We start from the raw sequence: 113,216 nt of genomic DNA on the forward strand, positions 1-113,216 counted from the left end.
TCATCCGTAAAGAGACGGGTCAGGTGTCTGGCGGTGGCAGCATACATCCCGCAACATTCGCGCTCATCCCGGCGACAGCCGGGATCCAGAATTGCGCGTCCAGAGCCTGCCGTCCTGGGCCCCGGCTTTCCCCGGGGTGAGCGGACATGAGGGAGCTGCCATCAAGCGCCGCTGCGAAGGCCTGGCTTGGTTCCCACGCAAACGGATCTTGATGTTTCTGTTTGGCGAGGGCCGCTTCGCGTTCAGCTGCCGTATCGCCAATATAAACAAGCCTGACATCACCATGGCGGTTCATTGTGAACATGAACGGCACGCCGGGCCCCTTGATCGAGCGGATATACATCCGCACGACAATCAGCTGCAGCCAGATCCAGAAGCGGTATGGCTCCAGTTCCGGTGTCAGATCACGGGGAGGGGCGAAGAGCTGATCCATGGGGCGTAGTATATCCCGGCACGCAGGGGTGTCGGAAAACTAATTTCATCTCCCAATGATCCGGGTAGATCCCGGCCCACAAAATGTGGGATAAGCCGGCGTGCGCAGGTTTACACGGCCCCGCGGCCCGCTAACCTGTGATTGCAGGGGCAAGACGGGGCAGGCAGATGGCAATTTCCCAGGAATGGTGGGACCGGTGGTGGGATAAGGATTATTCCTGGGACGGTCTGGCGAAGAAAGACTGGAGAGGCTGGATCGTGCCCGAGGATGGCGTGCCCGTCCCTGCAGCAGATGGTGTGGAGGGCCGTCAGGCGACGCTGCAGGATTACTGGCGTCGGGCGGGGGTGGCTGGGGATGTTGAGCGGCCTGAATTCCAGTGCCCGAAGACAGGGCGACGCTTCACGCGCGTTCACTTGCCGCTGACATTCCGGGATGGCAGCCAGACGCTGAAGGGCGCGGAGGATGATGCGTTCGGTAGGGATGTAAACGCTACGCTTAGCGCTGTACTATCTGACGAAGTTATTGAAACAAAATTCGATGATGTTGCTCGCATTGAAGGCGCTGATCATCGTCTTCAATGGCAAGGCGCTATAATTGGCGATTTCGATCTTAATAAGCTCTCGACGCTGTCTAGACTGGACTGTGAGCGAATTCCCATCTCTATAAATGCCCACCTAGCTGCTTTCTTCGGAGAGACGCAATTCCGGCAGGCCGACTTTTTAGGCGATGCGGATTTCAGCTATGCCGCTTTCGGGATGTACGTGACTTTTGAGAAAGCATCCTTTCACACGAATGCCAGATTTCATTATGCGATCTTCTCAGGGGAGAGCCATTTTACTGATAGCATTTTTTCAGAATGGGCTATTTTCAATAACTCAATTTTCTTAGGACATGCACTCTTCAACCGAGTTGCTTTCGCTAAATTTTGTAGTTTTCATTCAGCCGTTTTCTGGAGGCAGGCTATTTTTGGGGCAGCCGCCTTTTCTGAAGGTGTTAGTTTTCAAAGTACTGCTTTTCTAGAGATTGCTAATTTCTCTAAAGCTGTATTTTTTGGGGACGCTAATTTCAGCGGAGAAGGGCGCAGCCTGACTAGCGAGCGTGTGGACCAGTCCATCGCGTTGTCGTCGCAAGCCGGGGATACGGGGGTGGCTTTGGAGGGGCGTTTGACAGGCGAGCCTGCGGCGCTGTCCATCGCGCGGCGGTCTGTCAAGCGTTTCAACGCAAAAGGGGCTATGTTTCTTGGCCCGGCTGACTTTTCCAACCGGGACATTTTGAATGGGCCCAGCACGAATGAATCCGATTTCCATGGCGCGCACTTTTTCCATATATTCAAACTACATGGCAGCGTGCTGCATCGTGGCATCAATTTTGGGAGCACAAATGTCAAGCTTGCTGTGGAACGGGGAAAGACAAAGGCACGCTTCCTGCCAGTGCCTGATGCCCTGAAAGCAGGACTGGAAAATCTGAAACGCGCTATTCCGGAAAAGCCGCAACAACCTGCGGGAGATGCGCCTGAGTGGCAGAAAGAGCAATATGTGCGAGAGGCTGCAAAATGGTCGGCTGTCTATGAGGGAGACATTGAAGCATTTCAGAAATGGCGGCAGGCCGAGGCGCTGGCCTTCAAGAGAGGCCCGCGTGGAGATCGGATCGAATATTTCCGGGCTCTGGAAGACTGTTATCGGACGCTCAAGCTGTTTAATGAAGACAGGCGGGACAGGGTGGAAGAGGGCCGGTTCCACCGGCTGGAACTGATCGCCCGGCGCAGGCGTGGCCGCCCGAAATATACGACACTTCAACAGTTGGCCTTCTGGCAAGAGAAAGAGGGCATCTCGCTCCGAGAACGGATTATGTCTCGCATTTATGGCGGGGCGTCCAATTACGGAAACTCGGTCGCGCGGCCGCTTGTCTGTTTGATCATCGGGATGTTTCTGTTTGCGCTTGCCTATATGATGATGGGGGACTGGTTTATCTATGCCCCCAATTGGAAACATTTCGGCGAAGCGATGGCATTCTCCCTTGGGCAGGTTCTGCCATTCGGGCCGTGGGATGCGCCTGATCCGTGCACGGCGATTGGCCAGATGCTGGACCCGCTGACCGGCCCGGCACAGGCAGCCTGCAAGCAGCATCTGGGCGATGGCTTTGAACACCGCCTCTATATTAACGGCACGCCCATTGGCCTGCGCCTGCTCGCCAGCCTTCAGTCGCTGAGCGCGATTATTCTGGTGTTCCTGTCGGGCCTTGCGATCCGGCGGCGGTTCCAGATCAATTAGTAGCTCTTCGGCAGGCCCAGAACGCGTTCGGCGATGAAGTTGAGGATCATCTCGCGGCTGACAGGGGCGATGCGGGCGAGCATGGCTTCGCGCATCATGCGCTCGACATGGTATTCCTTGGCATAGCCCATGCCGCCATGGGTCAACACGGCGGTTTCGCAGGCGCGGAAGCCGGCCTCTGTGCCGAGATATTTCGCGGCGTTCGCCTCCGCCCCGCAATCGAGGCCCTCATCATAAAGCCCGGCCGCCTTGTAGGCGAGCAGTTCGGCGGCGGACAGCTCCGCCCAGGCCTTGGCGAGCGGGTGCTGAATGCCCTGGTTCTGGCCGATGGGGCGGCCGAACACGACGCGATCCTTGGCATATTGAGCCGCGCGCTCCAGCGCCGAAAAGCCGAGGCCGATGCTTTCCACCGCGAACAGAACGCGTTCCGGGTTCAGGCCCTGGATCAGATATTTGAAGCCCGCGCCTTCCTCGCCGATCAGGTGTTCCTTCGGCACTTCCAGACCGTCAATGAACAGTGTGTTGCACTCCACCGCCTTGCGGCCCATTTTCGGGATCGGGTTCGCCTCGATCTTGCCGCGGTCAAGATCTGTGTAGAACAGGGAGAGGCCCATATAGGGCTTGGCGCATTGGTCTTTCGGCGTGGTGCGCGCGATGATCAGGATCTTGTCGGCGCGCTGGGCCCCGGTTGTCCAGATCTTGCGGCCATTGATGGTGTAGCCGGAATTGGTGCGCTCTGCCTTGGTCTCCAGGCTGGACGTGTCGAGGCCGGAATTCGGCTCTGTCACGGCAAAGCACATCTTCTCCTGGCCGGCGATGATCTTGGGCAGGTTTTCCTGCTTCTGCTCGGCATTGCCGAACTTCTCCAGAGGCTTCGGCCCGAAAATGTTGAGGTGGATGGCGGAGGCGGCGGAAAAGCCCGCGCCGGTGCGCGTCACCGTCTGCATCATCAGCGCGGCTTCCTTCAGGCCAAGGCCCGCGCCGCCATATTCTTCCGGGAAGGCAATGCCCAGCCAGCCGCCCGCAGCCATGGCGTCGCAGAACTCTTCCGGCCAGTCGCCGGTTTCGTCTGTCTTGGCCCAGTATTCATCATTGAAGGGCTCGAGCGTTTTCTCGACAGCGGCCTTGATGGCGGCCTGGTCTTCACTCATCGGGGCGATCTGATGCATGCGGCGTGGTCCTCCTGAGGCAAAGACTTAAGGCGCAGGGGGCGGCGCGTCCAGCAATCGCGCTGCGTCAGGGGAGCGCAATATCATCTTCAACGCCAATGGCGCGGAGGAAGGCCGGGTCGTGGCTGATCGTGATCAGGGCGCCGTCATAGGCGGTGAGGGCGGCTTCGAGGGCTTCGATCGTGTCCATGTCGAGATGGTTGGTCGGCTCGTCCAGCAGCAGCAGTTCCGGCGGCTCTGGCGCAGCAAAGATGGCGGAGAGCCCGGCGCGCAGACGCTCCCCGCCGCTCAGCGTCGTGACAGGCTGATGCGCGGCCGTGTTGCGGAAGGCAAAGCGGGCGAGGGCAGCGTGCGCCTCATTCAAGGTAAGGTGCGGCTGGACAGCGAGGATGGCGTCCAGAATGGAGCCTTCGCGCGGCAGCAGGCTGACATGCTGGTCCAGTCTGGCGATGCGGTGCGTGTGGCGCTGCAGCGTGCCGGACGCGGGGGCGATCTCTCCCAGGATCATGCGCATCAGCGTGCTCTTGCCGGAGCCGTTCGGACCGGAAATGGCGAGGCGGCGAGGGCCGCGCAGGGTGAAGCTGAGTGGGCCGAACAGGCGGCGCCCGTTAAAGGCAGCGGTGATGTCTGTGGCGGTCAGAATATCCTTGCTGGCAGGCAGCTGGACGGGTGGCAGCTCCATCGTTATGGGCGCTGTGATCTCGACACGGGCGCGGGCCGCCTCGACAGAGGCATTGGCCTCTCCGGTCAGGCGACCGGCGAACTGGTTGCCACGGGCGGCAGTGTGCTCGGCGCGTTCGGCGCGGGCATCCAGCAGCAGTTTCGGCTCTGACCCTTTGGCGCGGGCGCTGCGGCCAGCCTTGTCGCGGCGGTCCTGTTTTTCCTTTGCGCGCTGGGCGTCTGCCTCGGCCCGTTTCAGGGCGTTCACGGAGCGTGTCAGGTCTGCCTCGGCCTGGGCACGGGCGGCGTCGCGGGCCTCTCGAAACTCGCTCCAGCCTCCGCCGAAAATGGTGACGCCGATGGGGGAAAGCTCCACAATCCGGTCCATCTGTTCCAGCAGGTTCCGGTCATGGCTGGCGATGATTGCGCCGCCGTGCCAGTCTTTCAGAAGGGAGGCGATGGCGGCGCGCCCTTCCGTATCGAGATTATTGGTCGGCTCATCCAGTAGCAGGATGTCCGGCTGTTCCAGCAACAGGCGGGCGACCATGACCCGGGTGCGCTCGCCGCCGCTCAATTGGGCGAGGGGTGTGTCCAGCGGCATCTCTCGCAGGCCGGTGGCGGAGAGGGCGGCCTCCAGACGCGGCTCCAGCGTCCAGTCTGCGGCGTCTGCATCTTCCAGCGTGCCGTCGCCCGCCATCATGCGGGCGAGGATGGCAAGGCCCTCTGCCGCGCCAAGGGCTTCGGACACGGTGAGGGTCTCGTCGGCGATCTGGGTGAGGCGGCCAATGCGGCCGTGTACGGAGAGGCTGCCGCGGGCGGGCTCGATCTCGCCGGCGATGGCGCGCAGCAGGGTGGACTTGCCACAGCCATTGCGGCCGACAAGGCCAATGCGTTCGCGGCCAAGCGAGAGAGTCAGCCCATCAAAAAGCGGCGTGCCGTCAGGCGCTGTGAGGAAAAGAGAGTCGAGCGTGAGAGAAGAAGACATGGGGAAGCCGAATGTACATGGAAGGGGTCAGCGAAGCGGTGGGCTTTGCGATATCCATGTGTCTGGCCTCCAAAAAATCTCTGCGGTCGAGATGTCTAGATACGCACTTTCAGGCTGCGATCAAGGCTAATCGGAAGATTTCCAGATCAGGCGGGCAGAAGTCGCGCTGGTGAGAAGGCGTTGGCAAGCTCGCTGGTCTGATGACCGAGCATCTGGTCCGCCAGAATACGGGCGGTCAGCGGGGCGAGCAGGATGCCATTGCGATAATGGCCTGCGGCGACGAACATGTTTGCCTGCCGTGTACGCCCCAGGAAGGGCGCAAGATCCGGTGTGCCTGGTCGCACGCCGGACCAGGTGTCGGTGATACGGGCCCCTGCAACAGACGGCACGATGCGGGCGGCATTCTCCAGCAGGGTGGCAATGCTTTCCGTATCCGGCATACCTTCAGTGCGGCCAGGTTCCATCGTTGCGCCAATGACCAAAAGGTCTCCACGCGGCACCATATAGATGACGCCCGCGCGCAGCGTGGTGGACGGATGATCTTCCCGGCGCTCTACTGACAGCATCTGGCCGCCATAGGAGTCGATCTCTTCGAGCGTGGTGTCCCAATTGACGAGGCTGAATTGCTGGCCGTGCTCTTCCACTTTAAGCACGGCGCTTTGCCAGCCGGCCGTGACGAGCAGCAGGTCATGGCCTTCAATGGCAAGGTCGCTGCCGCGCGCGTGCAGCGGCGCCGGGGCGCGCTGAACCGTGATGTTCGGATGGCGCTCGCAAAGGGTCAACAGGGCGGTAACGACGGCGCGGTTGTTCACATAGCCATCGGTTTCGAGCTTCAGGGCACGGATCAGGTTCGGCGACAGGGCCGGTTCGATCTGGCGCGCTTCCTCAAGGCTGAGCTGCTGGCCAGGCAGGCCCTTGGCTTTCAGGTTTTCGAGAATGCCGGAGAGATGCTGCGCGGTGGCGTCATCGGCAGCCACGGCGAGGGACGGCCCGGCGGAATAGCCGAGATGCACGCCGCTGTCGCGCTGAAGGCGTTCTGCAAAGCCAGGCCAGAGGTCTGCGCTCTCCAGGCAAAGTTCGAACAGGCGCGGATGCACGCCGGGCTCGCAGGCGGCCTCATAGGCCGGGGCGATCATGCCTGCGGCGGCCCAGCTGGCGCCGCGTCCGGGCGGGTTCGGATCATAGAGGGTAACAGGCGCGCCGCGGGCGGCGAGTTCCAGCGCGCAGCTGAGGCCGATAATGCCTGCGCCAGCTATGGCAATGCGGGGCAGGGAATCGGAAGGGCCATCAGCGCGGGTCATGCGCGCTGTTTAGGCCATTTTCTCAGGGAATTGAATGTTCAGGCCGCACTTGTCTGCAATTTCTGGACTTCCCAGAAATTCTGGAAGGCTTCGGCCCATTTCTGGCTCTGGAAGATGATTTCCTTGTGCATGTTGCCCATCGGGCAGACAGCCGTGCGGACCATCATTTGCGGATAGTCATCGCAGGCCGGGTTGCGGGTGATGTGCTCGCTGAGGAAAGCATCCAGTGCCGCCGCCAGTATTGCGTCTTCTTCCGGAGACCCGAGGGCCAGATCGACAATAATATCACTCATCTACTTCCCCACATCCTGTGCCGTGTAGCCTTTATTTATGAGAGCCTTTCTAGACCCCTCTTAATTAATGCAAAATTTGCACTGCCATAGAAGTTTCACACTCCGGATCATTTCTTTTGGCGGAATGTGCAAGAAACGGGCAAAAGGTCGCTACCTTGCTTTGTTGCGATTCATTCTCAACTGTGTTTGAACGATGTTCTAACGCTGAGAAGAGAAAGATTGTTCCATGAAATGGTATGCGCCCCTTGCGACAGCCGCCCTGTTTCTGGCCGCCTGTAGTGGCCCGGCAAACGAGCCTGCTGAAAGTGATGCGCCTGTAACGCCTGCTGCGGAATCCGCGGGCGTGTTGAACGTCTATTCCGCGCGTCACTATGATTCCGACAAGAAAATGTACAAGCAGTTCGAAGCCGAAACCGGCATCAAGGTGCGTTTCCGGGAGTCGGGGGCGGCCGAATTGCTGGAGGCGATGAAGGCCGAGGGCGAAAACAGCCCCGCCGATGTGATTATTTCCTCCGATGCGGGCACGCTGTACAGATTTGAGGCAGCAGGTCTGACACAGCCCGCCAATTCAGAGATTCTGGACGAGGTGGTGCCAGAGCATTTCCGCGATCCGGACGGCAACTGGTACGGCCTGACCAAGCGTTTCCGCGTGATCGTCTATGATCCCGAGCGCGTCACCCCGGAGCAGGTGGATGAATATGCCGATCTTGCCAGCGCCGATTTCGATGGCGAAGTCTGCATGCGCTCGTCCACGAATATCTACAATCTGTCCCTGATGGGCGAACTGATCGACCGGATGGGCGCGGACACGGCCGCCGCCTGGGCGCGCAGCGTGGTGGAGAATTTCGCCCGCCCGCCGCAAGGGGGTGACACGACCCAGATCGAGGCGATTGCCGCCGGTGAATGCTCGGTCGCGCTGACCAATCACTATTACTGGGTGCGCATGATGCAGGGCTCTCCCACGCAACGCGCCGCGGCCAGCAAGACGAAACTCTCCTTCCCGCAACAGGATAGCTGGGGCACGCATGTGAACGTGACCGGCGCAGCTGTGGCCGCAAACTCTCCCAATCGCGAGAATGCGCTGCGCTTCATCGAATGGCTGACCACGCCGGAAGGCCAGGCCCTGCTGACGACCGAGACCAAGGAAGTGCCGCTGATCGAGGGTGCCAAGATGCCTGAGGGGCTGGAATTGCTGCCGGCCGAGTTCAAGGAAAGCGTCTTCCCGCTCAACAAGCTGGGCGAGAATCAGGGCGAGGCGCAGGCCATTTATGACCGGGCGGGATGGAACTAAGCCGTTTTGACAAGTCTGACATACCTTCGCAGCTTCAGAGTCAGAAGCGTTGACGGGCCCGCCTTACTGGCGGGCCTGATCATTGCTGTGCCGGTCATTGCCACGCTGATTGCGGGGCTGGTGTTCGGCGGCGGAGATGTGTGGGTGCACATTCGCGACACGCTGCTGACCGGCTATACGCTGGGCACGTTGGGAACGCTGGCATTAACCGCCATCATGACCCTGGCGATTGCGGTTCCGGCTGCATGGCTGGTGACGATGTACCGCTTTCCGGGGCGGGGCCTGTTCGAATGGCTGCTGATCCTGCCGCTGGCCGCGCCCGGCTATGTGCTGGCCTATGCCTATGCGGATCTGATGGGCCTGATGGGGCCGTTCCAGATGGCGATCCGTGAGGCGACGGGCCTGTCTGCGCGGGACTATTGGTTCCCGGACATGCGCAGCCTGCCGGGCCTGGCCTTCGTGCTGACCTGCGCGCTGTATCCTTATGTCTATCTGACGGCCCGTTCGGCCTTCGTGTCGCAATCTGTCTGCGCCCTGGAAGCCGCGCGCAGCCTGGGCGCCAGCAGTGCCCGCCGGTTCTGGCAAGTGGCGCTGCCTGCCGCGCGGCCCGCGATTGCCGCAGGCCTGGCGCTGACGTTGATGGAGGCGGCAGCAGATTATGGCGCGGCGGAATTTCTCGGGGTGCCAACGCTGACCTTTGGCATCGTTCGCGCCTGGCAGAGCTTTGGCGATCCGTCTGCGGCGTCCCGTCTGGCGCTGATCCTGGTGGTGATCGTGATCGCGCTGATCCTGACAGAGCGTCACACGCGCGGACGGGCAGGCAGCCAACAAAGCTCAACACGCTGGCGCACGGTGTCTCGCACCAAATTGCCAATTGGCGCAGGTTTGGTGGCCAGCGCCTTCTGCGGCATCGTCTTCCTGGTCGCCTTCTTCATGCCTGTGTCGCGGCTGATCTGGCTGAGCCTTGAGAGTCATGACCAGATTGCGCCAATCGGGCAGGCGCTGATCAATACGCTGATCCTGGCGGGCTCTGGCGCGGCGCTGGCCTTTGTACTGGCGCTGACGATTGCGCTGAGTGCGCGCCAGAGCGGGCTGGTTGCAGGCTTTGCGCGCATCATGGCGTCGAGCGGCTATGCCATTCCGGGCGCTGTGCTGGCGCTGGGCGCGCTGCTCGTGATGGGGCAGCTGGGCATCACGCTGACCGGGGCATGGGCGATTGTCGCGCTGGCCTGGGTCTATGCCAGCCGGTTCACGACCTCTGGCGCCGAGCCGATGGTGGCCGCGCTTGGCAGGGCCCCGGCCTCCATGGGCTATGCCGCCGAAAGCCTTGGCGCCTCGCCACTGCGGCGGGCGGTTTCCGTGGACCTGCCGGTCGCGCTATCAGGCGCCATGGCTGGTGCACTGATCCTGTTTGTTGAATCGCTGAAAGAGCTGCCCGCGACGCTGATGCTGCGCCCGTTCAATTGGGACACGCTGTCTGTGCGAGCGAATGCCTATGCCAGTGATGAGCGGCTGGCGGCGGCGGCGCTGCCGTCTCTGCTGATCACGCTGGCGGGCCTGTTGCCGGTGATCCTGCTGTCCTGGCGGCTCAGCCATTCCCGGCCTGGAGATACGCAATGAGTGAGACGCTGACCGCCACGGGCATTTCCCGGCGCTATGGCACCTCCACGGTGGTGAAGGATGTCAGCCTGACCCTGCAGCCGGGCCATATCACGGCCCTGCTGGGCGGATCGGGCGCGGGCAAGTCCACGCTGCTGCGCCTGTTTGCCGGGCTGGAGCCGGTCGATACGGGCGAAATCCGGCTGGGCGACCAGCTTTTGTCTTCGCCTGACAAGACCGTGCCGGCGGAAAAGCGCCGAATTGGCCTCATTTTTCAGGATTTTGCGCTGTTTCCACACCTGACAGCGGCGCAAAATGTGGCCTTTGGCCTGAAATCCATGGGCAAGGAGGCCGCGCGGGCGCTGGCGGCGGAATGGCTGGAGCGGCTGGGCCTGACAGGCCGCGCAGAGGCCTATCCGCATGAAATCTCCGGCGGGGAGCAGCAGCGGGTGGCGATTGCCCGCGCGCTGGCACCGAGCCCGGCAGCCATCCTGATGGACGAGCCCTTCTCTGGCCTCGACCCGGCGCTGCGCGGCAGTGTGCGCGATACGGCTCTGGCCGCAATCCGGGAGGCTGGCATTCCGGCTCTCCTGGTGACGCATGACCCGACAGAAGCGCTGGAAAGCGCTGATTGTATTGCAATTTTGCAGGGCGGAACGCTGTTGCAACAGGGCGAGGCCGCCGAGATCTACATGAATCCGGCGAGCGCCGCCGTAGCTGCATCGCTGGGGCCGGTCAGCCGCCTGAAGGCCGAGCATTTGCCGGAAGGACTTGCCGGGCAGGCGGTTCCGGCAGGAACGGAACTGATCGTACGCCCTGAAGGGGTGCTGCATGACGAGAACTCTCCGGCGCGGGCGAAAGTGCTGGCCAGCCAGCTGACCGGTCCGCTCTGCCGCCTGCTGTTGCAATGCAATGGCCAGGCGCTGACGGCGCTGGTTCCGCGTACCACGGCGCCCAAGGCGGGCACGGAGATCGGCATCCGCCTGGATCCGGCGCTGACATTCATGTTCCAGTCAGCCGACACCTGACAATTCTGTCATCAGTGTTGATCGCCCCTCGCCTTTAGGCGGCGAGCCCCGTAAATTCAGGGGCGTAACTGATGAACGGGAGGCGCTAAACATGGCGCGAAATTTCCTGAAGCTTGCTGCGACAGCCGCCATGGCCGCCCTGATGGCTGCCAGTGCGTCGGCCCAGAGCCTGATCCGCGATACCGAGATCGAGGAGACGCTGCGCGAATGGACAAACCCCATTCTGGATGTTGCGGGCCTGAACCCCGACGATGTTGGCCTCTATATCATCAATGACCCGTCGCTGAACGCCTTCGTGGCGAACGGCCAGAACATTCACATTCACACCGGCCTGATCATCGCGGCGGAATCGCCGCTCCAGATCAAGGGCGTGATCGGGCACGAAACCTGTCACATTGCGTGCGGCCACTCGGTCAGCCGCCAGCGCGCCGCCGGTGTTGCGATGCGCCCGGCGCTGCTCTCTATCGGGCTCGGCATCCTGGCCATGGCGGCCGGAGAAGGCGGGGCCGGCGCGGCGCTGATCGGCTCGTCCCAGCAATTTGCGGCGCTCAATTTCTTCGTCCACACCCGCGCGGAAGAGGCGACCGCCGATGCCGCCGCCGTGGAATATCTGACGCAGCTGGGCGAATCTCCGCGCGGCCTGGTCGAGTTCTTCGAGAAGTTCCGCTATCAGGAAGTGCTGTCAGACGCCCGCCGCTATCCGTATTTCCGGGCCCACCCGCTGGCCTCTGACCGTATCCGCACGGTGCGCCAGCTGGCCGAGGATTCCGGCATGATGGATGTGCAGCCGACAGACCGGGAAGTCTATCAATACCAGATGATGCGCGCGAAGCTGATCGGCTTCCTCGACACGCCGAACAAGGTGGCGCGCGAATATCCGGCGAGCGACCAGAGCGAGCCGGCCCGCTATGCCCGGGCCATCGCGGCAATGCAGGCCTCTGACATCGAAACCTCGTTGACACTGATCGACTCGCTTCTGGAAGACGAACCGGACAATCCGTATTTCTGGGAGCTGAAAGGCCAGGTCCTGTTTGAAAGTGGCCGCACGGCAGAATCGGTTGAACCGCACAAGCGCTCACTGGAGTTGAAGCCCGGCGCGCCGCTGCTGCTGATCAATTATGCGCGGTCTCTCAATGCTCGTAGAGAGCCGGGCGATATCGAAGCCGCCGAGGATGCGCTGCAAAAAGCGCTGATCGCGGAGCCGGACAATGCCTTTGCCTGGGCACAGCTGGCCATCACCTATGAGGAGCAGGGCCGCCGCGCCGAAGCACAGCTGGCAACCGCCGAGTCCGCATATTCGGTCGGCGATATTGTACGGGCGAACCGCTTTGCGCACTTCGCTGTGCAGGATCTTGAGGTCGGCACGCCGGACTATCGCCGCGCCGATGACATCCTGATGGTGACAGACCCCAACAATCCGGACAATCGCGATATGTATCGCCGCAGGGGCCCGCGCTTTTCGCTCACGACCCAATAAGTTGCGATCAACTTTGTGTCAGGCCTGATGGACGCGGGCCGTGCAGCCTGTATATCTGCGAAACGTAATATTAGACCTGATGACAGGAAGGCCCGTATGACCTTTAAACTTGCCACCATGACTGCCGCGATGGCGGTTGTCGCCCTGACCCCCGCCTGCGCAGAGAGCAAGGCTGCTCCCGCTGCTGACCGTGAGGCCATGGAAGAGGTCGTGCGCGACTACATTCTGGAAAATCCCGAGATCATCGAGGAAGCCCTGATCAAGCTGGCCGACCGCCAGCGCGTCGAGGCGGCGAAGGCCAGCCAGGACGCGATCATGCAGAATTACGACAATCTGTATAATCATGCCGATGACCATTTCATCGGTCCGGAAGATGCCGAGGTCACGCTGGTCGAGTTCTTCGATTATCGCTGTGGCTATTGCAAACGCTCTGTCGATTGGGTGCAGAACCTGCCCGAGGAATATGACGGCAAGGTCCGCGTCGTGTTCAAGGAACTGCCGATCTTTGGCGGCATCAGCGAGACCGCTGCGCTGGCAGCCCTCGCGGCTGGCAAGCAGGGCAAGTACAACGAGTATCACGTTGCGCTGATGAAGTTGAAGAAAAATGACGATCTCACCGAAGCGAAGCTGGACGAGATTGCCAAGGAACATGGCATCGACGTGAAGAAGATGCGCGCCGACATGCGCTCCATGGAAATCCAGAAGCAGCTGGCAGAGATGAAGCAGCTGGGCCGGACGCTGGGCGTCGACGGCACGCCGGGCTTCTTCATAGGCGATAATTACATTGAAGGGGCGAACACGCCGCGCATCATCGAGCTGATCGAGGGTCAACTAGACAGCTAAAAGGCCAGGCCTCAAGAGGGCCAAGCCTCAAGAAGGGACGGACGTTTCGTACGGGCTGTCCAGCGAGAAGACAGGGATGGTGGCGATCAGCGTGGCGCCATCATCGCTTTCCAGATCATAGGTGCCACTCATGATGCCCGACGGGGCAGACAGTGGCGCGCCGGATGTATAGCTGAACCGCTCTCCCGGCCCGAGCGTCGGCGTCTGGCCGATTACGCCGTCCCCATCGACAATCTGGCGCCGGCCAGCGGCATCCACGATGCGCCAGTGACGGCGCACAATGGTCCAGGTCTGCTGGCTCTCATTCTCTACTTCGACTGTATAGGACCACATGAAGCGAGCCTTTGCCGGCTCTGATTCATCATGCATGAATTTCGGGCGAACCCGGATGCGGACACCATCCGTGATCTGTTCATATAGTGGAGGTGGAACCCGTCTGCCCATTCCTGTAAAATTCAATCCTATTGGTTCACACTCTGTTAAGGGCGTTGGTCAAATCCATTACAAGATCGTCAGAATCCTCCAATCCGACGGACATCCGGATCCAGCTACGGTCAAGCCCCATTGAGGCCTGCTCTTCATCGCTGAGCGCACGGTGCGTGGTGGAGGAGGGGTGACAGGCGAGGGATTTGGTGTCGCCAAGATTGTTGCAGATATCGACCAGCTCCAGCGCATTCAGGAATTTGAACGCGGCGTCCTGTCCGCCTTTGAGCGAGAGCGCGATCATTGTGCCACCAGCGCTCATCTGGCGCTTGTGCACTTCGTAATGCGGGTGGTCTTCCCGGTGGGGATAGCGCACCGCCGCGATGGCCGGGTGATCGGCGATGACATCTGCCAGGCGCGCGGCATTCTGTGTCTGTTGGTCCACGCGCAGCTTCAACGTCTCCAATCCTTTCAGCACGACCCAGGCGTTAAAGGGAGAGGCCGCAGGGCCCATATGGCGCAGCCACGGATCTATCATCTCTTCGATATATGCCGATTTGCCGAGGATTGCACCGCCCATGACGCGGCCCTGACCGTCCATATGCTTCGTTGTGGAGTAAACGACGAGATCAGCGCCAAGCTCCAGTGGCTTTTGCAGGATCGGCGTGGCGAACACATTGTCGACCACCAGCACGGCGCCTGCCTTCTTGCACAGCTTTGACACCGCTTCGATGTCCACACCGTCCAGCAGCGGATTGGCCGGGCTTTCGATCAGCACGAGCTGGCAGCCCTTGGCGATCTCGCGTTCCCAGGCCTCAAGGTCCGAGCCGTCCACGAAGACGGTTTCGATGCCAAATTTCGGCATCTGGTTGGCGATGATCCAGCGGCACGAGCCGAACAGGGCCGTGGCCGCCACAACGCGGTCACCCGCCTTCAGCGGCGCAAGTATCGCGCTGGAGATGGCGCCCATGCCGGAGGCCGCGACGCGGCAGGTCTCTGCGCCTTCGATCAGGGCGAGGCGCTGTTGCAGCATTTCGCAGGTCGGGCTGCCATAGCGGGAATAGACAAAGCCATCCTCTTCGCCCGCCATGCGGCGCATCGCCTGTTCGGCGCTGTCATATGAGTAGCCGGAGGTGAGATATAGCGCTTCGGAGATCTCGCCATGGGGCGAGCGCATCAGGCCGCCGCGCACCGCACGGGTCGCAGGCTTCCAGCCCTTTTTGCTATCGCTACCTTGTCCATCTGCCATGACACTATAGTCCTTGTGTTTCGTGTAATGGGTCTTATGCCTGAGACGGCAAGGGGTGCAAGAGATGGCCGAAGATTCGGGTGTATTGCCAGACCATGAGATCATCGCGCTGGCAGAGGCCGGGGCGATCCGGACAGACCTGCCGCTGGACGATGGACAGGTGCAGCCGGCCAGCCTGGATCTGAGGCTGGCAGAGGATGCCTATCGCCTGCGGGCCAGCTTTCTGCCCGGCAAGGAGCGCACGGTTGCCGAGATGCTGCAGGAGCCGGGCATCCACATGCACCGGATCGACCTGACCAAGGAAGGCGCGGTGCTGGAGACGGGCTGTGTGTATCTGGTGCCGCTGCAGGAACATCTGCGTCTGCCGCCCGGCATTGCGGCGCGGGCGAACCCGAAAAGCTCCACCGGACGGATCGACGTGTTCACGCGCCTGGTGACGAACCGCTCACGCGCCTTTGATGAAGTGCCGATGGGCTATTCCGGGCCGCTTTACCTGGAGGTGAGCCCGCGGACCTTCCCGATCATGGTGCGGCCGGGGGACCGGCTGGCGCAGATCCGGTTCAAGCGCAAACGGCCCGAGACGCTGAAAGAGAAAGTCGTCTCCATCGACCTGGAAGTGAAGGGCGACCAGCCCGTTGGCTGGCGCGCCAAGCACCATTCCGGCATCGTGGACCTTCGCGGAATTGGCGCGCATGAGGCCAGCCAGTTCTGGGAACCGGTCTGGCCACGTGATGGCCGGATTGTTCTGAACCCGGAGGAGTTTTATATTCTGGTCAGCCGGGAGACGGTAAAGGTTGCGCCAAGTGAGGCCGCAGAGATGGCCCCGATCGCGCCGGAGCTGGGCGAGTTCCGTGCGCATTATGCGGGGTTCTTCGATCCGGGCTTTGGCATGAATTCCGGCGGCAGCCGCGCCGTGCTGGAAGTACGCTCACGCGATGTGCCGTTTATTCTGGAACACGGCCAACCGGTCGCCAAGCTGATCTATGAAAGCATGGCATCCAAACCGCAGGGCCTTTATGGTGGAAAAGGCTCCAATTATCAGGGGCAAGGACTGAAACTGTCGAAGCATTTTGCCTGAAGAGGGGCTGGCCCATGAAACTTCATTATTCTCTCACCTCGCCCTATGCGCGAAAAGTTCGTGTCGTGATTATCGAGCATGATATGGAAGATGAGGTGGAACTGGTGAAGGCCAATTCCATGGCAGAGGGCGCGCCAGAGATCATCCACAATCCGCTCAGCAAGATCCCCTCGCTGATCCTGGGGGATGGCTATGCCCTCTATGACAGCCCGGTGATCTGCGAGTATCTGGACCATGAAGCAGGCGGCAAGCGCCTGCTACCCAAGGAAGGTTCGCGCCGCTGGACCGTGCTGCGCGCGCAAGCCCTGGGAGATGGCATTCTGGACGCGGCCCTTGGCCTGGTCATGGAAAGCCGACGGCCCGAAGAAGAGCGCTCTGCGATGTGGCAGGAGCGCTGGACGGGGGCCATCCATCGCGGCGTGGACCAGATTGCCGAGGAGATTGCGGAAGACGCCAAGGCGTTCGATCTTGGCCGGATCACCTATGTCTGCGCGCTCGGCTATCTCGATTTCAGGTTGCCGGACCTCGACTGGCGGGCCCCGCATCCGGAGCTGGCAGACTGGTATGACGAGATTTCCGCACGTGAAAGCTTCGCCCGCACGCGCCCGCCGGAAGAGTAGGGCTGTAGTGTAATGCGTATTGCACATGGCATGCGCGCTGATAGTTCGAGATTCTTTTTATAATTGTAACTTGTTCAACCATTGATTCTGGGCTTGTCTGCAACCAGGACGAGTATGGGGTGAGTTGGTGATTACAATTGATAATGGCTTCTTTCTGAGTGGCCATCGCACGGCAGCCGAGAAGCTTTTCAAGGCCATCTTTCATAAGCCACGTGCGTATATGAACCAGGGGCAGGCCGAGTTGGGCATGCTCAAGAAGTACATTCCGGCGGGCTCAACGACGATTGATGTCGGCGCGAATGTCGGGGAGTTTTCCAGGCGCCTGTCGCAACTTTCCGAAGGCGGACTGGTCGTGGCGTTCGAGCCGCAATCCATGCCGCGCTCAGTCATGACAGTGGCGGGCTTCATGCGCGGGAAGAGCCAGATCATGGTGCTGCCTCTGGCGCTGGGCGATGATGAGGGCATGGTGACGCTGAGTGTGCCGATCAAGAAATCCCGTAATATTGGTGTCGGCCTGGCGCATATTGGCAGTGATCAGGATTTCCAGGGCCGCTTTGAGGTGAAGAAGGAATTGGTGCCGCTGACCCGGTTGGACACCGTGATCAAGCGTATCGAGACCGGCCCGATTTCTTTCATCAAGATTGATGTTGAAGGCGGGGAACTGAACGTGCTGCGCGGCGCAGTCGAGACGATTGAACTGCACCGGCCCACAGTCTTGTGCGAGGTGGAAGCCCATCAGAGCCGGTTCGACTCGACGGTTGAGGAACTGGCAGATTTCTTCCGCCAACGCGGCTATGTCGCGCGCAGCATCACGACGGGCGAGGTGCTGCCGTTTGATGCCATGGAGCATAATACGGTCTTCACCCCGGCAGACTGAGCTGCCGGGGCGAGACCTAGGGGAACCCAGACGGATCAGGCTGGTTCGGTTGCCATGATGTACGAGGCTGGCCAGTCGATGTTTGCAAAATAGCGCGCGGTCATTCGGTCGATATAGGCCACCAGATTGTCGTGCTTGCGGACAAGACCGCTCAGCGGCGTGTCGAAATACTCGGTCGCGCAGGCGATCAGGACAGCGGCAACAGCGGCATCCGCGCAGCTTGGTTCGTCCCCGAACATATAGTCCTGATCCCCAAGGTGCATGGCGATGGCTCCGATGTCCCAGTCGGCCAGCTGCATCCGTTCCTCATCCGTGAAACGGCCCGTGCCTTCGCCGGTGTGCATGGCGGCAAGACCATTGCGCACCTCTTGCCGTACGCCCGCGCGGGCAGGTTCCGGCACGTCCAAGAAGAACTGGGCCGGACCTTTGTTGAAGTTCTCATCCTTCATCCAGCGCTCATACGCCATGATCTTGGCGAGCTGTCCTTCCGCCATGCGCTCCAGGGCCCAGCTTGCGGCGATCTCCTTGCCACTCATGCCGTCATAGAGGCCGCGGCCGAGCTTGGTTTCCAGATGGCGGCGGATGAAATTGCTGTCCTCGACCAGATGGCCATCATCGATGATGTATGGCGCCTTGTGCTTCGGAACGCTTTCGAGATCCGCCATGGCGCGGGTGAAGCTGACGCCCAGCATTTGCAGCTGAATGTCTGACTTCATGACAAAGGGGCTGGGCGAAGGGCAGTCGAACATGGGGCCCCATCCATAAAACGTGATCATCACTTTTCTCCTGTTGGCTCGTGATGAGGGCTTGATAGCGGAGGGCTGCTGACAGCATGGTGTCAGCAGTGTGGCAGTAGGGATCATTTCATGAGACGCACCGAACGGCTTTTCCAGATCATCCAGATTCTGCGCCGCAAGTCCCGGCCCGTTACCGGACAGGAACTGGCCGAGGAGTTGGAGATCAGCCTGCGCACGCTCTACCGCGATATGGCGGAGCTGATTGCACAGCGCGTGCCGATCCGGGGGGAGGCGGGCACCGGCTATGTGCTGGAGTCTGGATATGACATGCCGCCCCTGATGCTGACGACGGATGAGTTGGAGGCCGCTGTTCTGGGCGCGCGCTGGGTGGCGGCGCGTGGGGATGCGCGATTGGTGCGCGGCGCGGAGGATCTTATCGCGAAATTATCCACGGCTGTACCGCTGGAACTGCAGCCCGTGATTGTGGATTCCGGGCTTCTTCCAGTCAGCTTTCGCAAGCGCCCGGAGGATTCCTTTGATGTGGCGCTGGTGCGCGAAGCGATCCGCACCCAGAGAAAGATGGATCTTGGCTATGCCGACGAGGCAGGCAATGTGACCCGCCGCACGGTGTGGCCATTCCTGATCGTGTATGCAGATGACATACGGATGATGTGTGCCTGGTGTGAATTGCGGCAAGGCTTCCGCCATTTCCGGACAGACCGGGTAAAACAGATCGAGATGCTGGAGGGCCGATTCCCCGAGCGCGTCGCGCGCCTGCGCAAGGATTGGGAAGCGGAGCGTGCCGAGCAGCGCCGCAAGGCGGCTAGTCCTCCAGATTCAGACGCATCTCGGTGATGTAGGGTTTGAAGCCTGTCTTCTCATAAGCGCGGATCGCGGGCGTGTTGTTGCTGTAGACCTCAAGACGCACTTCGGGCAGGCCGCGTGAGCGGGCCCAGGCGAAGAGGTGATCCATCAGCAGGCGGTTCAATCCCTTGCCGCGATGGTCAGGGTGCACGAACATGAAGCCGAGAAAGGCATGATAGTCGGATTCGACATAAGGCTTTGAGGGCTGTTTGTGCGCATAGCCGGTGGCAATGATCTCCCCCTCCAGCTCGATGACCGCCACTTCGGCATCGTCTGACATGACCAGCTCGCCGACATCATAATAGCTGATCGGGTCTGGCCGCAGAGTGTGATCATAGGGCCGCTCAGCCGAAATGATGCCCTGTTCGCACTGCTTCAGCACGGGCACGTCATCCGGGATGGCGGAGCGGATGCGGATACGTGTGGTAAAGTCGTCTGAAGTCATGGAATTGCTTTTGCCTGTAAGGGCAGCCTGCATCAAGGGTGCGGCGCGGGGATGCCGTGACGGCGGGACAGCGCATGCAGAATGGCGTTGCGGTCATTAATGAAATAGTGGCCGTCATGCTGCTGCACGCCGTCCAGGCCTTCGCCTGTGTCAGACAGGATCAGAACAGGAGAGCCTTGATTGTCTTCACCCAGAAGGCTGACAATCTCCATGCGCGGGCGGGCCCAGTTGATGCGGTGGATCTCCAGCTTTTCGGAGAGCTCCGGATAGCTGACCAATAGGCCTTCCATGATGATGCAGTCCGGGCAGTAATAGGCCGCGTCAGGGTAGGCCGGATCGCTATTGTGCGGGTCCAGAAGGTAGAGCGTGTCTTTTTGCATGATCTAATGCTTTGTCTGCTGAAGGTCTCGGTAGCTGACCAGCTGGCCACTGCGGGTCTCTTCCGGGCTGACCATTTTAACCAGTTCGGCAGCGACCTCTTCCGGGGTTGGAAGGGTCATCGGGTCTTCGCCCGGCATGGCCTCGGCGCGCATGCCGGTGCGGGTGCCGCCCGGATTGTAGAGATTGGCGCGCAGTTTCAGGTTTTCATTCTCATCCGCCCAGCCGAGCACCAGCGCTTCAAGGCCTGCCTTGGAGGCCTGATAGGGGCCCCAGAAGGCGCGTGGGGTACGCGCGACGCCAGAGCTGACGAATACTGCGCGCGGCGCCTCCGACTGGTGCATCCAGGGCGACAGCGCGCGGATCAGGTGGAAGTTTGATGTGAGGTTCACCGCAATGGTTTCCTCAAAGCTGCGCGGGCCGCAGGTTTCGACCGGGCCCAGCGTGCCGAGAATGCCGGCATTGGCAACCAGGCCATCAAGACGGCCAAAGCGCTCTCCGATCACCTTGCCAAGTGTTTCGATGCTCTTGGTATCTTTCAAATCCATCGGCACGAGGACGGCTTCGCTGCCATTGGCGCGGATCTCGTCGTCTAGCTTTTCCAGCGCAGCCTTGGAGCGGGCGACGGCAATGACAAGGTCGCCCCGTTCGGCCAGTTGAAGCGCGGCGGCGCGGCCAATGCCACGCGAAGCGCCGGTCACGAGGGTGATGCGGGGAGTGTCAGTCATGGGCCCTGTTATCCTGTTATGTCATCCCGGAAAATGCGCGGCACGTCTCCGGGATGACCTGATGTCCTGATCTGCCTTCAAGCCAAAGACTTAGGCATCGTCCAGCAGGGAAAGTTGGCGTTCCTTGTCGGCCTCGGCATGTTCATTGTCTACCAGAGGGGTCGGATAGACGCCCGTGAAGCAATGGTCCGCAAATTGCGGCTGCATCGGATTGCGTTGCGGCTCTCCGATCGCCTTGTAGAGGCCGTCCACGGAAAGGAAGCCGAGCGAGTCGACGTTCAGTTCCTTCACCATCTCCTCATGCGTATGGATCGCAGCGAAGAGTTCGGATTTGGCGGCCATGTCGATGCCGTAAAAATCCGGGTTCACGATAGGGGGGCTGGCCGAGCGGAAATGGATTTCCTTGGCGCCGGCCTCACGCACCATCTGGACAATCTTCTTGGACGTGTTGCCCCGCACGATGGAGTCATCGACCAGAATCACGCGCTTGCCATCCAGCACGGCGCGGTTCGGGCTGTGCTTCTTGGAGACAGCGCTCTGGCGTCCGGTCTGGGTCGGCTGGATGAAGGTCCGCCCGACATAGTGGTTCCGGATGATGCCCATCTGGAAGGGGATACCGGTCTGTTCGGAGAAGCCGAGCGCGGCCGGCACGCCGGAATCCGGCACCGGTACGATCACATCGGCGTCTGCCGGGGTTTCAAGGCCCAGCTGATGGCCCATGCGGCGGCGCACTTGATAGATGGAGCGGCCCTGAACGATTGAGTCCGGACGGGAGAAATAGACATATTCGAACACGCACGGGCTGGACGGGCGCGGCGCGGCGAAGCGATGGGATTCGACGCCCTTTTCGCTGATGACGACGATCTCGCCATTCTCGACCTCACGCACGAATTCCGCGCCGATAATGTCCAGCGCGCAGGTTTCTGACGCCAGGACATAGGCTTCGCCCAGCTTGCCCAGGATCAGCGGGCGCAGGCCCACAGGGTCACGCGCGCCGATCAGTTTCTTGCCGGTCAGGCCGACCAGGGCATAGCCGCCCTCGATCTTCTGCAGCGCATCAACCAGCCGGTCCAGGAAGCGCGGGCGCGTGGACCGGGCAACCAGGTGCAGGATGACTTCGGTGTCCATGGTGGACTGGAAGATCGCCCCGTCTTTCACCAGTTCTGTGCGCAGCTTGCGCGAATTGGTCAGATTGCCGTTGTGGGCAACCGCGAAGCCGCCCCCGGCAAGGTCTGCAAAAATGGGCTGCACATTGCGAAGCATGGTGCGCCCTTGTGTGGAATAACGGTTGTGACCGATGGCAGCGTGGCCCGGGAGGCGTTGGCGCAGGTCTCCACCGAAATGCTCACCCACCATGCCGAGATGGCGTTCCGAAGGGAAACGCTTTCCGTCAAAGGTGATGATGCCACACGCTTCCTGTCCGCGGTGCTGAAGGGCATGAAGGCCCAGCGCCGTCAAAAGACTGGCTTCGTGGTTTCCGTAGATTCCGAAGACGCCGCACTCCTCGCGTGGCTTGTCATCATCATGATCGAAATAGACCATCTGAGACGCACCTCCTGAGTGACAGTATTGCGACACGGGCCTATTGCCCTGTTTTGGCCTCTGAGGGAAGGGCGGCTTGCACATCTTTTCCGACTTTCGAGGCTTCATCATTCACATAGGAAGCCATGTTGCTTAGCGCCGGGTAGGTGGCGGAGTTTTCTATCCAGTCCGGGATCCGGCTATCATCCAAGGCCAGATTTAGGAGCACAGCGAAGAAAACCAAGGCAATGAAACCACGTGCGATGCCGAAGAACAGGCCCGCAATGTGATCAAACATGCCGATTCCATCGGCACCCTGGATGTTTTTCGACAGGCGCTGGCCCAGCCAGGCCACGATCACATAGACAATAATGAAGGCGACAATCACCAGGAACAGGTCTGCCGTCCACGGCTCCATACCATCCGGCACAAGCGCGGCCAGATCATCACGGAAGAATTTGCGGGCATAATAGGCGGCGGCGAGGGCGCCGATGAACGCGCCGAGTGTGGCAACTTCCCGCAAGAACCCCCGGGCAAAGGCCATGATCGCGGAGATCACGATGACAGCGACGGCGATAGCGTCGAAAGCTGTAATGGACTCAAGCATTCTGTGCGTCCGGAGCGAGGGTTTGGGCCAGATCGATAAGTCTTTTAATTGGCGTGATCGTCAAGCCATCCACTGTGGTTGGACTGCCTTCTGGAACATAGGCGTGAGTAAACCCTAAACGTACGGCTTCTTTAAGGCGCTGCTCCATACGCGCAACAGGCCGGACAGCACCGGACAGGGCCACTTCGCCGAAGAACACGCTGCGGCCCGGAACCGCCGTATCAGACAGGGAGGTTAACAGCGCCGCCGCCGCGCCAAGATCGCCCGCAGGCTCGCTGATCCGGTAGCCGCCCGCGACGGAGAGATACACATCCATCCCCGACAGGCTGATGCCACAGCGCGCTTCCAGCACGGCCAGCAACATGGCGAGCCGTCCGCCATCCCAGCCGACGACGCTGCGCCGCGGCGTGCCATAGGCGCTTTTCGCGACCAGGGCCTGCACTTCGGCCAGTACGGGGCGGGAGCCTTCCATGGCCGCAAACACAGCCGCGCCGCCTTCGCCCTCTCCCTCCGCACTGAGGAACAGGGCAGAGGGCTCCTTCGCCGGGGCGAGGCCGTATTGATGCATTTCGAAGATACCGATCTCGTCCGTTGGGCCGAAACGGTTTTTGACCGCGCGCAGGATGCGGAACTGGTGGCCGCGCTCGCCCTCGAAATAGAAGACGGCGTCGACCATGTGTTCCACCACGCGGGGGCCGGCAATATTGCCTTCCTTGGTGACATGGCCGACCAGGACCAGCGCCGCGCCGGATTTCTTGGCCCAGCGGACCAGTTCCTGCGCGCAGGCGCGAACCTGGCTGACCGAGCCGGGCGCGGCCTCAAGACTGTCTGACCACATGGTCTGGATGGAATCGATGACAACGAAATCGGGTTTCGCGGTTTTCAGCGCGGAGAGGATCTTGCGGAGGTCTGTTTCTGTCGCGAGGTCTACCGGGCTGTTCGCCACTTTGAGGCGCTGGGCACGCTCCTGAATCTGGGCGGCGGCTTCCTCGCCGGAGACATAGACCGTCTTCACGCCGTTGCGGGCCAGCCGCGCGGCGACCTGCAGCAGCAGCGTGGACTTGCCGATGCCGGGATCCCCGCCGATCAGCGTGGCAGATGATGGCACGATGCCGCCGCCGAAGACGCGGTCCAGCTCCTCGACGCCCATCACGACGCGGGCGGGCGTTTCCGTCTCTGAATTCAGGGCGACGAATTCGGCCTTTGAGCTGCGCTTGGTGCCGGTCTTGGGCGCGGCAAGCCCGCCGGGCGCGCTGCTGACGGCTTCCTCAACCAGCGTGTTCCACTCTCCGCAGCCATTGCACTTGCCGCTCCATTTGGAGTGAACTTCCCCGCAGGACTGGCAGACATAGGCAATATTGGAGGCTTTAGGCATGGTTAAGGGGATATGTCGCTTTGGCGCGCGGGGAAAGGGGAATTGACGGCAGGAAACTCAACGAAATGGCCCGGCAAACACAAACCATGCGCCCAGACCGATCAGGCCAAAGCCGATGGCATGGTTCCAGGTGAAGGCCTCTTTCAGGTAGAGCACCGAGAATACGGCAAACACGATGAGGGTGATGACTTCCTGCATCGTCTTCAGCTGTGCGGCTGAATAGACGGTATGGCCGATCCGGTTGGCGGGCACGGCAAAGCAATACTCAAAGAAGGCGAGGCCCCAGCTGGCCAGCACGACCAGCCAGATCGCCTTGCCGGGAAATTTCAGATGCCCATACCAGGCAAAGGTCATCACGATATTGGAAACGATCAACAGGAAGATCGGCGCGATCGCCGGAACAGAAAGCACAGGCATGGCATCACCTCAGGAATGATGCGCCTGCATGTACGCCTGCTAGCGGAAAAAGCGAGTGGCAGATTCATCAAACCGAAGTGAAGGGCCGGCTGCCCCCAGCGGCCCTTAGATTGCAGGCTGGATCGGGCCGTCGGCTCGTCCGTGGACGAATTGGTCGACATAGTCGTTACCGCTATTGTCGATGATGTCGGCCGGGCCGTGCCAGATGATCTTGCCTTCATAGAGCATGGCGATGTTATCCGCGATCTTGCGGGCCGAGGCCATGTCATGCGTGATCGAGACGGCGGCCGCGCCCAGGCTGCGCACCTGTTCGATGATCAGATCATTGATCGCATCGGCCGTGATCGGATCAAGGCCCGTGGTCGGCTCGTCAAAGAAGATCAGGTCCGGTTTCGAGATGATCGAGCGGGCGAGGGAGACGCGCTTCTGCATGCCGCCGGAGATTTCCGCTGGATAGAGGTCTGCCACGTCCGCGCCAAGGCGCACTTGCTTCAGCGTTTCGATGGCGCGCTCCTTGGCATCCTTGCGACGCATGCGGTCGGCCTGCAGCAGGCGGAAGGAGACATTTTCCCAGACGGTGAGACTGTCGAACAGCGCGCCGGACTGGAACAGCATGCCGATCCGCTCGCGCATCTTGGCGCGGGTCTTGCCGGTGGATTTGGTAACATCCTCTCCGTCGAAGAGGATCTTGCCGTCATTCGGTGTCATCAGGCCGAGCGCGTTCTTTAGCATCACGGATTTGCCGGAGCCGGAGCCGCCAAGCACGACAAGGCTTTCGCCGCGCTGGACTTCCAGATCAACACCCGTGAGGACGTGCTTTTTGCCGAAGGACTTCTTGACGTTTTCCAGTCTGAGGATGGGCGTGCTCACAGGCCAATCTCCACGAACAGGGTGGACATGATATAGTTCGTCGCCAGCACGAGCACCGCCGCGCCAACCATGGCAAGCGTCGCTGCGCGGCCAACGCCTGTTGCGCCAGCTTCTGATCGGTCGCCCTGATAGCAGCCCATCGTGGCGATGACGGCGCCGAACACGACAGCCTTGATCAGCCCGACGATCACATCATTGTTCGTCAGGAAGTCCATCGTGTTGCGGATATAGGTGGTGGAGTCGAAATCCAGCGCATAGACGCTGACCAGCCAGCCGCCCATGATGCCGATAATGTCTGCGACCAGCACCAGCAGAGGCAGCGCAATGATCGCGGCCAGAAAGCGCGGGGCATAGAGATAGCGAAAGGGAGAGGCCGACAGGGTCTCCAGCGCGTCGATCTGCTCTGTCACGCGCATGGCGCCGATCTCTGCCGAGATGCCTGCCGAAACACGGCCCGCCAGCATCAGGCCGGTAATCGTTGCGCCCAGTTCCCGCGTGATGCCCAGCACGACGATGCTGGGAACAAACTGTTCCGCGCCATAGCGGCTGCCGCCTTCATAGATGTTCAGCGCCAGCGCCGCGCCGATAAAGACGGCCGACAGGCCAACCACGGGAAGGGAGTAGAAGCCGATATTGACCATCTGCTTCCAGACCTGCGCCAGATACCAGCGCGGGGTGAAGGCCGTGGCCATCACCTTCAGGAAGAAGATGAACAGCCGCCCGACTTCACTGAACAGGCCGAGCGAGGCGGCGCCGATCCATTGCAGGGGATTAGGGAATCCCTGCTTACCGGTAGTTGCGTTTGACACGATATCCGAGCCCCGTGAGTAGTTCATAACCGAGCGTACCTGCACGGGCCGCTTGCTCTTCCAATTTGGCATTGTAGCCGAGGAATTCAACGCGCGCGCCGGGTTTTGCCGCTTTCTGTGCTTTTGAGACATCAATGGTGATGAGGTCCATGGAAATGCGTCCAAGCACAGGGCAGGGCGTTCCATCAAGGTAGCTCATCAGCGCATTGCCGCCCGAGCGCGGGATTCCGTCTGCATAGCCGAGCGCCACTGTGGCCAGCAGCGTATCCTGTTTCAGCATATGGGTCGCGCCATAGCCGACGCTTTGGCCCGCCTTGCCTTCAAATACGGAAAGGACCAGCGCCTCCAGAGTAATCGCAGGCTGCAGTGTGATGCCAAGGGGCGGTTGCGAGCCGCCATAGAGCGCAATGCCCGGACGGGTCAGATCAAACGCATACTCATGCCCGAGAAAGCAGCCCGCTGAATTGGCGAGGCTGGCAGGCACGTCCGGGAAGGCGGCCGCGATCTGTGCGAAGGCTTTCAGCTGCTGCGCATTCAGCGGATTGTCCGGCTCATCGGCGCAGGCTAGGTGACTCATCACCAGCAAGGGCTGCAGCTTGCGCATGGTCTCTGCCTGGCTCGATAAGCGATCCGGCGACAGGCCCAGCCGGTTCATGCCGGTGTCGAAATGCAGGGCGCAGCCGATGCGCGGGGCCTGGGCCCAGAGGGCGACGTGCTGGTCTGTCGAGAGGACCGGCGTCAGGTCTTTATCGATAAATATCCGGGCCTGGCGCAGCGTCACTCCGTTCAGCACAAAAATGCGTGCGCCCGCGCCCAGCAGCCGGCGTATGTTTACGGCTTCCTCAATGTGCGCGACAAAGAATGTGGTGCAGCCCATCTTCATCAGTGTCTGGGCGATCATATGGTCGCCAAGACCATAGCCGTTCGCCTTGATTACGGCCGCAGTTGTGGATCCCGGATTCAGCCGGTCCAGCGCCTGCCAGTTGGCGGCGATGTTTGCGAGATGGATTGTGGCTTGCGGGCGGGAGATCATGGCACTGATGGTTAGAAGTGTTCGGCCTGTCTGTCATCCAGACAAAGCCATCATTCCTTTTCGTGATGCTCCACCCAGGCCGAGCCCTTCATGTTCCAGACCGGGGTGAAAAAGACCATCCAGAGGATCAGGATGGTCATGCCACCTGCGGGCACGATGGCGATACGATAGGGGCCGAACAGGTCTACCAGCGCGCCCATGACGGCTGCGCCGAACGGGGCCCCGGCCATGAAACCCAATTGGTAGATGGACAAGACGCGGGCGAGTTTTTCCTTCGGCGCGGCGTCCTGAACAATAGAGCGGCTCATCGCGATGGAGATGCCGGCGGCCAGGCCCCAGATGAAGACGATGCACAGGAACGCAAAATGCGGGATGTGCCACATCATGGCGAGTATGCTGGTGGAGCCCAGGAATTGCGCGATCAGCAACAGGCGGCCCTGACGCTTGATGCGCTTGAAGATCGACAGCACGACGGAAGACACGAACGCGCCCATCCAGAAGGTGACGAACATGTCCCGGATGCCGTCGGAGCCAAAGCCGTAAATGTCCCGGTTCACAATGGGCAGCACCACGAGGAAGGCGCCGATCACGAAGATGCCTACGCCGAACATCAGCGCGGTCATCGCCCACAGCTTTCCGTCAGAGCGCACGGCGTGGAAGCCTTCGGCAATGTCGCTGAGCGCAGACTTGATGCCCTTGCCGCTGGAGCGGACCTGACGCCCCTTGGCCAGCCAGAGCGCAAAGCCCGCGCCGCAGGCCAGCGTCAGCCCCTGCATCATCAGCAGATCTTCTGCCGGGATCGGGCCAATACCGAAGCCGCCCATCCAGTCTGGCATCTGTGTACGCTTGTCGGCGTAGCCGCCAAGGATCAGCCCGCCGATCTGGGCCAGGAATTGCGCCATCGTGGCCAGTGTCACGCCGAGCTGCAGCGTCACGCCAGAGCCGACGCGCATGCGCCGCTCGACCACTTCATTCACGATGGAATCCCGCGCAGGCATCATGAAGGCGCCGACCGTGCCGATAGTGATGCCGTAGATGATCATGGCGGGGTAGGAGAGTTGCCCGCGGGAAACGGCCAGCGCCAGCAAAAGGGCAGGGGCGGCGGCCAGGAAGTGTAGGATAATCAGGAGGCGCTTGCCATCTGCGCGTTCTGCTACCACGCCGCCGATCAGCAGGAAGATGACAGACGGGGCCGAAAGCGCCATGTTCGCCAGGCCGAGGGCCAGGCCGTCCATGTGTAAATGCTGCTGTCCGGTGATCAGATACGGGAAAAGTACCATCTGCAGGCCGAACGCCATGAACCAGCTGAGCTGGACCATCAGATAGGCCGGCAGTTCAACCTTTACGCCCCGGCGCAAACGGCGCGCGCGCCAGTGATTGGCCGTGGCCAGAAAGGATGCACCTGCGCCGATCGCTTCATTGACGCCGCTGACCGGAGACGAGATGTCTTCAGCCGCATCTTCGGCCATCTCGTCTATCAGATCGTCAATTCTGTCATTCATATGTGAGGCCTGTTCCCAGCAGAATTGGCGGACTTTATGGAGCAAGCTTCGCGATGGAAAGCCCTTCCCATGAGAGACGTGCAGTCTCTAAAGCCTGAAGCTTGGGCGGGATATGGGAAAACACCATACGTAGACGTGCTGAAGCGGTTTTTATCATGCTTCGGCCATAAAGGCGCGGGAAAGTGCCAGACCGGGTCCGCAAGCCTGTCAGTTGCCAGACGGGCAGGGGCTCGCTAGCTTCCGGTTAACCACCGGATTGGTGCAGACCATATGGGTCAGGGGAAGAGTAGAATGCGCATGTTCAGGCATCTTGTGAGTTGGGCGCTGGCCCTGTTCCTTATTGCAATGTTTGTTCAGGCGACGATCTATCCCTTGCCCAATCCGCCGGAAGGCTCAGTAAAGTTCTTTGACCCGCCGGGCGAGAATATCGTGTTCCAGACCATCGCCGTGAATTCCGGGGTCAGCCTGTTTGAGCCGACTGGCCGTGTGGTTGTCGGCATTGTGGAATTGCTTGCCGCGCTGTTCCTGTTGCTGCCAATGACGCGCCGGTTCGGGGCGTTCCTGTCTGCGCTTGTGCTGGGCGGGGCGGTGGCGATGCATCTGTCGCCCTGGCTGGGGCGGGAGATTCCGGTGTCACTTGATCCGCAGAATACCGCGACCGATGGCGGCATGCTGTTCATGCTGGCGATCGTGATGCTGGTGGCCAGTCTTCTGTTAATGGTCGTGCATCCGGGAAAGCAGAAATACGAGTGATTGCGGCGGGCCCGCGGCGGCCTCCACTCTCCACATACCGTTAACTGTTTACTGCAAAACTTGGCTGAGAAAACGAGCCAGGCGACTGCATGGAAGACCCAATAGAGCCGCTGACCCCCCCTGAGACTGGCCGCGCGAGGAACGCTTTGTTCCGTCGCCTGCTGGATCTTATTGCCATGCCGGCCTCGCGCCTCGCCCATCAGGACCGCCATATGGTGGGCGATATCCTGCTCGACATGCTGTTCCATGCTGAAGAGGCCGAGCGCGAAATGTGCGCGCGCCGTCTGGCCATGCACCGCGAGGCCCCCAAGCGCCTGCTGCGCTATCTGGGCCAGTGTTCGTTCCAGGTCGCCCGCCATGTGCTGGAAGCCAATGAAGGCTATGATGCCTGCGATCTGCGAGAGATCTGCATGACGGGCACGGTGGATCACCGCCTGATGATTGCGCGCCGCAAGCTGATCCCGGAATCCGTGTGCGAGTATATTGCCGAATTTGCCGAGCTGACTGTCGTAAAGGACATGCTGACCAATAATGGCGCGATCATGCCGGAACAGGCGATCGACAAGCTGGTCGCCCGATCCCGAGATGACAAGTCTATCTGCCCCCTGCTGGTGGAGAGGCTGGAGATGAAGCCCTCCCACGCCATGGCCATGTTCTGGTGGAGTGATGCCGCCACCCGCCGCAAGATCCTGCAGCGCCATGTGGCAGACCGGCTGGAAGTGATCGATACCTGCAAGGATGTCTTCGAACTGGCTGCCGAGGAGAACTGGGCCGATCCGGTTGCCCGAAAGGCGCTGCAGCTGATTGAACGGCGCCAGCGTAACCGCGCCGCCATTGAGAAGAGCCCGTATGACAGCCTGGAAGATGCCATCAACGCCTCGGCGCTCAATGGCATGGATTCAGAGCTGGCACAGGAAATCGGCTATCTGGCAGGCCTGAAACCTGTGACTGCCGCCAAGATCCTCAGCGACAAGGGCGGAGAGGGCATCGCCGTTCTCTGCAAGGGGACAGGTGTGAAGCGGGATTTCCTGCCTGTATTCTGGGCAGGCCTGCGCAGGCCGCTGGAAACCGAAGACGGCGAGATCGATCCGGTGTTTGCCATGGTCGCCGAAACTTATGAGATCCTGACCGTGGCAAAGGCTCAAACCGTGCTGCGATACTGGAACTGGTCGCTGTCATCGGCCTTCAAGCCGGCCATGATGAAGAGCGGTTATGCCGACGCGCCCGCCAATGAAGAGGCCGAGTTCTCGACTGCCCAGCGCACCGCGCGTCTGGTTTTTGGCAGATAGCGGCGAAAAACCGCCCCAAAGGCACTTTCCAAGTGACGCGCAGGCCTTTAGGTCAGGTCCTCATACTTGGGTCTATTATGGAATGGAAAGGGGTGCCCCTGTGGCGTACTTTCTGGGGTTGCTGGTAGCACTTGTGGGCTTCTGGTTGGGCATGTCCGGCCATTTTTCGCCCCTATTGCTATCATTAGGCGCGTTATCCGTGGCAGTTTGCCTGATCCTGGCTTACCGGCTGGACATCATTGACCGTGAGGGAGCGCCCTATGTGCGTATCCTGGGCTATGCGATGTATTTCCCATGGCTGATGAAGGAAATTGTGAAAGCTAACATCACGGTGATCCGCGCCTGCGTGAAGGCCGATCTCGATATCGCTCCGGCCTTGGTGAAGGTTAAGACCACTTGCCGGACAGATCTGGCCAAGGTGACGTTTGCCAACTCCATCACACTGACGCCAGGCACCGTGACGGTGGAAGTGGAGGGTGACAAAATGCTGGTGCACGCACTCTATGAGCAGGAAGCCCAGCCTGAAGCCTTTGAGGATATGGACCGCCGCAGCCGCATCGCGGCGGACGGGAAAGGGGCGGGCGCATGACCGCTGCTGCGCTGATTGCCCTGCTGATCGGTATGCTGTTGCTGCTGATCCGCGCCATTGCTGGGCCGACTCTGTATGACCGTGTTCTGGCGGTAAACTCCTTCGGCACGAAAACCGTTCTCGCGCTGGGCCTGTTGGGCTTTGTCATGGGCCGTCCGGAATTCCTGGACATCGCCATCCTGTATGCGCTGATCAACTTCGTTGCGACGATCGCGATCCTGAAATTCTTCCGTTACCGGTCTTTCCAGGTGCCACTTGTGCGTCGCGGCGGACCCGGAGGTGGCAACAATGGGTGACCTTATCGCAAACATCGCAGACTTCTGGGGCATGGCGCGCTTCCCGCTGGGCGCTGCGCTGTGCCTTGGTGGCGGCATTCTCTGCCTGATCGGCTCCGTCGGGGTTCTGCGCTTTCCGGATTTCTACACCCGCCTGCACGCCGCCAGTATCACGGATACGGCAGGCGCGATCCTGATCCTGCTGGGCATGGGGCTGATGGCGCCGGGCTGGCTGGTCGTCAGCAAGCTGGTGGCCATCTTTGTTTTCCTGTTCCTGACGGGCCCGGCCTCGTCCCACGCGGCTGCCAATGCAGCGCACACGGCAGGCCTGCAACCGATGATCGGGCCGATTGGCCAGCGCTCCGACGATGATGAGGAGGCCGCCTGATGGATGAAGTGATGGACGTAAACATCGGCATGGAGATGGTGAACATCGTGCTGCTCGGCATGTTGTTCATTGTCGGCATCGCCATCGCCCGCATGCGCAGCCTGTTTGGCATTGTGATGCTGTCGGGCATCTACTCCCTCGTCTCTGCGGCTTGGTATGTTGCTGTGGACGCCGTGGACGTGGCCTTTACCGAGGCGGCCGTTGGCGCGGGTATGTCTACCGCTGTGCTGCTGGGCGCCATGTTGCTGACATCCCGCACGGCCAAACCGGAAAAGCCGCTGAAGCATCTCGGGCCGTTCCTGGTCTGTATCGTGACCGGCATCCTGCTGATCTATGCAACCGTAGATCTGCCGGGCTTTGGTGATCCGAACTCACCAGTAAATACCGGCGTCGGCCTGACCTATCTGCAGATCAACTGGCACGATACGGGCATTCCGAACGTCGTGACCCCGGTGCTCGGCAGCTATCGTGGTTTCGATACGCTGGGCGAGACGACCGTTGTGTTCGTGGCCGGCCTGGCCGTGGCTTTGCTGCTTGGCTTTGGCGAGCGCTCTCTGGCGGAAACGATCCGCAAGGAAGACAAGGCCCCGCCGCCACTGCCCAAAGATGATGCCACCTCTAATGAGAAGGAGGGCAAAGAGTGAAAAGCGACCATCACGTCATCCTCCGCGTCGTTACAAAGACGCTGATCCCAATTATTTTCCTGTTTGCGCTGTATGTGCAGTTCCATGGCGATTTCGGCCCGGGCGGCGGCTTTCAGGCCGGCGTGATCGTGGCGGTGGCCGTGATCCTGTACGCCCTGATCTTCGGGGTTCCCGCCGCGATGCGCGCCATTCCGCCGGTCTTCACCCGCTCGCTGGCTGCGGTTGGTGTGATGCTCTATGCGGGCGTCGGCTTCTGGGCACTGCTGCAGGGCGGCCAGTATCTTGAGTATCAGGCCCTGTTCCATGAAGAGCCCGGTGGCCATCACGGCCAGCATGTCGGCATCCTGCTGATCGAACTGGGCGTTCTGTTTGGCGTGTCCGGCGCGATGCTGACCATCTTCTATGCCTTTGCTGGCCGTGTGGCCGAAATTCGCGACGAGGACTGGTAGACCATGCTGGAATTCATTCTCGACCGCGCAAACTATTGGGCGATCATCGGCCTGATGATGATCGGCCTGTATATCAGTTTTGCATCCGGCAACCTGATCAAGCGCCTTGTCGGCGTCTCCATCTTCCAGACCTCGATCTGTCTGTTCTATGTCACGCTGGGCAAGGTGACCGGTGGGACTGCGCCGATCCTGTACGGCCCGGATATCGAAGGCGGGCATGGCGGTGGCCATGGCGCAGAAGAGACGCACGCGGCCGTGGACGCCGTGCTGACCGCTGCCAATTCGGGTGAGCGCTACGCAGACCTTGTAAATACCTATTCCAACCCGCTTCCCCACGTTCTTATGCTGACCGCCATCGTGGTCGGTGTGGCGACCCTGTCGGTCGGCCTCGCCCTGATCGTTCGCATCCGGGAAGCCTATGGCACCATTGAGAGCGACGAAGTGCGAGCCATCGATATGGAGACCGCTATCGCGCAGGAAGCGGAACAGGAAAAAGCCGAGAGAGAGGCGCGGGCATGATGGATATCCTGCTGAATGCTGCGCCGCGCTGGGCGCTGTTGCACGCGCCTGTGCTGCTGGTCATGGTGCCGCTGTTCCTGGCGCCGGTTCTGGCCCTGGTGCCGAGTGGCCGTATCGCTTGGCTGGTCAGCGTTTTTGCGACCGCGGCATCCCTGTTCTTTGCGTTGATCCTGCTGGGTCAGGTGCAGGCGTCTCCGATTGGCGTCGTCAGCTATGACATCGGCAACTGGCCAATGCCCATCGGCATCGTGTTCCGGGTCGATGCGCTGAACGCGATGATCCTGCTGCTGGTGTCGGCAATTGGTGTGCTGGCCACGATCTTCTCCTGGCCAACTGTTGTGGCCGAGATCAACAAGCAGAAGCACCCGCTATTCTATTCCGCCTTCCTGGTCTGCTTTGCAGGCCTGTGCGGCGTGGCGATCACGGGCGACGCGTTCAACCTGTTCGTCTTCCTGGAGATCTCTTCCATCTCGACCTATGTGCTGGTCGCGCTGGGGGCAGGGCGTGACCGCCGTGCGCTGCCGGCCGCGTTCAATTATCTGATCATGGGTACAATTGGCGCCAGCTTCTATATCATCGGCATAGGCTTCCTGTATGCTGCGACCGGTACGCTGAACATTGCGGACATCGCGTCCCAGCTGCCATCACTGGCCGGCAATCGCAGCGTCGAGGCGGGCTTTGCCTTCATCGTCATCGGCCTGGGCCTGAAAGCCGCGATGTGGCCGCTGCACTCCTGGTTGCCGAATGCCTATTCGTACTCGCCATCCTTCGTGACGATGTTCCTGTCGGCCACGGCGACCAAGGTTGCGCTCTATGCGTTGATCCGCTTCCTCTTCACGGTCTTCCGTCCGGAATTCGCGTTCGAGCAGGCGAGCTTTACCTTCATTCTGATGCCGCTTGGCATTGCGGCGATGATCTCCTGTAGCTTCCAGGCCGTCTTCCAGACAGATGTCCGCCGGACATTGGCCTATTCCTCTGTCGCACAGGTTGGCTACATGATCCTCGGCGTGTCCATCGGCTCGATTGACGGGCTCAGCGCAGGCCTGTTCCATCTGCTGAACCACGCCATGATCAAGGGCGCACTCTTCATGGCCGTCGCCGGTGTGGTGCTGACCTATCAGGGCACGACCATTCGGGACTTTGCAGGCCTTGGCCGCTCAGCCCCATGGACGATGACCGGCTTTGCCATCGCGGCGCTGTCGCTGATCGGTGTGCCGTTGACGGCAGGCTTCCAGTCCAAGCTGCAGCTTGGGTATGCGCTGTTCGAGCAGGGCATGTGGTGGGCCGTGGCGCTGGTCGTCTTCTCCAGCTTCCTGGCGGTGATCTATATGGGCCGCATTCTGGAGGCGATCTTCTTCCAGGCGCCGATAAACCCCCGAAAATCTCGCAAGGAGGCGCCGATCCTGTTGCTGGTGCCGCTTTGGGTTCTGGCACTGGCGAACATCTATTTCGGTATCAACACGGAATTCCCGCTCGGCCTGGCGCGTGATGCGGCCGCGGCCGCCTTCGGACTGGAGGCCTTCCGATGAGCCCTGACATGCTGATCTGGGCAGCGCTCTGCCTGCCTCTCATCATCGCTGCCGGTATCGCGATTACCGGTTCTGTCTCGAACATCCGCGAAAGCGTGACGCTGGTCGGCGCGAGCGTGCTGTTCTGTGTCGTGATTGCGATCGCCTCTGTCGTGGCTGGGGGCGAGCAGCCATCTCTCTATGTTGGCCAGGCGGCACCCGGGCTGGATTTCGCCTTCAAGGTTGAGCCGCTGGGCGCATTGTTTGCGCTGGTGGCGAGTGGCCTGTGGATCGTGAACTCCTTCTATTCCATCGGCTACATGCGCGGGAACCGGGAGCGTAATCAGACGCGCTTCTATATCTGCTTCGCCATTGCCATTTTCGGCGCACTGGGCGTCGCCATGGCCGCGAACCTGTTCACATTGTTCGTGTTCTATGAAGTGTTGACACTGTCGACCTATCCGCTGGTGGCCCATAAGGGCGACGCTGCGGCCAAGCGCGGCGCACGCATCTATCTGCTGACGCTGTTGGGCACGTCCATTGGCCTGTTCCTGATGGCCATCATGTGGACCTGGGTGCTGGCTGGCCAGAATCTGGACTTCGTGCCCGGCGGTCTGCTGGCCGATAAGAACATTCAGCCGGCCGTTGCCAGTGCCTTGTTGATCCTGTTTGCCTTCGGCATCGGGAAGGCGGCACTGATGCCGTTCCATTTCTGGCTTCCCAACGCCATGGTTGCGCCGACGCCGGTCTCCGCGCTGTTGCACGCTGTGGCGGTTGTGAAGGCGGGTGTGTTCACCGTGATGAAGGTGTCCATCTACATCTTCGGCGAGGACATGTTGTCGACCGTGCCGGGGCGGGAGTTTGTGCTCTATGTCGCCTGCTTTACCATCATTGTGGCGTCACTGATTGCGATGACGAAAGACAATCTGAAGGCACGGCTTGCCTATTCGACCGTCGCGCAGCTGGCCTATGTCACGCTTGGTGCCATGATCGCCACGCAGGCGGGCTGGCTTGGCGGCTCCATGCAGATTGCGGCGCACGCAGCCGGCAAGATGACGCTGTTCATGTGCGCGGGCGCGATTTATGTCGCCACTGGCCTGACGAACATTTCCGACATGAAGGGCCTCGGCCGCAAGATGCCACTGGTCTTCATCGCCTTCTTCATCGCGTCTCTCTCCATCATTGGTATTCCACCGATGGTCGGCGGCTGGGCGAAGTATGAGCTGATGCAGGGCGCGGTTGATGCGGGCATTCCGTATGTCATTCCGGTGCTCATCGTGTCGTCTCTGCTGAACATTGCCTATCTGCTGCCGATCCCGATCCTGGCGCTGATGCCGCCGCCGGGCACGCCGGAGCCGAAGCCGTTCAAGCGGCCGGATGGTGCGCCGCTGCCGACGGTTGTCGCACCGATGATCACGGCGGGCTTGTGTATCATTCTCTTCTTCCTGGCCGGACCAATGGCTGATTTTCTGGCCCCGGCCTTTGAAGCCCCGACATCCACCAGCATCGTTACGGGAGGTCAGCCATGAGCGATGAAACGCCTAACGATACCCGTGACTCCAATGGCCGCTTTGTGAAGCGCGCCGCCGAGACAGCGCACCGTCTGCACACACCTTCGGAAGAGGGCGTGCACCCGGTGGCAAAAATCCTGTTCGGCTGGACCGAGAACAAGCGCAGCGGCACGTTCATCTTCTGGGGCGTTGCCGTGCTCAGTATGGTGCTGATCGTTGCGGATCTGGGTGTCCCGCGCCACGAATATGTCGAGATCGCCCATGCGACCGGCTTTTACGCGCTGTGGGGATTTTGCTCTTTTGCGTTCGTCGTTCTGATGGGCTGGCCGCTGGCCCGCCTGTTGCGCCGCAAGGAAGATTATTACGGGGATCCGGGCGGACCGCCGGTGGACATTGACCCCGACATGCCTGTCGAACCCTCCGCCGAGGGCACCTATCATTACGAAGGAGATGAGGACTGATGACTGGCCCGCTCTCCATGCTGAACCCTGGCTGGCTGCTGATTGCTGTCGGCATCGTAGCCCTGTTCCTGCCGATGCGCCGTGTGCGCCAAGGGCTGACCATTGCTGCGCCAATCATCGCCATTGTGCTGTTGTCGCTGGCGGATCAGAACATCAATCATCTCAGCGCGCAGGCGATGGGCATTGATTTCATCTTTTATCGTGTTGACAGTCTCAGCTTCATCTTTGGCTTGGCGTTCCTGTTGGCGGCGCTGCTGAATGCAATCTATGCCTGGCACACCGATGACCGGCTGCAAGACGGCATGGCCATTGCCTATGCTGGCGCAGCTGTTGCGGCGACCTTCTCCGGCGACATGATGAGCCTGTTCGTGTTCTGGGAACTGACGGCCGTCACGTCTGTCTTCCTGATCCTGCGGGCAGGGACACGCGCGGCGTATTTCGCCTCCATGCGCTATCTGGCCATTCAGGTTCTGTCCGGTGTGCTACTGCTGGCAGGCATTGCCTATGTCTATCATTCGCGCGGTGACCTTTCGATCCAGGCCTTCACCAGCCTGAAAGAGCCGGGCGCGATCCTTGTGTTCATTGCACTGGGCATCAAGGCGGCGTTCCCGTTCCTTCACAACTGGCTGCAGGATTCCTATCCGAAGGCCACGGTTGTGGGCGCAGTCGTGCTGTCTGCCTTCACGACCAAGCTGGCTGTTTATGCCTTTGCCCGCATGTTCCCCGGCCATGACGCGCTGATCTGGATCGGCGCGGTGATGACGGTCTTCCCGGTCTTCTTCGCTGTGATCGAGAATGATCTGCGCAAGGTTCTGGCCTACTCCCTGAACAACCAGGTCGGCTTCATGATCTGTGCGATCGGTCTTGGCGCTACAGGTGTTGGCGATGCGCTGGCCCTGAATGGCGCAAGCGCGCACGCCTTCTGTCACATCATCTATAAGGGCCTGCTGTTCATGAGCATGGGCGCCGTACTGTACCGCACGGGCACGACCAAGGCGTCGGAACTGGGCGGTCTTTACAAATCCATGCCGTGGACAACCGTGTTCTGTATCATCGGGGCCATGTCCATCTCGGCCTTTCCGCTCTTCTCAGGCTTTGCGGCCAAGTCGTTGACCATGAGCGCCGTCGGCCATGAAGGCTATACGGTTGTCTGGTTGATGCTGCTGTTCGCGTCTGCAGGTGTGCTGGAGCACTCCGGCATCAAGATCCCGTACTTTGCCTTCTTCGGCCATGACAGCGGCAAGCGTGTGAAGGAAGCGCCCTTCAACATGCTGCTGGCGATGGGGCTCGCCTCCTTCATCTGTATTGCGGTTGGCATTCCGGCCATTGTTCCGGGGCTTGGCTATGAGTGGCTGTACAATCTGCTGCCGTATCGTGAAGAGGCGATGGCGTATAATCCGTTCACGCTGGGCCACGTGCTGACGCAGATGCAGCTGCTGGTTCTGGCCATCTTCGCCTTTGTCATGCTGAAGCGTCTTGGCTGGTATCCGGCAGAGAAGCCTGGCGTCGTGCTGGACACGGACTGGGTGTATCGCAAGGCAGGCTATGGCCTGTTCACCTGGGCTGGCACGATTTGGCAGAAGGCAGGGCCGGCCATGACAGCGGTCTTCTTCAAGCTGACCGGCCGGGCCTATGACCGGATCGAGGACACGTTCAGCCCGCGCGGGGAACTGGCCCGGGGCAGGCTGGGCAGTGCCATGGCCATCTGGACGGCCATCCTGCTGGGTCTTGTGCTGCTTCTCGCCTTTATCACCTCCAGCTGAGACGGATCTTAACCAGCTCATCATGAGTGGAGTGTACCTTTACAAACGTTTGGGATAGGCAGAACCGCCTGTCCCTGCTCCCCCTTATCGAGGCAAATATGACTGACCAGAATGGTAGCGTTGAGAATGTTCAACTGATTGAACTGGCGACGGAAATCGTCGCGGCGTATGTCGGCAACAACACTGTACAATCCGACGAATTGCCTGGCCTGATCCGGAATGTGCATGCCTCTCTGGCATCCCTGAACGGAGAGCCGGAGCCGGAAAAGGAAGCGCCCAAGCCCGCCGTGCCTGTACGCAAATCCATCGGCGAGGATTTCCTGATCTGTCTCGAAGACGGCAAGAAGTTCAAATCCCTGAAGCGTCACCTGCGTTCCAAATATGACATGACGCCAGAGGAATACCGCGAGAAATGGGGCCTGTCGGCCGATTATCCGATGGTGGCACCGGGCTATTCCAAGCAGAGATCAAAGCTTGCCAAGCAAATGGGCCTGGGCAAGGCAGAGCGCGAGTAATATTCAGACCGAATACTTTTCGTTTCACCCCCGAAATGAAATAATTTGGTAGGAATGGTTAATAAAATTACACCATGACTCTTGATCCGTGAGTCCACTCGCGCGATAGGTGATTCTATCGAATCACCTGGGGGTGCTCGCAATGAACAAAAAGAATCTCTTTAGAGGCGTGACGGATTCCCAGCGGAAGCTGGTGGATTACTGGTGCAGTCTGTGCGATTCGGAAGGCCTCGCTCACCGCGAATCACTGGACCCGGGGCGCTTCCGCGCCATGCTGGCCAGTATCTCCATTGTTGAATTTAACCGGGCTGGTGAAGGCCGCTTCCGCATTGCCGGGTCTCGCCTGCGGGACATTTTCGGTATGGAGGCGCGTGGCCGCCGGATTGATGACGTGCTGGGCGAGAATGGCGAAGCCTATAGCCTCGGCCTGTCTGCCGCGCTGGACCGGGGCACGCCGGTTGGCGGAGTCATCGATCAGGGCAATGGCCGTCTCCACGCCTGGCTGCGCCTGCCGCTGGCCGGGCCGGACGGACAGCTGACGCAAGTGCTCTGCCATGACGAATTGGTACGCGCCCGCCCAAAGCGGGGAAGGCCGGATAGCGCCGGCCCCGGGGATCTGGCCGCCGCCTGAGGCTCGGGCTGATCGCTCCGCTGAAAACCGAAGACTTTTGAAGCGCGTTGCCTCTGCCGGGCAGCGCGCTTTGCATTTGGATCATCCCGAACACCGCTCCCAATCCCACAAACTCGGCACGTCTGATCCGCGTAATCCCCAGGGATTATAGGGCTTCAACTTGTGGGGATAGGAAAGTTATCCTGCACCTGCGGAAGTCGGGTAGTCTTGTGCCTGTCGGAAACAGGAGAGAGACGTGTCGGAATTTGATCCACAGAAAGACGAGGACCGGGCCTATCTGGCCGCCGCGCTAACGGCCTATGCGCTGGGCCTGAAGACAGAGGGCATCCTCAGCCACAAGCGCCGGTCGCCCGCCGAGGCGCGTGGCCGCCATATCGCGATGTACTTGCTGCGCACCGCATTGGGGATGAGCCTCAGCCGTGTGGCGCGGGCTTTCAACCGGGACCGTACGACGGTCGCCTATGCGTGCAATCTGATCGAGGATGCGCGCGACGATTCAGACTTTGACCTTTGGATCGAGCAATTGTCTGTCGGGCTGTCCAGCGTCGTTGTGCTCGATGGCGCAAGCGTGGAGGCGTAGATGACCCGGCTGAGAGACATGACGGAACGCCGCCTGATAAATGTGCTGCGGCATGGCGGCCTGATCGTGCCGATGCAGGGCGGGCAGGCGGTCTATCGCGGGCGGGATACGCGCACGCAGAGGATCGGATGGGTGTCGCCGCATATTGTGACGCGCCTGAAACAGCAGGGCTGTCTGACAGCGCATCTGGATTTTCCGGAGCGTTTGATGGGAGCAGGGCTGGATCTTCCGGGGCTTGAGGGCGCGCATGTCCGCCGGCCTCGGCAGGGGCGTGCGACGGCGCTGCATCGCCGGGAGAGCCTGTTCGCTGAGGTGACGAAGACGCTGCCGGGCAGTGCCTTGCCGGTCAGGTTACGGGCGGCAGCAGGCCGGTTCCGGGATGATTTCGCAAGGGCTGCGCGGCCGGGTGCCCGTCAGCTGAAGGCTGGGCCAGCCCGTGCAGTGACCGGTCCTGCCGCACAGATGGCCTTGCTGGAAAGCGAGATTGGCACGCCTGCGATGCGGGATCTTGAAGACATGCTGATCGATCGGGTGAGCCGCTGCGTGGCAGCTGAGCACTGGCAGATCAGCCAGCAGGCCACAGGCCCGCGCGCGCTGTCAGCGCTGAAGAATTTGGCCGAGGCTTATGATCTGTCACCCATTCAGGAGAGCGCGGCTGCGGCATCCGAGCGGATACGCTCCAGCATCGAAGCGAGACCGTTCGAGCGCTGAGCGGTCAAGGCGCCGCTGACGCCGATCTCGTCCAGCAGGGACTTGGCGTCAAAGGCGGTGATCTCCTCCAGCCCTGCGCCGGAATAGATGCGGATCAGCAGGGCGATAAGACCGGAGACGATCATGGCGTCGGATTCGGCCCGCACAGTCATCTTGCCATCGGCGATGTCCGTGACCATCCAGACCTGAGAGGCACAGCCGCGCACGCGGGTTTCCTCAGTGCGTTCATGGGGCTCCAGGGGCGGGTTCGCCTTGCCCAGATCAATAATGTGCGCATAGCGCGCTTCCCAGTCTTCCAGCCAGGAAAACTCTTCGCGGATTTCATCGGCAGCAGCAGTAATACTCATGACCGCCAGATGGGGCATCTGAAGACAAAAAGAAACCCCCGGAGCCGAAGCGCCGGGGGCCAAGAGAGAGATGAGTTACTACTGGTACACGCCGCCGATACATTGGCCGACATCGGCCAGGGCGTGCTCCCCGATACAGAAGGGGACTTCATATTGCTGGTTTGCGGCGGCAACGCATTGCTGCAGGTTGAGGTTCGCCATGTTCAGGCAGCCGCGCGTTTCACGCTCTGCCATCGCGGAATGAACCTGGCTGCTGGAAGCGGCCGTCGTGCCAAGCACGCGATAGGCGGCCAGCGTGGCGATCTGGTCTGCCACAGGCTCCTTGCCGAATTTTACGCGCTTCTTGCTGTTCAGGTTGAGGCCGGACGTTACAGCCGCCGGGAAGCGGATGGCTTCAGCTGCGCCTGAGACATTGTCCCACAGGGATGGGGCGCCGCTGCGGCCCGCCTGGGCCAGGATGGAGTCGATGTCGGTTGCCTTGAAGGCATTGACCAGTTGGGTATTGGCCGGGGTGCCGATGGTTTGCCGGCTGTTCAGCTTGGTGGCAAGGCCGCCGGAATTGCCGATCTTGGCCTTGGCCCAGCCAGAGCCCTGAAGGCTGTAGGCCTGCTCTTTCACATAGGCAGCTGCACTGCTGATACGTTGGCTGTCGGCCTCTGTCGCAGAGAGGGCGGAGCTGACAGCATTGTCGCCGCCGCTTAGCTGACGTGCATAGCGCACATCGTTTTGCATGCCGGTCAGCAGGGCATCACGCCCGTAGAAACTTTCAATGTCGCGAACAGCGGCGCGGTATTCCGGATCCTGAGAGGCGATCAGCGCGGAATACGCGATCCAGCCTTTCGAGAGCTGGTCCGGGTTGTGCCCACCCAGAGATGTGAGTGCATTGTCGATGTCACCTGCAGAACTGAAGGGTTTTTCCTTCACTTCCGTGACTTCACTCTGGTAAGTGCCATAGATGGCTGCGGAATCCGAAATCGGGTCCGCCTCCTGCGCAGACGCGCCGGTGGCCAAGCCCAAAGCGATCATCGCAGTACCGATCATTCTGATGGATTTCATGTCTCACTTCTCCCTCACGCGACACGCGACACTCTTGCATGAACTTCCCCACCGGGGGAACCTCGCCTTGCTAGTCGTGCACATTACAAATACAGCAAAGTATGAGTGACCAAGGCAGAATGCCTAATAAATCTCTCCGGGATGTTAACGGATTAGCCATGATGGCGAGAAAGAGATTACAGTTTGTCCACATGGTCTGGTTGGCCCTGGTGGTGATTCTGGGCCTTTCCACGCTGTTGCGGGCGGATATTGATTCGCTGATGCTGGCGGGCTTTGCGCTGGCCGCAATCCCCGGTGTGACGGGCGTTGTCGTGCTGAACCAGACAGACCGGTGGGTGGACCTGACCGGGCCGTTTCTTGTCATCAGCTGGTGTCTGCTGGCGGTGATGGGCGTTGCCGCAACCGGCGCAGCGCTGTCACCTTTAACCATTCTGTTTACCATCGCCCCTCTGGTCGCCCTTAACCTTGGCGATGCCCGGATGGCGGCCGAATCGGCGGTGTTCGGTGCGGTGGCCTATGTTGCCGCCACATTGATGGTGCGCGTCGGCTGGCTGCCGCCTGTGGTGACGGAAGGCGGCTATCAACTGATCGCCATGCTGATGGCGTTTGCGGGCCTTGTCGTGACCGGTCTTCTGGCCTGGGTCTATCTGAAGAAACACGAAGCCATGGCCGCCCAGCCTGCGGATGCCGAGCAACCACCCGCCGTCAGCGACATGCGGGTGCCCGAAGAGTCCGGTCTGATGCTGCTGGACGTTTCCCAATATGGCCGCATCCGCACAATCAGCGGGGACATGCTGGGCCTGAGCGGCATCCGCGCCGGTGGTCTGCTCTCCTCACTGCTGCAGGATGACAGCGAGCAGAGCCTGCTGCAGCCGGCCAATGGGCGCACGCATGGCGATGTCACCCTGAAGAATGGCCGGGAGGCGACTTTCGTGGCCGAGGCGCATGACAATGGTACCTTCCTGGTGCTGCGCGACCTGACCGAATCCCACGCCAAGGCGACCGAGACCAAAGCCGCGCTGCAGGAGGCCGAAGAGCGCCTGCGCGGGCGCACGGCCTTCTTCGCCTCGCTGGGCCATGATCTGAAAACGCCGCTCAATGCCATTCTCGGCTATGCGGACATGATGCGCGCCGGCATTCGCGGGCCGATGCCGGATGCCTACAAGGACTATCCCGAAATCATCCATGAAAGCGGGCAGGACCTTTTGCTGCTCGTGGAGGACATTCTGGATCTCGCCAAGGCCGAGGCTGACCGCCAGCGGCTGGAGCCGGAACCTGTGGACCTGACCGCCTCTGCCATGTCCATTATGCGCCAGCTGGAAAACCAGGCTGACCGCATGGGCGTGAAGATGAAGCTGAAGGCGAGCGATGAAGTGTGGGCCGAGGCAGACCCGCGTGCCGTGCGCCAGATCTGGCAGAACCTTGTCTCCAATGCGCTCAAATATTCAGAGCGGGACGGCACCGTCACACTGGATGCGCGCGATGAGGGCAATGCTGTCGTGCTGAGCGTGGCTGACAAGGGCGCGGGCATGAGCGCGGAAGATGTCCGCCGCGTGATGGAGCCTTTCGCGCAGGGCAGCAATTCCAAAGGCAAGCAGGGAACAGGACTCGGCCTGGCCGTGGTGCATTCCTTTGCCCAGCTGCATGGCGGTCTCGTCACCATCGACTCCAAGCCCGGCAAGGGCACGAAAGTGGAAGTCAGCCTGCCACGCGCCAACCCCGCCGACATCCAGCCGCTGGAGGATGCAGCGGAATAGGTGTTCTGTTTGTGGCAGGCGGCGCGTATGCTCGTCACCGCAATATACAGGACTGCTGCCATGATGATGGAAAGATTGCCCACAAAGCTATGGGTCGATGCGCTGATCCGGCGGGTCGAGGTTGGCGGTGCGTCGGCCTTTGTCGTGCAGGCGGGGGATGAGCATCGCGGCGATGTGCTGGTCAAGGTGGCCCGGCTGGACGGCACAGCCGCAGTCTATGCGCCCAGCATGAACATGGAAGGCGAGCGTGTCTTTCTGGACCTTATCGTGCAGGGCATCGGCCCGGAAGAGCGGGACGTGGATGCCTATGTAAAGAAAGCCCGTGAGCGCGACCGGGATCTCTGGGTCGTCGAGATCGAGGACCGGCAGGGCCGGCACTTCCTGACAGAGGATGTGGAAGGCCCGCAGTCGCAGTAATTTCACAGAACTCTTTAACCGGCGGTAAGCCGTTGTTAACCGTGAGACGGCAGCTTCCAGCCTGTAGAAAACCAAAGCTGGGGCGCGCCAATCATGCTGTTTCTGATGAATGATCAGATCACCGAGATCGACATACCCGAAATGCACCTTGCCAAATGTTGGAAAACGCTTGGCTGCGGTGATCCCTATGGCATGCGGGCGCGCGAGGCGCTGGCCTTTGCAACCCGTGTCGTGGCCGAGCATGTGAAGGAAGGCATCCGGCTGGAAGATAGCCTGCTGCAGGATCTGGGCTCGCTCATCATTTCCAAGACCGGCGCGAATGCGGCCCTGTTTCCGGCCTTTGACGGCAAGGTTTCCGAACCACGCCTGACCATTTTGCCTGAAACCATCCTGGCCTCGCTGCGAGAACGCCACCACCGGGAAGGCAAGGCCCCGGATATGGGTGAGATCTGGCCAGCGGCTGCCTGAGCGACAGCCCTTCAATCACCAGCCCAAATGGGCTAGGGGCTCTGCCGAATACGAAAGAGCCTGAATTTCCATGTCCCATGAACAGGAAGCCGCCCGGCGGCGCACCTTTGCCATCATTTCCCACCCGGACGCCGGTAAGACGACGCTGACGGAAAACCTGCTATTGGCTGGCGGTGCCATCCGCGCCGCAGGTGAGGTCGCCGCGCGCGGCGAAGCCCGCCGCACAACGTCTGACTGGATGAAGATCGAGCGGGATCGCGGCATCTCGGTGTCCGCCTCTGTCATGACGTTCGAGTATGACGGCCTTGTCTTCAACTTGCTCGACACACCAGGCCACGAAGACTTTTCCGAGGACACTTACCGCACGCTGACCGCAGCTGACTGCGCCGTCATGGTGCTGGACGCCGCAAAAGGTATCGAGCCGCAGACCCTGAAACTGTTCGAAGTCTGCCGTCTACGCGACATCCCGATCGTCACCTTCATCAACAAGATGGACCGTGAGGCACAGGATCCGATCGCTCTGCTGGACGAGATCCAGGACAAGCTGCAGCTGGATACCGCGCCGCTTTACTGGCCTGCCGCGAGCGGCCAGCGCTTTGCCGGCATGATGGATTTGAAGAAACAGGAATTCTGCCAGTTTGAGCGCAAGCCTGGCGAAGCCCCGCGCATTGGCCCGGCCACGCGTATTCCGGGGGATGATGATACGTTGACCGCCACTCTGGACGAAAGCGTCTATGAGGAACTCAGCGAAGGCGCCGAGATGGCGACCACCCTGTTGCCGGATTTTGATGAAGAGGCCTTTCTGGGCGGCCACATGACGCCGGTCGTGTTTGGCTCGGCGCTGCGCCATTTCGGGGTGTCTGAATTGCTCCGCACGCTGCATGAGTATGCGCCTGCGCCACGAGATCAGAAGGCCGAGAAGAAGGGCGAACCGGTAACGATTCACGCCTCTGACAAGCCGGTGGCAGGCTTTGTTTTCAAGATCCAGGCAAACATGGACCCGAACCATCGCGACCGCGTTGCTTTCCTGCGGCTCTGCTCGGGTGAGTTCAAGCGCGGCATGCGTCTGAAGACGACGGCGGGCAAGCAGCTGAACATCCACAATCCGATGATGTTTCTGGCTCAGGATCGCGGGATTGCGGAAACCGCCTATGCAGGCGATGTGATTGGCGTGCCGAACCATGGGCAGTTGCGTGTAGGTGACAGCCTGTCCGAGAGCGGAGATATTCAGTTTGGCGGGATCCCGAACTTCGCACCGGAACTGTTGCGCCGTGCACGGGTGAAAGATCCGATGAAAGCCAAGCATTTGCGCAAGGCGCTGGAAAGCCTGGCAGAAGAGGGCGTGACCCAGTTGTTCAAGCCGACAATCGGATCTGACATGATTGTCGGGGCGGTCGGCCAGCTGCAGTTCGAAGTGATGATCGAGCGCGTTGCGGCAGAGTACAATCTGGAAGTCGTGTTCGAGCCCGCGCCCTATAATGTGGCGCGCTGGATGAGCAGTGATGATCCGAAGCTCCTGGAAGCGTTCCTCGACAAAAACAAATCCTATAGCGGAACGGATCTTGATGGTGCGCCGGTCTATCTGGCGAAGAATGCCTGGGATGTCGGCTACGCGCAGGAAAAGAACCCGGACATCCGCTTCACGGCCACGAAAGAACGTATGCTGTAGACTTTCCCGTGATGGGGAAAAGCCGGAAGCCATTTTCAGGTGGCTTCCGGAGGATGTTATCAGACGGATGCGGACAGTTTGACGTCAATATTCCCGCGTGTCGCGTTGGAATAGGGGCAAATCTGGTGCGCCTTGCTCACCAGTTCGTCCGCTGCGGCCTGTTCAAGGCCGGGCAGTGAGACATCCAACGCCACTTCCAGGCCGAAGCCGCCTTCTGCGAGCGGCCCGATGCCGACCGTCGCGGTCGTCTTCACATCTGCGGGCACTTTCAGATGTTTGTTCTGGCTTGCGGCAGCTTTCAGCGCGCCGATGAAGCAGGCGGCATAGCCTGCGGCGAAGAGTTGTTCCGGGTTGTTGCCGTCGCCACCGGCACCGCCGAGTTCTTTCGGGGTGGAGAGGTTCAGTTTCAGATTACCATCCGGCGTTTCGGCTGACCCGTCACGGCCACCTGTTGCGACGACTTTGGTTTCGTAGAGGACTTTGACTGGCATGATAGACTCCTGTGTCAATAAATATCGTGCACGATTAAATCGTGAGTGATATTTATGTGCGCGTGCTCGCCTTTGCAAGGCTTGCGATAAGATCGCGTGCGACTTATTTTGTCAGGAGAGGCAAATCCATTGCCGCGACAGGAGGAACAGATGGCAGATCAGACAGATAGCAGTGACGACATCGTGCTGAATGATTTCCTGTGCTTCGGCCTGTATGCTGGCAATCACGCCATGAACCGCGTCTACCAGCCCTTGCTGAAAGCGCTGGGTCTCACCTATCCGCAATATCTTGTGATGGTGATGCTGTGGGCGCATGACGACCAGTCAGTCGGCGAGTTGGGCCGCAAGCTCTACCTGGAATCCAATACGCTGACACCGATGCTGAAACGCTTGGAAGCCCTCGGCTATGTCTCGCGCGGCCGCGATCCGCAGGATGAGCGGCAAGTGCGCATTCGCCTGACGAAGCAGGGGAAGGCGATGCAGACCGAAGCGGCCTGTATTCCGCCCGAGATCATTGAGGCGACCGGCATGTCGATCGAGGAACTGAAAGGTCTGGTCACAAAGATCGACTCCCTGCGATCAAACCTTTCGGACTGGGCGCAGGAGCGCAGTGCCAGCTGACAAGCCTAGTCTTGCTGGCTTTCGGTTTCGTCTGCCGGACAGCGGGTCCACTGTTTGGCATTGTCCCAGTCGGACATGATGCCAGTGCGATCCTTTCCGGCCAGCAGAAACGCATCTTCGCCTTTCCATTCGGAGACCAGGGACTGGCCATCCTCGCGCCACCACGGAAAGCGGCCATCGAAGCTGCGGACATCCCAATTTCCCATATCGCCGCCGGGCGTCGCAACGTGGATCGTCTCTTCGTCGATGCGCTCTATCACGGCCGGGGCGTCACAGGTCGCGTCCGGCACATTGACGATCACGCCGGACTCATCCGGCCAGGCGATGGACCAAGTGCCGATAAAGGCGGTGGTTTCTTCCGGTGAGGCCGGCTCTGCCGAGGCGTTGAGGGGAAGGGCGAAGCTCAGCCCAAGCAAGGCTGACAGGAGGATGCGCGTTTTCATGCGGTGAAAGTAGCCCGCCCTCAAGGATGCCACATCCCCCGCAAGGGGGAGGGCATCTATTATTCTGTTCCCGGGTTTATGGCCGACACGACCCAGGCCTTGGCGCGCCAGACCGTAGCGGTCCCGTCTTCCCAGATCGGTGTCAGGAAATCTCTGACAGCCGCGCGGGCCTCTTCTGCCTCGATCAGGCCACTGCCGACCATACGCGCCACACCGCCCATACTGGTCATGAAGCCCACAATGTCTTCCAGGGTCTTCATGCTCTGGAATTCCAAATGCCCGACCCAGGGTGAGATCTTAATGTCCGTCCAGCCCGAACTGGTCAGAACATGCTCAATCCGGTTGCGGTCTGCCAGACCGAATGGACCAGGTGTGTTGGGTGCCGGCACGGGCAGCGGGCCAGGGCTGGTTTCGTTCAGATAGGCTTTCACGGCGTTCAGAGGGGCAGAGACCCATTCATTTTCCTCCATGCTGGCCCATGCGGCAAACGCCATGCGCCCGCCAGGTTTCAGCATGTTGCGGATATTCTCAAAAGCGGCTTCTGGTTGTTCGAAGAACATCACGCCAAACCGGGACACAACCCCATCGACAGAGGCGTTTGGCTGCCAGGTGGAGGCGTCTCCCAGACTGAAGGAGAGATTGGGCAGCGGCGCATCCTTATTCCGGTTCCGGGCCGTTTCCAGCAGCGGCGCAGAGATATCCAGCCCGACGATCTGGCCACCAGGTGTCAAACGCGCCAGATCTGTCGAGAGGTCACCGGTGCCGCATCCAATATCCAGAATGTTGTCGGTCGGTGCGGGGGCGATATGGCCGATAATTTCGGCTGAGAACGGAGAAAGGGCCTGCTCCAGATGGTGGGCATTGCGCTGCCAACGCTCTGCCCCGCTCTTGTTCCAGTATTCGCCCTGCATGTTTTGCTGAGTATCGGTCATGTCATCCTGTGGTGCCCTGATCTGGCAGGCCGCCCTTATCCCTCTCTGTGCGTGCGCGAGCCTTATGGCTTTGCACGAGATTTTTTATCCTGCCCGTTAAATATGATGCACCAGCTCAAATTGCAAATGAAAATCATTATCATGTTATAACAAGCCAGACACCGCCGGGTAGGGGGTGGGGAGGCGCGCGCGTGGCGCAATAAAAAGCCCGCCGGATGGCAAGTCCGGCGGGTTGGAGGAGAGCGAAGTTACTCTACAGAACGTCCAGCATATCCTGGACAAGGGGGTGGCGGACGACGTCCTTGCCTTCGAGCTTGACGACAGCGGCGCCGCCAAGTTTCTCAAGACGCTCCGCCGCATTGGCGAGGCCTGAAAACTCCGGCAGCAGATCGCTTTGCGCCGGATCTCCGGTGATGACCATTGTGGAGTGCCAGCCAAGGCGTGTCAGCAGCATCTTTAACTGCGTGTAGGTGCAGTTCTGCGCTTCATCAATAACGATGAAGGCATTGTTCAGTGTACGTCCCCGCATGAAACCAATCGGGGCAATCTCGATGACGCCCTCGGCCAGCATGTGCTTCAGCTGTCCTGGAGACAGCCTGTCCGACAGGGCATCATATAGTGGGCGCAGATAGGGGGCGAGCTTGTCTTCCATGGCGCCGGGCAGGAAGCCGATCTGCTCGCCAGCCTCCACCGCAGGGCGCGAGAGAATGATCCGCGCGACCTTGCCTTTCTGCAGGGCCTCAACCGCCTTGCAGATAGCGAGATAAGTCTTGCCGGTGCCAGCGGGCCCAAGCGCGGCGACCAGAGCGTGATCATCAATGGCCTTCATCAGCTGTGCCTGGTTTTCAGACCGCGGCTTCACCGTCTTCTGGTAACGCTGTGTGCGCCCATTTTCCGATCGCTGATGAGTTTGTTTGCCATCGGCATCATCCGGGTGCCAGCCCCGGCCACCTTCAATGGCGTGCAATTGTGGGCTCTTGCCGCGGGAGCCTTCCTCGAACCAACCATTCAGGTTGACCTCAGACCCTTGCTTCATTCGCTTCGCTGCATTGCGTTTACCCATGGGTGGACTCCTTGGTTGCGGGCAAGAAAAAAGCCACTGGCAAGAACGCACAGTGGCTTGGTGGAAACTGGGAGGAAGAAGAGGCCTGACGCCCCGAGGGCGGTGAAGCCAGTTCCTGGGCTGGACGCCCGGGCGGCGGGGTGTGACAAGGTCTGCTGATGACCGTCTCCAACTCCGAATCTGTTGATGATTAGAGTGTAGCAAGGTTATCAGAAGATTAAACAATAATTCCGTTTGCGAAATAAGGAGGCCCCAGACCCATGGCGATCTACGAAATTGACGGAACCCGCCCCATCCTGCCGGAAAGCGGGAATTACTGGGTTGCGGAGAATGCCCAGGTGATGGGCAATGTCATTCTCAAGGAGAATGCCTCAGTCTGGTATGGCGCAACCTTGCGTGGGGATAATGACCCGATCACGATTGGCGAGAATTCCAACATTCAGGATGGCAGCGTGCTGCATACCGATGTCGGCTGTCCGCTCACCATTGGGGCAAATGTCACGGTTGGTCATATGGTGATGCTGCATGGTTGCACGATTGGCGAGGAAACGCTGATCGGCATCGGCTCCACGATTCTGAACAATGCCAAGATCGGCAAGAATTGCATCATCGGCGCCCACGCGCTCCTTCCGGAAGGAAAAGAAATCCCGGACAACTCCCTTGTAATGGGAGCGCCCGGGAAGGTTGTGAAGGAAATTTCCGACCACCAGATCCAGGTGATCAAGATGTCAGCGGTTCATTATGTCGAGAACTGGAAGCGGCATCGCGACAGCCTGAAACGGATCGACTGATCCGGTCTGGCATTAGTCTTCCCGTTCATCCTTGCGCAGGAAGTTGATGGCGAAATTGCCTTCGCCAACGCGCACGACGCGCCCCTGAAGATTGCCTGCCGTCACGATCTCGTCGATGGCTGGCAGGGGGCCGTGGGTTTCAAGGCTGGCACCTGTCAGGGAAATGTCGATGACATTGCAGGCCAGATGCTGGCCATTCTTGCGGATGACCTGGGCATGTCCGCTCGTCGGATAGCGCGGGGCTGTGCGCTCTTCCGGAAGTTCGCTCTCATCCTTGTTGGCCAGCCAGGACAGGCGATTGGCCAGTTTCTCGCGCTTGTGCGGCACGACGTTGAACTGCACAGCAAAACCGTCGTCAGACGTGCGCACGACGGTTGCAGCGACACGACCAAGGTCGTCGAAATAGCAGATTACGTTTGAGCCCTCGGAAGGGATGGTTGCGGCGCGCATCAAGGCGCCGGAGCAGGAAAGGTTTTCAGTGACCAGGCGATGGTCCTGACTTTCCTCATCAAGATAACAGCCGCCGATCTCAAGATCGATACGTTCGTGTTGACGACGGTCCCGCTCAGATTTCGCCAACGGGCTTGTGTGCGTCATAGACAGCTGGGGTGCAGACATAAACTTCACTCCTGTAGGCCTCCTGGCCTCGCATTCATCTTCCCCCACACAAGTCTTTACTTACTGGAGTTTCATTCACAAACTGTTGTGGGAAGGTGAAGGATTACCTGAATCCGTTAACCAGAGATGACAAACCGGAGGAAATAGAGGTGGAAACCTATGACTATATTATTGTGGGCGCGGGCAGCGCCGGATGCGCTCTAGCCAACCGATTATCTGCAGATCCCGCGATTAAGGTGTGTCTGATTGAGGCTGGCAAGAAAGATAACTCCCTCATGGTGCGCATGCCCGCAGGGGTTGGAAACCTGATCAAGGATGTAAACGATTATAACTGGGGTTTCTGGACCGAACCCCAGAAGCATATGAACGGTCGCAAGCTGTGGTGGCCGCGCGGAAAAGGCTGGGGCGGCTCCTCCTCGATCAACGGAATGGTCTATATTCGTGGCCATGCGGGGGACTATAATCAATGGGCCCAGATGGGCCTGAAGGGATGGGGCTATGGCGATGTGCTGCCGTATTTCCGGCGCTCTGAGGGCTATGAAGGCGGGGATAATGCCTTCCATGGCGGCGCGGGCCCGCTGAAGGTTTCCGAAAGCCCGATGAATTCTCCGATTTACCGGGCCTTCCTGCAGGCCGGGGAAGAGGCCGGCTACAAGACAACACAGGATTTCAACGGCGCGGACCAGGAAGGTGTCGGCCGGTATCAACGCACCATCCATAAGGGCGAGCGTTGGAGTGCGTCTTTCGGATATCTGCGCCCGATTGTCGGCGTGCGTCCGAATCTGACGGTCATCTCCACCGGGCTGGTGACACGCGTGCTGATCGAGAATGGCCGCGCCACCGGGGTTGAAGTGGTGGAAGGCAAGGGCCGTCTGGCCCAGGAGATCCACGCGTCCGGAGAGGTGCTGGTCTGTGCCGGGGCGGTGCAGTCGCCGCAATTGCTGCAACTGTCCGGCATCGGCAATCCGGAGCATCTGGGGCGGTTCGGCATCGAGACGAAAGCCAAGTCTGTCAAAGTGGGGCAGAACCTTCAGGACCATCTGGACCTGACCATCATTCACGAAATGACCCAGCCACTGTCTGCCTATTCCATGCAGAAAGGCATCAAGAAGCTGGGCGTGGGCATCCAGTATCTGATCAACCAGACGGGCGCAGGAGCCGACAACCATCTTCAGGCGGGGGCTTTCCTGAAATCCCGTGAAGGCCTGGAAATGCCGGACATCCAGCTTCACCTGGTCAATGCCATCATGATGGACCATGCCAAGCACGAGGCCGACAAGGATGGTTATACGGTACATGCATGCCAGCTGCGGCCGGAAAGCCGGGGCACAGTCTGCCTCGCCTCATCCGATCCATTTGATGCGCCGGCCATTGATCCAAACTATCTGGCAACCGAGGAAGACCGCAGGGCAATGCGCGAAGCGGTCAAAATGGTGCGGGATATCTGCTCTCAGAACGCGCTGAAAGCGCTGACCGGCGCGGAGATCATGCCCGGTGAGAGCGTGAAGAGCGATGAAGAGATCAACTCCTTCGTGCGCCGCATGGGCGAGACGATCTATCATCCGGTCGGCACAGTCGCGATGGGCGTCTCGGAAGACAGTCCGCTTGATGGAGAGCTACGCGTGAGAGGCGTTGAGGGTTTGCGGGTGATCGATGCGTCCGTCATGCCCACGCTGATCGGTGGCAACACCAATGCGCCGACCATCATGATCGCGGAAAAGGCGGCCGACATGATCCTGAAGAAGGCGCCGCTTGCGGCGGAAGAACCGCAGGTCGAACTCGCCTAAGCCTGGAAAGGCACCGCCCCGGACAGTCTAGTCGTTTGAAGAGACAACCTTCAGCGCAGGGCTTTCGGGGCGGGTATCCGGTGGCACCAGCATGGAAATCCGGTGACGCCATATCGGGCGCCCTCGAAGGGTCGGGACACCGCCCAGTGTCTGATAGAGCCCGAGGAAGCGGTTTTCGCGTGAGCCTGATTGAGACTCTGCGAGCGGCATGACCGTAATTTCGACTTCTGCGCGCTGTCCCGTCAGGGTCTCACCACGCCCGCGAATGACACCTGGTCCGCCGTCCATATGTACGGCTTCCAGGAAACCTGTCATCATCGCGCGGTCAGGGCCGGTCCAGAGAGTAAGAAAATCATGGTGGGCCAGCTCTCTGCCAAGCAGAGCGCGAAGGCCATCGCCGGCGGACCGAAACTCCCATGCGCCGTCCCCCGTTGCCTGGATCACGAACAGGTTCGTGAGAAGGTCAGGATGTTCATTCGCGCGCGGACCATGAAGGGAAAATTCCTCGGGGGCAGCGTTCATGCGACGCCAGGCATCCAGCAGGATCCTGGTATTAGGGTGAATAGATCGGTCTTCCATATTGAGCGGAGGCTCCATCAGATATGCGCGAGGCCCGTGCGGGCCAGTTCGGCTCTCTCTTCCGCAATATCTGTTCCAGTCTGCCGCATTCCCGCCGCGCGGGAATATCCTGTCAGGAGTTCAGGTCATTTTCCCCGCTGAGGTGTTTTAGGACCTGATTCTGTGGGATTCCGGCAGGGGAGGGGATGCGCCCCGCAAAAGATGCCGTGTGGAGGAGTCTCATGACGGTACACGCCTGCCCGTGATCAGGTCAGGCTGTGGTTATTGTGTCATCCTGTAATGGCTATGTCAGAGTTGACTTGCCGTTACATATTGCAAAGCGATCCGAACCGCTTAGACCCTAGGCAATAATAAATACAACCGAAGCGTAAAACCTCCTGAACAGAAATCTTGCTCAAAGGGAAACTAAGTGAAAATTGCCAAATTCCGCGCTGATCGCGCGTCCAGTTACAAGTCCGCGCTCTGCCTGGGCGCAGGCCTCGCTGCTATTGCCTCCATCTCCGCTCCGGCATTTGCCCAGGATGCAGACGAAGACACATCCCGCACGCTCCAGACGGTCACTATTACCGCGACCAAGCGCGAACAAACCCTGCAGGATGTGCCCGTGGCTGTGTCCGTTGTGGATGAGTCCGTGATTGAGAAGTCAGAGATTGTTGATCTCGGTGATCTGCAATCCATCGTGCCGTCCCTGCGCGTCAGCCAGCAGCAGTCTTCGGCCAATACGAACTTCATCATTCGCGGCTTTGGTAACGGGTCCAACAATGCCGGCATCGAGCCGTCCGTCGGTGTGTTCATTGATGGCGTGTATCGTTCGCGCTCTGCCTCGCAGATTTCTGACCTGCCGAATATTCAGCGTGTCGAAGTGCTGCGCGGGCCACAATCCACTCTTTTCGGCAAGAACGCCTCTGCCGGTGTGATTTCGATCATCACCAAGAAGCCTCAATATGAATGGGGCGGAAACGTCGAAGGCACGATCAGCAATTATGATGGCTATCGTCTTGGCGGCTATGTCACCGGTCCGATCAGCGAGAATCTCGCTTTCAGCCTGGGCGGCGGATACAATACCCGTGACGGCTATGCCGAGGATATCGGCTCTGGCGTCCCCTCCAACGAACGTGACCGGTGGAACATTCGCGGCGAGATGCTGTTTGAGCCGACCGACAACATGTCTTTCCGCCTGATCGCCGATTATGACGAGATTGATGAAGTTTGCTGTATCGCGGCAAACGTCGTGAATGGCCCGACCGGTGCAGCTGTCGTCGCGCTGGGTGGCCAGATTGTTGCAGAAGATCCGTTCGCCTACAAAGTGGCTTACAATTTCCCGTCCACCAACCAGATTTCCAATGGCGGTGTGTCTCTGCAGGGCGATTTCGACATGGGCGCGTTTACGCTGACGTCCATTACGGCCTATCGCAAATCCGAGCTGACCACCGATCAGGATTCTGACTTCACCAGTGCAGACCTGCTGAGCCGCAACTCGAACGACACCGAAATCAAGACGTTTACACAGGAAGTCCGCCTGACGTCCAACGGCACAGGCCCGGTCGACTGGATGGTTGGTGCCTTCTATTTCGACGAAAGTGTCGATATCGAGAACCAGCTGCTCTATGGCAGCCAGATCCGCGGTTATATAGACATCCTGTCTTCCGGCCTTCTGACGGGGCTGGAGCCGACCGTGTTCGGTGTGGCACCGGGCACATTCTTCCAGCCTGGACAGGGCATGACGGAGGCCTACGGCCAGGACAACACGGCGGCCTCTCTCTTCGGGACGGTTGATTACCACATCAATGATCGCCTGACCGCGACGTTCGGCCTGAACTATACCCAGGATAACAAGGACGCATTTGCGAACGTCGTGTCGACCGACGCGTTTGCTGCCGTGGATCTTGATCCCTTGGCTCCTGGCATCCAGCAGGTCACGCTTGGCGGTCAATTGATCCAGGCAGGTGTTGACCCGACCAATCCGGCAGCTGTCGGAGCCTTTGCGACGAACTTCCCTGATATCTTTGCCGCGATGCAGGCGACAGCCGCCGGTGCGACGGGCAGCCTCCAGCAATTGCAATTCTTCCCGCAATTCCTGGACTTCCCGAATGCGGTGGAAGGAGGCTCTACCAATGATGAGGATACGTCAGTCACATTGCGCCTCGCCTATGACCTGACAGACAATATCAATCTCTACGGATCATATGCGACCGGCTTCAAGGCAACCTCGTGGAACCTCTCCCGCGACAGCCGCCCGACAGCCGCCAGCTATGCCCTCCTGGCGCAGGGCGGGCTGCTGACGCCGAACCTGACGCAAGGCACGCGGTATGCCGGCCCGGAAGACTCCGAGGTTTATGAGCTTGGTATCAAAGGCGCCTACAGCAATTTCGCATTCAACGTGGCGATCTTTGACCAGACCATTGAAGGCTTCCAGTCCAACGCCTTCACCGGTACGGGCTTTGCGCTGACCAATGCCGGCAAGCAGTCGACCCAGGGCGTTGAGGCAGACATTCAATGGAATGTGACGGACCAGTTGCTCGTCTCTGCGGCAGGCACGTATCTGGATCCTGTCTATGACAGCTTCCCGAACTCTGCCTCCGGAGATCTGAGCGGCCGGAAGCCCTATGGCATTCCGGACCTGTCGACCTCTCTGGCAGCGACTTACAGCTTCACGGTCAATTCCCTGGATTCCTTCATCCGGGCGGACTGGCAGTATGAAAGCCCGTCAGATTATTTCGATGATCCGCAAGATCAGGCCCTGATCGACATGGAGAAGGAAGTGAGCACGGTGAATGCCTCTGCCGGCTTCACCACACAGGATGGGCTCAGCGTCACTCTGTGGGGCCGTAACATCTTTGATGATGAGTACATCACGGTTGCCTTCCCGGCAGTGGCACAGCAAGGCTCGCTATCGGGATATCCGAACCAGCCAGCTACCTATGGCGTGACTGTGCGCAAGAGCTTCTAGGCCTAAGCCTGGACCGAGACAAAGAAGGCCCCGTCCATTGGCGGGGCCTTTTCTTTTGCCGGTAATTCTCGGGGCAGGGGCTATTTTGGTTTGTATGCCTTGAGTGCGATGATCGCGAGGATCATGCAAACGACCTCGAATGCAGCGAACAGGATAAAATCAGTGGTCGGTTTATCGCCTGCGATAAGACCCGCAATTCGGGCAAACGTATAGCCACCCATATAAGCCGCGACAAACCAGAGTGCCGGGCGTATCATCCGCTCCCTGAATACTCCGGAGAGCAGCAGTAATGCCGCGCCCAAGCTGACGCCGCCATAAACGCCCCGGGCTTCATAGATGCCGTTTCCGCCGGCAAAGGTGACGCCAAGGGAGGCTCCCATCGCGGCGGGGTCGAGAATCGACCATGTCCCGAAGATGGCAAAGCAAAGGGCGAGGGCGGCAAGGAAGACACGTATCAGCATGTAAGGGGAACTAGGGCGCAATTTTCTGTCGGAAAGAGGCACCTTTTCTGAATGAGCTTCCCGCGTTTTGTGGCTTCAGGTGTGTTCGGGGTGGAAATTGGGCCCGGAACACCATCTATTAGGGCAGATTCTTACAAGGAGCAGGCCTTTATGCCAAAGTCCCGGCAAGCGCCCCCCATTATCAATGCCCCGCCGCTGGTGACAGCGCTGGCGCTCAGCCTTGTCGTGGCGCACGTGATCAGGCTGCTGGGCGGTCAGTCGCTTGATGGCTTCTTTGTGGATGTCGGGGCTGTTTTCCCTGAGCGATTCTGGGGCTGGGCAGGCGTGAATGTCGGTCCGCAGGCCTATCCACCCTATGGAAATGCGCTGGCCGCGCTGATTCCGCTGGTTGGAACGGCCTTCGTTCATGGAAGCTGGTCTCATCTTCTGATGAATGCCGTGATGCTGATTGCGCTCGGCAAGCCCGTCTATCTTGTGCTGCAGCGGGTTTCTCGCAGCACCATGGGAGGCAATGCCGCCTTCCTGATTCTCTTCCTGGTAAGCGTGGCAGGAGGCTCAATCGCTCATTTGCTCGCCCATTTTCCGTCTGGCCCGCCGGCAATTGGCGCGTCTGGCGGGGTGTCCGGCTATCTTGCTGCTGTGCTGTTGCTTCAGAATGGCCCGAATCTGCTCAGTCGCAAGTTTCTGACCGTTTCAGCAGTATTTGTGGTGGCCAATGCGGTGCTGGCATTCCTGGGGCCTTCCATGTTCGGCGCCGAGATTGCCTGGCAGGCCCATATTGGGGGCTATGCCGTAGGAGCGATTCTCTTCCGGTACATGCTGACACGCCGCCAGAGAGCGGGAATTTAGGTCAGCAATCGCCTCCAAGCGTCAAATATGCTATGATGTGGCAAAACAAGACGGTGTCGCAGGGGCACCGCGCATCATGGGAGGACGTGGATGACACTGGACCAGATCCTGAACGACAAGGGATTCGAGATTATTTCCGTTAAGGCGGATCAATCCTTATCAGAGGCGGCAATGACACTGGATAGTCGTCGAATCGGCGCTGTTGTGGCGCTGGACGATGACGGAGAGATTGTTGGCGTCCTGTCTGAGCGTGACATTGTACGCCATGTGGCGCGCCGCGGCGCCGAAGCGCTGGATCTGAAAGTCGGTGATGCGATGACCCGTCACGTCATTACCATCGAGTCGGTGACCCAGATTGAGGAAGCCCTGCAGTTGATGACGGATCGCCGTATCCGCCATTTGCCTGTTTTACGCGCCGAAAAGCTGATCGGCGTCATCTCCATCGGTGACCTGGTGAAGTGGAAGATCGCAGCCACTGAAGCAGAGGCAGAAGCGATGAAGTCTTACCTGTCAGCGCAGTACTAGGTCTCACTCCTTGTCTTCATTGGGTTTTTGATCCTGCAGTGCCTGCTGCAGGATCATGGCCGACACAAATCTGTGCGGTTTTGTGCAGAAATCCTGCATTATGGGGTTGCGGCAACCGGGGGCGGGGAGTACATCGCCACCTCCGCTGACGAGGCCTTCGGGTTTCAGACGCGGGCCCGGATTTCGGGCCTCTAAATGGATCGGACGTTTTCGTCTTTCCCACGCAGAGCCCTTAACTCGGTTCCCTTACACGCTCGGGATTTTGCGGGCCGATATAGCATCGGTTGGCGGGTTCTTTTGCGGTCTTAATCTGGCGGTTTTGATGATTTCATCATTTACTGCAGAAGCCGCGAAAAAGGGTGTTGACGGGAAGAAGGGCGGTCCATATAAGCCGCCACTCTGCAGACGGGGTCACGGCTTCGGAACGCAGAACCCGGTTCGGGAAAACAATTGAGATACAAGGTTTTATCCCTTGCTCAACTGCTTCCTGGCTCGGCTCCAAACGCCTGGATATAAAAGGCCGATTTAATATCGGCACGGATTATTCGTTTGCGGAACAACTGACGCGGTTTTGATGTTTTCATCACTGACTGCAGAAGCCGCAAAAAGGGTGTTGACGGAGAAAAGGGCGGCCCATATAAGCCGCCACTCTGCAGACGAGGCCACGGCTTCGGAACGCAGATTCCGGTTCGGGAAATCAATTGAGGTTACGAGGTTTTATCCCTTGCTCAACTGGTTCCTGGTTCGGCCCCAGCAGCCTGAACTTTCAGGCCGTTCTTTGGATCGGTCACAAGGTTCTTCTCTGGTCTTTATAATGCAGGTCTGGCGGTTCGCTGCCTCACTGCAAAGGCCGCAGAAAAGAGGTTGACGGGGGAAACGGCGGCCCATATAAGCCGCCACTTCCGCCTAAGAGCTCTTCGCTCTGAAGCGGGCCCGCTGAAAAGCTCAGCTGGTTGGTGAAAAAGTTCTTGAACTTTTCGTCGAACAGGGGCTATATATGCGGTTCCTCGAAACGCTCGAATTTGCGGGCCGGATCATTTCGGCAAGCAGCTTCTTTTGCGCTAAAATTCAGGCAGAGCGGTGGTCAAACACCTAACTGCAGAAAGCGCAAAAAAGAGTGTTGACGGGCAATTCGGTGGCTCATATAAGCCGCCACTTCCGGACGGGGCCACGGCCTTCTGATGGAGACCTTCGGAGCTTCGGTTCCACGCTGTTTGACATCGTAAGAGATTAGGAAGAGAAACGCAGGCGGCGTGATGGCTTGCGGATAAGGCTTCGGCCTTTCCAAACGATCACGACGGATGCGTTTCTTGAGAGAAAATTCTTTTTCCATCGACCAGGTCAAACTGGTCTTTGTGACTAAGGGTTTCTCGTCAATAGAACGCAATACTTAAATGCTTAACAGCTTAAGTAACCGTCCATATTCCAATGGATGGTTTCGTCAGATCAACACTCAACTTGAGAGTTTGATTCTGGCTCAGAACGAACGCTGGCGGCAGGCTTAACACATGCAAGTCGAACGACATAGTGGCAGACGGGTGAGTAACGCGTGGGAACGTACCTTTCACTACGGAATAGCTCTTGGAAACGAGTGGTAATACCGTATACGCCCTCCGGGGGAAAGATTTATCGGTGAAAGATCGGCCCGCGTTAGATTAGCTAGTTGGTAGGGTAATGGCCTACCAAGGCGACGATCTATAGCTGGTCTGAGAGGATGATCAGCCACACTGGGACTGAGACACGGCCCAGACTCCTACGGGAGGCAGCAGTGGGGAATCTTGCACAATGGGCGAAAGCCTGATGCAGCCATGCCGCGTGAATGATGAAGGCCTTAGGGTTGTAAAATTCTTTCGCTAGGGATGATAATGACAGTACCTAGTAAAGAAGCCCCGGCTAACTTCGTGCCAGCAGCCGCGGTAATACGAAGGGGGCTAGCGTTGTTCGGAATTACTGGGCGTAAAGCGCACGTAGGCGGACTTTTAAGTCAGATGTGAAATCCCAGGGCTCAACCCTGGAACTGCATTTGAAACTGGAAGTCTAGAGACCAGGAGAGGTTAGCGGAATACCGAGTGTAGAGGTGAAATTCGTAGATATTCGGTGGAACACCAGTGGCGAAGGCGGCTAACTGGACTGGTACTGACGCTGAGGTGCGAAAGTGTGGGGAGCAAACAGGATTAGATACCCTGGTAGTCCACACCGTAAACGATGAGAGCTAGTTGTTGGCAGGCATGCCTGTCGGTGACGCAGCTAACGCATTAAGCTCTCCGCCTGGGGAGTACGGCCGCAAGGTTAAAACTCAAAGAAATTGACGGGGGCCCGCACAAGCGGTGGAGCATGTGGTTTAATTCGAAGCAACGCGCAGAACCTTACCTACCCTTGACATCCCGATCGCGGTTTCCAGAGATGGATTCCTTCAGTTAGGCTGGATCGGTGACAGGTGCTGCATGGCTGTCGTCAGCTCGTGTCGTGAGATGTTGGGTTAAGTCCCGCAACGAGCGCAACCCTCATCCTTAGTTGCCATCACGTTTGGGTGGGCACTCTAAGGAAACTGCCGGTGGTAAGCCGGAGGAAGGTGGGGATGACGTCAAGTCCTCATGGCCCTTACGGGTAGGGCTACACACGTGCTACAATGGCAGTGACAATGGGTTAATCCCCAAAAACTGTCTCAGTTCGGATTGTCGTCTGCAACTCGACGGCATGAAGGTGGAATCGCTAGTAATCGTGGATCAGCATGCCACGGTGAATACGTTCCCGGGCCTTGTACACACCGCCCGTCACATCATGGGAATTGGTTCTACCCGAAGACGCTGTGCTAACTTCGGAGGCAGGCGGCCACGGTAGGATCAGTGACTGGGATGAAGTCGTAACAAGGTAGCCGTAGGGGAACCTGCGGCTGGATCACCTCCTTTCTAAGGATGTTCCGGATTGTCTTGCTCACGCGAGGCTCTGGAACTCTATAGACAGTCCACTTTGATGGACAAAACAAATGCGGCTATCGCGCCGTCTCCGTTTCTCTTCCTTCGTTCGTTGTTTGAGCTTGCATTCGGCAGGCTCGGGCACTAAGCGAGCCCCGCGGGCGCTATTACGCCTGTCTTCGACTAAGACCGCGATGGGCCTGGCCCTGAGTAGTCACGGGCCGGTAGCTCAGGTGGTTAGAGCGCACGCCTGATAAGCGTGAGGTCGGAAGTTCAACTCTTCCTCGGCCCACCATCGAAGCCTGCGGTTGCGCAGGGCAGGGTAGCGACCTGGCAGTTGCCAGTTATACGGGGCCATAGCTCAGTTGGGAGAGCGCCTGATTTGCATTCAGGAGGTCGTCGGTTCGACTCCGTCTGGCTCCACCATCGCCTTTAGCGAACGAAAGAAGTTTATCCGTTTCCGGAGCATTTGCTTCCGGGATATTTGTCATCGTAAGGGAAAGATTGATCCGGCTGGATCGCTGCTCAGAGCCAAGTGCTCATAGTGGTCCAGCTTCAGCCGAACAGTGCGCTGCCGCAAGGTAGTTGCATCAAAGGGTCAGTCTGCAAGAAACCAACATGTCTGATCGAGATCCAGTGTGTGGACCGCAAATGCGTTTTCCACTGCACATGGATTTCAAAAACGATCAAGCGTCAAAAGGGCATCCGGGGGATGTCTTGGCGGTAAGAGGCGATGAAAGACGTGGCACTCTGCGATAAGCACCGGGGAGGCGAGAGCATCCTTTGATCCGGTGATTTCTGAATGGGGAAACCCACCTCCGAGATGTTGGATAATTCGAGCGCTTCGGCGCTCGACGTGTCTAACATTTCAATAGTGAGGTATTTTAATCTGAATACATAGGGTTAAAAAGCGAACCCGGGGAATTGAAACATCTAAGTACCCGGAGGAAAGGACATCAATTGAGACTCCGTTAGTAGTGGCGAGCGAACGCGGACCAGGCCTGGTCTGAAATAAGGAGAAGTATCTGGGAAGGTACGCCATAGTGGGTGATAGCCCCGTATCCGTAAAATGAAGACCTTTTAGAGTAGGGCGGGACACGTGAAATCCTGTCTGAACATGGGGGGACCACCCTCCAAGCCTAAGTACTCCTTACCGACCGATAGTGAACAAGTACCGTGAGGGAATGATGAAAAGTACCCCGATGAGGGGAGTGAAACAGTACCTGAAACCGGATGCCTACAAGCTGATGGAGCTCTTCGGAGTGACATCGTACCTTTTGTATAATGGGTCAGCGACTTAGTGTTGCGTGCAAGCTTAAGCCGTTAGGTGTAGGCACAGCGAAAGCGAGTCTGAATAGGGCGACTGAGTACGTAGCATTAGACCCGAAGGCAAGTGATCTAGGTATGGGCAGGCTGAAGGTGCGGTAACACGCACTGGAGGGCCGAACCGTTGAGCGTTGAAAAGCTCTCGGATGACCTGTGCCTAGGGGTGAAAGGCCAATCAAACTTGCTGATAGCTGGTTCTCCGCGAAATCTATTTAGGTAGAGCGTCACGATTAGACTCTGGGGGGTAGAGCACTGAATGGGCTAGGGGTCCTCACCGGATTACCAAACCTTCTCAAACTCCGAATACCCAGAAGTTATGCGTGGCAGACACACGGCGGGTGCTAACGTCCGTCGTGAAAAGGGAAACAACCCAGACCGCCAATTAAGGCCCCCAAGTAATAGCTAAGTGCGAAACGATGTGGAGGTGCTGAGACAATCAGGAGGTTGGCTTAGAAGCAGCCATCCTTTAAAGAAAGCGTAACAGCTCACTGATCAAGCGCCTCTGCGCGGAAAATGTATCGGGACTAAAGTTATTCGCCGAAATTGCGGACTCAGTAATGAGTGGTAGCGGAGCGTTCCGTAAGCCTGTGAAGGTGAACCGTGAGGTTTGCTGGAGGTATCGGAAGTGAGAATGCTGACATGAGTAGCGACAAAGAGGGTGAGAGACCCTCTCGCCGAAAGACCAAGGGTTCCTGCGTAAAGCTAATCTGCGCAGGGTTAGCCGGCCCCTAAGGTAAGGCCGAAAGGCGTAGCCGATGGGAACCACGTTAATATTCGTGGGCCAAGGGATGAGTGACGGATTTCGAAAGTTGTAGACCCTTATTGGATTGGGTCTGCGGCCTGGAAGTTCCTGGAAATAGCCTCCCTATTAGACCGTACCCGAAACCGACACAGGTGGTCAGGTAGAGCATACCAAGGCGCTTGAGAGAACTATGTTGAAGGAACTCGGCAAATTACCTCCGTAACTTCGGGAGAAGGAGGCCTCAACTTGGGCAACCAGGATTGAGGGTCACAAAATTGGGGGTTGCGACTGTTTATCAAAAACACAGGGCTCTGCGAAGTCGCAAGACGACGTATAGGGTCTGACGCCTGCCCGGTGCCGGAAGGTTAAAAGGAGAGGTGCAAGCCTTGAATTGAAGCCCCGGTGAACGGCGGCCGTAACTATAACGGTCCTAAGGTAGCGAAATTCCTTGTCGGGTAAGTTCCGACCTGCACGAATGGCGTAACGACTTCCCCACTGTCTCCAACATAGACTCAGCGAAATTGAATTCCCCGTGAAGATGCGGGGTACCCGCGGTCAGACGGAAAGACCCCGTGAACCTTTACTACAGCTTCACAGTGGCATTAAAGAACTTATGTGTAGGATAGGTGGGAGGCTTTGAAGCAGTGTCGCCAGATGCTGTGGAGCCAACCTTGAAATACCACCCTTAATTTCTTTGATGTCTAACCGCGTCCCTGGATGGGACCGGGACCCTGTGTGGCGGGTAGTTTGACTGGGGCGGTCGCCTCCTAAAGAGTAACGGAGGCGCGCGATGGTAGGCTCAGAGCGGTCGGACATCGCTCGTTGAGTGCAATGGCATAAGCCTGCCTGACTGTGAGGGGGACACCCCGAGCAGAGACGAAAGTCGGTCATAGTGATCCGGTGGTCCCGAGTGGAAGGGCCATCGCTCAACGGATAAAAGGTACTCCGGGGATAACAGGCTGATGATGCCCAAGAGTCCATATCGACGGCATCGTTTGGCACCTCGATGTCGGCTCATCACATCCTGGGGCTGGAGCAGGTCCCAAGGGTTCGGCTGTTCGCCGATTAAAGTGGTACGTGAGCTGGGTTCAGAACGTCGCGAGACAGTTTGGTCCCTATCTGCCGTGGGTGTTGGATACTTGAGAGGATTTGTCCCTAGTACGAGAGGACCGGGATGAACACACCTCTGGTGGACCTGTTGTGGCGCCAGCCGCATTGCAGGGTAGCTATGTGTGGACTAGATAACCGCTGAAAGCATCTAAGCGGGAAACTAACCTCAAAACCAGGTATCCCTGAGAGCCGTGCAAGACCAGCACGTCGATAGGCCGGGTGTGGACGCGTGGCGACACGTGAAGCTAACCGGTACTAATTGCTCGATAGGCTTGATTGTTGAAATTCATGTGTAGTTGAAAGCGTATTTGCTTCTACACAAACTCGATTAAAGAACATGTTGGTTCATATTCCCTGACTGGTTTCCGCCGACCCGGTGGTTATGGCAGGGGGTCCCCACCCGATCCCATTCCGAACTCGGTCGTTAAGCCCCCTTGCGCCAATGGTACTACGTCTTAAGGCGTGGGAGAGTAGGTCGCTGCCGGGTCCGCAGAGCCCAGTCATCTGTCTTGCAGACATATCTTTCTACTTACGACGATTTTGGCCGTATACGGCCTGCCGCCGAGCTTGCTCTGGCGGATCTGTCCGGCCCTCGCGGCCGGATTTGCATTTCAGGGGCAGGTCTCCTAAGTGTAATACATACTGACGCGGGATGGAGCAGCCCGGTAGCTCGTCAGGCTCATAACCTGAAGGTCGTAGGTTCAAATCCTACTCCCGCACCCAAAAAGCCCCTGAAATCCTCGCGGATTTCGGGGGTTTTCCTGTTTCTGGAGCTAAATTTTCCGGAAAGTATCAGTAATGAGGTGCCTGGATCGGGGGAGAGGGGAGCAATCCGCCTGCGAGTTCCTCGCCAGACGTCTCTTCAATGTCCGAAATGGTCGGTACGGATCTGGTCACAAGCTCCTTTGCTTGCGCAGCTGACATGCCAGAGGAGGCAAATGGATTACGCTGGGCTGTGCCAGCCGCATCTTTCAGTTCGCAGCGGGAATTTCCGGCGCTGTTACTCTTCACGAAACTCCATGCGACGCAGGCTTCATCTGCTGTGCAGAGTGCCTGGCAGGCCTCGGCCGTGTCTGTGAAGCTGTAATCATACGTGCCGCCAAACCGGTAAACGCCTCTTTCGGGTTCTACGGGAGGCGCGGCAACGGCCGTTGCCGCAGGTAGCGCCAGGCAGGCCAAGGTTAGCATGACAGGGAAGGGGCGCATGGCATCCACTCGCTAGACGTGTCTGTGAAACTAGAAGCGGCGGCCTTAAGGAAAGGTTCCTTGCAGGGCAGATCAGCTGCCGGCAAGCGCCTCGCGTCTTTCCTCGATCTCCAGCCACTCCATTTCGATCATGTCGAGCTCTTCACGTGCCGCGCCCGTGCGGGCTGAGGCCTTTGCGAAGCCGTCAGGGTCACGTGTATAGAAATCCGGGTCGCCCAGCTTCTCTTCCAGTGTCTTGATCTCCGTCTGCAGCTTGGGGATCAGATCGTTGATCTCTTTCTGGCGGTGCTCGTCTTTGAAGGAAAGTTTCGTCTTGGGTTTCGGCCGTTGTGCATTGTCTGTTCTGGATTTTTCCGCCTTTTGGGCATTTGCCTCATCCTTGCGGAAATGCTTCAGCTGGTCTTGCGCGTCGCTCCAGCCCCCGGCTGTGACAACCCATTTTCCATCGCCCACAGGGCACAGGCAGCTGGTCACAGTCGAGTCCAGAAAGGCCCGGTCGTGGCTGACCAGGATCAGCGTGCCATCATAATTCAGCAGCATGTCTTCCAGAAGTTCCAGCGTCTGCATGTCCAGATCGTTGGTCGGTTCGTCCATCACCAGAAGATTTGAAGACTGGGCAAGCCCGATGGCGAGCGCCAGTCGGTTCCGCTCCCCGCCAGACAGCGCCCCAACAGGTTGGCGCAGCTGTTCCGGCTTGAACAGGAAGTCTTTTGCATAGGCGGCCACATGGCGCTGATTGCCCTGCACCATGATGGAATCTCCGCCCCCTGGGGCCAGTGCCTCCCATACCGTATCTGTCGGGGTCAGCGTGTCGCGGGTCTGGTCCTGATAGGTCACCTGCAGGGTCTTGGATTGCCGTACACTGCCGGAATCCGGTTCAATCTCTCCCAGCAGAAGGCGTACAAGCGTCGTCTTGCCCGCACCATTAGGGCCGATAATGCCGATACGGTCTCCGCGCAAAATGCGTAACGACAAATCCGCCGCGATCACCAAGGGGCCTTTGGGCGTATCGAAGGTCTTGGAAAGGTCCTTTGCCTCGATCACTTTCTTGCTCATGGAATCGCCGGTGCTGACGGAGAGGTCTGCCGTGCTCTTGCGATCCTGCAGCGCGCTGCGCATTTGCGCATGCTGAACGCGCATCTGTTTCAGGCGGGCAAGGCGGCCCTGGTTCCGCTTGCGCCGGCCGGTGACGCCGCGCGCCAACCAGTGCTGTTCATCTTTCAGCTGCGTCGTCATGCGGCGCATCTGGCGTTCTTCTTCCACCTCGATCTGCTCGGCCCATTCGTCGAACTTCACATAGCCTTCCGGGCTTTTCAGCACCTTGCCCTGGCGTAGCCACAGCGTGTTGGTGGAGACATTCTCCAGAAAGCGCCGGTCGTGGCTGACCAGCAGGACGACGCCGTTAAAGCCCTTGAGGCGCGTTTCCAGCGCTTCAATCATCGGCACATCCAGATGGTTTGTCGGCTCGTCCAGCAGCAGAACATCGGGGTCTTGCGCGAAGGCCTTGGCCAGCGCCGCACGGCGTTGCTGCCCGCCAGACAGGGTGGAGGGATCGGCGCTGGCCTCAACACCAAATTCCATCAGCTCCGCTTCGGCCATATAAGCCGCTTCCAGCCCATCCGAGGCATAGTCCAGCACCGTGTCAAAGCCGGAAAGATCCGGCTCCTGCGCGACGATGGCATAGGTGATGCCGGGTTGACGCCAGACCTCGCCGGAATCGGCCTCCACCTTTTCCGAGATGATCTTCATCAAGGTGGACTTGCCTGCGCCATTGCGGCCCACCAGCGCCACGCGTTCGCCCTTGGAGAGGGAGAAGCTGACGCCTGTGAACAGGGGTTGTCCGCCAAAGGACAGGCGAAGGTCATTCAGGGTGATCAAGGGAGGTTGTGCCATGTGCGCGATGTAGCGCGCCGAGGGGGGCGACGCTAGGGGGCGTGCTGTCCGAAGGGGTAGGCTCGGCGGCCAATTGTGTTGAAAACACAGAGGAAACGCCGTGTTTCAATCTGAAACTGGAACGCGAAGACTAGCCGAGCGCGGCGATTTCTTCCGCTGTCAGATGCCGCCAGTCGCCCACTGGCAGGTCGCCCAGTGTGAGCAGGCCAAAGTTGGCGCGGTGCAGGGCCTCGACATGGTTGCCGGCCGCGGCGAACATGCGGCGCACCTGATGATAGCGGCCTTCGGTCAGCGTCAGTCGCGCGGTGCGCTCGCCTGTAATCTCAAGTGTGGCGGGCAGCAGGGGCTTGTCCTCTCCGCGCAGCATCAACTCTCCACTGGCGAACAGGTCTGCCTCATGGCCTTCCAGCGGCCGGGCAAGGGTTGCATCATAGGTTTTCGGCATGTCGGATTTCGGCGAGATCAGCCTGTGCAACAGCTTGCCATCATCCGTAAACAGAAGAAGCCCGGTGGTGTCAGCGTCCAGCCGCCCGACAGTGGAAAGCGCGGGCGTGCGCTTCAGATAGCGCGGCGGCAGCAATTCATAGACAAGGCGGCCCTGGTCCTGGCGAGAGCAGGTAAGGCCCGCCGGCTTGTTCATCAGGATGACCATGCCGGGCGGCGGGTCGACCGGCGCTCCATCAAAGCGCAGCGCATCGCCTTCGCCTGTCACGCGGCCCTTGCGAATGGCGGCCTCTATTTCCTTGCGGCTGCCATAGCCGAGGTTCGCCAGATATTTCGCAAGCTGACGATCGGCCTTCATCAGCGTTTCCGCTTGGGCTTTTCGGCGCGGATGATCTTGTAGCCGCCTTCGTCTTCCAGCATCTCATGGCCCTTGAAGCATTCGCCCAGCACCTGCTCATAGGGCAGGTGGCGGTTGGCGACGAGCCAGAGCTGGCCGCCGGTCTTCAGGGCGCGAGAGGCGGCGCGGATGAAGTCTTGCCCCAGCGAGGCCGCATCGGCGCGGCCAACATGGAAGGGCGGGTTCATCACGATGAAGTCATACAGGCGCTCGCCTGCATCCTTCGTCGCATCGGCCCATTTGGCGTCCCAGTTCTCAAACTCTGCCAGGGTCTTGTCCATGCAGGCAAGGGCGCGGTGCTCTGCTTCCAGCAGGGTCATATGCTCCACCTTCGGACAATTGGAGAGCACTTCGCGCGAAAGGAAACCCTGGCCTGCGCCAAAGTCTGCGCCATGGCCCTTGATATATTCCGGAATGCTGTCGGCCAGGATTTCAGAGCCTGCATCCACGCGGTTCCAGCTGAACAGGCCGGGACGGCTCCACAGGCCGCTGTCCATCTCCTGCGGTGAGTCGATGGCGATCCACTGATCGATCAAGGCATGATTGATCTGTGTGCTGTCCTTGACGGTCCAGAAGGCGCGGCACTTGTTCTTGGACAGGCTGTCCGTCTCGCCCGCGATCTCGGCCAGAATTTTCTCATTCGTCTTCGCGCCCAGTGTATTGGGCAGGCAGGCCAGAATGATGCCGCCTTCGGGCGCATCGCGCAGGGCGCGAGCGAACAGGCCGCGGGCCTCGTCCTTCTGGCGCGGCGGCAGGATCAGCGTCAGCGCCGTGGCTGGGAAAGTCTCCGTTTCCGGCGGCAGCATGTCAAAGCCTGCTGCTTTCAGCGCGTCATGATCCGGCTTGAAACTGTTCTGGCAGACAAGCCGGTCTTTCGGCAGGCCGGAAAGATGCGGCGAGGCTTCGGCGCGCAGGAACAGAACCGGCCCTGTGTCCGGCATCTCGACAGACCCGTCTTCCAGGGCCAGCATCAGGGTTTCGTAGACAGCTGTATCAAACATGCGCGCTGTTTAGGGGTTTTGGGCGGCGCGGGGAAGAGGCTTACTGCCGGATCACCCGCACCTTCTTGCCATCCGGACTGCGCCCGCCAGAGGCGGTTTTGAATGCCTGGGCCAGGCCCCGATAGAAGGTAATGCGCTCTTCGGCCTCTTCGCTCATTTCCAGGCCTTCTTCTGCGCCCAGCAGGGGCTCAGGCTTCATGCCGCTATGGGCGATGGTCATCACATCAGACCACAGATCAGCCGGCAGGCCGCCGCCTGTCACATGGTTCATCGCGCTGTCATCATCATTGCCGACCCAGACGCCGCCAACATAGGCGCTGGTAAAGCCGATGAACCAGGCATCGCGCCAGTCCTGGCTGGTGCCGGTCTTGCCCGCCACGGTCCAGTTGGGGATCTTCGCCCTACCGCCCGTGCCGACACGGCTGTTCACCACGCGGGTCAGCATGGCGTTCATCTCCTTGGCGTATTCATAGTCATAGACGCGGTCGCGGTTATAATCAGGCCGCTCATACAGAATGTCGCCGCGGGAATTCTCGATACGGTCGATCAGCCACGGGTCCAGCCGTTCGCCACCAGACTGGAATGTGCCAAAGGCGCGCGTGATTTCCCACAGCGAGACTTCCTGGCTGCCCAGGGCGATGGAGGGGAAGGGCTTCAGCTCTGTCGTAATGCCAAAGCGGTGGGCCAACTGGATGACATTCTCTTCACTGACTTCCTGCCCAAGCTCCGCCGCGATCGTATTGATGGAGCGTGCAAGCCCTTCGCTGAGTGTCATTGGCCCCAGATAATTTCCGGTATAGTTGGACGGCTGCCACTTGCCGATGGACAGCGGCGCATCCTGGAACACGTCATAAGGCGTAAAGCCGTTCTCCAGCGCGGACGCATACACGAAGGGTTTGAACGCAGAGCCCGGCTGGCGGCGAGACTGGGTCACGCGGTTGAACTCTGACGCCTTGTAATCCACCCCGCCAATCAGGGCGACGACGCGGCCATTCTTGTCGATCACCAGCGCGGAGACCTGAGACGCCTTGGAGGCCTTGCCGTCTTTCTCGATGCGCTCTGCCAGTTTCGCCTGGATCGTTTGCTGCATCTGCGGATCGATGGAGACGGTGACCACCAGATCCCCCGGAATACGTGGCAGCATGGCCTTCAGGCGCTCTGCCGCTGTATCCAGCGCATAGCCGAATTGCGGGTCATAGGCCGGCGGATCAATAATGGTGATCGGCGCTTCGCCCGCTTCCAAGGCCTGTTCAGGCGTTATGAAGCCAAGGTCTGCCATTTCGGACAGCACATAGCGCTGGCGGGATTTTGCGCCTTCGAGGTTCTCTCGCAGGTTCAGCTTCGACGGCGCCTTGGGCAGGGCAGCCAGAATCGCGGCTTCGGAAATGGTCAGGTCTTCCGGCGGCTTGCCGAAATAATAGCGCGCGGCGGCGTCAATGCCGTACAGGCCTGCGCCGAAATAGACCCGGTTCAGATAGAGCGACAGGATCTGATCCTTCGTCATCTTCTTTTCCAGCGCGCGGGCCAGCTTCATTTCCTGCGCCTTGCGGGAAATCGTCTGCCGGCTATCCAGCACCAGATTCTTGATCAGTTGCTGCGTGATGGTGGAGGCACCGGAGACCGTTTCCCCGGCCCGCATATTGGACCAGGCCGCGCGGGCAATGGCCGCGTCGTCTGCGCCGTCATGCTCGTAAAAGCGTTTGTCTTCCGCGGCGATGAAGGCCTGCGGCACGTGTGGCGGCAGGCGGCTGATATCGGTGGCCCTGCCATAGCGGGGCCCGCGCACATCCAGCGTATTGCCATTCCGGTCCACGAATTCGATGGCCGGCTCGCGCTTGGCGTCCCACAGCTCTGACACTTCAGGCAGGCTGGGCATACCGGCATAGAGAGAGCGCCATTTCCACAGGCCCCAGCCCGCTGCGACCAGCAGGACGAACAGCAGGGAAAGCGCCAGATATTTGCCCGGTCCGCTACGCACGAACGCGAAGCGTTTTGAGGGCACCTTTATGGCGCGCGCGGATTTTCGGGGGGCTGTTTTGCCTGCCATATCTGCCGATTACCTGAATGCCATGCGTAAACAAGAGAATTGACTGAGGAATTAGGCAAGGAAAAGGCAAAGGCCACAGGGCTTTGCACCTGCCTGACGCGGGGTGATCCAAAAGTTTAAGGGCAAATCCCTAGTGAAATCCTTCCGAAAATCTGGTCTACTCTGACCAATAATGACCGCAGGCCGCCAAAGAGCCGCGCATGGGAGGAAAATATGGCATCATCGAGCAAGGCGACAGCCGCAGAGCATTTTGACGTACTGATTGTCGGTGCGGGCATATCCGGTATCGGCGCGGCCTGGCATATGAAGCATCAATGCCCGGATAAATCCTATCTGGTTCTGGAAGTGCAGGGAGATTTCGGCGGTACCTGGCGCACGCACACCTATCCCGGTATCCGATCCGACAGTGACCTCTACACCTTCGGCTATCGCTTCAAGCCATGGACCGGCACGCCCATCGCCACGGCGCAGGAAATCCTGACCTATATGGGCGAGGTGATCGAGGACAATGATCTGGCCCCGAACATCCGCTATCGTCACCGTATCGTGGCGGCTGACTGGTCCTCTGAAGACAAATTGTGGACGCTGACGGCAAAACGCGAAGACACAGGCGAGACCCTGTATTTCACCGCGAACTTCCTGTGGATGTGCCAGGGCTATTACAATCACGAGAAGGGCTACACGCCCGAATGGGAGGGGATGGACGACTATAAAGGTCAGATCATCCACCCGCAGACCTGGCCTGAAGATGTGGATCTCAAAGGCAAGAAGGTGATCTGCATCGGCTCCGGCGCGACGGCGGCGACGGTCGTGCCCGCGATTGCCGGGGAGTGCGAACATGTCACGCTGCTACAGCGTTCGCCGACCTATTTCATCCCGGGCCGCAATGAAAACGAACTGGCCGACGCCCTGCGCGAAGTGGGTATTGAGGAAGAGTGGATTCACGAGATCGTGCGCCGCCGCGTGCTGTTTGATCAGGCGCAATTTACCCATCTGGCGCAGACTGTGCCGGACGCCGTGAAGGAGCAATTGCTGAACGGTGTGCGCGAATTCCTGGGGCCTGATTACCCGATGGACCCGCACTTCACACCGCGCTATCGCCCCTGGCAGCAGCGCATTGCTTTCGTGCCGGATGGAGACCTGTTCCAGGGCATCGCCAGCGGCAAGGCGAGCGTCGTGACGGATCATATCGACCGCTTTACAGAGAAGGGCATCCTGCTCAAATCCGGCGAAGAGCTGGAGGCCGATATCATCATCACGGCGACAGGCTTCGACCTGTCCGTGCTCGGAGACATTCCGTTCTCCAAGGATGGCGCGCCGATCGATTTCAGCCAGACCATTACCTATCGCGGCATGATGTTTACCGGTGTGCCAAACATGGCCTGGGTGTTCGGCTATTTCCGCGCCAGCTGGACGCTGCGGGTGGACCTCATGGGAGATTTCATCTCCCGCCTGCTGAAACATATGGACGACAACGGCGCGGCCGAGGTGCATGTGGAACTGCGCGAGGAAGACAAGGATATGGAGATCAAGCCCTGGATCGATCCGGACAATTTCAATCCGGGCTATCTGATGCGCTCCATGCATTTGATGCCGAAACGGGGCACCGCCTATATCTGGCAGCATACACAGGATTATTGGCGAGAGCGGGATGAGCTGCCGGCGATTGATCTGGAAGGCGCGGAATTCGTTTATGAACGCAAACAGGCGAAAGTGCCGGAAGACGCCTGAGGCGTCACGTCAGCTGGTGGACTCCGATCATATCTGAGTCCGCCAACGCCAATTCGCAGTGACGATTGTTATGCTTCGGCTTTGCTCAAGGCATGAAGCTCAAGGACAACCGATCGCGTGGGACAGGATATTGCGGTGCACTTCGCTGGTGCCGGAATAGATGGTCGCGGCGCGTGTCGCAAAGTATTTCGCTTTCGCGAACTCGCTATCCGGTGCGGCAACCAGCCCGAACTCTGTAATTTCCTGATGCAGCTCAGTTGCGAGCAGCTTCAGCGCAGACGCGGCCGGGGCCTCTTCCAGTTCCATCAAGCCATGAGATGCGCGCGCCTCCATGGCCTCGAACATGTCGACCTTCATGGTCATCGCGCCGAGTTTCGCTTCCATGGCCGGATAGCGTCCTTCCAGATCATCCAGTCCGCGCCGCACAGCCCGCAGGGCCCGGCGCAGCAGGCCGGTTGTCGTATTGTTGCCGCGGGCAATCGCCATCAGCTGTTTCGCGGCTTTCCAGCCTTCGCCGATCTCGCCGATGCGATGGGCAATTGGCGTGCGCACATCATCGAAGAAGACTTCATTTGTCTCGCTCTCGCCGCTGATGAACTCAATCGGCCGTACACGGATGCCGGGGCGATGCATTTCTACCAGTAGGAAGACCAGGCCATCCCGGCCCTTGCTGCCGGGCTCACACCGCGCCAGCAGGAACATGTGCGTCGCATAATGTGCGAAGCTGGTCCAAACCTTGCTGCCATTCAGAATAAAATCATCGCCGTCCCGCGTTGCGCGGAAGGCCAGAGAGGAGAGGTCGGAGCCCGCTTGAGGCTCAGAGAAGCCCTGACACCATTCATGATCCCCCCGGAGGATAGCGGGAAGGTAATGCGCTTTCTGCTGCTCGGTGCCGGCGGCGATGATCAGGGGGCCGATGGTGCGCACGCCTGAATTCATCAGGATCGGCGCATCGCGCTCGGCGCATGCATTTTCGAAATAGAGGCGTTGCTGCGGGCTCCATCCGGCGCCGCCATATTCGACGGGCCAGGACGGCGCATACCAGCCGCGTTCTGCCAGGCGCTTGCGCCAGGCGTCACATGCCCAATGTGCAGATTTCAGGCCTGTCGTCGCGCGGCCTGCCATGCGCAATTCCTCGGTCAGTTCTTCATCGAGAAACGCATCGACATCCGCGCGGAAGGCTTCGTCTGCCTTGCCATGTGAATGATCCCAGAGCAGGGGCTCTGCGAGCGGAAAACTGCCGTCCATGTCACTCTCCCTTGTCCGGAGTGTCCATGGCAGTAAGCCGCGCGCCGCCTGGCTGCGCAATCAGGGGAAATACGGGGTGACGGCCCGCTACATGCGAATGCCCAGATCGGTGACATTGTCCCGCGGGCCCTTCGGCACGATCCGGTATGGATTGATGTGTTTGTGGGAATAGTAATAGTGCTGCTTGATGTGCTCGAAATTCACCGTCGGGTTCACTTCCGGCATTTCGTACAGACGCTGCATATAGTCATTCAGCGCGGGATAGGCGCGGATCTGCTTCATGTTGCATTTGAAATGCACATAATAGACGGGGTCAAAGCGGATCAGCGTCGTGAACAGGCGAATGTCCGCCTCGGTCAGCATGTTGCCCACCAGATATTTTCGGCTATTTGTCGACAGGCGGTGTTCCAGCCAGTCCAGTGTATCGAACAGGGGCGTGATGTTCTCATCATAGGCGTCCTGCGTTTCGGCAAAGCCGCATTTGTAGACGCCATTGTTCACCGTCTCGTAGATGCGATCATTTACCTGATCGATTTCATCGTGCAGGCTTTCCGGATAATAGTCTTCCGTGTTCCCCGTAATCCCGTTGAAGGCGGTGTTGAAAATGCGGATAATCTCCGCGCTTTCATTGTTCACGATGGCTTCTTCCTGTTTGTCCCACAGAACGGGCACGGTCACTTTGCCGGTATAGTGCGGCTGCGCCAGCGTGTAGATCTCGTGCAGATATTTCTTGCCATAGAGCGGGTCGCCCGTCGCGGCGGGGAAGTCGTCAGACAGTTCCCAGCCATTATCCAGCATGTGCGGGTGCACTACGCTGACGGGGATCAGATCCTGCAGCTCTTTCAGCTTGCGGAAAATGAGCGTGCGATGAGCCCACGGGCAGGCATATGAGACATAGAGATGATAGCGCCCCGGCTCTGCCTTGACGGCATTCTGTCCATCCGGTCCGGCGGAGCCATCCGGAGTGATCCAGTTGCGAAAAGAGGAATCCTGGCGTTTGAATTTTCCATCTTCTTCGGCGAACTCATCCTTTTGTTTCCATTCGCCATTCACCAGCAAGCCAGCCATATCCCAGTCCTTTGTTTTTTATCATTTCCTTTGTAACTCAATACGCGTGAGAGGGGTCACCGGTTTCGTAGGCATAACAGTTATACAGATGGCGGGATGTCTCAATATTAGATCGCGGGAACGCTTGCTCCTGTTACCGGCTTTGCTTATCCATACATGCAGCGAACCCTCAAGGAGACTCCCTCATGCCCCATCGCAAGACATCTGTTGCCGCCGCGGCCCTGCTTGGCCTTTCCCTTTTGGCAGCGTGTGGCTCGGGAGATGCGCCAGAGTCGGCCGCCGCCCCGGAGGCAGGCGCTGAAGAGGTCATCCTGGCCAATGGCATGACCCCGAAAGAGCAGATTGATGCCCGTCAGGCCCATCTGAAGAATTACGGCAAGGCCTTCAAGACGATCAGCGACCAGCTGAAATCCTCCGATCCGGACATGGCAGCCATTCAGACAGCCGCCGCGAATCTGGTCTCGGAATCCGAAGGTATGGACACCTGGTTCCCCGAAGGCTCCGGCCCGGACAGCGGCGTAAAGACGGATGCCCTGCCGGCCATCTGGGAAAACCCGGGAGACTTCAGTCAGCAGGTCGCCAACTTCCAGACCGAAGCCGCACAGCTGAGCGAAGCGACGAAGACCGATGATGTCGATGCGATCAAGGTTGCGTTCGGGGAAACCGGCAAAACCTGCAAGAGCTGTCACGAAACGTACCGCGCGGACGACTGATCCGGCATGACGCAAGACACGACGCGCGTCATTGTGTGGGACGGCGCAATGCGCCTGTTCCACTGGGCAATCGTGCTGCTCGTGGCCTCCATGTGGTGGACGGCAGAGCAGCACATCATGGACTGGCACAAAAGGCTGGGGCTCATCTTGGTGGGCCTTTTGGTGTTCCGCCTTGTCTGGGGGCTGATCGGAACGAAGACCGCCCGGTTTGCCACTATGCTGGCGGGGCCGGGCGCGCTGGTTGGCTATGTGAAGGATCTGCTGGCCGGCAGGCATCATCCGTATTTCGGGCACAACCCGGTTGGCTCGCTCAGCGTGTTTGCCATGCTGGCGTCGCTGGCGGTTCAGCTCGGCACAGGCCTGTTCTCGGTGGATACGGATGGTCTGGAATCCGGGCCACTGGCCAGCCTTGTCTCGTTTGATGTCGGCCGTCAGGCGGCTAAAATCCACGAGATCAGCTTCAATGTGCTGTTCACCCTGATCTGCCTGCATGTCATCGCGATTGCCGTCTATCTTGTGTTCTTCAAGGACAATCTGGTCCGCCCGATGGTAACAGGCCGCCGAGACGCAGCTGAGTTCGAAGAGGCTGACGTCCAGGACAACCGCCTGCCATGGGTGCGGTTCCTGATCGCTGCGGCCATCGCCGTGGCGGCGGTCTATGCCATTCTGACGATCGGCTGACGGGCCACAGGACACGTCAATTTGCGTGCAGTGCCTGCCCTTGAAGGGGTAGGCCTGCACAATTACGTGTCACGGCCCGCCCGCGCAGTATTTTCCACACAAGACGGCGGAACACGTCAGCGCCTGCATGCTTTACTGCAGGCACCGTTTACAGCCTCCACACCAGACCCTTCAGAGACAGCCATGTTCAGGTCAATTTCTTCAATTGGGTCTCTGCTCATTGCGGCGGCTATTCTTTATGCGGGCAATGGCCTGCAAAGCACGCTGCTGGCTGTGCGCGCCGATCTGGAAGGCTTTCCGACGGCGGTAATCGGCGGGCTGACGTCTGCCTATTATGCGGGCTTTATCCTTGGCTGCCGCTTCGTGCCGGGTATGATCAAGAATGTCGGCCACATCCGGGCCTTTGTGGCGCTCGCCTCGATTGCCTCGTCCAGCGCGCTGGCGCACGTCCTGTTCGTTGAGCCAATTCCGTGGGCGCTGCTCCGCTTTGTGACGGGCTTCAGCTTTGCGGGCCTCACCATGGTTCTGGAAAGCTGGATCAATGAGCGCGCAACGAATGCCAATCGCGGCAAGATCCTGTCCGTCTACAGAATGGTGGACCTTGGTTCCGTCACCATTGGTAACCTTCTTCTGGCGGTTTCGGCACCGTCCGGCTTCAAGCTGTTCATTCTGGTCTCGATCCTGATATCCATCGCACTGGTGCCGGTGGCCTTGACCAGAACCAGTTCTCCCGCGCCGCTGGAAACCGCAAAGCTGGACATTCGCGAACTCTACCGGGTTTCCCCTGTTGGGGCCGTCGGCGCGTTCTTGACTGGCCTTGCCAATGCCGCCTTCTGGGGCATGGCGCCGGTCTTTGTGCAAAAGGTCGGCTATGGCTCGGCCATGGTGGCGGTCTTCATGAGTACGGCGATTATCGGCGCGGGCCTGTTCCAGTTCCCGATGGGCACCCTGTCTGACAAGATTGACCGGCGCTATGTTATCATCGGTGGCTCTGTGGCTGGCGCGGTGGCGGCGATCCTGCTGGCCAGCTTTGCCGGCGTGTCGCAAAGCGCGCTGCTCATTTTCGGCTTCTTCTTTGGCGGGCTGATCATCCCCACCTTTGGCATCTGCGCGGCCCATGCGAATGACCATGCCGCTGTCGGCAAGGCGGTCGCGACCAGCGGCGGGCTGTTGCTGCTGCATGGGCTCGGCTCGGTCTTCGGCGGGCTCGCAGGCGCCGTCGCCATGAGTGTCCTCCATCCAGCGGCGCTGTTCTGGTATGTCGCGGCGATCTATCTGGTGCTTGCCGTCTTCAGCATCCTCCGCGTCGGTCTGAACCCGTCCACCATCACACGCAAGATGCCCTACATCCCCGTGCCGAAGAGCCCGTTCACGCGCGTCTACAGGAAGCTCGCGAAGCCCAAGGTTTAACCCATCCCGGGGCGCCAGGCGTCTCTGATGTGTTCGGGCCAGCGGGCAGGGGTGATGGCGATCAGATCATAGCGCCAGCCATGTTCGGAATAGTGCGGTCGGCGGGCCATCCAATAGTCGGCGGCGCGGGCGATGCGGCCCCAGGCATGGGGCGTCACCGCGTTCAGCGCGGCGAGCCGGCCCGTGCGGGCCTTCACCTCCACAAAGACAACTATGCCGGATTTCTCCGCAATCAGATCAATCTCGCCGACCGGCGTGCGCACGCGCTGCGCCAGGATACGATAGCCCTTGAGGCGGAGAGACCAGGCGGCGAGTGTCTCGCCCTTGCGGCCGCGCAGTTCGGCGGCCTTGCGTTTTGGGGAGGGGGCGCGTCCCTCAGGCATGGGCCCCTCAGTCACCGGCTTTCAGTTGCAGCGCCCGTTGATAAACGTCCCGCTTGGGAAGGCCGAGCGCGGCGGCGACCGCATTGGCGGCGGCCTTGGTCGGCTGGCCGTCCAGCGCGTCGCGCAAGGCGGCGTCCAGCTGTTCCGGGGTGATTTCTTCTTCCCCCGGCGGGCCGACCAGCAGCACGATCTCTCCGCGCGGCGGGCCTGCCTCGGCATAGTGCGCGGCCAGCTCTGCCAGTGTGCCCCGGCGGGTCTCCTCGAACATCTTGGTCAGTTCCCGCGTCACGGCGCCCTCACGCGGGCCCAGCGTTTCGGCCAGGTCTGCCAGCGCATCGGCCAGACGCGGACCGCTCTCATAGAAGATCAGCGTGCCCGGTACTGCCTTCAGCGCCTCGGCGGCAGATTTCCGCGCACCGGATTTTGGCGGCAGAAAGCCAGCAAACAGGAATTTGTCGCTCGGCAGGCCGCTGGCGACGAGACCCGCCAGCATGGCGGACGCCCCCGGAATGGGGAAGACGCGCACCCCGGCCTCCAGCGCATCATGCGCCAGCTTCCAGCCCGGATCAGACACCAGCGGCGTGCCCGCATCGGAGATCAGCGCAATCTTTGCACCCTCCTGCAGCGCCTTGATAAGGCCCGGCCGCCGTTCTGCCCCATTGTGGTCATGATAGGGGCTGAGGCGCACCTTAAGCCCATAGGCTGACATCAGCTTTCCGGCGACGCGTGTGTCTTCCGCCAGCACTTCATCTGCAGCGGCCAGCACGTCCAGCGCACGAAGCGTGATATCTCGAAGGTTGCCGATTGGCGTCGAAACGACATAAAGCCCGGGCGCAAGCGTTACGCGCGGTTGCCCCTGCGGATGAGCAGGAATAGAGTCGCCCGTGGCGGGAATCGCCCCGGAGTCAGAAGGATCAGGAGATGACATTGCTTCAACCATTGCTCAGGAAGTTCCCCGCGCCAAGCCTTCTACTCGCATCCCTGCTGCTGGCAACGGCCTGCGCCAGTGCTCCGGCGCGCCAACCTGTGCCCATCGGCACCGGCCAGCCGCGCGAAGAACCCGTCACCGGCGTACCGCGCGATCTGGGCGATAATCGCGGCGATGTCGATGTCGGCGAGATGGAAGAGCCGGAAGATACCGCCAAGGTTCGCGGCGATGGCGGCCTGACCCCGCCTTTCATGGACGGTCGCGACATCAAGCGCGCCGCCGTGATGCTGCCTTTCTCCCACCCGAACGCCAATGTGCGGGCAGAGGCGGAAAGCATGCTGGCCGGCATTGAGCTGGCGCTGTTTGAATATGCCGACAAGGATTTCCTGATCATCCCGATGGATACCGCCGGGAAAACCTCTGTTGCAGAGGCCCGCACCGATGAGGCCATCAAGGACAAGGCAGACGTCATTCTCGGGCCGCTGTTCGGCGCCAATGTGAAAACGGTTCGCCAGATTGCCCGCGACAAGGAAATCCCGGTCATCGCGTTCTCCAATGACCGCAGCGCAGCGGGCGGCGGGGCCTATCTCGCCTCTGTCTCGCCTGACGAAGAAGTGCGCCGCGTGATGGAATATGTTGCGGCGCGCGGCGTCGACACATTCGTTTTCCTCGGCCCCAGAAGCGATTATGGCCGCCAGGTTGAGGCTGCGATGCGCTATGAAGCGGGCCGTCTTGGCGCTGTTGTGGCGGCATCTGCCTTTTATGACCCGTCCAGCGGGGCAGGCGCCGAAGCGCGCCAGATCGCCAGCGTGCTGAAATCCGAACTGGCCAGCCGCCCTGGCCGCGTCGCCGTGATGATCCCGGAGCGCGGCGTGAAGCTGCTGTCTGTTGCGCCGCTGCTGCCTTATAATGGCGTGGACATGCGCAAGGTGAAGCTGCTCGGCACGTCTTACTGGGACGATTCCAGCATCTGGCGAGAGCCAACGCTGGCCGGCGGCCTGTTTGCGTCGCCAGACCCGGCCAATCAGGCGACATTCCGCGACACCTATCGACGGATCTATGGCCGCGCACCGACCGATCTGGCCGGTCAGGCCTATGATGCGGCGGCTCTCGCCGTGCGCCTCGCCGGGGAAGACAATCTCAGCTATGGCGGCGTGACTGATCCGGACGGCTTCTATGGTGTGAACGGCCTGTTCCGTTTCCGCATTGACGGCACATCCGAGCGGGGCCTGGCGGTAAAGCAGATCGAATCCGGCGGCCCGACTGTGGTTGAGGGCGGCGTAGAATCCTTCAGCTCCGGCGACAGTTGAGGCAGGCCCGGGTATAAAGGCAACAATTACAGCCTGCCGTTGAGGCAATCTGCAGGCCTCCCTTGCGTTGCGGGACTTATCCCCCCACATGACCGGCTGAGGTTTTAGCAGCACTGGAAGACGGCAGCCATTCCATGAGCAAGCGTGACTATTATGACGTGCTGGGTGTTGCGCGTGATGCGGACGAGAAACAGCTCAAGTCCGCCTACCGCAAACTGGCCATGAAATACCATCCGGACCAAAACGCCGGAAATCCCGAAGCCGAGGAAAAGTTCAAGGAAGTGGGCGAGGCGTACGCCGTGCTCAGTGACGGCCAGAAACGCGCCGCCTATGATCGCCTTGGCCATGCCGCCTTTGAAAATGGCGGCGGGGGCGGCGGCGGAAATCCGTTCGGCGCGGGCGTTAATCCCGAAGACATTTTCTCGGACCTGTTCAGCCAGGTGTTCGGCGCAGGCGGCTTTGGCGGCGGGCGTCGCCGTGGTGGCCCTCAGCGCGGCTCAGACCTGCGCTATGATCTGGAGATCACGCTGGCGGAAGCCTGGGCTGGCAAGGAAGAGACCATTCTCGTGCCCCAGGCTGTGCCCTGCACGGGCTGTGACGGCTCCGGCGCGGCCCCCGGCACCAGCCCCGAAATCTGCGATACATGCGACGGCCATGGCCGTGTGCGCGCGCAGCAGGGCTTTTTCACCATGGAACGCACCTGTGTGCGCTGTGGCGGCAAGGGCAAGATCATCAAGAAACCCTGCAAGGAATGCGGCGGCGCCGGTCAGGTGCGCGAAGAACGCAAGTTGCAGGTGAAGATTCCGGCAGGCGTCGAGAGCGGCATGCGCATCCGTCTGTCCGGCGAGGGCGAACCCGGCGAGCAGGGTGGCCCGCGCGGCGACCTCTACATCTTCGTCGATGTCGTCGAGCATGACATTTTCGAGCGCGACGGCCCGAACCTCTACTGCCGCGCACCCGTGCCCATGGCGACGGCTGCATTGGGCGGCGAGATCGAGATCCCGACCATTGATGGCGGCCGCGCGCGCGTCGTCGTGCCGGAAGGGGCCCAGACGGGCCGCAAGCTGCGCCTGCGCGGCAAGGGCATGCCGTCGGTTCGCCAGTCAGGCCATACAGGTGACCTGTTCGTGGAGATGTTCGTGGAAACTCCGCGTAACATGTCCGCCCGCCAGAAAGAGCTGATGCGCGAATTCTGTGAGTGCACAGGCGCCGATTGCCACCCGGAAAGCGAAGGCTTCCTTGGCCGTATCAAACGCTTCTGGAGCGGCGACCACGAAGAAAAGCGCCCGAACTAGGCGTCTGCCTTACCCATTTGCCCTGCATTAACGGTCTGGCGGTTGTCCGCCGGGCTGACTTCCGCAATACCTCATCGCAAGGCGATGAGAGCAGGGCAGCGGCATGAAGTCAGGACATGTTTTTCGAGGGCTGAATGGCGCCCTGAAGGGTTTTTCCCGGATTGAGAGATGGATATGGATTGGCGTGCTGGCTGTGCTGGTCATCAGCACACTCATACGCGCTGCGGCGGCGCTTAGCCCGTCACTTGGGGCGTGGGCACAGGAGGCAGGCCATACCAGCGCGCTCGTCTTCAACACGGTGGGGCTCGCCCAGGCCGTGACCCTCAGTATCGTCGTTGCCATGCCGCTGCTTCGCTACATGCTGACGCGCAACCCTGCGGGTGAGTTGGTGAAGGGCCTTCAGACAAACCGCCAGAGCTATCTTCTGGAAGACCTCCGTAGGCTGACCGAACATGGCGAGCTGCGCTTTCCGGCCGATGAGTTGCAAATTGTGTCCGACAATGACGCCCTGAAAGAATTCAGCCGCATGAATGCGGAATGCTTCGAGGAAAGTGCTAATTATTCAGGCGATTATGTGGACAAGTTGCTGCGCAATACCAGCATTCAGGACCGCTATCCCAAAAGCTTTGCCTATGTGCTGGATGAAGCCGGCCAGCGTATGGGCATCTCCATGGTCATTCCCCTGAATCCAACGGGCACCTTGCTGTACAAGAGAGGGGCCTTGTCTGATCATGATGTCATGGACATCGCCGTTGCCTCTGTCGGTGAGCCGTGCGGATGCATCCTGCTGTTTGCCATTGGTATGCTGACGGATTATCGCCCGGAGGGGGGCAAGTCGGGCGGAACGCAGGCAATCCGCACCCTTATCCGCAGCCATGTTCACCACATCTGGCGCGTCGCCTCGGACTTTGATCTTGAGACCGTGCCCTTCATCATGCAGGTGGAACGCCCCAGCATCGTCCGCATGGGCAAGATGTTCGGCTTCAGAAAACTGGACCAATCCGGCGCCGACGGAGACCCACTCTTCGAGATCACCTGGCCCGAACTCCGCGAAAAACTGAAAGCGGTAAGTGAGGCGGTTTAGAGACTGTTTCCCTATGGGTGAGAGTATCTGCGTCTCCCATGGGAACTCTTTTGCGACAGGGGTCGTTGATCCCGGCATTCCCGCGCAAGAGATACGCCAATGGCTTTCAGTGCAGATCCGGAAACGCTGTGCCGCGAGGGCATCACCGCTGAGGCGATTGGCCTTGTGCGGGCTGACCCGTCAATGCCGGGCTGGACGCGCCGCAAATGCGGCAAGGGCTTTACCTATCAGGACGAGAATGGACACACGCTGAAAGGCAAGCGCGCAGAGCGGTGCCGCGCCCTGGTGCTGCCGCCGGCCTGGAGCGACATATGGATATGCCCCGACCCGCGCGGCCATATTCAGGCAACTGGCCGCGACGATGCGGGCCGCCTGCAATACCGCTATCACTCGACCTGGTCTGCCACGCGCAGCTCTGCCAAGTTTGACGACCTGCTGGCATTCGGCCATGCCCTACCGGAACTGCGACGGCGCGTGCGGCATGATCTGACCTATTCCGATTGCCCGCGTGAGAGACGCCTCGCCGCGATTGTCCGCCTGCTGGACAGGGGCGCGCTGCGCATCGGCCAGTGCGGCCGCAAGACCTATGGCGCGGTCAGCCAGCGCAAATCTCATGTGACCCTTGAAGGCAACAAGGTGATCTGCGCCTACAAGGCAAAGGGCGGCGTGCCGCGCCGTGTGAGCGTGCGTGACAAATTGCTGGCAAAGACCATCCGATCCCTGATGGAAGAGAAGGGCGCATTCCTGTTCCGCTCCCGCCGTGTGCGGCCCTCTGCGCAGGATGTGAACGCCTATATTCAGGAGACTCTGGGCCTGTCTTTCACCGCGAAGGATTTCCGCACCTGGAAGGGCAGTGTCGCCGCCGCAGATGCGCTCTGCCAGGCTGAAAGCATCACCGTGAAAGCCGTTACGGAGGCTGCCGCCAAGGCGCTGGGCAACACGCCTGCCATTGCCAAATCCTCCTATATCCATCCCGTTCTGCTGGACATGGCACGCGATAAACAGCGTCCGAGTGACCTGAGGGAAGACATGTGTGAGCTGACCGGGGAGGACCTTCTCATCGCAGTGCTGGAGGCTGCGCCCCAGCTGCGCTAAGCGCCGCATGTTGTTCACTAAAACTTGTTTGAAAACCTCATCGTCAGAGATGTTCTCGCCCTGTATGCGTCTGCGCTCGAGGGAGAGATTTGTATGACCAAGCAAACAGGCGCGCTACGCCACCAGATCGATGCTGGCGCGAGCCTTGAGCCACCCTTGCTGTTGTTTTCCGTCTCGCGCCGTCTGGTGGCCGAGGCGCTCGGCACGGCGCTGCTGCTGGCGGTTGTGATCGGCAGTGGCATCATGGGACAGCGCCTGGCTGGCGGTAACGAGGCCATGGCGCTGATGGCCAATACCGTGGCGACCGGGGCGGGGCTCTATGTGCTGATCACCATGCTTGGCCCGGTCTCTGGCGCGCACTTCAATCCGGTGGTTACGCTGGCCTTCTTCTTGCGGCGGGAGATTACCTTGCCGCTGGCCCTGGCCTATCTCGCCATGCAGGTGGCAGGCGGCATTCTGGGCGTCTGGGCAGCGCATTTGATGTTTGACGAGGCCGTCCTTCAGGTCTCCACGCATGGGCGGGACGGCGCCGCGCAGGTGTTTTCCGAAGGCATCGCCACATTCGGTCTGGTTGCAGCCATCCTTGCGGGTGTGCGCCTCAGGCCAGAGGCTGTTCCGATGATGGTGGGGCTGTATATCAGCGCCGCTTATTGGTTTACGGCGTCCACCTCCTTCGCCAATCCGGCGGTCACAATCGCCCGCGGGTTGAGCGATACATTTGCCGGGATCGCGCCGCAGAGTATATTGCCCTTCATAGCCGCCCAGTTGATAGGCGCGGTATCAGCCACCGTGTTTTGCGGATGGCTGTTCAGGGAGAGGCCGGTATGAGACCCACAATTTATCACAATCCAGAGTGCGGTACGTCGCGCAATGTTCTCGGGATTCTACGCGAAAGCGGGGAAGACCCTGAAATCGTTCTATATCTTGAGCGTGGGTGGCAACGCGAACAGCTTGCCCGCCTATTGGATGATCTGACGCTGAAGCCAAGTGATGTGCTGCGTGTCGCCAAAAGCCCGGCAGAGGAACTCGGCCTGACCGATCCGGATATTACGGAGGGAGAGCTGTTCGAGGCGATGCTGCAGCATCCCATCCTTGTGAACCGGCCGATTGTGGTCACGAAAAAAGGGACGGCGCTGTGCCGTCCCTCTGAGAAGGTATTCGCCTTGCTGGACAATCCGCCTGCCAGTTTCACAAAGGAAGACGGCGACACGGTTACATCCGGCTAAAAGGCTGTTGCGCGTTTAGGCCAGTTCAGGCTCAGCGGCTGGCGCTGCCTGCTTTTCCAGCCACACGCGGGCATCGGCCTCATCGGCCAGGTCATAGACCTTCAATTCCGTATCGGGCAGGGCCACGGCCTGCATCTTGGCCGACTGGCGCACCCAAGGCTGGTCCGTCAGAACGGCCACCTTGTTGAAGCGCTTCTGGAGGGCGAAGAATTCAGCGGTCCGGGACCAACTGCTTGCAACATTATGGAGCGTGCCGAGATCCATATGCTGCAACCGCACCAGCAAACTTCCAGGGTCTTCCTCGCTCGTCTGCTCCATGATCTGGTCAACGGCTTCGGGAATGTTGTCTGGGTTCAGTTCACCTTGCGCGTCGATGGAAAAAAGGTCGGTGTTTTCAGCTTGGATCGTATAAGGCATGGGTCTCCTGTCAGGGTTGCTCAATCAAAAAAGCAACGCGCGACCGGGGCCCCGCGTTCCTTCTGAATTACATATAGGGGCTGTTGCCCCAAATTTCAAAAAAAAGCCCGGCCTTGTTGCAGGCCGGGCAGTCATGAATGGATCTGCATTGAAGTTTGTGGGAGGAAACCTTCAGATCCGTTCAATTAAATCCGTTCAATGATGATTGCCGGGGCCATGCCGCCAGCCGCACACATCGTGACCAGGCCATAGCGGCCGCCAGAGCGTTCCAGCTCGTCCAGCACAGTGCCGATCAGGATGGAGCCGGTGGCGCCGATCGGGTGGCCCAGCGCCATGGCGCCGCCATTGATGTTGACCTTTTCGCGGTCAAGATCCAGGTCGCGGATGAACTTCTCGGCAACGACCGAGAACGCCTCGTTGATTTCCCAGACATCGATGTCGTCCTTGGAAAGGCCAGCCTTTTCAAGGACTTTCTTCGCTGCCGGAACCGGCGCGTTCAGCATCAGTGTCGGGCAGTCGCCCATGTTTGCTGTTGCGACGATCCGTGCACGGGGTTTCAGGCCGTTCTTGTCGGCATAGTCTTTGGAGGTGACCAGGATGGCGGCTGCGCCGTCCACAACACCGGAGGAGTTCCCGGCATGGTGCACATGGGTCATCTTGCCTTCCAGCTCCGGATATTTCTTGGTGACCATCTTGCCATAGGTGTTGCCATTGTCGTCGACCGGAACATCCATGAACATGTTGAACACGGTTTTCAGGCCGGCTAGGCTTTCCATCGTGGTGCTTGGGCGCGGGAACTCGTCCTTGTCCAGCGCCAGCGTGCCATCGCGGTTGTAGACCGGCACGATGGACTTGTCGAAACGGCCTTCATCCATGGCGCGTTTTGCGCGCTGCTGGGAGGTGACAGCCAGTTGGTCAACGGCTTCGCGGTCAATGCCTTCCAGCGTGGCGATGGCATCGGCGCAAACGCCCTGCTGGGATTGCGGGTGCAGTTCACGCAGGTGAAGGTTGCCGGCGTCCATCATTGGCGGGTTTTTCGGGTCAGCCGTGGCTGCCGTGTAGCTCATCATCTCGCAGCCGCCTGCGATGACGCAGTCTTCCATGCCGGACATGATCTGCGCCGCGGCGAGGGAGACCGTCGTGATGCCGGAGCCGCAGAACCGGTCCAGCGTCACGCCGGAAGCCTTGATATCAAAGCCGGCATCGAGCGCGGCCATGCGGCCCATGTCGGCGCCTTGTGCGCCGCGCTGACTGGACGTTCCCCAGATCACATCATCCACGGTGGCCGTGTCCAGGTTGTTGCGATCGCGGATCGCGCTCAGCACGGTTGCGCCCAGATGCTGGGGGTGAAGGTGCGCAAGGGATCCCTTGCCGACCTTGCCAATGCCGCGCGGGGTGCGGACTGCGTCGATGATATAGGCCTCGGCCATGAACTTCTCTCCCTGATCGTTATCTTCTATAGTTTTCGCTGGTTTACGCGAACGTAAGCGTAAGGGCTAGTCGTGACGTCGGGGTAGGTTTTCCTGTCTTTACTACAGGCGCAGCATGACAGGAGCCGCCAAATTTGGCGGCGAGGGCGATTTGTGCCATATTATGAGAAATATAAGCGCATATCAGAAAGGCGCAATCGTGGGAGGAGTCGCCCCCTCAGGGGCCGGGCAAGCCCGCCGCTTATGGCGCGGGCTGGTCCTGGCCATATCCGTGACCATTGCCCTTCCGGCACTGGCAACGGAACGCCTCGTCATCCCTTTTGACCTGGATGAATATGATCGCCCGATTGTGGACCTGACGCTGGAAAACGGCGTTACAACCTCTGGCGTGCTGGATACTGCCGCGACCATGACGCTGATTGAGGGCAAGACGGCCCATGCCGTTGGTCTCGTTCCCGTGGAGATCAGCCCCGGACAACCTCAGCTGATCACCGTGCTCGGCCTGGGCGGCCCGGAAGACTTTCCCCTGTTGAAACTGAAAAGCCTGTCGGCCGGGAATGTCCATCTGGGTGCCCTCAATGCCGCGCTCGACACCAGCCCGGCCGTGGAGGGCGTGTACAACGTTTTCCCTGCGAGCATATTGGAAGCGGACGTCCTGGACTTCGATTTCGGGAAAGAGACGTTGACCCTGTATGATGGCCGTCCCAACGGTCGGCTCAGCGCGCGCGTCTGCAAGACAGACCTGCACGAGGTTTCGGGCCTTTTCTATGTCGATGTCGAGATCAACAATGTAAAAGGCCGGGCTCTGATCGATACCGGCTCATCCATCACCTATATCAATAGCCGCTTTGCCGAGCTTTCAGGTGTGGCCACCAACAGGGAAAAGACCAAGCAATTGCTCGGCCTGACAGGGGAGGAGTATGATGTGCGCATCGCGCGGGTCTCCAAACTCTCGCTGGGTCAGATGGATTTGACGCGGCTGGACCTGTTGGTGTCAGACCCGGCACTGTTCACGCATCTGGAAATCCAGGATCAGCCCGTCATGGTGCTTGGCATGGATTTCCTCTCGCATTTCCGCATGCAGCTGGACCGACGCGATGACAGCTTCATCCTGCGTCGTGCGCGGGTGGATTGCCTTATCTGCACGACCACACGGGTGTCGCGTATCGATTGAAGACATGCCAGATGAAGTAACACCGCCCCAGCGCCTAGCTGGAGCGGTGTCCTTTTCTACAGGTGCGACGGCTTAGTTGGACGTCCGGTTGGAATAGGAATCTGCTTCCTCCGTTGTGTACGGAAGATCTTCGATCTTGTAGCATTCGCGTTTGCGTTCCTTGGCAACCGTGGCGGCGCAGCGGTTCACCATATTCCGGCGTGCAGTCATCAGGCGCTTGCATTCAGAATATCCGAAAGAGGCTGTGCACCCCTTGGCGACGGCGCCGCCCAGTTCCATCACGCTCTGGAAGGAATCCGCCCCATAGTCGCTATTTGGCACTTTGTATTTCCCCTGAATGTACCATTTGTAGTGATCCAGGATCGCAGTTGGTGCATCTTCTGCCGTCCAGGGATTGGAGAACTCCGGCTCGCGGATCGGGTTATCCTTCACGGCTTTGGCCTTGTTCTTCAGGTTCGGCGTCTTGCTTTTAATTTCCGCGATCAGGTCGCCATTCTTGTCGAACAGTTTGAGCACGGTGGCCTTCATCTGGACCGTGCGGAAATAGTCATTGTTCATCTTGATCCAGCCTGCGGAGACAGGTGAGGTTGGCACCATCCACATTTCGGCGCTGATCTTGCCATTCACTTTGTTCAACAGTGCTTCGGCCTGATCCGGGGCCATGTCCAGGAACTTGATGTCATCCGTGTTCACGATGCGAACGGCATAGTCCAGGCCCTCTGAGCCTGCCTTGCCGGCATCATAGTGGAAATACATGGATCCGCTATAAATCCCGTTCAGCGGGAAGCGCTCATTGGTGAAGTCATAGTCGCCGAGGCGCACAGAGAATTTGGCATAATAGGCGGGTTGATCCAGCACATCCTTCGCCATCTTCTGGAAGGCGGGGAAGGCTTCCTTTGCAAAGCGGCGGCGTTCGAACTCGTTGTCGAACCGCATGTTCAGCGGCTTCGCCATCATGCTGGTCACCGGGGCCGGTTCACCAGACACCTGATGATACAATAGGGCGGCATTCACTGGGTTCAGCCTGGCTTCGGCAGGGGCATCTTTCGTCTCGGCCAGCGCGGGCGAGGCGGCCATGGCCAGAAAAAGACTGGCGGTGCCGAGACGGGCGAGGTGTTTGGTCAGATTCATGGGTAAGTCCTGTCACTCTTAGGGCACTTCAGATAAAAACCAGAAGAACAGGAGGCACACCTATGACCTGGCAGGCCTTGGTCTGTCGGTTTGAATTTAACGAGTGCTTGCGCCCGAGGCGTAGACATCCCTTTCCCCCTATCGTGCCATGCTGATCTGTTCTTGCATGGAGCCAGACCCTCACAGCCCGGCCAAAGTCCGGAAATCACGCATGATTCCCGGGCTTTACCTATGATAAGAAAAATGAACGCCAGATGAAGCCCTGACGTCGCGCCCGCTTAGCCGAACGCGCCATAGGCGTGGGCGATGGCCAGGCTGATGCCATGCAGGGTGCGGTCAATATCGTCCAGCGGCGTGATGATATCCTTGTGGATGCGATCATAGCCATAGCTGGCGACGCGCGCCTCGCTGCCCGGTTCGGTCAGCGCTTTCAGCGGCGTATCCTGGTCGCGAGAGCGCGGGAAGATCTCGCACAGCAATTCCACCGCCTCGCGAATGCGCAGTTCGGCCACCATCTCAACCAGGTCTCGCGTGCTGGCATCATGGCGTTCTGACAGGCGGGGCAGACCGCCGACAATCGTGAACGCCCTCATGATCAAGGCCTGACGCACCGCATGCAGAACATGAATGTCCAGTCGGCCTTCATGACGTTCCTCAATTGAGGGCGCATCATTCAGCTGTGCAATCAGGCGGTCGAACTTGCCCAGATCCACCGTCAGGTAGTTGGCAATCTGGTTCATGGAGTGCGCGGTTTCAGTATTGCGCAGCGTGTAATAGACGCCGCGATAGGCGCTCGCCTTGTCGTTTTCTGCCAGCTTGGCATGCGCGATCCAGACGCTGGGGTCATAGACGCCAGCATAGGCGCGCAGGGCCGGCAGACTGGTCAGCACACGCGCATTCAGCGCCAGCAGGATCAGCCCCCGCATCCGCGGGCTGGCATCAATCAGTTCCACCAGGCGCTCCATCTCGCGCTGCAGGGATGAGCCGATGCCCGCAGCCGTGTTCACCGGAATGCCCAGTTGTTGCAGCGTCGCATTGTGGGAAATCGCGCGCAGGCTGCGCGGGCCAACCGGGCCGGCTGCGCGGCGTTTAGGGCGAGAGCCCGCCTTCACGGTCAGCGCACTGGAGAACGCCCCCAGCAGGCGGCCATAATCGGCATTGTCGAACAAATTCTCATGCCAGCCGCGCAGGGATCGGTAGAAATCCCAGACAAGATCCGTGCGCGTATAGAACGGGTCCTGGCTCGTATCGCCGGGATCTGACAGCGTATGGCGGCACCAGGCCGACATGGTCGCTTCGGCCAGCGTCGGATTGGCGAAGTGCAGGAAACCGTCACCGCCCTGAAAGCTCACCTCATGGCGCAGCTGCAAACCGCGGGCGCGGGCCCCGGCGCGCGTCCATGGCGTCAGCAAATGGTCAAAGCGCTGTTCGAACGTGCCCGGCCAGGCGCCCCGCCCCATGCTCTCGCCATGCGTGTTGAAGATCAGCAAATCCACATCGGCGCCCTTGGCGGCCAGCGCCCGCGCGATCAGATTGTGGATGCGTTCGATCGCCATATCGGCGGCGACCTGTCCGATAAACCGTCCGGCATCGGAGAAACCGAGCTGGATGGAGAGGTAGCCGCGCTGCTTCACATAGTCCAGGAATTCAGGTTCTTCCAGAAGGCGCTCAATAAAGCGGCCGCCGGTCTCCAGCGCTTCCGGCGTTTCGAACAGCGGGGAAATGTCCAGCTTGTCGTCGACGCCATATTGCCGGGCCAGGTAAAGCGCGCCCATCACGGTGGCCGGGTTTTCACTTTCGGCAATCAGGAAGCGGATGACAGAGCCTGCATCAATATGTTTCAGGATCTGCGCGCACATCATGAACTGGCGGCGGGCCGTGGATTGTTCCAGGAACAGATCGGCAAAGTTCACCGGCACGGGTTTTGACTTGCGCGCCTTCTGCGCCAGTTCGGCCAGGGCAAGGCGGCCCAGCTCCCGGTCTTCTGTCTGCAACCCCAAATCGCGATTGATCACGGTACGGACCTGCGCAGCGTTGACGCGCAGATGGATGCGCGCCGTGCCCAGCTGCAGCGCCTGAACCTGCGCCCGCAGGGCCATCAGGTTGGCGGCCAGCTGGTCGTCGGCTTTCGGAAGCACACCGTCCAGAACAGAGATAATCTCATCCGCATCCAGCAGGGTGCGGCTGGAATGCGCTGTCAGGGCATTCGCCGCCGGTACCAGATTGTCCGGATCGGTCAGGTCCGCCGCGAACAGGTCCGCATGTTTCGCGGTCTCGTCAGCGGCCGCTTTCAGGCGCTGGGTCAGCTTGGCCAGCGGGCCGATCTTCTGGCTGCCGCTCATCGCTTCCAGCTGCTCGGCATAGCGGCCGAGCTGGCTCGCCTTTTCCGCCAGGCGGAAGGTCAGCGATTGCGACCAGTGAATGTCCGTCCGGCCGTCAAGGTCATAGCCTACCCAACTGGCCAGCGTCGGCAGATAGATGTTCAGGCTGCGCCACTCATCCGGGAACGCCTTGCGCGCGACAGTGATGACGGCTTCGGCATAGGCCAGCTGCGCGGTTGCGGCATGGGCGATGGCGGCCTGCACTTCGTCATGCTCGCCCTTCAGGCTGATCGCCTGGTTCCAGGCACGTGAATCGGTGCGGATCTGGCGCATCAGCGCGGTGCGGCTCGTCTTGGTGGGGCTGACCACATGATCGGCCAGCGCATTGCGCAGGGGGCGCGACAGGGCAAAGGTCGGGTGACCGGTGAACACGATGCCGCCGGTCGGCTGCTCCACAGCGCTGCGGAATGCGTCCAGCCCTTTTGCGGCCAGCGCGTCCAGATCGGCGATCAGGTCTTCCCGTGCGGATTTGGCCTTGCCGCCGGAATGCTGAGCACGGAACCGGTCGGCGCGCTCCTCGATCAGGTCCAGGTGCACCTCATCGGCCAGTTTGGAGAGATCAGACAGTTTGGCATCACCTGCCTCAATCTGGCGGAACAGGGTCTGGGCCAGCGCAAAGACCGAATTGGTCATCGGGTCGACATCGATCCGGGCGGCTTGTTCGCGCAGATAATCCTGCGCAGTTTCGAGCGAAAGCTTGGAAGATAACGTTGTCATAGCGCCAGAAAGACGGAAATTGCCCCAAAGTCAAAGGGGCTGACCCAAACAGGGCCGGAATTTGCCGAATATCCGTCTCAGCGCGTCGCCAGCGCCTGTCTATTTGCGTCCGAAGAAGCGAATCACGCCGATCAGCCCCGCAATCGCTGAGCCGAGACCGCCCAGCAGAACGAAGAGCGGGTTTGCCTGATCCGCAAAGGCAATTGCGCGGTTGAGGCCAGAAACCTGAACCGTCACGGTGTCCCGGAATGTGCGCAGCGGCGTCACCGTATCCTCATCAATCGCATAGATCTCGAAGACCAGATCATGACTGCCCGCAGACAGCGGCGTGACGGACCAGCGCCAGACATTCTCTGTCAGCGGCGACAGGGCCTGCACGTCCGGAGACATCTGCACGATCTCAAAGTTTGCGCCGCTGAGGCGGGCTTCAACGCGATCAGACACTTTCGCTTCGCCTTCAATGATATTGCCCCGGCCAGGCAGGGCATCGGCGGCGGTGTCGTCGCCGGTCGAATCAATGGCCAGCGTCACATCGAAGGCACGCTTGTATTCGGCCGTGCTGGGCGTCTCATGCGCCACAGGAACGGTTTTCAAATTCTCGATGAAATCCTGTGACACAGATGGCTGCACATTGGCGGACCGGCTGCTGGCCAGCGGCGTATCAAAGCTCTCCAAGATCTCGGCAGATTCCGGGCTGAACTCGGCCATTTCGCTGTCGGCCATGCCGCTTTCCATGTCGTCCGGCCTGATCGACCGGGCGGCGCGCGGTGCAGGGGCAGGCTCTTCAGCGATCACATCATCTTCGGTGATCGGCGGCAGGGCTTCTGTTTCGGCCATGTCGAAGGCTTGTTCGGTTTCGGCCTCTTCCACAGGATTGGCGGTCATGACCTCTTCATGGGGCACGTACTGTTCCAGAAGAACAGATCCGGCATAGCCGGCGGCGCCGAGGCCGCACAGCAACAGAAGGATGGAAATCAGTCTCAGCATGGCGGTCCAGATGCTCCGTCAGTGATGCCCCACAGCATTAGGGTTAATCCCTAGCAGAGCTTTGTCACTGTGGGAATCGCTTACGGCTGCTCTCATAGAAGGCGACCGCGGCTGCGTTGGAAACGTTCAGACTTTCCATTTGCGGGGCAATCGGAATACGCGCCAGCTCTGCGCAGGCCTTGGCCACGGCGGGGCGAATACCGGGGCCTTCTGCGCCGAGCACGATGACCAGTTTCTGTGCGCCATCTACGGCCTCATCAATCAGGCGCTTGCCTTCCCCGGCGAGGCCGACCGTGTGGTATCCGGCCTCTCCCAGCTGCTCCAGCGCGCGCGCAATGTTGACGACACGCGCCTCCTTCACCGTCTCGATCGCGCCGACAGCCGTCTTGGCCACAATTCCGGTAATCGGCGGGGCATTGCGCGTCTGCAGCACCAGTCCGCCAAAGCCGAAGGCGGCGGCAGAGCGATAGATGGCGCCCAGATTGTGCGGGTCTGACACCTGGTCCAGCACGACAATATGGCTGGCACCCGAATCGATCAGGTCTTCCAGGGCCAGCGGCTCCAGCGGGTCCACTTTCAGCGCAACGCCCTGATGCACCGCGCCATCCGGCACGCGGTGGTCAATCTCCTTCGCCGTCACCAGCGTCGGCGCAATCGCGCCCTGGGGCAGGCGGCTCGCGGCATTTTCGGTCGCCAGCAGCTCGTGACAGGTCCGCGCCGGGTTTGCCAGCGCCGCGGCGACGGCATGTGTGCCCCACAGCCAGACCGGGCCGTCTTCGGGCTCTGAGTGGCGGTGACTTCCGCCCCGTGGATGCGGGCGGGACGGCTTGCCGGAATGCCGGCGGGGGCCACTATCTGCACTGTCGTGTGCTTTTCGCCGTTTAGAATGGTTGCGCGCCATTTCGGGTTTCCCTATAAGGCCGCTTCCGGTGTGGATCAGCGGCGTGTCAGCGCCTATGTGAAGCCCCGGCGCGACGGCGTCAAACGGCGTGTGGTCGCGGGTCCCGTGGAGGGATGGGAGAGTGGTTAAATCCACCAGACTGTAAATCTGGCCGCCTAGCGTACGCTGGTTCGAATCCAGCTCCCTCCACCACCCGCGTCCCCGCCCGCCGGACAGGCCTGACGCGGGTATAGCACAATGGTAGTGCAGCAGCCTTCCAAGCTGAGTATGTCGGTTCGATTCCGTCTACCCGCTCCAAGCCCTTCTCCCTTCCGCTGTAATGCTTGCGCCTTGGGCGATCTTTCTGCTGCCTGATCCCGGTCAAAGCCCTCGGGAAAATATGAATTTTTGGTTCCCCGAAATTTGGGAATTGCCCCGCAGGCGACGCGTTGGCGTTAACTCTAATTGGGTATCGTAGCGTCATGCGTTTATCTACGATTACAAACACCGCCTATGTTACCACGGTTGCGCTCTCCATGATTGCGGGCGCAGCCATGCTGATGGCCTCAAATGCCATTCGGATGGAGCGCGCCGCCGTAGAGCGGCGCCATATGCTGGATACGGCCACGTCTGGCCTGGATCGCGAGATCTTCTACCAGTCCGAAAAGGCCCGGGAATATGTCATCTCCGGCAATCCGGAATATCTGGAAGACTTCAATGCGGGCGTCGTCAATCTGAATGACACGCGGGCCATGCTGGGCCGGGTGAACGATGCGGGCGCGCGCCAGGAAGAATTGTCCACGCTGATGACAGCCGTCGACATGGCGAAAACACTGGTCAACGACCAGCAGCGCGCCATCGAGGCCTATCAGGCCGGCGATATTGAGACCGCCCGCCAGATGCTGTTCAGCGACCATTATGAAGGCGAGCTGAGCCTGATCGATTCCACCATCATGCGCTTTCAGGCCCTGCTGGACCAGCGCACGCAGGTGGACGTGGAACAGGCCATCATCCGCTCACGCTTCTGGCGGGTGATGTCTGAAGTGGTTCTGGCCGCAACGGCGCTGATGTTCCTGTGTGTTTTGTATTTCATCCTGAAGCGCCGCATCCTGCGCCCTGTGGTCAAGCTGAGCGATGTGGTCACCCGCCTTGCCGCGGAGGATTTCAGCGTCGAGATCAGCGAGTTCCGTCACATGGACGAGATCGGCGACATGGCCGAGGCGGTGAAGGTCTTCCGCGAAAATGGCCTGGAGCGCCTGCGTCTGGAGGAGAAGCTGGAGCAGGACCTCAAGCTGAGAAACCTGTTGAGCCGCATGACGCACCGGATGCAGGCCTGTGAGAGCAAGAAGGAAGTGGCCAATGTCGTGCGCCTGTTCCTGCCGGCCATTCTGCCGGGCTTTCCAGGCAGGATGTACCTGTTTGACGAGAACAATTCCGTCATGCGTCAGGTCTGTGACTGGCGTGAGCCGCTCGGCTCGGCCATGACATTTGACCCCGCTGAATGCTGGGCCATCCGGCGCGGTGCCCCGCATCGTCAGGGGGGGGAACAAACCGACATGCCCTGTCAGCACATGTTCAAGCCTGACGCGCCAGAGGAACAGCAAGCAAACGAAATTGCTACGCTTTGCGTGCCGCTGACGGCGCAGCGCGAGGTGATCGGCCTGTTATATTGCGAGATGCCGGAAGGCGTGATCAGCATAGAGGATGAGCACTATGTGTTCATGATGGCGGAGAACATCGCTCTGTCACTGGCCAATATGCATCTGCGCGAGGAATTGCACGATCAGGCGATGGAAGATTCCCTGACGGGCCTCTCCAATCGCCGCAAGATGGAGCAGCGCCTCGGCACCCTGTTGTCTGATGCGCGCGAAACCACCCAGCCGATCAGCTGCATCATGCTGGATGTGGATAATTTCAAATCCTTCAACGACACCTTTGGCCATGAAATGGGCGACCGTGTGCTGATGGAAGTGGCCAGTGTTCTGAAATCCCACACGCGGGAAGACGGCCTGTCTTTCCGCTATGGCGGAGAGGAGTTTGTCCTCCTTCTGCCGGGCGTTGAGCCAGGCGAAGCGGTGCGGCGGGCAGAGATCATCCGCAAGGAGATTTCCGCGCTGCACTTCATGTTCAATGGCACACCGATCGACAAGATTACGGCCTCTTTCGGGGTCGCGACAACGCCCAATCACTGCCCGGGCAACAAGTTGATCATGACGGCGGATGAGGCGCTGTACGAGTCCAAGGAAAACGGCCGCAACCGCGTTACCAAGGCCATGCTCAGCCAGGGTGAGGACATGGTGGCGTAACAGCCCGCAAGACATGAAAACGCCCCCCGATTTCGTCGGAGGGCGCTTTCTGCAAGGCTGTGATACCTGAAAGCCGCTTACGGACGGTCGTTCAGGCGTGCTGCGGTTTCGATCTGGGCCCAGTCGACAATCTTGAAGTTCTGGGCGACTTCAGATGTCGGATTGGCATCATCCTGAACGATCATCACGCCTTTCGGGAAACCGGGCAGGGGCGTGGAGTTGATATCCAGACCATCGGTATGGGTAACTTCATCCACACTGCCGTCAGGGTTCGCGACGATGGTGATAACGCCGACGCGGGCGTGCGGCGGTTCCAGATCATAGATGACATAACGGTCAGCAGCCTGGGCGGAGGCGACGAGATAGCCATAGCCTTCCTCACCTTTCCAGATGCTGATGCCTTCGACATCGGCGACGAGGCCCTGACGGGCGGCGATCGTGTCTACGGAGATGGCGGTGCTCTCATCATTGACCAGATCCAGCTTCCAGATGCCGTGCTCTTCCTCGCCGACAAAGACCTGGCGGCCATCATCTTCCACAACGCAGCCTTCCAGCTGGCTGTCGAATTTGTAGGTGCGGACAAGCTCTGCATTCAGGCCTTCGGCTTCGGCATAGGGAACAGACCAGACCTGGATCGTGCCGTCCTTATAGGTCGGGATGGCCAGGAAGTTGCCATCGATCAGGCCGGCGCAGATGCCGTAGGGTTCGTCTTTCAGCGTCGGCGTATCACCGATATGCGTGACGGTCAGCGTGGCTGGGTCAATCGAGAACCAGCTGACGGACTTCGTCTCATCATTGGAGGCGACGGCGATATTGCCGCGCACATCCACATTGTTGATGCGGCCGGTATCCACGAACTGGGTCTTCTTGCCGGTCAGGTCGTAGACATAGAGGCCTTCATCCTTGTTGGTGCCAAGAATCAGGCTTTTGGAGGCGTCTAGCGGATTGACCCACAGGGCCGGATCATCGGCGGTGTCGCCCTTGGTCGGCATCGGGTCCGTTTCAAAAGCGGCGTAGACATCCGCTGTTTCGACTTCGTAGATATCCTGCGCTGGCTCTGTGGCACAGGCCGCCACCAGCAGCGCAGCGAGGGGAAGATAGCGTTTCATGACGTGTCAGCTCCTTGAGGAGGGGAAAGGGAAGAGGCCGGGCAAGGTGTGTCCTGCCCGGCCTCAGAGATCAAGCTCTATCCGGCCAGACTAGTAGGTGTAACGAACGCCGAAGACGTAGCGGGAGCCGTATTCGTCATACTGGGACAGACGGCTCTTGGAGCCGTGATAGTAGTATTCCGGCTCGTCCGTCAGGTTCTTGCCTTCGACATAGACTTGCAGATGGTCGTTCACGTCATACTTGGCAGACGCTTCGACGCTCATATGGTCGTCTGTGTAACGGTCAATGCCTGCGCCGAACAGCTCGTCCAGATAGGCAGAGCGGTAGTTGGCAGAGACGCGGATATCCCACGGGCCCTTGTCGTATCCGATGGCGACGTTCCAGACGCGGTCATTCTGCTTCAGCATCGGGACCTCGCGGGTCAGGGCGGCGTCATCCTCATCCTGCACTTCGGTTTCGGAGTCAGCCAGGGTCAGGTTGCCGGAGACCAGCAGGCCTTCCCAGGCGTCGCCGAGGAAATCAAGCTGCTGGACATAGTTGAACTCGATGCCCTTCACCGTGGCGCTGCCGCCATTGATGTAGGTTTTGACCTCTTCGAGAGATGCCAGCGTGGTGGCATCCAGGAAGGACAGGTCAATCGAGTCAGGCAGCTGGTCGATATCATAGGTCGCCTCGAAGATCGGGTTCGAGATGTCCTTGTAGAACAGGCCCGCTGACAGCACGGACAATTTCGTCGGATAGTATTCGATGGAAAGATCGAAATTGTTGGCTTCGTACGGATCGAGCGCCGGGTTGCCGAGCTCTGCCTCGTCACGATCAGTGTTCAGGGCAATGGTCGGGCGCATTTCACCGAAGGCTGGGCGCACGATGGAAGCATAATATGCCGCGCGGCCAACGAGGTTGTCTGCGAAGGCATATTTCAGGTTCAGGCTGGGCAGGAAGTGGGCATAATTATCATCATATTGACGTGTGCCAACATTTGCCGGGTCGTCTTCCTCAACAAAGATATTGCCCTTGGCGGAGACATCGGTTGCCTCGACACGTGCACCTGCCACGACGGTCAGGTTCTGCATCTGGAACGTGCCCATGCCATAGCCGGCGATGATCATCTCGTCGATCGTGTAGTCTTCGGAGAGGCTGTCGAAATTGGAGCCGTCTTCGTCCAGTTCATCTGGCGTGAACGTTCCGCGCAGGGCCTTGGTCAGGCTTGCGGAGGGCCAGCGGTACATCGGATTGGCCAAGCGCCAGTTGGAGATGCGGGAATCGTCGGTGATGTAGTCTGTCAGCAGAACATCATCACGCTCATAGATGTTCAGGTTCACGTCCCGCACTTTTTCGCGGTCGCGGACCTTTACACCCATCTTCCAGGTGACCGGCGTGTCGCCGAGGACGGTGTCGTTCGACAGGTCCAGCTTGTAGGACCATTCGGTGTCTTCGTTCGTTGTGTATTCACGCTCGAAGGCGTCCATTTTATAATTGGACGGGTCGCGCAGGAAGTCATAGCCCGTGCCGGAGAGTTTCGGCTTTTTCGGGTCGGAATTGTCCCAGACGATAATATCGTCGCCTGTCAGCTTTTTAGAGCGGAAGGTGACATCGTGATTGTTGGAATCATCCTCTTCGGCATAGGCGTAGGAGACTTCGTAATCAAAGGTCCAGTTGCCGGCAAAGGTTTTGCCGCCGAGGGAGTAGGTCTGGATGTTGCGGATTTCTTCACGCTGGCGCACTTCGGCATCGGCCTGTGCAAAGTCAAAGGTGAAGCCCGTATCGGTGATGGTCGGGTCTTCTTCATCCAGCTTGCGGACTTCGAACTTGTTGCGAACTTCGTCATCCTTGTAGCGATTGTACAGCGTGCGGAGGTAGAGTTCGGTATTCTCGGTGGCCTTGAAGTCCACATTGAAGACGAGGCCAACGCGCTCGCGGGTCAGATCATACCAGCGCATTTCGTAATCATCATCCGGAACGAAGGCGCCAACATCCTTGTTGAAGCCCCAGCCGCCGGTTTCGTTATTGTCGGCCTGGATGCTGAGATCCTGATAGTTGAAGGATGCGGCCACGCCCAGTTTATCGCCGAACACGTTGGAGTAGGTCAGCGTGGCTTTCGGAGACACTTTCTCGGTCAGTTCATTGTAGGAGCCTTCGAGCTTGGCGCGGACAAACTGGCCGTCCCGGTCAAAGGCGGAGATGGTTTTCAGATTGATCACACCGCCAATCGTGTCGGCATCGACATCCGGGGTCAGGGATTTCTGAACCTCGATGCCGTCGAGAAGGTCAGACGGCACACCGTCCAGCAGAACGCCGCGGCGGTCTTCCGGGGAGGGGGTACGCACGCCGTTGATGGTGGCAGAGATCAGGTCTGTGTTGATCCCGCGGATAGAGACGTAGCGGCCTTCGCCCTGGTCGTTCTCGATGGAGAGGCCAGGTACGCGAGAGAGGCTGTCTGCGACGGTCGTGTCAGGGAAGTTGCCAAGGCCGTCGGAGTCGATGACGTTGATGATGGAGTTGGAGGCGCGCTGCTGGTTGATGGCACCGGCCTGGGCGGCTGCAGAGCCGACGACCAGAACGTTGTCGAGATAGCGCACATCGCCGCCCATCACGATGTCATAGGTGGCGTCGCCGGAGACGTTCACCGAGTCCGTAACCGTGTCTGCACCGACATAGGAGATCGACAGCGTATAGTCGCCAGCCGGAATGCTGGTGAAGCGGTATTCGCCGAAGCGGTCTGAGGAGGCGCTGCGGCCGAGTTCCTCGATCGTCACGATTGCGCCTTGCAGCGGCGCTTCGCCGGTCGCGTCGGTGACAACCCCTTTGAGGATGTCAGCGGAAGCAGCCTGGGCCAGCGTGGCCGTGGCGGCACCCAGGAGCAAAAGCTTGCGGGTGGTTGAAGTCATGGGAGGAAGTCCTTCTCTCTGGATGGCGGCCCGTTCCCACGGCTCCGTTACGCCTGAATGACAGATGCGTAATGTTTTTGTGACGGCCTGCGCTTTCATTAGGTTTTTGGCCCAAGACCCGGTCATGCGGGGAGAAATTCGTGCTTTTCCTGCAACACATCTGCGTGCGGAGAGGCGGCACAGCGGGAGAATCATACGGGATTTATGAACTCTCCCGGCGCGCGAATCCGATGGGGGTGAGCAGGGGGCAAACTGCTCTCACACTACGGAGGCACGCATGTCACATCATCCGAAGAGAGACCGTCTGAAGCGCCAGATCCGGCTATGCTGGCTGCTCGGCTGGAGTGTTCCGCGCATTGCGGCGCAGGTGGGGCTGCACCGGTCCACGGTCTATCACCTGATGCGGCAGCATCAGCTGACCGAACCCGAACAGGCGCTGGAGCGCCTGCAGCTGTCCATGGACGAGGCGCAGGACCTTGCGACGGAACAGATGCTGGCCGCTGCGGCGGCGGGTGAGGACATCACGCCGAAAGTAACCCAGCTGGTGCGGGTCAGCACAGAAGTGCGCCAGCTGGAAATGGCAGGAATAAAGATTGGGGGAAATGCCAGTGAACGGGAGGCCGATAGTGGCGCAGAAGAGGCGCAAGAAGACATCTATGCCTTCCTCACCCATGAGGGAAAAGGGCGACCAGTTGATGGACCCGGTCTTCCGCAGAGAGGTGCGCCATGCGTACGAGACGCGGGACTGGAGCGGCCTGCCGCCGAAGACGGGCGAATTGGTGGCGGAAAATCCGTGGCTGCGGCTGGCCCGCGATACACAGGTTCCGCCGCGGGCGGGCTGGCGGACATGTCTGTTCATGGGCGGACGTGGCGCTGGCAAGACACGGGCCGGGGCCGAATGGCTGCGCTGGAGCCTGCTGCACAGCAGGAAGAGGCGTGCGGCGCTGGTGGGGCCGGCCCTGCACGATGTGCGCGAAGTGATGATCGATGGGCCGAGCGGCCTGAAATGGATCGAGCCAAGGCAGGACTATCGCCCAGTCTATCATGCGAGCCGGCGTATCCTGAGCTTTGATAATGGCGCAGAGGCGCATGTCTTCTCTGCCGAAGACCCGGACAGTCTGCGGGGCCCGCAATTCGATGTCGCCTGGTGTGACGAGATTGCCGCATGGGCGAAGGGAGAGACGGTTTGGGACACGCTGCAGATGGGCCTGCGCCTGGGGCAGGCGCCGCGCTGCTTTGCCTCCACGACTCCGCGGGCGGTGGACCTGATGCGCCGCCTGCTGTCGGCAGATACGGCAGAGGCCGTGCATGTGATGCGCGCGGGAACAGAGGAGAATGCGGAGAATCTCTCGCCGGGCTTCCTCAGCGCCATGAAGGCCGCCTATGGCGACAGCCAGCTGGCACGGCAGGAACTGAATGGCGAATTCATGGAAGACCCCGAAGGTGCATTGTTCCGCAGGGGGATGATTGACGGGGCGCGCGTGGACGCCCCGCCCATGATGGAGGATGTCATCATTGCGGTCGACCCGCCGGCGACCAGCGGCCCGGCGGCAGATGCGTGCGGCATCATCGCGGCGGGCGTGCGCAGCGGACATGCCTATGTGCTGGCCGATGCGTCCGCGCCGGGGCTGAAGCCGCTGGACTGGGCCCGGCGCGCGGTGGCGGTGTGCCGCGAAACGGGCGCGCGGGAGATTATTGCAGAGGCCAATCAGGGCGGCGAAATGGTGCGGCAGATATTGGAAAGCGCCGGGGCGGGCGTGCCGGTGCGCCTGGTCCATGCGCGCCTCGGCAAGCGCGCCCGCGCCGCGCCGGTGGCGGCATTGTACGCACAGGGACGGGTCAGCCATGTAGGCCTGCTGCCCACGCTGGAAGACCAGATGTGCCGGTTTGGCGCGGAAGGGTTCAGGGGCTCCCCGGACCGCTTGGACGCGCTGGTCTGGGCCGTCTGGGCCCTGGTGCTGGAAGGCGCCGGGCCATGGGTGCGGGCGTTGTGATTGGGCTGGGTGTCGTGTGGAGAGTGCGTAGGAACCCCCTCTGTCTCCCCCTTTTCAAGGGGGAGGACGCAGACAGGATCTGAGGTGCTTGGAGGTGGCTCTCCCCCCTTCAAGGGGGGAGCTGGAGGGGGGTAAAGCGGGGGCGCGGGAAGGTCAGTCTTTCTGACGCAAGCGCAGCTCCACCTCTCGTCTTATTCTGTCGGCAACCGCTGCCAGAGAGTCGTCAATATGGGAAACCGGGATGCGCAGCACGGTTATGTGCTTGCTGGCAAGAAAGGCGTCGCGGCGGGCGTCTGCAGCTTCGTCGTGCCAATCACCATCGACCTCGACGGCGAGTTTCAGGGACGGGCAGTAATAGTCGAGGAAATAGGGGCCGACAGGGTGCTGACGGCGGAAGGAAGCGCCCATTTGTCCCCGGCTGAGGAGAGGCCACAGGCGGCGTTCGGTTCGGCTGGCGGATTGGCGAAGTTCGCGGGCGCGGCGGGTCTGTTCAGGCTTGCGCGAGAACGAACCCGGCATGCATCAGCCCCCCGTACGAAAGGCCTTGCGGCCGAAATAGGCGTTTTTGGGGGGCGTGGGGTTGTCGTCTTCGGGCGTGGTTTCTTCCGTGGGCGTTTCTTCTGCGGTGACCTCTGCCGGTTTGCTCTCTGCGCTCTCCAGCGGGGCCGGCATGTTGCCGGTCATCAGGCCGCGGATCCAGGCGCAGGCGGCGCCGGCGGTGGAGACTTCGATGTCCGGCACGGTCTTGTCCATCCGGCGGGCGAGTTGGCGCGCCTGGTGGGCCGTCAGGGATTTCAGGACTTTCTCGAAGATGTCCGGCCCGACCGTTTCGCGCAGGGCCTTCATGTCTTCCGTGGTCTGACCAGCGGAGACCATCAACCTCTTGACGAGGATTTCGGTGGCGGCGGAGAAGTCTTTCTCGCCCAGCCTGCCGAAGCGGTCTTTCTGGCCCAGCAGGGCGCCGAGCGCGTTGGCGCTGTCCTTGGGGGCGTCGGTCATTGGATCTTCTCCCGCACTTCCTTGAGAAGGCTTTCCACGACGCCGAGCGCTTCGCCCGGCCATTTTGCCTTCAGGGTGGGTTCCGGGCCGAGCTCGATCGGGTTTGTGGCAAAGCCCTGTTTCATCGGCACGACGGTCTTGAACATGGTGAATTCGGTTTCCTTGGCGTTCGCCGCTTCGCGCATGGCATTGAGGACCACTTGCTGGTGCGGTGTGCCATCATAGCGAGTCGCCAGCACACAGGGGAGACTATCAATATCACGCCCGCGCAGATTGCGCATGATGTCCCCGGTGAAGAGGTCCAGGCCGAGGGTGGACATGAAGTCCGGAATGGTGGGCACGATGATCAGGTGGCTGGCGGCCAGCACGGTTTCGGTCATCACGGAAATGCCGGGCGGGCAGTCACAGATGATGACGTCATAGTCGGCTTTCAGCTTTTCAAAGTCGTCACGCATGCGTCGGCCGACCTGGCCCTGCAGCGCCTCCATGGAATAGCCCTTGGCGGTCAGCTCATAGATCAGCTCGCGCTCTGTCTTGCGCAGGCGCGGTGAGGAGGGGATCAGGTCCAGCTCCAGCGACTTGCCATTATAGGTGACATCGGACGCATCTGTGACGATGAAGTCTGACAGGCGCTTGTGCTCACCCGCGAAGAAATTCTCCAGCAGCCAGTCGGAAATCGTGACGTATTCATTGATCGCGCGGAACAGATGCTCGTCGCCCTCATGCCCGAAAACCAGCAGCGAGGCGTTGGCCTGCGTGTCCAGATCCACGACCAAAGTGCGGAAGCCATTGGCGGCAAATGCCTCTGCAAGGCTGACACAAGTGGTGGTCTTGCCGACCCCGCCCTTGGAGTTGGCAATGGATATGACACGTGCTGACATTCTGTTAGCTCCCTGGGCGCCTGATAGTTCGGCGAAAAAGCAGATTTGCACCGATCTGGCTATGCCTGCACGGGAATAAAATACAGGGAAAAATCCGGCGCTCTCCCTGATATTCTGGCGGCAAACACCTGTTTTTGAAGGGCTTTTCCAAACTGAATCCGATGGGGGCGCTGAAGATTTAATTTCTGCTCATCGAACGAAACAGAGCGGAGCCCTTCATGAAACCCATCTGGCCTTTCCGGTTGCCCCAGCGCGAAGCGAAAGCGGCGGTGCCTCTGGTCGCGCTCTCAGAAATCGGGGCGGCCCGGTGGGGCGCACGCGATGGCGCGGCGCTGACACGAGACGGGTATTTGCAGAATGCCGTGGCCTATCGCGCCGTGCGCATGGTGGCGGAGGCGGCGGCGTCCGTTCCGCTGGTCACGGCGCATGACGGGGCGGCGCGGCTGATCCGCCGGCCACAGCCGGATGGGGTCGCGGCCGAACTGTTAGAAGCGGTCTATTCCCAGCTTCAGCTGACGGGCAATGCGTTTCTGGAAGGCGTGTGCCTGGAGGCTTTGGGGCAGGCTGGGGGGGCGGCAGACGGGGCGGGGGTGCACGCGCTTTATGCGCTGGCCCCGTCTGCCATGCGGCCCCTGAAGGATACGCGCGGCTGGGTGGAGGCCTGGGCCGTGAAGGAGCGCCATGGCGAGCGGGTGATCCGCCGGGATGCGGAAACAGGCTGGAGCCCGGTGCTGCACCTGAAACTGTTCAACCCGGTGAATGACACGCTGGGCCTGGCCCCGCTGGGCGCGGCACGGCGGGCGCTGGACCTGCACAATGCCAGCGCGGACTGGGCGAAGGCGCTGATCGACAATTCGGCCAAGCCGTCTGGCGCGCTGGTCTATGGCGGACATGGGCGGATGCCGCCGGACCAGTTCGAGGCGCTGAAGACGGAACTGGAGAACATGTATTCCGGCGCGGCCAATGCGGGCCGGCCCCTTCTGCTGGAAGGCGGGCTGGACTGGCGGCCGATGTCTCTGTCACCGGCCGAGATGGACTTTCTGGAAGCGCGCCATGCGGCGGCGCGGGAGATTGCGCTGGCGCTGGGCGTGCCGCCCATGCTGTTGGGCATTCCGGGGGATAATACGTATTCGAACTATAAGGAGGCAAACCTCGCCTTCTGGCGAATGACGATTTTGCCGCTGGTGCAGAAATTCGCCGGCGCGCTGTCGGCCTGGCTGGATGTGCCATTCGGGCAGGATGTGGAGATCCGCGCAGATATTGACCGCGTGCCGGCGCTGTCGGCTGAGCGCGATGCGCTGTGGGCGCGGCTGGAGAGCGCGAGCTTTGCCAGCGTTGAGGAAAAACGGCGGCTGGCGGGGCTGCAGCCATGAAGATGGAACAGAAGGTGACGGCGGGGTTCGTGCTGGCGGTGCTGGTGCAGACCGGCGGGGCGCTGGTCTGGGCCGGGGCAGCGGCAGAGCGGATTTCGCACCTGGAGCAGACCGTCCGGGAACGGCGCACAATGGTGGAGCGGCTGGCGCGTCTGGAAGAGGGTGTCGACCGGATGGAAAGCCAGCTGGACCGGATCGAGCGGAAGATGGAGGTGGGGGATGAGTAGCACCCAATATGGCGCTCATCCCGGCGCAGGCCGGGATCCAGTGCGGCGGAGCCTGCTGCCTGACTTTCTGGGCCCCGACTTTCGTCGGGGTGAGCGGACGTCATCGGACCTCCTCATCGAAGGCTATGCCTCTCTGTTCGGGGTGCCGGATGCGAGTGGGGATGTGGTGCGGGCGGGGGCGTTTTCGCGCAGCCTGCAGAGGGCCGCGCCTGTGCCGATGCTGTTGCAGCACAGGCCGGGCGCGATTGCCGGGCGCTGGGTGCGCATGGTGGAGGATGGCCGTGGGCTTTACGTGCGCGGACTGATCGAAAGCGCGGCGGCGCGCAGCATGGCGGAAAGCGGCTTGAGCGGCCTGTCCATCGGCTTTCGTCCGCGCATCTGGAACCGGCGAAGGCCCGATGGGCGCGAACTGGTTGAGGTGGACCTGGTGGAAGTGTCGCTGGTGGCGAGCCCGATGCAGGCACGGGCGCGGTTCGCCCTGATGGGCGCAGCGGCAGCGCGAAACAATTTTCAAATGGAGAGAACATGACCAAGGAAACGAAAATGGCAGGCGGGACGGATCAGGGCTGGGAGCTGATCCAGTTTGAGGAGGCTGTATTGGTCGCAGAAGACACATGGCGGCTATCCGGCCTGTTGAGGGGGCAACGCGGCAGTGTGCCGGGCGTGGCCGAGGCAGGGGCGCGGCTGGTGCTGCTGGATGGCGCTGTCGTGCAGGCGGCGGTGGGGCCTGAGGAGATCGGGCTGGATCTCATCTGGCAGGCGGCGGGCGATGACGAGGCTGAGACGCTGTCTTTCGAAGACCGGGCCGGGCTGCCCTGGCCGGTCGCGCATCTGAAAGCCAGCAGCGGCCAACTCAGCTGGACACGGCGCGGGGCAGACCTGCCGGAAAGCTGGGCCTTGCCAGAAGGGGGAAATACCGGAAGTTTCGCGCTGGAGGCCGATACCGGAAGCGGATTTTCCGGCGAAAGCCCTGTCTCTGAGGCCTCTGCGGCTGTGCCATCTGGCGCTGTGGCGGTGCGGGTTGCGGCGATCGGCGCGGACGGTCGTTACGGCCCGTGGGTTTCAATACGCCTCGGGACTTCCTAATTGAGGGCTGATAGAAGATTCTCTAACAGAAGGAATAACCGACCTTGGCTCTTGACCCTTACAAGGTGCTCGGTGTGGACCGCAAAGCCAGCGAGGCCGAGATCAAGAAGGCCTACCGGCAGAAGGCGAAAGCCCTGCACCCCGATTTGCACCCGGATGACGACAAGAAAGCGGAAGAGTTCAAGCGCGTCTCCCAGGCCTGGGACATTCTGGGCGACAAGGAGAAGCGCGCGAAATTCGACCGCGGCGAGATTGATGGCGACGGCAATCCGACCGGCTTTGGCGGCGGCGGTGGCGGTGGTTTCCCTGGCGGCGCGCCCGGTGGCGGCGGATTCCGCTGGGAATCGCGCGGCGGCGACCCGTTTGGCGGTACGCAGGGAGACCCGTTCGAGGATATCCTCTCCGGCATGTTTGGCGGGCGCGGACGGCGCAATGCCGGCCCGATGAAGGGCCGCGACGTGCGCTATCGTGTGGCCATCGATTTTGAAGACGCCGTGACCGGCGCGCGTCGGCGCATGACCATGGCTGACGGCACGGCGCTGGATGTGAACATTCCCGCCGGCATTGAGAGCGGCCAGACGCTGCGCCTGAAAAGCCAGGGCCAGCAATCCCCGAATGGCGGCCCGCCCGGAGACGCGATGCTGGAAGTGGAAGTCAAACCCAGCAAGGTGTGGGAGCGCGACGGCAAGGATCTTCGCATGACTGTACCGGTCAGCCTGAAAGTGGCTGTGCTGGGCGGCAGTGTGGATGTGAAGACCCCCTCTGGCAATGTGACACTGAAAGTGCCTGCGGGCTCCAATACCGGCTCTCAGCTGCGCCTGCGTGGCAAGGGCGTGCAGTCGACCCCGCCGGGCAATCTCTATGCGCGGCTGGAGATCGTGCTGGAGGATCCGAAGGATGAAAGCCTGAAGAAATGGGCCGAAGGGCAGTAACCGGCTGCCTTTTCCGCCCTTTCTACAGGAAATTCCCCGAACAACGTTGACATCGGCGCCCCGGCTTTGGCCTAAGGGAAGGCAAGTCATCTGCGGCCAGTCCTGCAGATGACGGGGCATTACCTTGTAGAGTGAAGAGGCAGGCGATGGCACGACGCGCGCGGAGAAAGATTTTTTCCAGAGGCAGACAGGCCATCACGGCCCTCGCCATCATCGCGCTGACGGGGTGTGCGCATCCGAACCGGCCGATTGCCCCCATCGCGTCTGACACGCTGGTCTATTCCGAGGCGCTGTCGACGGCGCGCGAGGAGCAGCTGCTTCTGAATATTGTTCGTTTACGGTATAATGATCCCGTCAGTTTCGTGGATGCCGAGCGCATCACCACGACCGACAACACCCAGGTGAATGGCGGCCTGTCTTCCGCGATTGGCCTCAGCGGGCAGGATCTGGATCAGGTGCTGAACGGCAATGTCGGCACGAATATGAGCAGCCAGCCCACGATTGCCTATTCGGCCCTGCGCGGGTCTGACTATGCCCAGCAGGTTTTGCAGCCCCTGCCGCCGGCAACGATCTTCCTGATGAGCCAGTCTGGCTGGAGCGTGGAGCGGCTGATGCTGTGTTGCGTTTCCCGCATCGGGGATCTGGAAAACGCGCGCGCCGCCGCTGGCCCGCCACCGCCGGTGATGCCGGACAATGCCCGCTTCCGGGAACTCGCCAGCCTGATGAGTTCCCTGCAAGAGCGCGGCGATCTGCTGGTGCAGGTGATCGATGCGGACCAGAGCGATGAGGACAGTGACGGCAAGCCGCGTGTCATTCTGAAATGGCGGCGCACGTCTGATCTGGGCCAGCAGCTGGCAGACTTCTTCCGCCGCTATTGGGTGTCTGATGTCAGCGTGATCTCCGGGGACCGCTACATCACCGAAATCTCCACACGCGGTAATTCCCTTGGCGATTACGCCGCACGGGGACGGTCTGTGCTCGGGGTGATGTCGGCGCTCTCCCAGTCCGTGCATGTGCCGGAAGAGCACAAGCAGATCGCCCGGTCAGCCCTGCCGGTGATGGAACCCTCGTCTGACCCGTGCCGCGCGCCGGGCGGCTGGCATGACATAAATGGCGGCCTGTTTGCGGTTCAGTCGTCCAGGGAAAAGCCGACAACTGCCACGGTTTCCGTGCAGTATCGTGGTTACTGGTTCTACATTGACGATCGCTGCCATGATGCCAAGGCAACGCTGAATCTGCTGGATCACCTGTATGCATTACAGGCGGGTATATCTTCCGATGCCACAACGCTGTTGCTGTTGGGGGGCTGATCTTCTCAGGCTTGTGTCCAGGTCGGCGCTACAGTACGATAAAAGCCTGTGTCAGCTTGAAGGGCCCGCCGTGCGTGACGCTATAAACAGAATCTTTTCTGCAAAAACCGCTCCAAATATCTATGAGGCCACAAATGCTGCGCTGGCAGAATTAGGCCTTACAAGGACATTTTACCTTGGGCCTATCAGCAATGACCGCACACGCGGGCGCAGCCTGTTGAGCTTTGGATACTCTGAAGACTGGGAAATGAAATACCGTGACGGGTTGCGGTCTGTGGATCCGATTCCCAGTGCGGCAGCTTTGACGTCGACGCCGATGTTCTGGCATCGCCTGCCGCCGGATCTATCTTTGCGTCCTGAAGAACAGGCCTATCTGGACATGCTGCCGGATTGGAACATGGAGCAGGGAATCTGTACCATGGTGTTTGGCCCGCACAGCCGTGTGGCGATGATCGGCGGCAGTATGCCCCCCGGCGATGACAACATTGATTCCATAGACGTGAATGCCTTTCACGTCATCGCCATGGCCAGCTTTGCCGCCTATTACCGCAAGGTGGGCATTAAGGGCGAAAACACGCTGAGCTTCTCTACAAGCGAACTGGATGTCTTGTACTGGATGGCGCAGGGCCTCAGCAATATTGGAATCGCGAAGGAACTGGGTCTCAGTCCCGAAGCGGTTGCCAGCGCAACCAAGCAGCTTTTCCTGAAGATGAATGTCTTTGATCGGACATCTGCCGTCATGAAGGGCGTCCGCCTTGGCTATGTCATCGTGTCGGATGATGTCTCCCGCCGGATCGACAAGCAAACCGGTGAGGACGTGGCCGAGCCGGGCAGGTAGTTTCAGCAGGCCGCCTTCAGACCCGAAACATGGCTTTCTGTCACCATACCCCCTTGGGGGGATGCGTCGGCTATCTTGCTGCGCTTAAGGTCACGCCATCTTCAAGGTACCGGGGAATTCGAAAATGAGAGTTTTGCTTTTGCTGCCTTTGGCAATGCTGGCTGCGTGTGGAGAGACCAAAACGGCGGAGGCAAAAGATCCGTGCGCGCAGGTCTCCGCCATGATGGAAGGCCGCCAGGAAGTGCCGCCCTTCAGCAACCTTAAGGGTGAGCAGGCCATGATGGGAGAGACGCCGCTGCCGGGTAGCTGGGAGTCCACCGAGGACACGCTGGGCGGGGCGTGCAGGGTCAACAAGATGGGTGGTTTCTTTGGCGGGGACACATCCATCTACACCTATTCCTGCAAGCTGTTCGATGCCGGCACAACGAATGAAGAGGCCGACGGCAAGCTGGCTGAGGCGGCTTACCAGAAGGCGGTCGACCAGATCACGGCCTGTCTGGGCGATGCCTGGACTGCCGAGGTCGAAACCAAAAGCTCCGACCACCCGGTCTATCACAAGACGACCTTCGAGCCGGTTGAGCCGGAAGAACAGGTCGGCAATTTCAGGGCCTATCCGCTGTATGTTGAAAAGAGCTTCACGCCCTTCCTCGGGAGTAAGCGGGGCACGACTCCCGGCTGGAGTGTGATGTTTCAGGCGCAGCAGCAGGTAGAGGAGTCAGGAGAATGAGTCGGGATGTCGGACACATGAAAGCGCTGGCCATGGGCGGCATGGTGGCGGTGACGCTGCTGGCCGCCCGGCCCGGCGTGGCCCATGCCGATTGCGCCGAGGTGAAACAGGTGGTCAGCCGTGTGGAACAGGAGCGGCCCCTGACGGCGGAGTATCCGTTGCCGATAGGCTGGCAGGCACGGAGTATCGTGCTTTCCGGTGACGAAATTCTGGATGGCTTTGATGCCTGCCGTCTGGAGGATGACCGTCTGTCAGAAAACAAGAAGATCCGAAGCCAGGTGACCACCGATTATATCTGCGAAATCCGCGAGATGCCGGAAGAGCCGGAGAATGCCGAGATCATGATGTCGGATGCCACGACCTTCGATGCTAAGGTGACGTCCGTCATGACATGGCTGGCACCGTGTCTGCAGACGGATATGGCTTATGAAATGGATGACCAGTCGACCAGTGTGAACATGCGCTTTGTCAAACCCCGGCCAGCGGGTAGCGGTCTTGGTTATTTCGATGTGCCGCAGATCCACATCACGATGGGCCAGGAAGGCAGCGTCCGTGATTTCAACCACCCAAAGATGGGCGTCAACATGCCGAGGCCGATGCGTGTGGTGCGGATGACGATTCTCAGCCCGACCTGGTACCTGAAGCCTGAACAAAACTGACTGCCCGCGTTCACTTAACATTCAGAGCTAACTGCCTATACGGCAGGGTATGAAACGGCTCTTTGCTCTCTGTCTGGCTATCGGTCTGGCGCTGACGCCCCCGGCGATGGCGCAGGACTGGAAGAATTCCTGGTCTCCCGGCCAGGCACGCGACTCTGTGCGCGAAGGCAAAACTGTGCCGCTGAGCCAGATATTCCGCAGCCTGAAGCGCCAATATGGCGGCT

The 113,216-nt window shown here is 60.0% G+C and carries 108 protein-coding genes, 5 tRNA genes, 3 rRNA genes and 1 pseudogene (1 of these 117 running past the window's edge); 68 read left to right on the plus strand and 49 right to left on the minus strand.

What is annotated here, in order from left to right; translation table 11 throughout:
- Positions 1-19: 19 nt before the first annotated feature.
- Positions 20-433, minus strand: coding sequence for a hypothetical protein (locus HY29_RS14330; protein ID WP_034798162.1), 414 nt, complete (start codon positions 431-433; stop codon positions 20-22).
- Positions 434-846: 413 nt separating this feature from the next.
- Here HY29_RS14330 and HY29_RS14335 point away from each other — a divergent pair, with 413 nt between their 5' ends.
- A complete protein-coding gene (locus tag HY29_RS14335) occupies positions 847-2,703 on the plus strand; it encodes a pentapeptide repeat-containing protein (RefSeq protein WP_155838361.1) in 1,857 nt (618 codons plus the stop codon).
- Here the strand turns inward: HY29_RS14335 and HY29_RS14340 are convergent.
- The 4 genes from HY29_RS14340 to HY29_RS14355 form a co-directional block, all read right to left on the minus strand.
- Positions 2,700-3,872, minus strand: coding sequence for an acyl-CoA dehydrogenase family protein (locus tag HY29_RS14340; protein WP_155838362.1), 1,173 nt, complete (start codon positions 3,870-3,872; stop codon positions 2,700-2,702). The two genes, HY29_RS14335 and HY29_RS14340, sit on opposite strands and share 4 nt — an antisense overlap.
- 67 nt (positions 3,873-3,939) lie before the next feature.
- Entirely contained in the window at positions 3,940-5,517 is a 1,578-nt protein-coding gene (locus HY29_RS14345; protein ID WP_034798166.1) for an ABC-F family ATP-binding cassette domain-containing protein, read from the minus strand.
- Positions 5,518-5,663: 146 nt separating this feature from the next.
- Complete coding sequence (locus HY29_RS14350; RefSeq protein WP_034798167.1) at positions 5,664-6,818, minus strand: FAD-dependent oxidoreductase; 1,155 nt, start codon at positions 6,816-6,818, stop codon at positions 5,664-5,666.
- Positions 6,819-6,856: 38 nt separating this feature from the next.
- Positions 6,857-7,111, minus strand: a complete 255-nt coding sequence (locus tag HY29_RS14355; protein ID WP_034798169.1) for a hypothetical protein — start codon at positions 7,109-7,111, stop codon at positions 6,857-6,859.
- A 226-nt stretch (positions 7,112-7,337) separates the two neighbouring features.
- On the opposite strand from HY29_RS14355, the gene HY29_RS14360 reads away from it, so the two are divergent.
- The 5 genes from HY29_RS14360 to HY29_RS14380 all read left to right on the plus strand — a co-directional run bounded on the left by HY29_RS14360 (position 7,338) and on the right by HY29_RS14380 (position 13,349).
- Positions 7,338-8,402, plus strand: coding sequence for an extracellular solute-binding protein (locus HY29_RS14360; protein ID WP_034798170.1), 1,065 nt, complete (start codon positions 7,338-7,340; stop codon positions 8,400-8,402).
- Between the two features lie 6 nt (positions 8,403-8,408).
- Positions 8,409-10,022: an ABC transporter permease gene (locus HY29_RS14365; protein ID WP_241765223.1), complete on the plus strand. Its 1,614-nt coding sequence runs from the start codon at positions 8,409-8,411 to the stop codon at positions 10,020-10,022.
- The gene (locus HY29_RS14370; RefSeq protein WP_034798171.1) at positions 10,019-11,029 is read left to right on the plus strand and encodes an ABC transporter ATP-binding protein; all 1,011 of its coding nucleotides are present in this window, start codon (positions 10,019-10,021) and stop codon (positions 11,027-11,029) included. Before HY29_RS14365 ends, HY29_RS14370 begins: the two co-directional genes overlap by 4 nt.
- A gap of 91 nt (positions 11,030-11,120) precedes the next feature.
- The gene (locus tag HY29_RS14375) at positions 11,121-12,506 is read left to right on the plus strand and encodes a M48 family metalloprotease (protein ID WP_034798172.1); all 1,386 of its coding nucleotides are present in this window, start codon (positions 11,121-11,123) and stop codon (positions 12,504-12,506) included.
- A gap of 96 nt (positions 12,507-12,602) precedes the next feature.
- Complete coding sequence (locus HY29_RS14380) at positions 12,603-13,349, plus strand: DsbA family protein (protein WP_051601565.1); 747 nt, start codon at positions 12,603-12,605, stop codon at positions 13,347-13,349.
- A 27-nt stretch (positions 13,350-13,376) separates the two neighbouring features.
- On the opposite strand, the gene apaG is transcribed toward HY29_RS14380, so the two are convergent.
- Positions 13,377-13,793, minus strand: a complete 417-nt coding sequence (apaG, locus tag HY29_RS14385; protein WP_034798173.1) for a Co2+/Mg2+ efflux protein ApaG — start codon at positions 13,791-13,793, stop codon at positions 13,377-13,379.
- A gap of 25 nt (positions 13,794-13,818) precedes the next feature.
- Positions 13,819-15,021: an O-succinylhomoserine sulfhydrylase gene (gene metZ, locus HY29_RS14390; protein WP_034798174.1), complete on the minus strand. Its 1,203-nt coding sequence runs from the start codon at positions 15,019-15,021 to the stop codon at positions 13,819-13,821.
- A gap of 64 nt (positions 15,022-15,085) precedes the next feature.
- On the opposite strand from metZ, the gene HY29_RS14395 reads away from it, so the two are divergent.
- The 3 genes from HY29_RS14395 (at position 15,086) to HY29_RS14405 (ending at position 17,596) form a co-directional block, all read left to right on the plus strand.
- On the plus strand, positions 15,086-16,099 hold the full coding sequence (locus tag HY29_RS14395; protein WP_034798175.1) for a 2'-deoxycytidine 5'-triphosphate deaminase: 1,014 nt from the start codon (positions 15,086-15,088) through the stop codon (positions 16,097-16,099).
- A gap of 14 nt (positions 16,100-16,113) precedes the next feature.
- On the plus strand, positions 16,114-16,719 hold the full coding sequence (locus tag HY29_RS14400; RefSeq protein WP_034798176.1) for a glutathione S-transferase N-terminal domain-containing protein: 606 nt from the start codon (positions 16,114-16,116) through the stop codon (positions 16,717-16,719).
- A gap of 127 nt (positions 16,720-16,846) precedes the next feature.
- Positions 16,847-17,596, plus strand: a complete 750-nt coding sequence (locus HY29_RS14405) for an FkbM family methyltransferase (RefSeq protein WP_155838363.1) — start codon at positions 16,847-16,849, stop codon at positions 17,594-17,596.
- Between the two features lie 35 nt (positions 17,597-17,631).
- Here HY29_RS14405 and HY29_RS14410 read toward each other — a convergent pair whose 3' ends face one another.
- A complete protein-coding gene (locus HY29_RS14410) occupies positions 17,632-18,372 on the minus strand; it encodes a glutathione S-transferase family protein (RefSeq protein ID WP_051601566.1) in 741 nt (246 codons plus the stop codon).
- 90 nt (positions 18,373-18,462) lie between these two features.
- On the opposite strand from HY29_RS14410, the gene HY29_RS14415 reads away from it, so the two are divergent.
- On the plus strand, positions 18,463-19,188 hold the full coding sequence (locus HY29_RS14415; protein WP_034798180.1) for a helix-turn-helix transcriptional regulator: 726 nt from the start codon (positions 18,463-18,465) through the stop codon (positions 19,186-19,188).
- Here the strand turns inward: HY29_RS14415 and HY29_RS14420 are convergent.
- The 11 genes from HY29_RS14420 to HY29_RS14470 form a co-directional block, all read right to left on the minus strand.
- Positions 19,157-19,642 (minus strand): GNAT family N-acetyltransferase, encoded by a 486-nt coding sequence (locus HY29_RS14420; protein WP_034798406.1) that lies wholly within the window; start codon positions 19,640-19,642, stop codon positions 19,157-19,159. The genes HY29_RS14415 and HY29_RS14420 overlap by 32 nt on opposite strands.
- A 32-nt stretch (positions 19,643-19,674) precedes the next feature.
- Positions 19,675-20,022, minus strand: coding sequence for a DUF3088 domain-containing protein (locus HY29_RS14425; RefSeq protein WP_034798182.1), 348 nt, complete (start codon positions 20,020-20,022; stop codon positions 19,675-19,677).
- Positions 20,023-20,025: 3 nt separating this feature from the next.
- Positions 20,026-20,748: an SDR family NAD(P)-dependent oxidoreductase gene (locus tag HY29_RS14430; protein ID WP_034798184.1), complete on the minus strand. Its 723-nt coding sequence runs from the start codon at positions 20,746-20,748 to the stop codon at positions 20,026-20,028.
- Positions 20,749-20,838: 90 nt separating this feature from the next.
- A complete protein-coding gene (gene purF / locus HY29_RS14435) occupies positions 20,839-22,290 on the minus strand; it encodes an amidophosphoribosyltransferase (protein WP_034798186.1) in 1,452 nt (483 codons plus the stop codon).
- A 40-nt stretch (positions 22,291-22,330) separates the two neighbouring features.
- Positions 22,331-22,876, minus strand: coding sequence for a CvpA family protein (locus HY29_RS14440; RefSeq protein WP_034798188.1), 546 nt, complete (start codon positions 22,874-22,876; stop codon positions 22,331-22,333).
- Positions 22,869-24,251, minus strand: a complete 1,383-nt coding sequence (radA, locus tag HY29_RS14445; protein ID WP_034798190.1) for a DNA repair protein RadA — start codon at positions 24,249-24,251, stop codon at positions 22,869-22,871. The genes HY29_RS14440 and radA overlap by 8 nt, the downstream gene beginning before the upstream one ends.
- 57 nt (positions 24,252-24,308) lie before the next feature.
- Positions 24,309-24,668, minus strand: a complete 360-nt coding sequence (locus HY29_RS14450; protein ID WP_034798192.1) for a DMT family protein — start codon at positions 24,666-24,668, stop codon at positions 24,309-24,311.
- A gap of 105 nt (positions 24,669-24,773) precedes the next feature.
- On the minus strand, positions 24,774-25,538 hold the full coding sequence (locus tag HY29_RS14455) for an ABC transporter ATP-binding protein (protein ID WP_034798194.1): 765 nt from the start codon (positions 25,536-25,538) through the stop codon (positions 24,774-24,776).
- The gene (locus HY29_RS14460; RefSeq protein ID WP_034798408.1) at positions 25,535-26,347 is read right to left on the minus strand and encodes an MlaE family ABC transporter permease; all 813 of its coding nucleotides are present in this window, start codon (positions 26,345-26,347) and stop codon (positions 25,535-25,537) included. The genes HY29_RS14455 and HY29_RS14460 overlap by 4 nt, the downstream gene beginning before the upstream one ends.
- Positions 26,325-27,380 (minus strand): alanine racemase, encoded by a 1,056-nt coding sequence (gene alr, locus HY29_RS14465; RefSeq protein ID WP_034798196.1) that lies wholly within the window; start codon positions 27,378-27,380, stop codon positions 26,325-26,327. The genes HY29_RS14460 and alr overlap by 23 nt, the downstream gene beginning before the upstream one ends.
- Positions 27,381-27,430: 50 nt before the next feature.
- Complete coding sequence (locus HY29_RS14470; protein WP_081811424.1) at positions 27,431-28,882, minus strand: MFS transporter; 1,452 nt, start codon at positions 28,880-28,882, stop codon at positions 27,431-27,433.
- A 297-nt stretch (positions 28,883-29,179) separates the two neighbouring features.
- Between HY29_RS14470 and HY29_RS14475 the strand changes: the two genes are divergently transcribed.
- The 16 genes from HY29_RS14475 (at position 29,180) to HY29_RS14550 (ending at position 41,468) form a co-directional block, all read left to right on the plus strand.
- Positions 29,180-29,635 (plus strand): DoxX family protein, encoded by a 456-nt coding sequence (locus tag HY29_RS14475; RefSeq protein WP_241765224.1) that lies wholly within the window; start codon positions 29,180-29,182, stop codon positions 29,633-29,635.
- Between the two features lie 89 nt (positions 29,636-29,724).
- Positions 29,725-30,924, plus strand: coding sequence for a DUF2336 domain-containing protein (locus HY29_RS14480; RefSeq protein ID WP_034798201.1), 1,200 nt, complete (start codon positions 29,725-29,727; stop codon positions 30,922-30,924).
- A gap of 82 nt (positions 30,925-31,006) precedes the next feature.
- Positions 31,007-31,513 carry a Na+/H+ antiporter subunit E gene (locus HY29_RS14485; RefSeq protein WP_277813026.1) on the plus strand — a complete coding sequence of 169 codons (507 nt, stop codon included), beginning with the start codon at positions 31,007-31,009 and terminating at the stop codon, positions 31,511-31,513.
- Positions 31,510-31,809: an MrpF/PhaF family protein gene (locus HY29_RS14490; RefSeq protein ID WP_034798203.1), complete on the plus strand. Its 300-nt coding sequence runs from the start codon at positions 31,510-31,512 to the stop codon at positions 31,807-31,809. Before HY29_RS14485 ends, HY29_RS14490 begins: the two co-directional genes overlap by 4 nt.
- Positions 31,802-32,176, plus strand: coding sequence for a monovalent cation/H(+) antiporter subunit G (gene mnhG / locus HY29_RS14495; RefSeq protein ID WP_081811425.1), 375 nt, complete (start codon positions 31,802-31,804; stop codon positions 32,174-32,176). Before HY29_RS14490 ends, mnhG begins: the two co-directional genes overlap by 8 nt.
- Positions 32,176-32,820 carry a DUF4040 domain-containing protein gene (locus HY29_RS14500; protein WP_081811426.1) on the plus strand — a complete coding sequence of 215 codons (645 nt, stop codon included), beginning with the start codon at positions 32,176-32,178 and terminating at the stop codon, positions 32,818-32,820. The genes mnhG and HY29_RS14500 overlap by 1 nt, the downstream gene beginning before the upstream one ends.
- On the plus strand, positions 32,817-33,269 hold the full coding sequence (locus tag HY29_RS14505) for a Na(+)/H(+) antiporter subunit B (protein WP_034798204.1): 453 nt from the start codon (positions 32,817-32,819) through the stop codon (positions 33,267-33,269). Before HY29_RS14500 ends, HY29_RS14505 begins: the two co-directional genes overlap by 4 nt.
- A gap of 3 nt (positions 33,270-33,272) precedes the next feature.
- Positions 33,273-33,788 carry a cation:proton antiporter subunit C gene (locus HY29_RS14510; RefSeq protein WP_034798206.1) on the plus strand — a complete coding sequence of 172 codons (516 nt, stop codon included), beginning with the start codon at positions 33,273-33,275 and terminating at the stop codon, positions 33,786-33,788.
- A complete protein-coding gene (locus HY29_RS14515) occupies positions 33,785-35,317 on the plus strand; it encodes a monovalent cation/H+ antiporter subunit D family protein (protein ID WP_241765225.1) in 1,533 nt (510 codons plus the stop codon). The genes HY29_RS14510 and HY29_RS14515 overlap by 4 nt, the downstream gene beginning before the upstream one ends.
- Positions 35,314-36,825, plus strand: coding sequence for a proton-conducting transporter transmembrane domain-containing protein (locus HY29_RS14520; protein ID WP_034798208.1), 1,512 nt, complete (start codon positions 35,314-35,316; stop codon positions 36,823-36,825). Before HY29_RS14515 ends, HY29_RS14520 begins: the two co-directional genes overlap by 4 nt.
- On the plus strand, positions 36,822-37,268 hold the full coding sequence (locus HY29_RS14525; RefSeq protein ID WP_051601567.1) for a hypothetical protein: 447 nt from the start codon (positions 36,822-36,824) through the stop codon (positions 37,266-37,268). Before HY29_RS14520 ends, HY29_RS14525 begins: the two co-directional genes overlap by 4 nt.
- On the plus strand, positions 37,268-39,031 hold the full coding sequence (locus HY29_RS14530) for a Na(+)/H(+) antiporter subunit D (protein WP_034798210.1): 1,764 nt from the start codon (positions 37,268-37,270) through the stop codon (positions 39,029-39,031). The genes HY29_RS14525 and HY29_RS14530 overlap by 1 nt, the downstream gene beginning before the upstream one ends.
- A gap of 98 nt (positions 39,032-39,129) precedes the next feature.
- Positions 39,130-39,546: a Ros/MucR family transcriptional regulator gene (locus HY29_RS14535; protein ID WP_034798211.1), complete on the plus strand. Its 417-nt coding sequence runs from the start codon at positions 39,130-39,132 to the stop codon at positions 39,544-39,546.
- A 142-nt stretch (positions 39,547-39,688) separates the two neighbouring features.
- The gene (locus HY29_RS14540) at positions 39,689-40,177 is read left to right on the plus strand and encodes a PAS domain-containing protein (protein WP_034798213.1); all 489 of its coding nucleotides are present in this window, start codon (positions 39,689-39,691) and stop codon (positions 40,175-40,177) included.
- A 235-nt stretch (positions 40,178-40,412) separates the two neighbouring features.
- Positions 40,413-40,757: a helix-turn-helix domain-containing protein gene (locus tag HY29_RS14545; protein WP_051601568.1), complete on the plus strand. Its 345-nt coding sequence runs from the start codon at positions 40,413-40,415 to the stop codon at positions 40,755-40,757.
- Complete coding sequence (locus tag HY29_RS14550; RefSeq protein ID WP_034798215.1) at positions 40,758-41,468, plus strand: hypothetical protein; 711 nt, start codon at positions 40,758-40,760, stop codon at positions 41,466-41,468.
- On the opposite strand, the gene HY29_RS14555 is transcribed toward HY29_RS14550, so the two are convergent.
- Both HY29_RS14555 and HY29_RS14560 read right to left on the minus strand, forming a co-directional pair.
- On the minus strand, positions 41,399-41,815 hold the full coding sequence (locus HY29_RS14555) for a SufE family protein (RefSeq protein WP_034798429.1): 417 nt from the start codon (positions 41,813-41,815) through the stop codon (positions 41,399-41,401). The two genes, HY29_RS14550 and HY29_RS14555, sit on opposite strands and share 70 nt — an antisense overlap.
- Before the next feature lie 78 nt (positions 41,816-41,893).
- On the minus strand, positions 41,894-42,871 hold the full coding sequence (locus tag HY29_RS14560) for a hypothetical protein (RefSeq protein ID WP_034798217.1): 978 nt from the start codon (positions 42,869-42,871) through the stop codon (positions 41,894-41,896).
- Positions 42,872-43,062: 191 nt separating this feature from the next.
- Here HY29_RS14560 and HY29_RS18630 point away from each other — a divergent pair, with 191 nt between their 5' ends.
- From HY29_RS18630 to HY29_RS14580, 4 genes are all read left to right on the plus strand, one after another.
- Positions 43,063-44,628: a sensor histidine kinase gene (locus tag HY29_RS18630; RefSeq protein WP_051601569.1), complete on the plus strand. Its 1,566-nt coding sequence runs from the start codon at positions 43,063-43,065 to the stop codon at positions 44,626-44,628.
- A 60-nt stretch (positions 44,629-44,688) separates the two neighbouring features.
- Positions 44,689-45,045, plus strand: coding sequence for a DUF1491 family protein (locus HY29_RS14570; protein WP_241765226.1), 357 nt, complete (start codon positions 44,689-44,691; stop codon positions 45,043-45,045).
- A gap of 93 nt (positions 45,046-45,138) precedes the next feature.
- Positions 45,139-45,513 carry a hypothetical protein gene (locus tag HY29_RS14575; RefSeq protein ID WP_034798219.1) on the plus strand — a complete coding sequence of 125 codons (375 nt, stop codon included), beginning with the start codon at positions 45,139-45,141 and terminating at the stop codon, positions 45,511-45,513.
- Between the two features lie 70 nt (positions 45,514-45,583).
- Positions 45,584-47,182, plus strand: a complete 1,599-nt coding sequence (locus HY29_RS14580) for a peptide chain release factor 3 (RefSeq protein ID WP_155838365.1) — start codon at positions 45,584-45,586, stop codon at positions 47,180-47,182.
- A gap of 59 nt (positions 47,183-47,241) precedes the next feature.
- Here the strand turns inward: HY29_RS14580 and HY29_RS14585 are convergent, their stop codons facing one another.
- The gene (locus HY29_RS14585) at positions 47,242-47,673 is read right to left on the minus strand and encodes an organic hydroperoxide resistance protein (protein ID WP_034798223.1); all 432 of its coding nucleotides are present in this window, start codon (positions 47,671-47,673) and stop codon (positions 47,242-47,244) included.
- Between the two features lie 150 nt (positions 47,674-47,823).
- On the opposite strand from HY29_RS14585, the gene HY29_RS14590 reads away from it, so the two are divergent.
- Positions 47,824-48,294 carry a MarR family winged helix-turn-helix transcriptional regulator gene (locus HY29_RS14590; RefSeq protein ID WP_034798224.1) on the plus strand — a complete coding sequence of 157 codons (471 nt, stop codon included), beginning with the start codon at positions 47,824-47,826 and terminating at the stop codon, positions 48,292-48,294.
- Positions 48,295-48,299: 5 nt separating this feature from the next.
- Here the strand turns inward: HY29_RS14590 and HY29_RS14595 are convergent, their stop codons facing one another.
- The 3 genes from HY29_RS14595 to HY29_RS14605 all read right to left on the minus strand — a co-directional run bounded on the left by HY29_RS14595 (position 48,300) and on the right by HY29_RS14605 (position 50,732).
- Positions 48,300-48,737 carry a hypothetical protein gene (locus HY29_RS14595; RefSeq protein ID WP_034798225.1) on the minus strand — a complete coding sequence of 146 codons (438 nt, stop codon included), beginning with the start codon at positions 48,735-48,737 and terminating at the stop codon, positions 48,300-48,302.
- A 59-nt stretch (positions 48,738-48,796) separates the two neighbouring features.
- Positions 48,797-49,669: a class I SAM-dependent methyltransferase gene (locus tag HY29_RS14600; RefSeq protein WP_051601570.1), complete on the minus strand. Its 873-nt coding sequence runs from the start codon at positions 49,667-49,669 to the stop codon at positions 48,797-48,799.
- Between the two features lie 253 nt (positions 49,670-49,922).
- Positions 49,923-50,732 carry a PhoH family protein gene (locus HY29_RS14605; RefSeq protein WP_034798226.1) on the minus strand — a complete coding sequence of 270 codons (810 nt, stop codon included), beginning with the start codon at positions 50,730-50,732 and terminating at the stop codon, positions 49,923-49,925.
- A gap of 260 nt (positions 50,733-50,992) precedes the next feature.
- Between HY29_RS14605 and HY29_RS14610 the strand changes: the two genes are divergently transcribed.
- Positions 50,993-51,523, plus strand: a complete 531-nt coding sequence (locus tag HY29_RS14610; protein ID WP_034798227.1) for a gamma carbonic anhydrase family protein — start codon at positions 50,993-50,995, stop codon at positions 51,521-51,523.
- 12 nt (positions 51,524-51,535) lie between these two features.
- Here the strand turns inward: HY29_RS14610 and HY29_RS14615 are convergent, their stop codons facing one another.
- A complete protein-coding gene (locus HY29_RS14615) occupies positions 51,536-52,141 on the minus strand; it encodes a PilZ domain-containing protein (RefSeq protein ID WP_051601571.1) in 606 nt (201 codons plus the stop codon).
- A 149-nt stretch (positions 52,142-52,290) separates the two neighbouring features.
- On the opposite strand from HY29_RS14615, the gene HY29_RS14620 reads away from it, so the two are divergent.
- The gene (locus HY29_RS14620) at positions 52,291-53,928 is read left to right on the plus strand and encodes a choline dehydrogenase (protein ID WP_034798228.1); all 1,638 of its coding nucleotides are present in this window, start codon (positions 52,291-52,293) and stop codon (positions 53,926-53,928) included.
- 27 nt (positions 53,929-53,955) lie between these two features.
- On the opposite strand, the gene HY29_RS14625 is transcribed toward HY29_RS14620, so the two are convergent.
- The gene (locus HY29_RS14625) at positions 53,956-54,507 is read right to left on the minus strand and encodes a PAS domain-containing protein (protein ID WP_162176736.1); all 552 of its coding nucleotides are present in this window, start codon (positions 54,505-54,507) and stop codon (positions 53,956-53,958) included.
- A gap of 409 nt (positions 54,508-54,916) precedes the next feature.
- Here HY29_RS14625 and HY29_RS14630 point away from each other — a divergent pair, with 409 nt between their 5' ends.
- Positions 54,917-57,457: a TonB-dependent receptor gene (locus HY29_RS14630; RefSeq protein WP_051601572.1), complete on the plus strand. Its 2,541-nt coding sequence runs from the start codon at positions 54,917-54,919 to the stop codon at positions 57,455-57,457.
- Between the two features lie 80 nt (positions 57,458-57,537).
- On the opposite strand, the gene HY29_RS14635 is transcribed toward HY29_RS14630, so the two are convergent.
- Positions 57,538-57,960, minus strand: coding sequence for a DUF4345 family protein (locus HY29_RS14635; protein WP_155838366.1), 423 nt, complete (start codon positions 57,958-57,960; stop codon positions 57,538-57,540).
- 108 nt (positions 57,961-58,068) lie between these two features.
- Here HY29_RS14635 and HY29_RS14640 point away from each other — a divergent pair, with 108 nt between their 5' ends.
- Both HY29_RS14640 and HY29_RS14645 read left to right on the plus strand, forming a co-directional pair.
- Positions 58,069-58,767 carry a rhomboid family intramembrane serine protease gene (locus tag HY29_RS14640; RefSeq protein WP_034798231.1) on the plus strand — a complete coding sequence of 233 codons (699 nt, stop codon included), beginning with the start codon at positions 58,069-58,071 and terminating at the stop codon, positions 58,765-58,767.
- Between the two features lie 90 nt (positions 58,768-58,857).
- Complete coding sequence (locus HY29_RS14645) at positions 58,858-59,292, plus strand: CBS domain-containing protein (RefSeq protein ID WP_034798232.1); 435 nt, start codon at positions 58,858-58,860, stop codon at positions 59,290-59,292.
- A gap of 1,084 nt (positions 59,293-60,376) precedes the next feature.
- On the opposite strand, the gene HY29_RS19260 is transcribed toward HY29_RS14645, so the two are convergent.
- Complete coding sequence (locus tag HY29_RS19260; RefSeq protein ID WP_155838367.1) at positions 60,377-60,679, minus strand: hypothetical protein; 303 nt, start codon at positions 60,677-60,679, stop codon at positions 60,377-60,379.
- 67 nt (positions 60,680-60,746) lie between these two features.
- On the opposite strand from HY29_RS19260, the gene HY29_RS14650 reads away from it, so the two are divergent.
- The 6 genes from HY29_RS14650 to HY29_RS14675 all read left to right on the plus strand — a co-directional run bounded on the left by HY29_RS14650 (position 60,747) and on the right by HY29_RS14675 (position 66,108).
- A 16S ribosomal RNA gene (locus HY29_RS14650) occupies positions 60,747-62,201 on the plus strand.
- Positions 62,202-62,425: 224 nt separating this feature from the next.
- Positions 62,426-62,502: transfer RNA gene (locus HY29_RS14655), tRNA-Ile, on the plus strand.
- A gap of 55 nt (positions 62,503-62,557) precedes the next feature.
- Positions 62,558-62,633 (plus strand) — tRNA-Ala (locus tag HY29_RS14660).
- 258 nt (positions 62,634-62,891) lie between these two features.
- Positions 62,892-65,665, plus strand: a 23S ribosomal RNA gene (locus tag HY29_RS14665).
- A 92-nt stretch (positions 65,666-65,757) separates the two neighbouring features.
- Positions 65,758-65,872 (plus strand): 5S ribosomal RNA (gene rrf, locus HY29_RS14670).
- Together the 16S, 23S and 5S rRNA genes with 3 tRNA genes alongside form the textbook arrangement of a ribosomal RNA operon.
- Before the next feature lie 159 nt (positions 65,873-66,031).
- Positions 66,032-66,108: transfer RNA gene (locus HY29_RS14675), tRNA-Met, on the plus strand.
- Positions 66,109-66,177: 69 nt separating this feature from the next.
- Here the strand turns inward: HY29_RS14675 and HY29_RS14680 are convergent.
- The 5 genes from HY29_RS14680 to HY29_RS14700 form a co-directional block, all read right to left on the minus strand.
- Positions 66,178-66,591: a PAN domain-containing protein gene (locus HY29_RS14680; protein WP_034798234.1), complete on the minus strand. Its 414-nt coding sequence runs from the start codon at positions 66,589-66,591 to the stop codon at positions 66,178-66,180.
- A 72-nt stretch (positions 66,592-66,663) separates the two neighbouring features.
- Positions 66,664-68,493 (minus strand): ABC-F family ATP-binding cassette domain-containing protein, encoded by a 1,830-nt coding sequence (locus HY29_RS14685; RefSeq protein ID WP_422119931.1) that lies wholly within the window; start codon positions 68,491-68,493, stop codon positions 66,664-66,666.
- A 121-nt stretch (positions 68,494-68,614) separates the two neighbouring features.
- Complete coding sequence (locus tag HY29_RS14690) at positions 68,615-69,286, minus strand: pseudouridine synthase (protein ID WP_034798238.1); 672 nt, start codon at positions 69,284-69,286, stop codon at positions 68,615-68,617.
- Positions 69,286-70,326: a class I SAM-dependent methyltransferase gene (locus HY29_RS14695; protein WP_034798241.1), complete on the minus strand. Its 1,041-nt coding sequence runs from the start codon at positions 70,324-70,326 to the stop codon at positions 69,286-69,288. The genes HY29_RS14690 and HY29_RS14695 overlap by 1 nt, the downstream gene beginning before the upstream one ends.
- A 40-nt stretch (positions 70,327-70,366) precedes the next feature.
- A complete protein-coding gene (locus HY29_RS14700; RefSeq protein ID WP_051601573.1) occupies positions 70,367-72,373 on the minus strand; it encodes a transglycosylase domain-containing protein in 2,007 nt (668 codons plus the stop codon).
- 213 nt (positions 72,374-72,586) lie between these two features.
- Between HY29_RS14700 and HY29_RS14705 the strand changes: the two genes are divergently transcribed.
- Positions 72,587-74,104, plus strand: coding sequence for a flavin-containing monooxygenase (locus HY29_RS14705; protein ID WP_034798245.1), 1,518 nt, complete (start codon positions 72,587-72,589; stop codon positions 74,102-74,104).
- Positions 74,105-74,203: 99 nt separating this feature from the next.
- On the opposite strand, the gene HY29_RS14710 is transcribed toward HY29_RS14705, so the two are convergent.
- Positions 74,204-75,352, minus strand: coding sequence for an acyl-CoA dehydrogenase family protein (locus HY29_RS14710; RefSeq protein ID WP_081811429.1), 1,149 nt, complete (start codon positions 75,350-75,352; stop codon positions 74,204-74,206).
- An 87-nt stretch (positions 75,353-75,439) separates the two neighbouring features.
- Positions 75,440-76,420, minus strand: a complete 981-nt coding sequence (locus HY29_RS14715) for a glutathione S-transferase family protein (protein ID WP_034798246.1) — start codon at positions 76,418-76,420, stop codon at positions 75,440-75,442.
- 185 nt (positions 76,421-76,605) lie between these two features.
- Here HY29_RS14715 and HY29_RS14720 point away from each other — a divergent pair, with 185 nt between their 5' ends.
- From HY29_RS14720 to HY29_RS14730, 3 genes are all read left to right on the plus strand, one after another.
- Positions 76,606-77,133, plus strand: coding sequence for a c-type cytochrome (locus HY29_RS14720; protein ID WP_051601574.1), 528 nt, complete (start codon positions 76,606-76,608; stop codon positions 77,131-77,133).
- 6 nt (positions 77,134-77,139) lie between these two features.
- Positions 77,140-77,814: a cytochrome b/b6 domain-containing protein gene (locus HY29_RS14725; RefSeq protein ID WP_034798252.1), complete on the plus strand. Its 675-nt coding sequence runs from the start codon at positions 77,140-77,142 to the stop codon at positions 77,812-77,814.
- Positions 77,815-77,997: 183 nt separating this feature from the next.
- Entirely contained in the window at positions 77,998-79,224 is a 1,227-nt protein-coding gene (locus HY29_RS14730) for an MFS transporter (protein WP_034798253.1), read from the plus strand.
- On the opposite strand, the gene HY29_RS14735 is transcribed toward HY29_RS14730, so the two are convergent.
- Together HY29_RS14735 and rsmI are read right to left on the minus strand one after the other, a co-directional pair.
- Entirely contained in the window at positions 79,221-79,607 is a 387-nt protein-coding gene (locus HY29_RS14735) for a YraN family protein (protein WP_034798254.1), read from the minus strand. The genes HY29_RS14730 and HY29_RS14735 overlap by 4 nt on opposite strands.
- Before the next feature lie 7 nt (positions 79,608-79,614).
- Positions 79,615-80,535 (minus strand): 16S rRNA (cytidine(1402)-2'-O)-methyltransferase, encoded by a 921-nt coding sequence (gene rsmI / locus HY29_RS14740; RefSeq protein ID WP_081811430.1) that lies wholly within the window; start codon positions 80,533-80,535, stop codon positions 79,615-79,617.
- On the opposite strand from rsmI, the gene HY29_RS14745 reads away from it, so the two are divergent.
- From HY29_RS14745 to arsC, 6 genes are all read left to right on the plus strand, one after another.
- Complete coding sequence (locus HY29_RS14745) at positions 80,535-81,845, plus strand: penicillin-binding protein activator (protein WP_162176737.1); 1,311 nt, start codon at positions 80,535-80,537, stop codon at positions 81,843-81,845. The genes rsmI and HY29_RS14745 overlap by 1 nt on opposite strands.
- Before the next feature lie 134 nt (positions 81,846-81,979).
- The gene (dnaJ, locus tag HY29_RS14750; RefSeq protein WP_034798259.1) at positions 81,980-83,140 is read left to right on the plus strand and encodes a molecular chaperone DnaJ; all 1,161 of its coding nucleotides are present in this window, start codon (positions 81,980-81,982) and stop codon (positions 83,138-83,140) included.
- Between the two features lie 103 nt (positions 83,141-83,243).
- On the plus strand, positions 83,244-84,224 hold the full coding sequence (locus tag HY29_RS14755) for a hypothetical protein (protein WP_034798261.1): 981 nt from the start codon (positions 83,244-83,246) through the stop codon (positions 84,222-84,224).
- 99 nt (positions 84,225-84,323) lie between these two features.
- Positions 84,324-85,319: a DNA topoisomerase IB gene (locus tag HY29_RS14760; RefSeq protein ID WP_051601577.1), complete on the plus strand. Its 996-nt coding sequence runs from the start codon at positions 84,324-84,326 to the stop codon at positions 85,317-85,319.
- A 93-nt stretch (positions 85,320-85,412) separates the two neighbouring features.
- A complete protein-coding gene (locus HY29_RS14765) occupies positions 85,413-86,147 on the plus strand; it encodes an aquaporin (protein WP_081811436.1) in 735 nt (244 codons plus the stop codon).
- Entirely contained in the window at positions 86,144-86,545 is a 402-nt protein-coding gene (arsC, locus tag HY29_RS14770; protein ID WP_034798263.1) for an arsenate reductase (glutaredoxin), read from the plus strand. The genes HY29_RS14765 and arsC overlap by 4 nt, the downstream gene beginning before the upstream one ends.
- A gap of 15 nt (positions 86,546-86,560) precedes the next feature.
- On the opposite strand, the gene HY29_RS14775 is transcribed toward arsC, so the two are convergent.
- Both HY29_RS14775 and HY29_RS14780 read right to left on the minus strand, forming a co-directional pair.
- On the minus strand, positions 86,561-86,962 hold the full coding sequence (locus HY29_RS14775; protein WP_034798265.1) for a SpoIIAA family protein: 402 nt from the start codon (positions 86,960-86,962) through the stop codon (positions 86,561-86,563).
- A gap of 185 nt (positions 86,963-87,147) precedes the next feature.
- Positions 87,148-88,392, minus strand: coding sequence for an acetyl-CoA C-acetyltransferase (locus HY29_RS14780; RefSeq protein WP_034798267.1), 1,245 nt, complete (start codon positions 88,390-88,392; stop codon positions 87,148-87,150).
- Positions 88,393-88,663: 271 nt separating this feature from the next.
- Between HY29_RS14780 and HY29_RS14785 the strand changes: the two genes are divergently transcribed.
- Positions 88,664-89,566: an aspartyl protease family protein gene (locus tag HY29_RS14785; RefSeq protein WP_162176738.1), complete on the plus strand. Its 903-nt coding sequence runs from the start codon at positions 88,664-88,666 to the stop codon at positions 89,564-89,566.
- A gap of 72 nt (positions 89,567-89,638) precedes the next feature.
- Here the strand turns inward: HY29_RS14785 and HY29_RS14790 are convergent, their stop codons facing one another.
- The 4 genes from HY29_RS14790 to rlmB all read right to left on the minus strand — a co-directional run bounded on the left by HY29_RS14790 (position 89,639) and on the right by rlmB (position 95,683).
- Positions 89,639-90,697 (minus strand): DUF4852 domain-containing protein, encoded by a 1,059-nt coding sequence (locus tag HY29_RS14790; protein WP_034798271.1) that lies wholly within the window; start codon positions 90,695-90,697, stop codon positions 89,639-89,641.
- Between the two features lie 278 nt (positions 90,698-90,975).
- Positions 90,976-93,795 (minus strand): phosphoenolpyruvate carboxylase, encoded by a 2,820-nt coding sequence (locus HY29_RS14795; protein ID WP_034798273.1) that lies wholly within the window; start codon positions 93,793-93,795, stop codon positions 90,976-90,978.
- Positions 93,796-93,894: 99 nt separating this feature from the next.
- Entirely contained in the window at positions 93,895-94,782 is an 888-nt protein-coding gene (locus HY29_RS14800) for a hypothetical protein (protein ID WP_034798275.1), read from the minus strand.
- Between the two features lie 64 nt (positions 94,783-94,846).
- Positions 94,847-95,683: a 23S rRNA (guanosine(2251)-2'-O)-methyltransferase RlmB gene (gene rlmB, locus HY29_RS14805; protein WP_034798277.1), complete on the minus strand. Its 837-nt coding sequence runs from the start codon at positions 95,681-95,683 to the stop codon at positions 94,847-94,849.
- A gap of 107 nt (positions 95,684-95,790) precedes the next feature.
- Here rlmB and HY29_RS14810 point away from each other — a divergent pair.
- The 3 genes from HY29_RS14810 to HY29_RS14820 all read left to right on the plus strand — a co-directional run bounded on the left by HY29_RS14810 (position 95,791) and on the right by HY29_RS14820 (position 97,968).
- A tRNA-Tyr gene (locus HY29_RS14810) sits at positions 95,791-95,875 on the plus strand.
- A gap of 31 nt (positions 95,876-95,906) precedes the next feature.
- Positions 95,907-95,980: transfer RNA gene (locus HY29_RS14815), tRNA-Gly, on the plus strand.
- 164 nt (positions 95,981-96,144) lie between these two features.
- On the plus strand, positions 96,145-97,968 hold the full coding sequence (locus HY29_RS14820) for a sensor domain-containing diguanylate cyclase (protein WP_034798279.1): 1,824 nt from the start codon (positions 96,145-96,147) through the stop codon (positions 97,966-97,968).
- A 77-nt stretch (positions 97,969-98,045) separates the two neighbouring features.
- Here the strand turns inward: HY29_RS14820 and HY29_RS14825 are convergent, their stop codons facing one another.
- Positions 98,046-99,077, minus strand: coding sequence for a phytase (locus tag HY29_RS14825; protein ID WP_034798281.1), 1,032 nt, complete (start codon positions 99,075-99,077; stop codon positions 98,046-98,048).
- A 90-nt stretch (positions 99,078-99,167) separates the two neighbouring features.
- Positions 99,168-101,966, minus strand: coding sequence for a TonB-dependent receptor (locus HY29_RS14830; protein WP_034798283.1), 2,799 nt, complete (start codon positions 101,964-101,966; stop codon positions 99,168-99,170).
- A gap of 277 nt (positions 101,967-102,243) precedes the next feature.
- Between HY29_RS14830 and HY29_RS19845 the strand changes: the two are divergent.
- Positions 102,244-102,363 (plus strand): annotated as a pseudogene (locus tag HY29_RS19845) (helix-turn-helix domain-containing protein); the annotation flags it as partial.
- Between the two features lie 298 nt (positions 102,364-102,661).
- Positions 102,662-103,960 (plus strand): DNA-packaging protein, encoded by a 1,299-nt coding sequence (locus tag HY29_RS14840; protein WP_479682580.1) that lies wholly within the window; start codon positions 102,662-102,664, stop codon positions 103,958-103,960.
- A 153-nt stretch (positions 103,961-104,113) separates the two neighbouring features.
- On the opposite strand, the gene HY29_RS14845 is transcribed toward HY29_RS14840, so the two are convergent.
- Genes HY29_RS14845 through HY29_RS14855 form a run of 3 tightly spaced genes read right to left on the minus strand, consistent with a single transcriptional unit; the run spans position 104,114 to position 105,840 of the window.
- Positions 104,114-104,479 (minus strand): endonuclease domain-containing protein, encoded by a 366-nt coding sequence (locus tag HY29_RS14845; RefSeq protein WP_034798287.1) that lies wholly within the window; start codon positions 104,477-104,479, stop codon positions 104,114-104,116.
- Between the two features lie 3 nt (positions 104,480-104,482).
- Complete coding sequence (locus HY29_RS14850; protein WP_034798289.1) at positions 104,483-104,959, minus strand: hypothetical protein; 477 nt, start codon at positions 104,957-104,959, stop codon at positions 104,483-104,485.
- On the minus strand, positions 104,956-105,840 hold the full coding sequence (locus HY29_RS14855) for a ParA family protein (protein WP_051601581.1): 885 nt from the start codon (positions 105,838-105,840) through the stop codon (positions 104,956-104,958). Before HY29_RS14855 ends, HY29_RS14850 begins: the two co-directional genes overlap by 4 nt.
- A gap of 218 nt (positions 105,841-106,058) precedes the next feature.
- Here HY29_RS14855 and HY29_RS14860 point away from each other — a divergent pair, with 218 nt between their 5' ends.
- The 10 genes from HY29_RS14860 to HY29_RS14905 all read left to right on the plus strand — a co-directional run.
- Complete coding sequence (locus HY29_RS14860) at positions 106,059-107,213, plus strand: phage portal protein (RefSeq protein WP_034798290.1); 1,155 nt, start codon at positions 106,059-106,061, stop codon at positions 107,211-107,213.
- Positions 107,210-107,440: a hypothetical protein gene (locus tag HY29_RS14865; protein WP_034798292.1), complete on the plus strand. Its 231-nt coding sequence runs from the start codon at positions 107,210-107,212 to the stop codon at positions 107,438-107,440. Before HY29_RS14860 ends, HY29_RS14865 begins: the two co-directional genes overlap by 4 nt.
- Positions 107,433-107,969 (plus strand): HK97 family phage prohead protease, encoded by a 537-nt coding sequence (locus HY29_RS14870; RefSeq protein ID WP_081811432.1) that lies wholly within the window; start codon positions 107,433-107,435, stop codon positions 107,967-107,969. Before HY29_RS14865 ends, HY29_RS14870 begins: the two co-directional genes overlap by 8 nt.
- Positions 107,966-108,526 (plus strand): GTA baseplate fiber-binding domain-containing protein, encoded by a 561-nt coding sequence (locus HY29_RS14875; protein ID WP_034798294.1) that lies wholly within the window; start codon positions 107,966-107,968, stop codon positions 108,524-108,526. The genes HY29_RS14870 and HY29_RS14875 overlap by 4 nt, the downstream gene beginning before the upstream one ends.
- A 44-nt stretch (positions 108,527-108,570) precedes the next feature.
- Positions 108,571-109,458, plus strand: a complete 888-nt coding sequence (locus tag HY29_RS14880) for a DnaJ C-terminal domain-containing protein (RefSeq protein ID WP_034798296.1) — start codon at positions 108,571-108,573, stop codon at positions 109,456-109,458.
- A 146-nt stretch (positions 109,459-109,604) separates the two neighbouring features.
- A complete protein-coding gene (locus tag HY29_RS14885) occupies positions 109,605-110,768 on the plus strand; it encodes a hypothetical protein (protein ID WP_034798298.1) in 1,164 nt (387 codons plus the stop codon).
- Positions 110,737-111,606, plus strand: coding sequence for a helix-turn-helix transcriptional regulator (locus HY29_RS14890; protein WP_241765227.1), 870 nt, complete (start codon positions 110,737-110,739; stop codon positions 111,604-111,606). Before HY29_RS14885 ends, HY29_RS14890 begins: the two co-directional genes overlap by 32 nt.
- A 124-nt stretch (positions 111,607-111,730) precedes the next feature.
- Complete coding sequence (locus HY29_RS14895; protein WP_155838369.1) at positions 111,731-112,333, plus strand: hypothetical protein; 603 nt, start codon at positions 111,731-111,733, stop codon at positions 112,331-112,333.
- Entirely contained in the window at positions 112,330-112,992 is a 663-nt protein-coding gene (locus tag HY29_RS14900) for a hypothetical protein (RefSeq protein ID WP_155838370.1), read from the plus strand. Before HY29_RS14895 ends, HY29_RS14900 begins: the two co-directional genes overlap by 4 nt.
- A gap of 49 nt (positions 112,993-113,041) precedes the next feature.
- Positions 113,042-113,216: the 5' portion of a PepSY domain-containing protein gene (locus HY29_RS14905; protein WP_034798307.1), read on the plus strand. Its footprint extends 137 nt past the window's final position; 175 of the gene's 312 nt are visible here — the first part of the coding sequence; it begins with the start codon at positions 113,042-113,044; the stop codon falls past the right edge of the window.

Source organism: Hyphomonas beringensis (genome assembly GCF_000682755.1).
GTDB classification, from domain to species: Bacteria; Pseudomonadota; Alphaproteobacteria; order Caulobacterales; family Hyphomonadaceae; genus Hyphomonas; species Hyphomonas beringensis.

Bases quoted from the DNA above. Each gene is read 5' to 3' on its own strand.
- HY29_RS14330 (WP_034798162.1), bottom strand. From the start codon at position 433: ATGGATCAGCTCTTCGCCCCTCCCCGTGATCTGACACCGGAACTGGAG.
- HY29_RS14340 (WP_155838362.1), bottom strand. From the start codon at position 3,872: ATGCATCAGATCGCCCCGATGAGTGAAGACCAGGCCGCCATCAAGGCC.
- HY29_RS14345 (WP_034798166.1), bottom strand. From the start codon at position 5,517: ATGTCTTCTTCTCTCACGCTCGACTCTCTTTTCCTCACAGCGCCTGAC.
- HY29_RS14350 (WP_034798167.1), bottom strand. From the start codon at position 6,818: ATGACCCGCGCTGATGGCCCTTCCGATTCCCTGCCCCGCATTGCCATA.
- HY29_RS14355 (WP_034798169.1), bottom strand. From the start codon at position 7,111: ATGAGTGATATTATTGTCGATCTGGCCCTCGGGTCTCCGGAAGAAGAC.
- HY29_RS14360 (WP_034798170.1), top strand. From the start codon at position 7,338: ATGAAATGGTATGCGCCCCTTGCGACAGCCGCCCTGTTTCTGGCCGCC.
- HY29_RS14370 (WP_034798171.1), top strand. From the start codon at position 10,019: ATGAGTGAGACGCTGACCGCCACGGGCATTTCCCGGCGCTATGGCACC.
- HY29_RS14375 (WP_034798172.1), top strand. From the start codon at position 11,121: ATGGCGCGAAATTTCCTGAAGCTTGCTGCGACAGCCGCCATGGCCGCC.
- HY29_RS14380 (WP_051601565.1), top strand. From the start codon at position 12,603: ATGACCTTTAAACTTGCCACCATGACTGCCGCGATGGCGGTTGTCGCC.
- apaG (WP_034798173.1), bottom strand. From the start codon at position 13,793: ATGGGCAGACGGGTTCCACCTCCACTATATGAACAGATCACGGATGGT.
- metZ (WP_034798174.1), bottom strand. From the start codon at position 15,021: ATGGCAGATGGACAAGGTAGCGATAGCAAAAAGGGCTGGAAGCCTGCG.
- HY29_RS14395 (WP_034798175.1), top strand. From the start codon at position 15,086: ATGGCCGAAGATTCGGGTGTATTGCCAGACCATGAGATCATCGCGCTG.
- HY29_RS14400 (WP_034798176.1), top strand. From the start codon at position 16,114: ATGAAACTTCATTATTCTCTCACCTCGCCCTATGCGCGAAAAGTTCGT.
- HY29_RS14410 (WP_051601566.1), bottom strand. From the start codon at position 18,372: ATGATCACGTTTTATGGATGGGGCCCCATGTTCGACTGCCCTTCGCCC.
- HY29_RS14415 (WP_034798180.1), top strand. From the start codon at position 18,463: ATGAGACGCACCGAACGGCTTTTCCAGATCATCCAGATTCTGCGCCGC.
- HY29_RS14420 (WP_034798406.1), bottom strand. From the start codon at position 19,642: ATGACTTCAGACGACTTTACCACACGTATCCGCATCCGCTCCGCCATC.
- HY29_RS14425 (WP_034798182.1), bottom strand. From the start codon at position 20,022: ATGCAAAAAGACACGCTCTACCTTCTGGACCCGCACAATAGCGATCCG.
- HY29_RS14430 (WP_034798184.1), bottom strand. From the start codon at position 20,748: ATGACTGACACTCCCCGCATCACCCTCGTGACCGGCGCTTCGCGTGGC.
- purF (WP_034798186.1), bottom strand. From the start codon at position 22,290: ATGGTCTATTTCGATCATGATGATGACAAGCCACGCGAGGAGTGCGGC.
- HY29_RS14440 (WP_034798188.1), bottom strand. From the start codon at position 22,876: ATGCTTGAGTCCATTACAGCTTTCGACGCTATCGCCGTCGCTGTCATC.
- radA (WP_034798190.1), bottom strand. From the start codon at position 24,251: ATGCCTAAAGCCTCCAATATTGCCTATGTCTGCCAGTCCTGCGGGGAA.
- HY29_RS14450 (WP_034798192.1), bottom strand. From the start codon at position 24,668: ATGCCTGTGCTTTCTGTTCCGGCGATCGCGCCGATCTTCCTGTTGATC.
- alr (WP_034798196.1), bottom strand. From the start codon at position 27,380: ATGATCTCCCGCCCGCAAGCCACAATCCATCTCGCAAACATCGCCGCC.
- HY29_RS14470 (WP_081811424.1), bottom strand. From the start codon at position 28,882: ATGAATGACAGAATTGACGATCTGATAGACGAGATGGCCGAAGATGCG.
- HY29_RS14475 (WP_241765224.1), top strand. From the start codon at position 29,180: ATGTTCAGGCATCTTGTGAGTTGGGCGCTGGCCCTGTTCCTTATTGCA.
- HY29_RS14480 (WP_034798201.1), top strand. From the start codon at position 29,725: ATGGAAGACCCAATAGAGCCGCTGACCCCCCCTGAGACTGGCCGCGCG.
- HY29_RS14485 (WP_277813026.1), top strand. From the start codon at position 31,007: ATGGAAAGGGGTGCCCCTGTGGCGTACTTTCTGGGGTTGCTGGTAGCA.
- HY29_RS14490 (WP_034798203.1), top strand. From the start codon at position 31,510: ATGACCGCTGCTGCGCTGATTGCCCTGCTGATCGGTATGCTGTTGCTG.
- mnhG (WP_081811425.1), top strand. From the start codon at position 31,802: ATGGGTGACCTTATCGCAAACATCGCAGACTTCTGGGGCATGGCGCGC.
- HY29_RS14500 (WP_081811426.1), top strand. From the start codon at position 32,176: ATGGATGAAGTGATGGACGTAAACATCGGCATGGAGATGGTGAACATC.
- HY29_RS14510 (WP_034798206.1), top strand. From the start codon at position 33,273: ATGCTGGAATTCATTCTCGACCGCGCAAACTATTGGGCGATCATCGGC.
- HY29_RS14515 (WP_241765225.1), top strand. From the start codon at position 33,785: ATGATGGATATCCTGCTGAATGCTGCGCCGCGCTGGGCGCTGTTGCAC.
- HY29_RS14520 (WP_034798208.1), top strand. From the start codon at position 35,314: ATGAGCCCTGACATGCTGATCTGGGCAGCGCTCTGCCTGCCTCTCATC.
- HY29_RS14525 (WP_051601567.1), top strand. From the start codon at position 36,822: ATGAGCGATGAAACGCCTAACGATACCCGTGACTCCAATGGCCGCTTT.
- HY29_RS14530 (WP_034798210.1), top strand. From the start codon at position 37,268: ATGACTGGCCCGCTCTCCATGCTGAACCCTGGCTGGCTGCTGATTGCT.
- HY29_RS14535 (WP_034798211.1), top strand. From the start codon at position 39,130: ATGACTGACCAGAATGGTAGCGTTGAGAATGTTCAACTGATTGAACTG.
- HY29_RS14540 (WP_034798213.1), top strand. From the start codon at position 39,689: ATGAACAAAAAGAATCTCTTTAGAGGCGTGACGGATTCCCAGCGGAAG.
- HY29_RS14550 (WP_034798215.1), top strand. From the start codon at position 40,758: ATGACCCGGCTGAGAGACATGACGGAACGCCGCCTGATAAATGTGCTG.
- HY29_RS14555 (WP_034798429.1), bottom strand. From the start codon at position 41,815: ATGAGTATTACTGCTGCTGCCGATGAAATCCGCGAAGAGTTTTCCTGG.
- HY29_RS14560 (WP_034798217.1), bottom strand. From the start codon at position 42,871: ATGAAATCCATCAGAATGATCGGTACTGCGATGATCGCTTTGGGCTTG.
- HY29_RS18630 (WP_051601569.1), top strand. From the start codon at position 43,063: ATGGTCTGGTTGGCCCTGGTGGTGATTCTGGGCCTTTCCACGCTGTTG.
- HY29_RS14570 (WP_241765226.1), top strand. From the start codon at position 44,689: ATGATGATGGAAAGATTGCCCACAAAGCTATGGGTCGATGCGCTGATC.
- HY29_RS14575 (WP_034798219.1), top strand. From the start codon at position 45,139: ATGCTGTTTCTGATGAATGATCAGATCACCGAGATCGACATACCCGAA.
- HY29_RS14580 (WP_155838365.1), top strand. From the start codon at position 45,584: ATGTCCCATGAACAGGAAGCCGCCCGGCGGCGCACCTTTGCCATCATT.
- HY29_RS14585 (WP_034798223.1), bottom strand. From the start codon at position 47,673: ATGCCAGTCAAAGTCCTCTACGAAACCAAAGTCGTCGCAACAGGTGGC.
- HY29_RS14590 (WP_034798224.1), top strand. From the start codon at position 47,824: ATGGCAGATCAGACAGATAGCAGTGACGACATCGTGCTGAATGATTTC.
- HY29_RS14595 (WP_034798225.1), bottom strand. From the start codon at position 48,737: ATGAAAACGCGCATCCTCCTGTCAGCCTTGCTTGGGCTGAGCTTCGCC.
- HY29_RS14600 (WP_051601570.1), bottom strand. From the start codon at position 49,669: ATGACCGATACTCAGCAAAACATGCAGGGCGAATACTGGAACAAGAGC.
- HY29_RS14605 (WP_034798226.1), bottom strand. From the start codon at position 50,732: ATGGGTAAACGCAATGCAGCGAAGCGAATGAAGCAAGGGTCTGAGGTC.
- HY29_RS14610 (WP_034798227.1), top strand. From the start codon at position 50,993: ATGGCGATCTACGAAATTGACGGAACCCGCCCCATCCTGCCGGAAAGC.
- HY29_RS14615 (WP_051601571.1), bottom strand. From the start codon at position 52,141: ATGTCTGCACCCCAGCTGTCTATGACGCACACAAGCCCGTTGGCGAAA.
- HY29_RS14625 (WP_162176736.1), bottom strand. From the start codon at position 54,507: ATGGAAGACCGATCTATTCACCCTAATACCAGGATCCTGCTGGATGCC.
- HY29_RS14640 (WP_034798231.1), top strand. From the start codon at position 58,069: ATGCCAAAGTCCCGGCAAGCGCCCCCCATTATCAATGCCCCGCCGCTG.
- HY29_RS14645 (WP_034798232.1), top strand. From the start codon at position 58,858: ATGACACTGGACCAGATCCTGAACGACAAGGGATTCGAGATTATTTCC.
- HY29_RS14680 (WP_034798234.1), bottom strand. From the start codon at position 66,591: ATGCGCCCCTTCCCTGTCATGCTAACCTTGGCCTGCCTGGCGCTACCT.
- HY29_RS14690 (WP_034798238.1), bottom strand. From the start codon at position 69,286: ATGAAGGCCGATCGTCAGCTTGCGAAATATCTGGCGAACCTCGGCTAT.
- HY29_RS14695 (WP_034798241.1), bottom strand. From the start codon at position 70,326: ATGTTTGATACAGCTGTCTACGAAACCCTGATGCTGGCCCTGGAAGAC.
- HY29_RS14700 (WP_051601573.1), bottom strand. From the start codon at position 72,373: ATGGCAGGCAAAACAGCCCCCCGAAAATCCGCGCGCGCCATAAAGGTG.
- HY29_RS14705 (WP_034798245.1), top strand. From the start codon at position 72,587: ATGGCATCATCGAGCAAGGCGACAGCCGCAGAGCATTTTGACGTACTG.
- HY29_RS14710 (WP_081811429.1), bottom strand. From the start codon at position 75,352: ATGGACGGCAGTTTTCCGCTCGCAGAGCCCCTGCTCTGGGATCATTCA.
- HY29_RS14715 (WP_034798246.1), bottom strand. From the start codon at position 76,420: ATGGCTGGCTTGCTGGTGAATGGCGAATGGAAACAAAAGGATGAGTTC.
- HY29_RS14720 (WP_051601574.1), top strand. From the start codon at position 76,606: ATGCCCCATCGCAAGACATCTGTTGCCGCCGCGGCCCTGCTTGGCCTT.
- HY29_RS14725 (WP_034798252.1), top strand. From the start codon at position 77,140: ATGACGCAAGACACGACGCGCGTCATTGTGTGGGACGGCGCAATGCGC.
- HY29_RS14730 (WP_034798253.1), top strand. From the start codon at position 77,998: ATGTTCAGGTCAATTTCTTCAATTGGGTCTCTGCTCATTGCGGCGGCT.
- HY29_RS14735 (WP_034798254.1), bottom strand. From the start codon at position 79,607: ATGCCTGAGGGACGCGCCCCCTCCCCAAAACGCAAGGCCGCCGAACTG.
- rsmI (WP_081811430.1), bottom strand. From the start codon at position 80,535: ATGTCATCTCCTGATCCTTCTGACTCCGGGGCGATTCCCGCCACGGGC.
- dnaJ (WP_034798259.1), top strand. From the start codon at position 81,980: ATGAGCAAGCGTGACTATTATGACGTGCTGGGTGTTGCGCGTGATGCG.
- HY29_RS14755 (WP_034798261.1), top strand. From the start codon at position 83,244: ATGAAGTCAGGACATGTTTTTCGAGGGCTGAATGGCGCCCTGAAGGGT.
- HY29_RS14760 (WP_051601577.1), top strand. From the start codon at position 84,324: ATGGCTTTCAGTGCAGATCCGGAAACGCTGTGCCGCGAGGGCATCACC.
- HY29_RS14765 (WP_081811436.1), top strand. From the start codon at position 85,413: ATGACCAAGCAAACAGGCGCGCTACGCCACCAGATCGATGCTGGCGCG.
- arsC (WP_034798263.1), top strand. From the start codon at position 86,144: ATGAGACCCACAATTTATCACAATCCAGAGTGCGGTACGTCGCGCAAT.
- HY29_RS14775 (WP_034798265.1), bottom strand. From the start codon at position 86,962: ATGCCTTATACGATCCAAGCTGAAAACACCGACCTTTTTTCCATCGAC.
- HY29_RS14780 (WP_034798267.1), bottom strand. From the start codon at position 88,392: ATGGCCGAGGCCTATATCATCGACGCAGTCCGCACCCCGCGCGGCATT.
- HY29_RS14790 (WP_034798271.1), bottom strand. From the start codon at position 90,697: ATGAATCTGACCAAACACCTCGCCCGTCTCGGCACCGCCAGTCTTTTT.
- HY29_RS14795 (WP_034798273.1), bottom strand. From the start codon at position 93,795: ATGACAACGTTATCTTCCAAGCTTTCGCTCGAAACTGCGCAGGATTAT.
- HY29_RS14800 (WP_034798275.1), bottom strand. From the start codon at position 94,782: ATGCTGAGACTGATTTCCATCCTTCTGTTGCTGTGCGGCCTCGGCGCC.
- rlmB (WP_034798277.1), bottom strand. From the start codon at position 95,683: ATGGCGCGCAACCATTCTAAACGGCGAAAAGCACACGACAGTGCAGAT.
- HY29_RS14820 (WP_034798279.1), top strand. From the start codon at position 96,145: ATGCGTTTATCTACGATTACAAACACCGCCTATGTTACCACGGTTGCG.
- HY29_RS14825 (WP_034798281.1), bottom strand. From the start codon at position 99,077: ATGAAACGCTATCTTCCCCTCGCTGCGCTGCTGGTGGCGGCCTGTGCC.
- HY29_RS14830 (WP_034798283.1), bottom strand. From the start codon at position 101,966: ATGACTTCAACCACCCGCAAGCTTTTGCTCCTGGGTGCCGCCACGGCC.
- HY29_RS14840 (WP_479682580.1), top strand. From the start codon at position 102,662: ATGGACCCGGTCTTCCGCAGAGAGGTGCGCCATGCGTACGAGACGCGG.
- HY29_RS14845 (WP_034798287.1), bottom strand. From the start codon at position 104,479: ATGCCGGGTTCGTTCTCGCGCAAGCCTGAACAGACCCGCCGCGCCCGC.
- HY29_RS14850 (WP_034798289.1), bottom strand. From the start codon at position 104,959: ATGACCGACGCCCCCAAGGACAGCGCCAACGCGCTCGGCGCCCTGCTG.
- HY29_RS14855 (WP_051601581.1), bottom strand. From the start codon at position 105,840: ATGTCAGCACGTGTCATATCCATTGCCAACTCCAAGGGCGGGGTCGGC.
- HY29_RS14860 (WP_034798290.1), top strand. From the start codon at position 106,059: ATGAAACCCATCTGGCCTTTCCGGTTGCCCCAGCGCGAAGCGAAAGCG.
- HY29_RS14865 (WP_034798292.1), top strand. From the start codon at position 107,210: ATGAAGATGGAACAGAAGGTGACGGCGGGGTTCGTGCTGGCGGTGCTG.
- HY29_RS14870 (WP_081811432.1), top strand. From the start codon at position 107,433: ATGAGTAGCACCCAATATGGCGCTCATCCCGGCGCAGGCCGGGATCCA.
- HY29_RS14875 (WP_034798294.1), top strand. From the start codon at position 107,966: ATGACCAAGGAAACGAAAATGGCAGGCGGGACGGATCAGGGCTGGGAG.
- HY29_RS14885 (WP_034798298.1), top strand. From the start codon at position 109,605: ATGGCACGACGCGCGCGGAGAAAGATTTTTTCCAGAGGCAGACAGGCC.
- HY29_RS14890 (WP_241765227.1), top strand. From the start codon at position 110,737: ATGCCACAACGCTGTTGCTGTTGGGGGGCTGATCTTCTCAGGCTTGTG.
- HY29_RS14895 (WP_155838369.1), top strand. From the start codon at position 111,731: ATGAGAGTTTTGCTTTTGCTGCCTTTGGCAATGCTGGCTGCGTGTGGA.
- HY29_RS14900 (WP_155838370.1), top strand. From the start codon at position 112,330: ATGAGTCGGGATGTCGGACACATGAAAGCGCTGGCCATGGGCGGCATG.